The sequence below is a fragment of the Niallia sp. FSL K6-0212 genome, assembly GCF_038007605.1.
Lineage (GTDB): Bacteria > Bacillota > Bacilli > Bacillales > Cytobacillaceae > Niallia > Niallia circulans.
In genome coordinates, this window is sequence record NZ_JBBOXL010000003.1 from 1 (window position 1) to 115,343 (window position 115,343).

121 protein-coding genes, 1 tRNA gene, 1 rRNA gene and 2 riboswitches (1 of these 125 running past the window's edge) are annotated in these 115,343 nt (G+C 35.3%); of the genes, 45 read left to right on the forward strand and 78 right to left on the reverse strand.

What is annotated here, in order from left to right; translation table 11 throughout:
- Window positions 1–45: 45 nt before the first annotated feature.
- A 16S ribosomal RNA gene (locus tag MHH96_RS24690) occupies window positions 46–1,593 on the reverse strand.
- A 549-nt stretch (window positions 1,594–2,142) separates the two neighbouring features.
- On the opposite strand from MHH96_RS24690, the gene MHH96_RS24695 reads away from it, so the two are divergent.
- From MHH96_RS24695 to nspC, 4 genes are all read left to right on the forward strand, one after another.
- On the forward strand, window positions 2,143–2,835 hold the full coding sequence (locus MHH96_RS24695; RefSeq protein ID WP_047942178.1) for an MgtC/SapB family protein: 693 nt from the start codon (window positions 2,143–2,145) through the stop codon (window positions 2,833–2,835).
- 239 nt (window positions 2,836–3,074) lie between these two features.
- Window positions 3,075–3,150 (forward strand) — tRNA-Ala (locus MHH96_RS24700).
- Between the two features lie 276 nt (window positions 3,151–3,426).
- The gene (locus MHH96_RS24705) at window positions 3,427–4,626 is read left to right on the forward strand and encodes a saccharopine dehydrogenase family protein (RefSeq protein ID WP_047942343.1); all 1,200 of its coding nucleotides are present in this window, start codon (window positions 3,427–3,429) and stop codon (window positions 4,624–4,626) included.
- 10 nt (window positions 4,627–4,636) lie between these two features.
- Entirely contained in the window at window positions 4,637–5,776 is a 1,140-nt protein-coding gene (gene nspC / locus MHH96_RS24710; protein WP_047942180.1) for a carboxynorspermidine decarboxylase, read from the forward strand.
- An 87-nt stretch (window positions 5,777–5,863) separates the two neighbouring features.
- Here the strand turns inward: nspC and MHH96_RS24715 are convergent, their stop codons facing one another.
- From MHH96_RS24715 to MHH96_RS24730, 4 genes are all read right to left on the reverse strand, one after another.
- The gene (locus MHH96_RS24715; protein WP_053215670.1) at window positions 5,864–7,585 is read right to left on the reverse strand and encodes an ATP-binding protein; all 1,722 of its coding nucleotides are present in this window, start codon (window positions 7,583–7,585) and stop codon (window positions 5,864–5,866) included.
- Window position 7,586: 1 nt separating this feature from the next.
- Complete coding sequence (locus MHH96_RS24720; protein ID WP_047942181.1) at window positions 7,587–8,759, reverse strand: beta-ketoacyl synthase N-terminal-like domain-containing protein; 1,173 nt, start codon at window positions 8,757–8,759, stop codon at window positions 7,587–7,589.
- A 226-nt stretch (window positions 8,760–8,985) separates the two neighbouring features.
- Window positions 8,986–9,219, reverse strand: a complete 234-nt coding sequence (gene tlp, locus MHH96_RS24725; protein WP_047942182.1) for a small acid-soluble spore protein Tlp — start codon at window positions 9,217–9,219, stop codon at window positions 8,986–8,988.
- Between the two features lie 84 nt (window positions 9,220–9,303).
- Window positions 9,304–10,299: a zinc-dependent alcohol dehydrogenase family protein gene (locus MHH96_RS24730; protein ID WP_061799008.1), complete on the reverse strand. Its 996-nt coding sequence runs from the start codon at window positions 10,297–10,299 to the stop codon at window positions 9,304–9,306.
- Between the two features lie 188 nt (window positions 10,300–10,487).
- Here MHH96_RS24730 and MHH96_RS24735 point away from each other — a divergent pair, with 188 nt between their 5' ends.
- Window positions 10,488–11,270, forward strand: a complete 783-nt coding sequence (locus MHH96_RS24735; RefSeq protein ID WP_047942184.1) for an SDR family oxidoreductase — start codon at window positions 10,488–10,490, stop codon at window positions 11,268–11,270.
- A 138-nt stretch (window positions 11,271–11,408) separates the two neighbouring features.
- A complete protein-coding gene (locus MHH96_RS24740) occupies window positions 11,409–12,158 on the forward strand; it encodes an NADPH-dependent oxidoreductase (RefSeq protein ID WP_047942185.1) in 750 nt (249 codons plus the stop codon).
- Window positions 12,159–12,409: 251 nt separating this feature from the next.
- Here the strand turns inward: MHH96_RS24740 and MHH96_RS24745 are convergent, their stop codons facing one another.
- Window positions 12,410–12,778, reverse strand: coding sequence for a hypothetical protein (locus tag MHH96_RS24745; RefSeq protein WP_047942186.1), 369 nt, complete (start codon window positions 12,776–12,778; stop codon window positions 12,410–12,412).
- 123 nt (window positions 12,779–12,901) lie between these two features.
- Between MHH96_RS24745 and gsiB the strand changes: the two genes are divergently transcribed.
- The 3 genes from gsiB to MHH96_RS24760 all read left to right on the forward strand — a co-directional run bounded on the left by gsiB (window position 12,902) and on the right by MHH96_RS24760 (window position 15,033).
- Entirely contained in the window at window positions 12,902–13,273 is a 372-nt protein-coding gene (gene gsiB / locus MHH96_RS24750) for a glucose starvation-inducible protein GsiB (RefSeq protein WP_047942187.1), read from the forward strand.
- Between the two features lie 528 nt (window positions 13,274–13,801).
- Complete coding sequence (locus tag MHH96_RS24755) at window positions 13,802–14,716, forward strand: HD domain-containing phosphohydrolase (protein ID WP_217275771.1); 915 nt, start codon at window positions 13,802–13,804, stop codon at window positions 14,714–14,716.
- A complete protein-coding gene (locus tag MHH96_RS24760; protein WP_047942189.1) occupies window positions 14,713–15,033 on the forward strand; it encodes a hypothetical protein in 321 nt (106 codons plus the stop codon). The genes MHH96_RS24755 and MHH96_RS24760 overlap by 4 nt, the downstream gene beginning before the upstream one ends.
- Before the next feature lie 531 nt (window positions 15,034–15,564).
- Here the strand turns inward: MHH96_RS24760 and ade are convergent.
- The gene (gene ade / locus MHH96_RS24765) at window positions 15,565–17,301 is read right to left on the reverse strand and encodes an adenine deaminase (protein WP_061799012.1); all 1,737 of its coding nucleotides are present in this window, start codon (window positions 17,299–17,301) and stop codon (window positions 15,565–15,567) included.
- 371 nt (window positions 17,302–17,672) lie between these two features.
- Here ade and MHH96_RS24770 point away from each other — a divergent pair, with 371 nt between their 5' ends.
- A complete protein-coding gene (locus tag MHH96_RS24770; RefSeq protein WP_061799014.1) occupies window positions 17,673–18,239 on the forward strand; it encodes a chromate transporter in 567 nt (188 codons plus the stop codon).
- A gap of 1 nt (window position 18,240) precedes the next feature.
- Window positions 18,241–18,780 carry a chromate transporter gene (locus MHH96_RS24775; protein WP_061799016.1) on the forward strand — a complete coding sequence of 180 codons (540 nt, stop codon included), beginning with the start codon at window positions 18,241–18,243 and terminating at the stop codon, window positions 18,778–18,780.
- A 122-nt stretch (window positions 18,781–18,902) separates the two neighbouring features.
- On the opposite strand, the gene MHH96_RS24780 is transcribed toward MHH96_RS24775, so the two are convergent.
- From MHH96_RS24780 to MHH96_RS24790, 3 genes are read right to left on the reverse strand one after another with little or no spacing between them, the layout of a single operon-like run.
- On the reverse strand, window positions 18,903–19,469 hold the full coding sequence (locus MHH96_RS24780) for a 5' nucleotidase, NT5C type (protein ID WP_047942193.1): 567 nt from the start codon (window positions 19,467–19,469) through the stop codon (window positions 18,903–18,905).
- Between the two features lie 19 nt (window positions 19,470–19,488).
- Window positions 19,489–20,589, reverse strand: a complete 1,101-nt coding sequence (gene ribD / locus MHH96_RS24785; protein ID WP_328283371.1) for a bifunctional diaminohydroxyphosphoribosylaminopyrimidine deaminase/5-amino-6-(5-phosphoribosylamino)uracil reductase RibD — start codon at window positions 20,587–20,589, stop codon at window positions 19,489–19,491.
- A 12-nt stretch (window positions 20,590–20,601) separates the two neighbouring features.
- Window positions 20,602–21,339 carry a GTP cyclohydrolase II gene (locus MHH96_RS24790; RefSeq protein ID WP_047942195.1) on the reverse strand — a complete coding sequence of 246 codons (738 nt, stop codon included), beginning with the start codon at window positions 21,337–21,339 and terminating at the stop codon, window positions 20,602–20,604.
- Between the two features lie 425 nt (window positions 21,340–21,764).
- Between MHH96_RS24790 and MHH96_RS24795 the strand changes: the two genes are divergently transcribed.
- Window positions 21,765–22,640: a TetR/AcrR family transcriptional regulator gene (locus MHH96_RS24795; RefSeq protein WP_047942196.1), complete on the forward strand. Its 876-nt coding sequence runs from the start codon at window positions 21,765–21,767 to the stop codon at window positions 22,638–22,640.
- A 90-nt stretch (window positions 22,641–22,730) separates the two neighbouring features.
- A complete protein-coding gene (locus tag MHH96_RS24800) occupies window positions 22,731–23,720 on the forward strand; it encodes a potassium channel family protein (protein ID WP_341118290.1) in 990 nt (329 codons plus the stop codon).
- A gap of 174 nt (window positions 23,721–23,894) precedes the next feature.
- Here MHH96_RS24800 and MHH96_RS24805 read toward each other — a convergent pair whose 3' ends face one another.
- The 3 genes from MHH96_RS24805 to MHH96_RS24815 all read right to left on the reverse strand — a co-directional run bounded on the left by MHH96_RS24805 (window position 23,895) and on the right by MHH96_RS24815 (window position 27,102).
- Entirely contained in the window at window positions 23,895–24,227 is a 333-nt protein-coding gene (locus MHH96_RS24805) for a four-helix bundle copper-binding protein (protein WP_047942197.1), read from the reverse strand.
- 163 nt (window positions 24,228–24,390) lie between these two features.
- Window positions 24,391–25,737 (reverse strand): glucose-6-phosphate isomerase, encoded by a 1,347-nt coding sequence (locus MHH96_RS24810; protein ID WP_061799020.1) that lies wholly within the window; start codon window positions 25,735–25,737, stop codon window positions 24,391–24,393.
- A 201-nt stretch (window positions 25,738–25,938) separates the two neighbouring features.
- Window positions 25,939–27,102: an iron-containing alcohol dehydrogenase gene (locus tag MHH96_RS24815; protein WP_061799022.1), complete on the reverse strand. Its 1,164-nt coding sequence runs from the start codon at window positions 27,100–27,102 to the stop codon at window positions 25,939–25,941.
- 225 nt (window positions 27,103–27,327) lie between these two features.
- On the opposite strand from MHH96_RS24815, the gene MHH96_RS24820 reads away from it, so the two are divergent.
- Window positions 27,328–27,561, forward strand: coding sequence for a DUF378 domain-containing protein (locus MHH96_RS24820; protein WP_047942200.1), 234 nt, complete (start codon window positions 27,328–27,330; stop codon window positions 27,559–27,561).
- An 85-nt stretch (window positions 27,562–27,646) separates the two neighbouring features.
- On the opposite strand, the gene MHH96_RS24825 is transcribed toward MHH96_RS24820, so the two are convergent.
- The 5 genes from MHH96_RS24825 to MHH96_RS24845 all read right to left on the reverse strand — a co-directional run bounded on the left by MHH96_RS24825 (window position 27,647) and on the right by MHH96_RS24845 (window position 31,803).
- Window positions 27,647–28,870: an ornithine--oxo-acid transaminase gene (locus MHH96_RS24825; protein WP_047942201.1), complete on the reverse strand. Its 1,224-nt coding sequence runs from the start codon at window positions 28,868–28,870 to the stop codon at window positions 27,647–27,649.
- A 184-nt stretch (window positions 28,871–29,054) separates the two neighbouring features.
- Window positions 29,055–29,459 (reverse strand): S1 domain-containing post-transcriptional regulator GSP13, encoded by a 405-nt coding sequence (gene yugI, locus MHH96_RS24830; RefSeq protein ID WP_061799032.1) that lies wholly within the window; start codon window positions 29,457–29,459, stop codon window positions 29,055–29,057.
- A 213-nt stretch (window positions 29,460–29,672) separates the two neighbouring features.
- Complete coding sequence (locus tag MHH96_RS24835) at window positions 29,673–30,845, reverse strand: aminotransferase (protein ID WP_047942203.1); 1,173 nt, start codon at window positions 30,843–30,845, stop codon at window positions 29,673–29,675.
- Window positions 30,845–31,345 (reverse strand): Lrp/AsnC family transcriptional regulator, encoded by a 501-nt coding sequence (locus MHH96_RS24840; protein ID WP_047942204.1) that lies wholly within the window; start codon window positions 31,343–31,345, stop codon window positions 30,845–30,847. Before MHH96_RS24840 ends, MHH96_RS24835 begins: the two co-directional genes overlap by 1 nt.
- 197 nt (window positions 31,346–31,542) lie before the next feature.
- Window positions 31,543–31,803, reverse strand: coding sequence for a DUF1871 family protein (locus MHH96_RS24845; RefSeq protein ID WP_047942205.1), 261 nt, complete (start codon window positions 31,801–31,803; stop codon window positions 31,543–31,545).
- A gap of 168 nt (window positions 31,804–31,971) precedes the next feature.
- Window positions 31,972–32,078: riboswitch (SAM riboswitch) on the forward strand.
- 155 nt (window positions 32,079–32,233) lie between these two features.
- Here MHH96_RS24845 and MHH96_RS24850 point away from each other — a divergent pair.
- From MHH96_RS24850 to MHH96_RS24870, 5 genes are all read left to right on the forward strand, one after another.
- On the forward strand, window positions 32,234–33,247 hold the full coding sequence (locus MHH96_RS24850) for a methionine ABC transporter ATP-binding protein (RefSeq protein WP_341118293.1): 1,014 nt from the start codon (window positions 32,234–32,236) through the stop codon (window positions 33,245–33,247).
- Complete coding sequence (locus MHH96_RS24855) at window positions 33,237–33,914, forward strand: methionine ABC transporter permease (RefSeq protein WP_061799039.1); 678 nt, start codon at window positions 33,237–33,239, stop codon at window positions 33,912–33,914. The genes MHH96_RS24850 and MHH96_RS24855 overlap by 11 nt, the downstream gene beginning before the upstream one ends.
- 32 nt (window positions 33,915–33,946) lie before the next feature.
- Window positions 33,947–34,771 (forward strand): MetQ/NlpA family ABC transporter substrate-binding protein, encoded by an 825-nt coding sequence (locus MHH96_RS24860; RefSeq protein ID WP_328283367.1) that lies wholly within the window; start codon window positions 33,947–33,949, stop codon window positions 34,769–34,771.
- 274 nt (window positions 34,772–35,045) lie between these two features.
- The gene (locus tag MHH96_RS24865; RefSeq protein ID WP_061799041.1) at window positions 35,046–35,591 is read left to right on the forward strand and encodes a polymer-forming cytoskeletal protein; all 546 of its coding nucleotides are present in this window, start codon (window positions 35,046–35,048) and stop codon (window positions 35,589–35,591) included.
- Window positions 35,592–35,798: 207 nt separating this feature from the next.
- Entirely contained in the window at window positions 35,799–37,073 is a 1,275-nt protein-coding gene (locus MHH96_RS24870) for an Nramp family divalent metal transporter (RefSeq protein ID WP_061799043.1), read from the forward strand.
- 162 nt (window positions 37,074–37,235) lie between these two features.
- Here the strand turns inward: MHH96_RS24870 and MHH96_RS24875 are convergent, their stop codons facing one another.
- A complete protein-coding gene (locus tag MHH96_RS24875; RefSeq protein WP_061799045.1) occupies window positions 37,236–37,751 on the reverse strand; it encodes a superoxide dismutase family protein in 516 nt (171 codons plus the stop codon).
- Window positions 37,752–37,879: 128 nt separating this feature from the next.
- Between MHH96_RS24875 and MHH96_RS24880 the strand changes: the two genes are divergently transcribed.
- Window positions 37,880–38,269, forward strand: coding sequence for a kinase-associated lipoprotein B (locus MHH96_RS24880; protein WP_061799047.1), 390 nt, complete (start codon window positions 37,880–37,882; stop codon window positions 38,267–38,269).
- A 42-nt stretch (window positions 38,270–38,311) separates the two neighbouring features.
- Here MHH96_RS24880 and kapD read toward each other — a convergent pair whose 3' ends face one another.
- Together kapD and MHH96_RS24890 are read right to left on the reverse strand one after the other, a co-directional pair.
- The gene (gene kapD / locus MHH96_RS24885; RefSeq protein ID WP_047942214.1) at window positions 38,312–38,929 is read right to left on the reverse strand and encodes a 3'-5' exonuclease KapD; all 618 of its coding nucleotides are present in this window, start codon (window positions 38,927–38,929) and stop codon (window positions 38,312–38,314) included.
- A 381-nt stretch (window positions 38,930–39,310) separates the two neighbouring features.
- Entirely contained in the window at window positions 39,311–39,517 is a 207-nt protein-coding gene (locus MHH96_RS24890) for a hypothetical protein (RefSeq protein WP_061799049.1), read from the reverse strand.
- 223 nt (window positions 39,518–39,740) lie between these two features.
- On the opposite strand from MHH96_RS24890, the gene MHH96_RS24895 reads away from it, so the two are divergent.
- The 9 genes from MHH96_RS24895 (at window position 39,741) to MHH96_RS24935 (ending at window position 46,294) form a co-directional block, all read left to right on the forward strand.
- Window positions 39,741–42,131 (forward strand): Na+/H+ antiporter subunit A, encoded by a 2,391-nt coding sequence (locus MHH96_RS24895; RefSeq protein WP_328283366.1) that lies wholly within the window; start codon window positions 39,741–39,743, stop codon window positions 42,129–42,131.
- Entirely contained in the window at window positions 42,118–42,543 is a 426-nt protein-coding gene (locus MHH96_RS24900) for a Na(+)/H(+) antiporter subunit B (RefSeq protein WP_047942218.1), read from the forward strand. The genes MHH96_RS24895 and MHH96_RS24900 overlap by 14 nt, the downstream gene beginning before the upstream one ends.
- A complete protein-coding gene (locus tag MHH96_RS24905) occupies window positions 42,543–42,881 on the forward strand; it encodes a Na(+)/H(+) antiporter subunit C (protein WP_047942219.1) in 339 nt (112 codons plus the stop codon). Before MHH96_RS24900 ends, MHH96_RS24905 begins: the two co-directional genes overlap by 1 nt.
- Window positions 42,874–44,346 carry a Na+/H+ antiporter subunit D gene (locus tag MHH96_RS24910; protein WP_144546591.1) on the forward strand — a complete coding sequence of 491 codons (1,473 nt, stop codon included), beginning with the start codon at window positions 42,874–42,876 and terminating at the stop codon, window positions 44,344–44,346. Before MHH96_RS24905 ends, MHH96_RS24910 begins: the two co-directional genes overlap by 8 nt.
- A 5-nt stretch (window positions 44,347–44,351) precedes the next feature.
- A complete protein-coding gene (locus MHH96_RS24915) occupies window positions 44,352–44,828 on the forward strand; it encodes a Na+/H+ antiporter subunit E (RefSeq protein ID WP_095259318.1) in 477 nt (158 codons plus the stop codon).
- Entirely contained in the window at window positions 44,828–45,115 is a 288-nt protein-coding gene (locus tag MHH96_RS24920; RefSeq protein WP_047942223.1) for a Na(+)/H(+) antiporter subunit F1, read from the forward strand. Before MHH96_RS24915 ends, MHH96_RS24920 begins: the two co-directional genes overlap by 1 nt.
- Entirely contained in the window at window positions 45,096–45,458 is a 363-nt protein-coding gene (gene mnhG / locus MHH96_RS24925) for a monovalent cation/H(+) antiporter subunit G (RefSeq protein ID WP_095259317.1), read from the forward strand. The genes MHH96_RS24920 and mnhG overlap by 20 nt, the downstream gene beginning before the upstream one ends.
- Window positions 45,459–45,569: 111 nt before the next feature.
- A complete protein-coding gene (locus MHH96_RS24930; RefSeq protein WP_047942225.1) occupies window positions 45,570–45,752 on the forward strand; it encodes a hypothetical protein in 183 nt (60 codons plus the stop codon).
- 143 nt (window positions 45,753–45,895) lie between these two features.
- Entirely contained in the window at window positions 45,896–46,294 is a 399-nt protein-coding gene (locus tag MHH96_RS24935) for a hypothetical protein (protein WP_144546589.1), read from the forward strand.
- Window positions 46,295–46,489: 195 nt separating this feature from the next.
- On the opposite strand, the gene MHH96_RS24940 is transcribed toward MHH96_RS24935, so the two are convergent.
- Window positions 46,490–46,699 carry a hypothetical protein gene (locus MHH96_RS24940; RefSeq protein ID WP_061799055.1) on the reverse strand — a complete coding sequence of 70 codons (210 nt, stop codon included), beginning with the start codon at window positions 46,697–46,699 and terminating at the stop codon, window positions 46,490–46,492.
- Window positions 46,700–46,939: 240 nt separating this feature from the next.
- Between MHH96_RS24940 and MHH96_RS24945 the strand changes: the two genes are divergently transcribed.
- From MHH96_RS24945 to MHH96_RS24955, 3 genes are all read left to right on the forward strand, one after another.
- A complete protein-coding gene (locus tag MHH96_RS24945) occupies window positions 46,940–47,707 on the forward strand; it encodes a glucose 1-dehydrogenase (protein ID WP_061799057.1) in 768 nt (255 codons plus the stop codon).
- 65 nt (window positions 47,708–47,772) lie between these two features.
- A complete protein-coding gene (locus tag MHH96_RS24950) occupies window positions 47,773–48,270 on the forward strand; it encodes a hypothetical protein (RefSeq protein ID WP_144546588.1) in 498 nt (165 codons plus the stop codon).
- A 1-nt stretch (window position 48,271) separates the two neighbouring features.
- Window positions 48,272–49,285, forward strand: coding sequence for an alpha/beta fold hydrolase (locus MHH96_RS24955; RefSeq protein WP_053215672.1), 1,014 nt, complete (start codon window positions 48,272–48,274; stop codon window positions 49,283–49,285).
- A gap of 65 nt (window positions 49,286–49,350) precedes the next feature.
- Here the strand turns inward: MHH96_RS24955 and MHH96_RS24960 are convergent, their stop codons facing one another.
- Complete coding sequence (locus MHH96_RS24960) at window positions 49,351–50,853, reverse strand: leucyl aminopeptidase (RefSeq protein ID WP_061799061.1); 1,503 nt, start codon at window positions 50,851–50,853, stop codon at window positions 49,351–49,353.
- A 477-nt stretch (window positions 50,854–51,330) separates the two neighbouring features.
- Here MHH96_RS24960 and MHH96_RS24965 point away from each other — a divergent pair, with 477 nt between their 5' ends.
- Window positions 51,331–51,807 carry a divergent PAP2 family protein gene (locus MHH96_RS24965; RefSeq protein WP_047942230.1) on the forward strand — a complete coding sequence of 159 codons (477 nt, stop codon included), beginning with the start codon at window positions 51,331–51,333 and terminating at the stop codon, window positions 51,805–51,807.
- A gap of 206 nt (window positions 51,808–52,013) precedes the next feature.
- Here MHH96_RS24965 and MHH96_RS24970 read toward each other — a convergent pair whose 3' ends face one another.
- Window positions 52,014–52,721 carry a 3D domain-containing protein gene (locus MHH96_RS24970; protein WP_047942231.1) on the reverse strand — a complete coding sequence of 236 codons (708 nt, stop codon included), beginning with the start codon at window positions 52,719–52,721 and terminating at the stop codon, window positions 52,014–52,016.
- A 333-nt stretch (window positions 52,722–53,054) separates the two neighbouring features.
- On the opposite strand from MHH96_RS24970, the gene MHH96_RS24975 reads away from it, so the two are divergent.
- Complete coding sequence (locus MHH96_RS24975) at window positions 53,055–54,047, forward strand: NAD(P)/FAD-dependent oxidoreductase (protein WP_061799064.1); 993 nt, start codon at window positions 53,055–53,057, stop codon at window positions 54,045–54,047.
- A 158-nt stretch (window positions 54,048–54,205) separates the two neighbouring features.
- On the opposite strand, the gene MHH96_RS24980 is transcribed toward MHH96_RS24975, so the two are convergent.
- The gene (locus MHH96_RS24980; protein WP_082138323.1) at window positions 54,206–54,571 is read right to left on the reverse strand and encodes a HesB/IscA family protein; all 366 of its coding nucleotides are present in this window, start codon (window positions 54,569–54,571) and stop codon (window positions 54,206–54,208) included.
- A gap of 315 nt (window positions 54,572–54,886) precedes the next feature.
- Here MHH96_RS24980 and MHH96_RS24985 point away from each other — a divergent pair, with 315 nt between their 5' ends.
- Window positions 54,887–55,573, forward strand: coding sequence for a DUF2225 domain-containing protein (locus tag MHH96_RS24985; RefSeq protein WP_061799067.1), 687 nt, complete (start codon window positions 54,887–54,889; stop codon window positions 55,571–55,573).
- Between the two features lie 50 nt (window positions 55,574–55,623).
- Here the strand turns inward: MHH96_RS24985 and MHH96_RS24990 are convergent, their stop codons facing one another.
- Entirely contained in the window at window positions 55,624–55,860 is a 237-nt protein-coding gene (locus MHH96_RS24990) for a DUF1450 domain-containing protein (RefSeq protein WP_047942235.1), read from the reverse strand.
- Between the two features lie 226 nt (window positions 55,861–56,086).
- Between MHH96_RS24990 and MHH96_RS24995 the strand changes: the two genes are divergently transcribed.
- On the forward strand, window positions 56,087–57,160 hold the full coding sequence (locus tag MHH96_RS24995; RefSeq protein ID WP_047942236.1) for an NAD(P)/FAD-dependent oxidoreductase: 1,074 nt from the start codon (window positions 56,087–56,089) through the stop codon (window positions 57,158–57,160).
- 203 nt (window positions 57,161–57,363) lie between these two features.
- On the opposite strand, the gene MHH96_RS25000 is transcribed toward MHH96_RS24995, so the two are convergent.
- Complete coding sequence (locus MHH96_RS25000; protein WP_047942237.1) at window positions 57,364–57,687, reverse strand: YuzD family protein; 324 nt, start codon at window positions 57,685–57,687, stop codon at window positions 57,364–57,366.
- Window positions 57,688–57,854: 167 nt separating this feature from the next.
- On the opposite strand from MHH96_RS25000, the gene MHH96_RS25005 reads away from it, so the two are divergent.
- Window positions 57,855–58,091, forward strand: coding sequence for a NifU family protein (locus tag MHH96_RS25005; RefSeq protein WP_047942238.1), 237 nt, complete (start codon window positions 57,855–57,857; stop codon window positions 58,089–58,091).
- A 51-nt stretch (window positions 58,092–58,142) separates the two neighbouring features.
- On the opposite strand, the gene thrB is transcribed toward MHH96_RS25005, so the two are convergent.
- The 4 genes from thrB to yutH all read right to left on the reverse strand — a co-directional run bounded on the left by thrB (window position 58,143) and on the right by yutH (window position 62,850).
- Window positions 58,143–59,063 carry a homoserine kinase gene (gene thrB, locus MHH96_RS25010; protein ID WP_061799069.1) on the reverse strand — a complete coding sequence of 307 codons (921 nt, stop codon included), beginning with the start codon at window positions 59,061–59,063 and terminating at the stop codon, window positions 58,143–58,145.
- Window positions 59,060–60,121, reverse strand: a complete 1,062-nt coding sequence (thrC, locus tag MHH96_RS25015; RefSeq protein WP_047942240.1) for a threonine synthase — start codon at window positions 60,119–60,121, stop codon at window positions 59,060–59,062. The genes thrB and thrC overlap by 4 nt, the downstream gene beginning before the upstream one ends.
- Complete coding sequence (locus tag MHH96_RS25020) at window positions 60,121–61,419, reverse strand: homoserine dehydrogenase (protein WP_047942241.1); 1,299 nt, start codon at window positions 61,417–61,419, stop codon at window positions 60,121–60,123. The genes thrC and MHH96_RS25020 overlap by 1 nt, the downstream gene beginning before the upstream one ends.
- A 429-nt stretch (window positions 61,420–61,848) precedes the next feature.
- The gene (gene yutH / locus MHH96_RS25025; protein WP_341118299.1) at window positions 61,849–62,850 is read right to left on the reverse strand and encodes a spore coat putative kinase YutH; all 1,002 of its coding nucleotides are present in this window, start codon (window positions 62,848–62,850) and stop codon (window positions 61,849–61,851) included.
- Window positions 62,851–63,044: 194 nt separating this feature from the next.
- On the opposite strand from yutH, the gene MHH96_RS25030 reads away from it, so the two are divergent.
- Window positions 63,045–63,536: a phosphatidylglycerophosphatase A family protein gene (locus tag MHH96_RS25030; protein ID WP_095259312.1), complete on the forward strand. Its 492-nt coding sequence runs from the start codon at window positions 63,045–63,047 to the stop codon at window positions 63,534–63,536.
- Window positions 63,537–63,603: 67 nt separating this feature from the next.
- Here the strand turns inward: MHH96_RS25030 and MHH96_RS25035 are convergent, their stop codons facing one another.
- The 5 genes from MHH96_RS25035 to lipA all read right to left on the reverse strand — a co-directional run bounded on the left by MHH96_RS25035 (window position 63,604) and on the right by lipA (window position 68,128).
- The gene (locus MHH96_RS25035; protein ID WP_061799072.1) at window positions 63,604–64,380 is read right to left on the reverse strand and encodes a TIGR01457 family HAD-type hydrolase; all 777 of its coding nucleotides are present in this window, start codon (window positions 64,378–64,380) and stop codon (window positions 63,604–63,606) included.
- A 120-nt stretch (window positions 64,381–64,500) separates the two neighbouring features.
- On the reverse strand, window positions 64,501–64,938 hold the full coding sequence (locus tag MHH96_RS25040) for a DUF86 domain-containing protein (RefSeq protein WP_061799075.1): 438 nt from the start codon (window positions 64,936–64,938) through the stop codon (window positions 64,501–64,503).
- A gap of 22 nt (window positions 64,939–64,960) precedes the next feature.
- Window positions 64,961–66,256, reverse strand: coding sequence for an EAL domain-containing protein (locus MHH96_RS25045; RefSeq protein ID WP_047942247.1), 1,296 nt, complete (start codon window positions 66,254–66,256; stop codon window positions 64,961–64,963).
- Between the two features lie 311 nt (window positions 66,257–66,567).
- The gene (locus tag MHH96_RS25050) at window positions 66,568–66,840 is read right to left on the reverse strand and encodes a YutD family protein (RefSeq protein WP_047942248.1); all 273 of its coding nucleotides are present in this window, start codon (window positions 66,838–66,840) and stop codon (window positions 66,568–66,570) included.
- Between the two features lie 373 nt (window positions 66,841–67,213).
- On the reverse strand, window positions 67,214–68,128 hold the full coding sequence (gene lipA, locus MHH96_RS25055) for a lipoyl synthase (RefSeq protein ID WP_235844501.1): 915 nt from the start codon (window positions 68,126–68,128) through the stop codon (window positions 67,214–67,216).
- Window positions 68,129–68,412: 284 nt separating this feature from the next.
- On the opposite strand from lipA, the gene MHH96_RS25060 reads away from it, so the two are divergent.
- On the forward strand, window positions 68,413–69,372 hold the full coding sequence (locus tag MHH96_RS25060; protein ID WP_047942353.1) for a M23 family metallopeptidase: 960 nt from the start codon (window positions 68,413–68,415) through the stop codon (window positions 69,370–69,372).
- A gap of 52 nt (window positions 69,373–69,424) precedes the next feature.
- Here the strand turns inward: MHH96_RS25060 and MHH96_RS25065 are convergent, their stop codons facing one another.
- The 29 genes from MHH96_RS25065 to MHH96_RS25205 all read right to left on the reverse strand — a co-directional run bounded on the left by MHH96_RS25065 (window position 69,425) and on the right by MHH96_RS25205 (window position 97,762).
- A complete protein-coding gene (locus MHH96_RS25065; RefSeq protein WP_061799077.1) occupies window positions 69,425–70,519 on the reverse strand; it encodes an HD-GYP domain-containing protein in 1,095 nt (364 codons plus the stop codon).
- Window positions 70,520–70,721: 202 nt separating this feature from the next.
- On the reverse strand, window positions 70,722–71,024 hold the full coding sequence (locus MHH96_RS25070; protein WP_061799079.1) for a YunC family protein: 303 nt from the start codon (window positions 71,022–71,024) through the stop codon (window positions 70,722–70,724).
- Window positions 71,025–71,125: 101 nt separating this feature from the next.
- On the reverse strand, window positions 71,126–72,484 hold the full coding sequence (locus tag MHH96_RS25075; protein WP_047942253.1) for a bifunctional metallophosphatase/5'-nucleotidase: 1,359 nt from the start codon (window positions 72,482–72,484) through the stop codon (window positions 71,126–71,128).
- 87 nt (window positions 72,485–72,571) lie between these two features.
- Window positions 72,572–73,417 (reverse strand): DUF72 domain-containing protein, encoded by an 846-nt coding sequence (locus MHH96_RS25080; RefSeq protein ID WP_047942254.1) that lies wholly within the window; start codon window positions 73,415–73,417, stop codon window positions 72,572–72,574.
- A gap of 258 nt (window positions 73,418–73,675) precedes the next feature.
- Complete coding sequence (locus tag MHH96_RS25085; RefSeq protein ID WP_047942255.1) at window positions 73,676–74,479, reverse strand: gluconate 5-dehydrogenase; 804 nt, start codon at window positions 74,477–74,479, stop codon at window positions 73,676–73,678.
- 14 nt (window positions 74,480–74,493) lie between these two features.
- On the reverse strand, window positions 74,494–75,324 hold the full coding sequence (gene kduI, locus MHH96_RS25090; protein WP_095320562.1) for a 5-dehydro-4-deoxy-D-glucuronate isomerase: 831 nt from the start codon (window positions 75,322–75,324) through the stop codon (window positions 74,494–74,496).
- 21 nt (window positions 75,325–75,345) lie between these two features.
- Entirely contained in the window at window positions 75,346–76,350 is a 1,005-nt protein-coding gene (locus MHH96_RS25095; protein ID WP_047942257.1) for a sugar kinase, read from the reverse strand.
- A 2-nt stretch (window positions 76,351–76,352) separates the two neighbouring features.
- Window positions 76,353–77,000 carry a bifunctional 4-hydroxy-2-oxoglutarate aldolase/2-dehydro-3-deoxy-phosphogluconate aldolase gene (locus tag MHH96_RS25100; RefSeq protein ID WP_047942259.1) on the reverse strand — a complete coding sequence of 216 codons (648 nt, stop codon included), beginning with the start codon at window positions 76,998–77,000 and terminating at the stop codon, window positions 76,353–76,355.
- 122 nt (window positions 77,001–77,122) lie between these two features.
- A complete protein-coding gene (locus MHH96_RS25105) occupies window positions 77,123–77,881 on the reverse strand; it encodes an IclR family transcriptional regulator (RefSeq protein ID WP_047942260.1) in 759 nt (252 codons plus the stop codon).
- A 129-nt stretch (window positions 77,882–78,010) separates the two neighbouring features.
- Entirely contained in the window at window positions 78,011–78,808 is a 798-nt protein-coding gene (locus tag MHH96_RS25110; RefSeq protein ID WP_047942261.1) for an HAD family hydrolase, read from the reverse strand.
- A gap of 24 nt (window positions 78,809–78,832) precedes the next feature.
- Entirely contained in the window at window positions 78,833–79,393 is a 561-nt protein-coding gene (locus MHH96_RS25115) for a maltose acetyltransferase domain-containing protein (protein ID WP_061799197.1), read from the reverse strand.
- Between the two features lie 23 nt (window positions 79,394–79,416).
- Window positions 79,417–79,797, reverse strand: a complete 381-nt coding sequence (locus tag MHH96_RS25120) for a VOC family protein (protein WP_047942262.1) — start codon at window positions 79,795–79,797, stop codon at window positions 79,417–79,419.
- 27 nt (window positions 79,798–79,824) lie between these two features.
- On the reverse strand, window positions 79,825–81,048 hold the full coding sequence (locus MHH96_RS25125; protein ID WP_047942263.1) for an MFS transporter: 1,224 nt from the start codon (window positions 81,046–81,048) through the stop codon (window positions 79,825–79,827).
- Window positions 81,049–81,081: 33 nt separating this feature from the next.
- Window positions 81,082–82,086 (reverse strand): ROK family transcriptional regulator, encoded by a 1,005-nt coding sequence (locus MHH96_RS25130; RefSeq protein ID WP_047942355.1) that lies wholly within the window; start codon window positions 82,084–82,086, stop codon window positions 81,082–81,084.
- 231 nt (window positions 82,087–82,317) lie between these two features.
- Window positions 82,318–83,715 carry a Fe-S cluster assembly protein SufB gene (sufB, locus tag MHH96_RS25135; RefSeq protein WP_047942264.1) on the reverse strand — a complete coding sequence of 466 codons (1,398 nt, stop codon included), beginning with the start codon at window positions 83,713–83,715 and terminating at the stop codon, window positions 82,318–82,320.
- Window positions 83,716–83,754: 39 nt separating this feature from the next.
- Entirely contained in the window at window positions 83,755–84,192 is a 438-nt protein-coding gene (gene sufU / locus MHH96_RS25140) for a Fe-S cluster assembly sulfur transfer protein SufU (protein WP_047942265.1), read from the reverse strand.
- Entirely contained in the window at window positions 84,182–85,411 is a 1,230-nt protein-coding gene (locus tag MHH96_RS25145; RefSeq protein ID WP_047942267.1) for a cysteine desulfurase, read from the reverse strand. Before MHH96_RS25145 ends, sufU begins: the two co-directional genes overlap by 11 nt.
- The gene (sufD, locus tag MHH96_RS25150; protein WP_047942268.1) at window positions 85,411–86,718 is read right to left on the reverse strand and encodes a Fe-S cluster assembly protein SufD; all 1,308 of its coding nucleotides are present in this window, start codon (window positions 86,716–86,718) and stop codon (window positions 85,411–85,413) included. The genes MHH96_RS25145 and sufD overlap by 1 nt, the downstream gene beginning before the upstream one ends.
- A gap of 19 nt (window positions 86,719–86,737) precedes the next feature.
- Window positions 86,738–87,532 carry a Fe-S cluster assembly ATPase SufC gene (gene sufC / locus MHH96_RS25155; protein ID WP_047942270.1) on the reverse strand — a complete coding sequence of 265 codons (795 nt, stop codon included), beginning with the start codon at window positions 87,530–87,532 and terminating at the stop codon, window positions 86,738–86,740.
- 490 nt (window positions 87,533–88,022) lie between these two features.
- On the reverse strand, window positions 88,023–88,871 hold the full coding sequence (locus MHH96_RS25160; protein WP_047942271.1) for a MetQ/NlpA family ABC transporter substrate-binding protein: 849 nt from the start codon (window positions 88,869–88,871) through the stop codon (window positions 88,023–88,025).
- A 12-nt stretch (window positions 88,872–88,883) separates the two neighbouring features.
- Complete coding sequence (locus tag MHH96_RS25165) at window positions 88,884–89,552, reverse strand: methionine ABC transporter permease (protein WP_047942272.1); 669 nt, start codon at window positions 89,550–89,552, stop codon at window positions 88,884–88,886.
- Window positions 89,549–90,571 (reverse strand): methionine ABC transporter ATP-binding protein, encoded by a 1,023-nt coding sequence (locus MHH96_RS25170; protein WP_047942273.1) that lies wholly within the window; start codon window positions 90,569–90,571, stop codon window positions 89,549–89,551. The genes MHH96_RS25165 and MHH96_RS25170 overlap by 4 nt, the downstream gene beginning before the upstream one ends.
- Before the next feature lie 147 nt (window positions 90,572–90,718).
- A riboswitch (SAM riboswitch) is annotated at window positions 90,719–90,824 on the reverse strand.
- A 262-nt stretch (window positions 90,825–91,086) separates the two neighbouring features.
- On the reverse strand, window positions 91,087–91,437 hold the full coding sequence (locus MHH96_RS25175; protein WP_047942274.1) for an alkyl sulfatase C-terminal domain-containing protein: 351 nt from the start codon (window positions 91,435–91,437) through the stop codon (window positions 91,087–91,089).
- Between the two features lie 194 nt (window positions 91,438–91,631).
- Complete coding sequence (locus MHH96_RS25180) at window positions 91,632–91,943, reverse strand: thioredoxin family protein (RefSeq protein ID WP_047942275.1); 312 nt, start codon at window positions 91,941–91,943, stop codon at window positions 91,632–91,634.
- Window positions 91,940–92,293 (reverse strand): toprim domain-containing protein, encoded by a 354-nt coding sequence (locus tag MHH96_RS25185; protein WP_082138325.1) that lies wholly within the window; start codon window positions 92,291–92,293, stop codon window positions 91,940–91,942. Before MHH96_RS25185 ends, MHH96_RS25180 begins: the two co-directional genes overlap by 4 nt.
- 229 nt (window positions 92,294–92,522) lie before the next feature.
- Window positions 92,523–92,906 carry a glycine cleavage system protein GcvH gene (gcvH, locus tag MHH96_RS25190; RefSeq protein ID WP_047942277.1) on the reverse strand — a complete coding sequence of 128 codons (384 nt, stop codon included), beginning with the start codon at window positions 92,904–92,906 and terminating at the stop codon, window positions 92,523–92,525.
- Window positions 92,907–92,973: 67 nt separating this feature from the next.
- The gene (locus MHH96_RS25195; RefSeq protein WP_047942278.1) at window positions 92,974–93,330 is read right to left on the reverse strand and encodes an arsenate reductase family protein; all 357 of its coding nucleotides are present in this window, start codon (window positions 93,328–93,330) and stop codon (window positions 92,974–92,976) included.
- Window positions 93,331–93,583: 253 nt separating this feature from the next.
- Window positions 93,584–95,338, reverse strand: a complete 1,755-nt coding sequence (locus tag MHH96_RS25200; protein WP_047942279.1) for an acyl-CoA dehydrogenase family protein — start codon at window positions 95,336–95,338, stop codon at window positions 93,584–93,586.
- Window positions 95,339–95,389: 51 nt separating this feature from the next.
- On the reverse strand, window positions 95,390–97,762 hold the full coding sequence (locus tag MHH96_RS25205) for a 3-hydroxyacyl-CoA dehydrogenase NAD-binding domain-containing protein (protein ID WP_144546562.1): 2,373 nt from the start codon (window positions 97,760–97,762) through the stop codon (window positions 95,390–95,392).
- A 203-nt stretch (window positions 97,763–97,965) separates the two neighbouring features.
- Here MHH96_RS25205 and MHH96_RS25210 point away from each other — a divergent pair, with 203 nt between their 5' ends.
- The 3 genes from MHH96_RS25210 to MHH96_RS25220 all read left to right on the forward strand — a co-directional run bounded on the left by MHH96_RS25210 (window position 97,966) and on the right by MHH96_RS25220 (window position 98,911).
- The gene (locus MHH96_RS25210; protein WP_082138326.1) at window positions 97,966–98,100 is read left to right on the forward strand and encodes a YuzL family protein; all 135 of its coding nucleotides are present in this window, start codon (window positions 97,966–97,968) and stop codon (window positions 98,098–98,100) included.
- A 21-nt stretch (window positions 98,101–98,121) separates the two neighbouring features.
- Window positions 98,122–98,394: a hypothetical protein gene (locus MHH96_RS25215; protein WP_047942281.1), complete on the forward strand. Its 273-nt coding sequence runs from the start codon at window positions 98,122–98,124 to the stop codon at window positions 98,392–98,394.
- 178 nt (window positions 98,395–98,572) lie between these two features.
- Window positions 98,573–98,911: a spore coat protein gene (locus MHH96_RS25220; RefSeq protein WP_047942282.1), complete on the forward strand. Its 339-nt coding sequence runs from the start codon at window positions 98,573–98,575 to the stop codon at window positions 98,909–98,911.
- A gap of 84 nt (window positions 98,912–98,995) precedes the next feature.
- Here the strand turns inward: MHH96_RS25220 and MHH96_RS25225 are convergent, their stop codons facing one another.
- The 3 genes from MHH96_RS25225 to MHH96_RS25235 all read right to left on the reverse strand — a co-directional run bounded on the left by MHH96_RS25225 (window position 98,996) and on the right by MHH96_RS25235 (window position 102,233).
- Window positions 98,996–99,244 (reverse strand): DUF2573 family protein, encoded by a 249-nt coding sequence (locus tag MHH96_RS25225; RefSeq protein WP_047942283.1) that lies wholly within the window; start codon window positions 99,242–99,244, stop codon window positions 98,996–98,998.
- A 209-nt stretch (window positions 99,245–99,453) separates the two neighbouring features.
- Window positions 99,454–100,599 (reverse strand): rod shape-determining protein RodA, encoded by a 1,146-nt coding sequence (rodA, locus tag MHH96_RS25230; protein WP_047942284.1) that lies wholly within the window; start codon window positions 100,597–100,599, stop codon window positions 99,454–99,456.
- A 347-nt stretch (window positions 100,600–100,946) separates the two neighbouring features.
- Window positions 100,947–102,233, reverse strand: coding sequence for a methyl-accepting chemotaxis protein (locus MHH96_RS25235; protein ID WP_053215673.1), 1,287 nt, complete (start codon window positions 102,231–102,233; stop codon window positions 100,947–100,949).
- Between the two features lie 453 nt (window positions 102,234–102,686).
- Here MHH96_RS25235 and MHH96_RS25240 point away from each other — a divergent pair, with 453 nt between their 5' ends.
- A complete protein-coding gene (locus tag MHH96_RS25240) occupies window positions 102,687–102,878 on the forward strand; it encodes a hypothetical protein (protein WP_141231662.1) in 192 nt (63 codons plus the stop codon).
- 146 nt (window positions 102,879–103,024) lie between these two features.
- Here MHH96_RS25240 and MHH96_RS25245 read toward each other — a convergent pair whose 3' ends face one another.
- The 5 genes from MHH96_RS25245 to MHH96_RS25265 all read right to left on the reverse strand — a co-directional run bounded on the left by MHH96_RS25245 (window position 103,025) and on the right by MHH96_RS25265 (window position 107,353).
- Window positions 103,025–103,759: an amino acid ABC transporter ATP-binding protein gene (locus MHH96_RS25245; RefSeq protein WP_047942286.1), complete on the reverse strand. Its 735-nt coding sequence runs from the start codon at window positions 103,757–103,759 to the stop codon at window positions 103,025–103,027.
- A gap of 57 nt (window positions 103,760–103,816) precedes the next feature.
- Complete coding sequence (locus MHH96_RS25250; RefSeq protein ID WP_047942288.1) at window positions 103,817–104,518, reverse strand: amino acid ABC transporter permease; 702 nt, start codon at window positions 104,516–104,518, stop codon at window positions 103,817–103,819.
- A complete protein-coding gene (locus MHH96_RS25255; protein WP_061799091.1) occupies window positions 104,505–105,326 on the reverse strand; it encodes an amino acid ABC transporter substrate-binding protein in 822 nt (273 codons plus the stop codon). The genes MHH96_RS25250 and MHH96_RS25255 overlap by 14 nt, the downstream gene beginning before the upstream one ends.
- Before the next feature lie 205 nt (window positions 105,327–105,531).
- On the reverse strand, window positions 105,532–106,077 hold the full coding sequence (locus MHH96_RS25260) for a hypothetical protein (RefSeq protein WP_082810053.1): 546 nt from the start codon (window positions 106,075–106,077) through the stop codon (window positions 105,532–105,534).
- A gap of 310 nt (window positions 106,078–106,387) precedes the next feature.
- Window positions 106,388–107,353: a carbohydrate kinase family protein gene (locus MHH96_RS25265; RefSeq protein ID WP_061799095.1), complete on the reverse strand. Its 966-nt coding sequence runs from the start codon at window positions 107,351–107,353 to the stop codon at window positions 106,388–106,390.
- 266 nt (window positions 107,354–107,619) lie between these two features.
- Between MHH96_RS25265 and MHH96_RS25270 the strand changes: the two genes are divergently transcribed.
- On the forward strand, window positions 107,620–108,459 hold the full coding sequence (locus MHH96_RS25270) for an undecaprenyl-diphosphate phosphatase (RefSeq protein WP_047942294.1): 840 nt from the start codon (window positions 107,620–107,622) through the stop codon (window positions 108,457–108,459).
- A gap of 56 nt (window positions 108,460–108,515) precedes the next feature.
- Here the strand turns inward: MHH96_RS25270 and MHH96_RS25275 are convergent, their stop codons facing one another.
- The 3 genes from MHH96_RS25275 to MHH96_RS25285 form a co-directional block, all read right to left on the reverse strand.
- On the reverse strand, window positions 108,516–109,544 hold the full coding sequence (locus tag MHH96_RS25275; protein ID WP_061799097.1) for an AI-2E family transporter: 1,029 nt from the start codon (window positions 109,542–109,544) through the stop codon (window positions 108,516–108,518).
- A 246-nt stretch (window positions 109,545–109,790) separates the two neighbouring features.
- Window positions 109,791–112,916 (reverse strand): MMPL family transporter, encoded by a 3,126-nt coding sequence (locus MHH96_RS25280; RefSeq protein WP_061799099.1) that lies wholly within the window; start codon window positions 112,914–112,916, stop codon window positions 109,791–109,793.
- A 26-nt stretch (window positions 112,917–112,942) separates the two neighbouring features.
- Complete coding sequence (locus MHH96_RS25285) at window positions 112,943–113,392, reverse strand: MarR family winged helix-turn-helix transcriptional regulator (RefSeq protein ID WP_082138327.1); 450 nt, start codon at window positions 113,390–113,392, stop codon at window positions 112,943–112,945.
- Window positions 113,393–113,569: 177 nt separating this feature from the next.
- Between MHH96_RS25285 and MHH96_RS25290 the strand changes: the two genes are divergently transcribed.
- Window positions 113,570–113,968, forward strand: a complete 399-nt coding sequence (locus MHH96_RS25290) for a hotdog fold thioesterase (RefSeq protein WP_082138328.1) — start codon at window positions 113,570–113,572, stop codon at window positions 113,966–113,968.
- Window positions 113,969–113,975: 7 nt separating this feature from the next.
- Here the strand turns inward: MHH96_RS25290 and MHH96_RS25295 are convergent, their stop codons facing one another.
- A complete protein-coding gene (locus MHH96_RS25295; protein WP_144546560.1) occupies window positions 113,976–114,248 on the reverse strand; it encodes a hypothetical protein in 273 nt (90 codons plus the stop codon).
- A gap of 224 nt (window positions 114,249–114,472) precedes the next feature.
- Window positions 114,473–115,343: the 3' portion of an alpha,alpha-phosphotrehalase gene (locus MHH96_RS25300; protein WP_144546558.1), read on the reverse strand. Its footprint extends 794 nt past the window's final position; 871 of the gene's 1,665 nt are visible here — the last part of the coding sequence; its start codon lies off the right edge, out of view; the stop codon is at window positions 114,473–114,475.

The following is a 115,343-nucleotide window of genomic DNA, read 5'->3' on the forward strand; positions in this document are numbered from 1 at the left end:
AATCGTCAACAATCTTTGATGGAATGTAAATTCCATTTTCCTTAGAAAGGAGGTGATCCAGCCGCACCTTCCGATACGGCTACCTTGTTACGACTTCACCCCAATCATCTATCCCACCTTAGGCGGCTGGCTCCAAAAGGTTACCCCACCGACTTCGGGTGTTACAAACTCTCGTGGTGTGACGGGCGGTGTGTACAAGGCCCGGGAACGTATTCACCGCGGCATGCTGATCCGCGATTACTAGCGATTCCAGCTTCATGTAGGCGAGTTGCAGCCTACAATCCGAACTGAGAATGGTTTTATGGGATTTGCTCGACCTCGCGGTTTTGCTGCCCTTTGTACCATCCATTGTAGCACGTGTGTAGCCCAGGTCATAAGGGGCATGATGATTTGACGTCATCCCCACCTTCCTCCGGTTTGTCACCGGCAGTCACCTTAGAGTGCCCAACTGAATGCTGGCAACTAAGATCAAGGGTTGCGCTCGTTGCGGGACTTAACCCAACATCTCACGACACGAGCTGACGACAACCATGCACCACCTGTCACTCTGTCCCCCGAAGGGGAACGTCCTATCTCTAGGAGTGTCAGAGGATGTCAAGACCTGGTAAGGTTCTTCGCGTTGCTTCGAATTAAACCACATGCTCCACCGCTTGTGCGGGCCCCCGTCAATTCCTTTGAGTTTCAGCCTTGCGGCCGTACTCCCCAGGCGGAGTGCTTAATGCGTTTGCTGCAGCACTAAAGGGCGGAAACCCTCTAACACTTAGCACTCATCGTTTACGGCGTGGACTACCAGGGTATCTAATCCTGTTTGCTCCCCACGCTTTCGCGCCTCAGCGTCAGTTACAGACCAAAGAGTCGCCTTCGCCACTGGTGTTCCTCCACATCTCTACGCATTTCACCGCTACACGTGGAATTCCACTCTTCTCTTCTGCACTCAAGTCCCCCAGTTTCCAATGACCCTCCACGGTTGAGCCGTGGGCTTTCACATCAGACTTAAAGGACCGCCTGCGCGCGCTTTACGCCCAATAATTCCGGACAACGCTTGCCACCTACGTATTACCGCGGCTGCTGGCACGTAGTTAGCCGTGGCTTTCTGGTTAGGTACCGTCAAGGTACAAGCAGTTACTCTTGTACTTGTTCTTCCCTAACAACAGAGTTTTACGATCCGAAAACCTTCATCACTCACGCGGCGTTGCTCCGTCAGACTTTCGTCCATTGCGGAAGATTCCCTACTGCTGCCTCCCGTAGGAGTCTGGGCCGTGTCTCAGTCCCAGTGTGGCCGATCACCCTCTCAGGTCGGCTACGCATCGTCGCCTTGGTGAGCCGTTACCTCACCAACTAGCTAATGCGCCGCGGGCCCATCTGTAAGTGACAGCGTAAACCGTCTTTCAGCTTTTCCTCATGAGAGGAAAAGGATTATCCGGTATTAGCTCCGGTTTCCCGAAGTTATCCCAGTCTTACAGGCAGGTTGCCCACGTGTTACTCACCCGTCCGCCGCTAACTTTAAAAGCAAGCTTTTAAAGTCCGCTCGACTTGCATGTATTAGGCACGCCGCCAGCGTTCGTCCTGAGCCAGGATCAAACTCTCCAATAAAGAGTTGATTAGCTCATTGCTAAACTCTAGCTTTTTATTACTTTTTTTGTTTTACAACATTCGTTATAAAACGATTATTGTTGACGTTTGTTCGTTCAGTTTTCAAAGAGCAATTTAGTTAGCCGCTCAAGAAGCGACTTTCCTAATATAACATCTATTAACTATCAATGTCAATAGTATTTTTAAAATTCTTTTCCGTCATTTACTTTAACATTTCGTGTTGTTTCAGCGACGGATATTAATATAACATTGTTTAAAGTTAACCGTCAATACTTTTTTTAAAAAATATTCCATTATTAAAAAGGAGTACCATTTCTATAAGAAGAATGTTTTTCTCCAAATAACATACACTTAATTAATATTTAGTGTTTACAATAAACCGTTATAGGATATTATACTTTAAGTTTTTAAAAATCGTAGAATTGTTTTCAATAATTTCCCCTAGCACCTTGTAGCCTTGTTTAATTTCCTGTTCTTTATATAGTGAGAATTAATAATCAACCACGACACTTGACTACAATAAATTAAATACAGGAGAGGAAACATAGAATGGATATTAATATAGATTTTTTATTAAAAATAGGTATTTCCGCTGGTTTCGGATTGATCATTGGATTAGAGCGAGAAATTAAACGTAAACCTGTAGGTCTAAAAACTAGTCTTGTAATAAGTATTGTGAGCTGCTTATTAACTATTATTTCGATTGAAGCAGCCTATAAATTTCCTGGTAGCGATCAAGTTAATATTCAAATGGATCCGTTACGTTTACCGGCTCAAATTGTTTCTGGGATCGGTTTTTTAGGTGCTGGAGTTATACTGAGAAGAGGAAATGATAGTATTTCTGGATTAACTACAGCAGCTTTAATATGGGGAGCAGGAGGCATAGGGATTGCAGTCGGAGCAGGATATTATATAGAAGCTTTAATTGGGGTTGTCCTTCTATTAATTAGTGTTAAATTTATACCATTTTTCATGAGTATGATTGGTCCTCGTCAGTTGAGAGAAAAAGAAATTAAAGTAAAACTAAAAGCTGACCAAAAGGAAAATGTCTCAACTATTATTAAGGCGATACGTAATTTAAGAACAGGAATAAAACATATACGAATTAAAGATTTAGAAACGGGAGAACATTCTATTTACCTTATTATCATAGTTGATCAAAAAAGAGAAATAACAGATGTTTATAGAGATGTTTCTGACATTCATGGAGTGAAAGAAATTGAAATAGAGAGTTTAAATTAATTTCAATCATTAAAAAGGAGAAGGTTCATATACCCCTCATTTGAACCTTCCTTTATAGGTATAGAAATTTCCTTACATATTATTCCTTCATTAACTTGAAATTTTTCAGTATACTCATTTTCAATAAATTCTGCTAATCTTTTAGTTTTATAAAGGGTTCTATTTATTCCAATCCAATAATTCATTCAACCACTTGAAGTTTTTATTTAATTTTGTATAATGTATATAGATATTATTATGGGGGCTTAGCTCAGCTGGGAGAGCGCTTGCATGGCATGCAAGAGGTCGTCGGTTCGATCCCGATAGTCTCCACCATATTTTTCATAACCTAACGGCGATAATAGTCGTTTTTTTTATTTTATTTTCTAAAAGAGAGCAAGCTATTCTCTGAGAGGTTTCCTCTTAATCCCACAATAAATCATTTGTTAGCCCCCTCCTTTTCTTCCCTAATTTTACAGCTGAATTTCCTGTCTATAAATTTTCATTAAATTTTTTTTATATTTTACTGGATTATATAGATTATTTGACGCACATTATGTATAATCAGCCTTATTGAAATTTTTTAGGTAGTATTAAAGGAGGTTATTCATGTTGGGAAAAGCATTAATTATTGGTGCTGGCGGAGTGGCAAGTGTTGTCGCACATAAATGCTGTCAAGTACCAGATGTATTCGAAGAAATTTGCATTGCAAGCAGAACACTTTCAAAGTGTGAAGCAATTAAAGATAAAATTGATGGTGGCAAAACAAAGGTTACTGTTGCTCAAGTTGATGCTGATAAAACAGAAGAAGTAATCGAGTTAATCAATAGCTTTAAGCCAGAAATAGTAATCAACGTTGCATTACCATACCAAGATTTAACTATAATGGATGCGTGTCTAGCTACTGGGGTCCATTACTTAGATACTGCAAACTATGAACCACCTGAAACAGCTAAATTTGAATATAAATGGCAATGGGAATATAAGCAAAAGTTTGAAGAGGCTGGCTTAACCGCGCTCCTTGGAAGTGGGTTTGATCCTGGAGTAACAGGTGTTTTCACGGCTTATGCACAAAAACATCATTTTGATGAAATTAATTATATAGATATTGTTGATGCTAATGGCGGAGACCATGGCTATCCATTTGCTACAAACTTTAATCCAGAAATCAATATTCGTGAAATTACAGCGAACGGAAGATATTGGGAAAACGGCGAATGGATTGAAACACCACCACTTTCTGAAAAAAGAGAATATAATTTAGACCAAATTGGCCCTAAAAACATTTATCTTTTATACCATGAAGAACTAGAATCATTAGCAGTAAATATTAAAGGACTTAAGAGAATCCGTTTCTGGATGACTTTCTCTGATAATTATCTAAACCACTTAAAGGTTCTTGAGAATGTTGGAATGACATCTATTGAACCAATTAATTATGAAGGAAAAGAGATTATCCCATTACAGTTTTTAAAAGAAATTCTCCCTGATCCTGCATCACTTGGACCTAGAACAAAAGGGAAAACCAATATCGGCTGTATCATTCAAGGTACAAAAGATGGAAAGCCTAAAACTTATTATGTATATAATATTTGTGATCACCAAGAATGTTATCGCGAGGTAGGATCTCAAGCAATCTCATATACAACTGGTGTTCCAGCGATGATTGGTGCCATGCTTATCATGAAAGGCCAATGGAAGCGTCCAGGCGTATACAATGTAGAGGAATTTGATCCAGATCCATTCATGGATGCATTAAATAAATATGGATTACCATGGCAGGAGAACTTTTCTCCAACTCTTATAGATTGAGAGGAATGAAATGAAAAAGATTGACTTTACAAAAGCTCCATCACCAAGTTACGTAGTGGACGAGCGTCTTTTAACAAGAAACTTAGAAATTTTACAGTCTGTACAGGAACGTACAGGGGCAAAAATTCTACTTGCATTAAAGGGGTTTTCCATGCACTCTGTATTTCCTCTAGTGGGTAAATACTTAGCAGGAGTAACATCCAGTTCGTTATTCGAAGCTAGACTTGGCTATGAGAAAATGGGAAAAGAAGTACATGCATATGCACCTGCATATGCAGAAAGCGAATTTGATGAATTACTTCAATATACAGACCATATCGTCTTTAATTCGCATAGTCAGTGGAATCGATTTAAAGATAAGGTTCAAAAAGCGGGGAAGAAAATTGATGTAGGTCTTCGAATCAATCCTGAATACTCAGAAATTGAAACACAGCTTTATAACCCATGTGCTCCTTATTCTCGATTTGGTATTACCTTAGATAACTTTAATCCAGAAGAATTAGATGGAATAGATGGACTTCATTTTCATACGATGTGTGAGCAAAATTCGGATACTTTAAAACGCACGATAAAAGTAGTCGATGAGAAGTTCGGCGAATATATAAAAAAAATGAAGTGGATTAATTTTGGTGGAGGACACCATATTACTCGTCCAGATTATGATATTGAAACTTTAGTTGAATCTATATTATTTATAAAAGAAAAATATAATGTAGATGTTTATTTAGAACCAGGCGAAGCCATTGCATTGAATACAGGTTACTTAGTATCCACTGTCCTTGATATTGTTCATAATGGAATGGATATTGCTATACTTGATACATCAGCAACTTGTCATATGCCAGATGTACTTGAAATGCCATATCGACCTAATATTATTGATGCTGGGAAGCCTGGTGAAAATGAATATACCTATAGACTTGGCGGTATGACGTGCTTAGCCGGAGATGTTATTGGGGATTATTCTTTCAAAAAACCACTAAAGCCTGGCGATAAAATTGTATTCTGCGACATGGCCCACTATACAATGGTTAAAAACCATATGTTCAACGGCGTTAATTTACCTTCTATTGCTTCTTATAATGAAGAAGAAGGCTTAAAAGTTGTTCGCCAGTTTGTCTTCGAAGATTACAGTAATCGCTTATCTTAATTGAAATGATTCAAAAAGCGGATGTTTAAAAGGGGTTTTCCCCTTAAACATCCGCTTTTTATTTGTTACGCAACTCTCTATACATCTTTAAAGAAAACACGGTAAGACAATGGTAACTGCAGTTCCCCATCCCTCTTTACTTTTCACTACCATATCTCCTTTATTTTGCTTGAGAAGCTTTAAACATATCGTTAAGCCTATGCCAGTTCCTTTTTCTTTGCTTGTATAATACGGTTCTCCAATCCTAGCTAGTCTTTCTTTACTTATTCCGTCTCCATTATCAATTATTCTAATTCTACAAAAATCATCTTTTTGGTCGAGTATTGCTTTTACTTTCCCTGTTTGAGGTTCAATTGCCTCTATACTATTTTTCAATATATTTAATAAAACTTGTTTAAATTGAGAATTATCAATTGAAGCTATTATTTCTTTATTCTCTCTATTTTCTAAGATGATCTCTTTATTTTGTTCATTAGCCAGGGCATGAAATAGGACTTTTAGATTTTTTAATTCTAAAAATGCTTTTGTAATCGGAAGAGCATTATTATCATTTTCTTTCGCCTCAGGTTTACTTAGTATAAGCAACTCTTTTAAGACTTCATTAATCCGATCAATTTCATCCAGTAATATCGTTTCATAGCCAGAAGCATCGTTTTTTTCCTTCAAAAGCTGGATAAACCCTCTAATAGTTGTCAACGGATTTCGAATTTCATGGGCAACACTGGCAGCCATCTCTCCTACCACTTTTAATTTTTCAGAAGAAATCATTAGTTGTTCATTATGCTTCTGATCCGTAATATCATGTCCAAAATAGATATGATATTCTTCTCCAGTACTATGTATAAGTTCCTTTTTCCCCCATATAATAAAATAGTTCTTCCCGCTGCTATCGACAAATCGATGCGGTTCGTCTGTCTCCATATTAATACGTTTTTCTATATAAGAAAATGGACGCCCTAACCAATTATTGTTTTCAAGCGATAATAGCTTTAAGAAGGAAGGATTCATTTTTACTATTTGTTCCTTCTTATTTTTAACTAATAAATAATTCGGGTTTATATCCATAATAGCTTCGAGTAACTCACTTTGCCTCGATAACTCTGCATTCATATTATTCAGATGTGTCGATTGCATTTGAAAAAAGCTTAAAAATAAAATAACTGCCGCTATCAAAGAGTTAAAACTAGAGAAAAATAATGGAATAAAAATAAAACCACTAAATACACCATTAATATAGATGATTAAAACAGCGATTACAAATTTGATATAAAAGCTTTTATAAATGGGATCCCTAATTTTAAAGGAAATCACCAATAAAATGATAGTGTTCAAATATAATAAAACAATATTTAAGATGAATAATACATTCCACTTTCCGTAAATAGGAAGAATATACTTAGAAGAAAGTAAATTTCCATCCATAACAATAAAATCCTTCACACCAAGGCTAGTAAAATTAATAAAATAGGCAAATAAACTATATAAAATTAAAACGTATAAAAATGGCTTATTAAACAATACTCTAAATCGTTTAAACTCTTTATGTTCACTTACTAAATAATATGAAAAATAATACATAACTGGCATTATACAAATAGTTCCTAGCCGGAATATTTTAAATAAGAGTTCAATTGTCCCCTGACTTAAGAAATCTCCTGCATATAAAACTGCGATATCCATTTGCCAGAAGGAGAGCATACATAAGAAAAGAGATAAGGCTTTTGTTAATTGAGACTGTGAATAAAAAATAATAGTCACAGAAATAATGAGTGGGACTAACGAAACCATCAATAATAATATAGCTTCCACTTTATGCTCCTCCTTTTGTTATCATCGCGCACCCATTATTTCCTCCATATCCATGTGCTGTTATTAAAACGCGATCAACATCTTCTGTAATTAGCTGTGTCACTATTGGATAATCTCGATAATAATCATTTATTTCCTGACTTATGGTTGCAGGAATAAAGCTTTTTTTGATACTTATTAAAGAAGCTATTATTTGAAAAAGCGGCGAAACTCCCATTGCATGCCCGACCGTTCCCTTAATGGATGTAATAGGAATCTTAGATCCTGCAAAAAACCTCTTATATACACCGATTTCAATATGATCATTTTCCATTATTCCTAAAGCTTGACTATTTATGTAGGTTGGCATATTCTCTTGTAAACATTCAGCAACTGCTTTTTCCATAAGCAAACCTGTTGAGTCTGACTGAAAAGGAGAGATAGCGTCCTGTGTTACACTTGTAGCTTCTACTTTTCCTAATATGGATGCATGACGCTGAATGGCTACTTGCTCATTTTCAACAATTAAAACACCTGCTCCTTCCGAAATCGAAAATCCTTTCCCACCTGAAAATGGCCCAAAAGAGGGTTGAGGATTATTTCCAGCTTGTAAAACACGATGTGGAAGGAACCCTTTTATTATAGGATCACAAATTGATTCATCACTAGCACCAACTATGCAAACATCAATTTGATTTGACTCAATTAATATTCTCGCTAAATTTAATGCATCTATACCCGATGTACAACTATTTGCCAATGATAATGCTATACCATTTAACTGCAAATAAGCACTAATGCTAGAAGATAGAGAATTAGCATTCATATTTCCAATAGTATAAGGAGAAAGCCTCTTGCCTTTTTCCAAAGAAAAAGTGGCTTTACTGATTTCTGCTAAGCCACCAGCCGAAGAACCGACAATGACCGCTGTTCGATAGTCTCTAACGCTTATATTGGCCTGTTCTATTGCTTCTTTACATGCATGGAGAATCATACGAACAGGTTTAGACATTTTTTCTTGCCTTTTATGTACCTTGTTTATTTGCTCTTCCCTCACTCTACCTGTGTATATGTATTTCCCTTCATATTTCTCCTGTTTCAACATACTTTTATTACTTTGAAGCACTGTCATAAACTCTACTATATTGGAAAATCCTGCTCCTATTATTCCCATTCCAGTAATAACTGCTTTCATCTTAATTCTCCTATAAAAGTATTCATATATATATTACTATGAAAATCGTTTTACAGCAGTAAATTCCGAGAAATTTCTAAATTGCCACAAAACAAATAAAAAACTGCACGAAAGTATTTCCACCTTATAAGATAAATTGGCTAATTTCTTCGAGAACAAAATAATTAGCTTTATTCTATCCTATAAAGTTAAAATCTAACGTGCAGCCTATTCTAATCCTTTTTACTTACTGATACCCATTTTCTCTATCAGATGCTTCATCTTGGATTTCTTCTCTAAACGACTGAACTGCAGCTTCTCTTCTTTTATTCTTTTGTTGAATCATTTCTTTTTCATCAGAACTCGCATTTACCAGCGTTTCTTCTGCTTTATCGATATTTTCTAACGTGTTTTGTACCATGTCCTGTAATTTTTCTACATTATCAGAACGATTATCAGGGTTTGGCTTTTGATAACTCATGATGATTCCTCCTTCCTAATACACTACGTATGTATTTTGGTTATCTACGGAATTTTTTATACAAAGCTTCTCAACAAATGTAACCTACCATTTATTAACAAGAACTACTTTTCCAACAGCTTTGCCTGATTCTAAATATTCATGCGCTTTACTAATTTCCTCGAAAGAAAATGTTTTTTTATCAAGTAGTGGTTTTAACTTATTTTCTTCTACTATCTTCGTGATATTGCGTAAAATATCCCCATGCTCTATTCGCGAATCCTCATTAAGCATCTTGAGAAGCATAAATGTTACATGTAACGAAAGCCCCTTTGAATGTAAAGGAGTTAAATCATGTGTTGATCTGGCAGCAATGGTTAAGACACTTCCATTTAAAGCTGCTGCTTCAAAGGATTGGTCTAGATTTCTACCGCCGACAGTATCAAAGATCAATGGATAGCCTTTTCCATCCGTATATTTATCAATATATTCTTTCACCGACACATCTCGATAATTAATAATATAATCTGCACCTATTTTTTTAACAATCACTTGCTTTTCTATGGTTGAAACGGTTGTAGAAACAATAGCTCCGGCCCATTTAGCGAGCTGAATGGCAATATGGCCGACCCCGCCTGCTCCACCATGAATAAGGATATTATCTCCTTTCTTTAATCCCCCCTTAGTAAACAATGATTCCCATGCAGTTATCCCAACAAGAGGGATTGCAGCTGCCTCTTCCATAGTGATATTTCTTGGTTTATGTGCTAATAGTCGATAATCAGCAATCATATATTCAGCCAATGCACCTTGTAATCCCTTAAAACCGCCAGCACATCCATATACTTCATCACCAATTTGAAAGGATTGTACCGCTTCTCCTACTTCTTCAATAACGCCTGCTACATCTCCGTGTAATATAGCGGGAAAAGACGGAGAAACACCTGGTACTGCTCCACTTCTCACTTTAATATCAATAGGATTGACACTAGTAGCTTTTACTTTTATTCGGACTTGGTGTGGCAATAGATCAAGTGTTTCTATTTCCTTCAACTTAAATACCGTAGACTCACCAAATGCTTCAATTATCATCGCTTTCAATGAAAATCATCTCCTTTCTCTCCATATTACCGAATATAAACGATTTTTTCGAAAATTTAGTATTAAAATTTTAATTATTTACTTACCAACTCATAAAACGTTTCTATTTCATTAAAAATGGATATTAGTATCTTATATCTATCATAATAACAATATCATTATCGATATTGATCGAGGAGGATACTAAAATGAATGACCTTAAAAATAAAGTAGCGATAATTACCGGGGCAGCTTCCGGGATTGGAAAAGCAGCAGCCATCTCACTTGCAAATAAAGGAATGAAAGTAGCACTAGTAGACTTAAATGCTGATGAGCTAGAAGAAGTGAAAGCAACGATTAATAAAAAAGGTCAAGAAGCGATCTCATTAGAAGCCAATGTCGCAGAGCCTCCTTCCATTCAACAGGCTATTGAGGAAACCGTAAAAAAATGGAATAGAATAGATACAGTTTTTATTAATGCGGGAATTAACGGGGCAGTGTCTTCTATTGAAGACCTGACACCCTCTGAATGGGATACAACCATTGAAACAAATTTGAAAAGTACATTTTTAACTGTTAAATATAGCATTCCCCATATGAAAACCAATGGTGGCAGTATTATTATAACAAGCAGTATTAACGGAAATCGCATTTTTAAAAACTTCGGAATGTCTGCTTATAGTACATCGAAAGCTGGACAAGTGGCATTTGGAAAAATGGCGGCATTAGAATTAGCCCAATACAAAATAAGAGTCAATATGATCTGCCCTGGAGCAATCGATACAAATATAGAAAAGAATACTTTTAAAGATGAAGAACACTTAAAAGAAATAACTATCCCTGTTGAATATCCAGACGGGAACCAACCATTGTCCCAGCAATCTGGAAGCGCTCAACAAGTAGCTGATTTAGTTTATTTCTTAAGTTCTGACTTATCTAATCATATTACTGGTACAGAAGTATATATAGACGGCGCTGAATCTCTCTTATAAAATTCAAAAACCTGCCTATTTTGTTATTGGTAGGTTTTTTTATGCTAAAAAGTTGTCATGACTCTATCTGGCTCAATGAGATATTTTTTCTTTTCGCTATGCTAAAATAAAGAAAATACGAAAAAGGAGAATCACTAGATGAATGAAATCATACAACATTTAAAAAAACATCGATCTTATCGTAAATATCAAGATAAAGAAGTAAGTTTGGAATCACTGCACTCAATTATGGAAGCAGCACAAAGTGCCCCTTCTTGGATTAATGGACAGCATGTTACAGCCATCTTGGTTCGAGATAAGGATAGAAAGAGACATTTAGCTGAATTATGCGGGAATCAAAAGCATGTTGAAAATGCTCCGGTCTTCCTCATCTTTTGTGCTGATTTCTATCGAGCAAAGTTAGCTAGTGAAATGGAAGGAAAGGAGTTTAAAGCAATCGATGATGTTGATACGCTCTTAATTGGGGCTACGGATGTTGGTCTGGCCATACAAAATGCCATTACTGCTGCCGAGTCACTCGGGTTAGGAACAGTTCCCATAGGAGGTATTCGTCGGAATTCTTTAGAGGTAATTGACTTCTTGCAATTACCTAGCTATGTCATACCAATTGCTGGACTCTGCCTTGGATATCCTGATGGGGATCCCGGATTAAAACCTAGATTACCTTTACAAGGTGTTCTTCATGAAGAAAAGTATGATAGAAATCAACAGGAAATGCTTGAAAAATATAATCAAACATACAGCGAGTATTTAAAGAACAGAGGGGAAACCCCAGTGGGATGGACCAATCGCATTGCAAACTTTTATGATAAATCCTACTACCCAAGTAATGCTAAAATGATTAAACAACAAGGATTCCTAGCGAAAGATATGCAAGATAACAATTAAAATGAAAGTAGCTATTATTAAAATGGTTCTCATATACCCGTTTTGTAATAGCTATTTTCTTTATTTTATTTAGGGAAACTTATTCCAAAAGTAGTCCCTTTTTCTAACATATGCACTATCCATTTCGCGTTAGAGAGGCAAAAACTTCTTAATTTATCCTTAAAATACTACCCTTTCTTTCATCTAAAAAAGGCAGCTTTCCTCTCCTTCAATAAAAGGAAAAGGAATAACTGCCTCTTTTTTATACCAGTTTAGATTACTTCTGGAAGAATAAAATAATTCGCTAGTTTAGCATTTACATGTGTCTGCCAATGATGTAATGGTACTCCATTCTTCTCTAATATTTTATAGGCATGAACCCACGCACTCATCTCTGCGTTGACACGATAAGACCAATCATGCAACCATTTATCATGATCGAGGTCGCCATTGACATAATCAATAACATGGCCAATTTCATGTGCAAGTGCATAGATATTTTCCAATGAAAATTGATAAGGAACCGTTATATACATATTTGTATTAAAACTAATTTTTTTTGTCGAATCATATACAACTTTGCATCCTAATTCTTCAGCAACCTCTACTACTTTCATAAATTTTTCTCTCGTAACTTTCATTCACATTTTCCCCTTTACCAAAATTTTCTATACCAAAAAATATATATTTATGTTTATTATGTTCAAATTCGGCTATATAACCAATGTAACGTTAATTAAAAATCTTTAATAGGAGTGATAGAAATGGCAGACAACAAAATGAGCAGAGAAGAAGCAGGTAGAAAAGGCGGAGAAGCTACTTCTAAAAATCACGACAAGGATTTTTATCAAGAAATCGGACAAAAAGGTGGACAAGCTACTTCTGAAAACCACGACAAAGAATTCTACCAAGAAATCGGTAAAAAAGGTGGAGAAACCACTGCTGAAAACCACGACAAAGAATTCTACCAAGAAATCGGTAAAAAAGGTGGAGAAACCACTGCTGAAAACCACGACAAGGAATTCTACCAAGAAATCGGTAAAAAGGGTGGAGAAGCTACTTCTGAAAACCACGATAAAGACTTCTACCAAGAAATTGGTCGAAAAGGTGGAAATTCACGTAACGACAATAATTAATAGATACAGAAATATCCACTCACCCATAGTAGGATATGGGTAACAACCAAGTGGAAATTCCACCAAAACTAGTTAAATAATTAAAGTAATGAAGGATAAAAACTGAGAAACAACCATTTAAGTGGCTGACCTGTACAAGATCAATTCTTTGTATTAGGTCAGCCCTTTTACATTATTATATTATATATTATTCAGAAAAGTTATTCAAAGATTTGATTTTGATTTTTGTTAGCACTTAATAAATAACAAACTCCTTTTTCCCGTTTTTAATTCTTTCCATATTATATCTTTGTTCAGATAATTTGTAATTTAATGCTATTATTTCCATACAACATTTGTTACAATATTTTTGTTGAGTTTTACAAATTTCGATAATCTACTCTCTTTAACACGATAAATATAATATAATCTAATATACCTATTAAAATAACATTATTTATGATTTAAAATAACTATAATTGAGATTTTTATAGATTATATTAATCTATTTTTATTGTAAATAGAGAGAGGGAGTAAATCGTGGGCATCATGAATGCAGGTGAGTTTATAGAAACCGTTTATTTTAAAGGTCTCCAAATTTCGTTAATGGCCGCTGGAGATGGAACCGAAGTAATCTATCATAAATTACAACCCGGTTCTAGTTGGGCACTTGGCCCGGAAGAGAATTGGACTGGTCTTGAATTTATATATATACTCTCTGGAAAATTACTTTATCATACGGATGAAAGAACAATCGAATTAAGTACTGGACAATCTTTCTCTGAGAGTCCCATAATGAAATTCACCAATTTTTATTCTCAGGAAGAAACTGAGTTTATATATGTAACAAGTCAGCCAGTTTTTCATAATTATAGCAAACTTTCTAAAGATTTAATGGAATTAGCCATATCTATTGAGGAGAAAGATGGCTATACCGTTGATCATTGTGAAAGAATTAAACATTATTCCATGTTGGTGGGAAAAGCACTAGAATTGTCCACTAAACAAATTACACTGTTAAATCTCGCCTCGTTTTTTCATGATGTTGGAAAGGTTAGAGTCCCATTAGAAATTCTTCAAAAACCTAGTAAGTTAACTAGTGAAGAATGGGAGATTATGAAAAAACATACCACATTTGGAAGACAGTTATTAGAAGAAGCGAACATCCCTCTATTAAATGAAATTGCATTAATTGTTGAACAGCATCATGAAAGATATGATGGAAAAGGTTATCCAAAAGGTCTGAAAGAAGATGAGATTACCATCGAATCTGCAATTATATCAGTTGTTGATTCCTTTGATGCAATGACTACAGACAGAGTATATAAAAAGGGCAAATCTGCCGAAGAAGCTTTTCAAGAAATTTTAAATAACCGGGGTACTATGTATCACCCTAAAGTGGTCGATACTTTTATAGCACTAAAAGAAGAAATAATTAAATATGAAAAAGGAGAGAGCTTATGAAAAAATTAGTATGGAGTTTATTAGCTGTAGTATTAATTGTATCCTTTCAAGTAAAGCCTGCTGAAGCTGCTTACCTACCTGAGTATGACAAATACATCGAAGTCTCTTATGATCAAGCAAGACAAATTGCAGATGCACTTGGACTCAAAAATGTACCACTAGGTGAACAAACTGCCCAGATTTCTTTTGATGTTCAAGAAAAAGTTATCGCGAAAATCGAAAAAATCCTTGGTAAAGAAATTGACCGTTACTATATTTGGTTAACAGTTAACGGCGAAAAAGTCCTCGGAATTGACCCTCCAATTCCACAAGCTTAATACAAAAAAGCATCGAAGGCATAATCGGTTTCGATGCTTTTTTATCCTTATATCCTAATAGCCTTTACTTAGACTTCCATATTTACGTAAAATTAATAAGTAACTTTATCCATCCAAAAAAAGAAATCCATAATGGGATACTAATAATAACTCCCCATTTTAGTCCATTAAAAAAGTTTGTTTGTTCTTCCATCGTTATCCACTCCTTATTAGTAAGTAGATCTATACATTTATTATATCAGAAAACGCTTTCATTATTACTGATTTTCTTATAACCTCTATGCTTATATTATTAATTTGTATACCTTTATAAAATTATTCTCTATTTTTAGCAAGTTTAAACATACAATTTTTAACTAACATGGATAATATCGTAATTTTTAACCGCTTCCTTAATTTTAGGTATGAAAAAAACCCGAAATCTCTTTCGGGTAAAATATATTTTAAGAGGGGAAACTCTTAACCTGTTTATAGAATACCGAATAATTATGAACAAATAATGAACAAAAGATTAAAAAATAAAAAAATCTATTATAAATTAAGGGATATATCTTTATAGGAAAATGATTGAAAGTCGAATAGTCCTTTATCTGTTAATTTCAAGGCAGGAATTACCGTTAATGATAAAAAAGATAAAGTTAAGAATGGATTAAAGGTATCATACCCTTGCAGAATTTGGACCTTATGATTTAATATTTTTAGTTGTTCGTACACGGTTAAATAATCTTGATCAGAAATCAATCCAGCTATTGGTAAGGGAAGTGTCGCTACAACTTTACCTTCTGATACTACAACGATTCCTCCCTTTATTTCTTGTAACTCTTGAATAGCAGATAGTAAATCAGCATCGTTTGTGCCAACTGCAACAATATTATGGGAATCGTGAGAAATGGTCGTGGCTATTGCACCTCTTTTAAAGCCAAATCCTTTCACAATCGCTTTTCCAATATTCCCAGTTTGATGATGTCTCTCGACTACTACAAGTTTTAGTTGATCCTTTTCTAATGATGGCTGAAAATAGCCATCTACTACTGGTACTTTTTCGATTACTTCCTTCGTTACAATACTATTAGGAATAATTTCGATTATATGGCATCTTTCAGAAGTTAATGGTAGCTTTAAGTCAGCTGATGACACTTTTGCACAATTTATTGTCGGTAAATTCGTACCCAAATAGGATGGTTTGAAGCGTTCCACTTCTCTTCTTAATTTTCCCTTTTCCACCACACATTGACCATTTCTATATACACTATGAATGGAAAATTCCTCAAGATTATCTAAAAGTAGAAAATCTGCGCGGTAACCTGGAGAAACTGCCCCGATCGAATCTAACTGAAAACATTCGGCAGCATTAATGGTGGCCATTTGAATAGCAATAATCGGATCTAGTCCTTCTTGTATCGCTAATCGTACGCTATGATTTACACTCCCCTCTTCCACTAAATCATCTACCAATTTATCATCTGTTACAAACAAACATCTTCGCGAATTTCTCATTGTTATTGCAGGTAATAAAGCCTTTAAATCTTTCGCAACCGTTCCCTCTCTTATCATCAGATACATTCCTAAATCTAACCGATCTTTTGCTTCTTGTAGTGTGGTTGCTTCATGATCATTTCGAATTTCAGCTGCGCTATATACATTTAATTTCTCTCTTTCAATTCCAGCAGCATGACCATCCATTAAACGATTTTGTTTTTTTGTCAAAATAAATTTATCTATCATATCTGACTGCGTTTCATAAACAGATGGAAAATCCATTATTTCTGCTAAGCCAAGTACTCTATCATATGAATAAAAGGGTGCTAAATCCTTTGCATATAGTGTTGCTCCATTTGAATCCTCTGGAACTGCAGGAACACAAGATGGTAACATGACACGAATATCTATCGGAAGATCTTCTGATGCATCCAGCATATATTGAATCCCCGCTGCCCCTGCCACATTTGCAATCTCATGCGGATCTGTGATAACAGTCGTTACACCATGCAATAATAATATTTTGGCAAATTCTTGCGGTGTAAGCATACTGCTTTCTATATGTACATGGCCATCAATGAGGCCCGGAACGATATATTTGCCTTCGGCATCAATTATTTGTTTCCCTTTATAGCTTCCAATTCCTGCTATTCTATCATCTGCAATTGCTACATCCCCATCCATTAGTTCTCCTGTAAAAACATTAACAATTTTACCATTTGTAATTACTATATCAGCTGGCTCTTTTTTGGCAGAAATTCTAATCCTTTTCTCCAATTTAGCTCTCAAGTCTGAATCCCCCTTTTTTATTCTGAATATTCACATTTTTAAAATTAAGCCACTACCACTTGAAAAGAATGAAACTATTTTATAATTTCTTAAAAACTCTACTATAAAGAACTTTATTTCCTGAAGTAAATCAAAGAATAACCAAAATAGAAAGGGTATAATGAAGAATTATTTACGAAAGCTAGATGATAATAACTTTAACTTAAATATATTTTTATTATTTTAATATATGTTGGTTTAATTTTCAATGAGTAAGAGTAATAAAACATATACATGCTTTCTATATTCCTTAAACAAAATATAAAATTAGTGGTAAGATAATTACGTGTCATTACTATCGTTAGAGTTGTTAAGAAAGGAGATATATCTTTATGTATAAAGATTTAATTCTAGGCATGCTTCGGGCTGGCATTTTCGGCTTTGGTGGTGGTCCTTCTGTTATTCCTCTGTTTCGTCACGAAGCAGTAACAAAATATAAGTGGATGGCTAATGATGAATTTGGGGATGCTTTAGCAATTGCGAATACACTTCCTGGACCTATTGCCACAAAATTAGCTGCCTATATAGGTTATCATCAAAAAGGGATAATCGGAGCAATCATAAGCGTAATCGTTCATATACTACCGACTTGTTTAGCAATGGTATTCTTATTTTCCTTTATCTCTATCCTCAGTCATTCACCAATAATAACAAGTATGATTGGAGCAGTCGTTCCTGTCATTGCCGTTATGCTTGGCTTAATGGCATATGAGTTTGGAGAAAAGGCGGTCAAAGGATTAGGAATCTATGCTGGAATTGGATTAACACTTGTCTGCCTTCTATTGCTACAAGTATTTTCCATACATCCAGGTATTGTTGTACTTATTTTTCTTATCTATGGAGCATTCCATTTTAAATTAAAAGATAAACTTCTACATAACAAAGAAAGAGGCATATAAGATGATTTTTGTAAGTATTTTCCTCAGTTTTCTTGTAGCAAATTTATTAGGTTATGGCGGTGGTCCTGCTTCTATTCCTTTAATGTATGAGGAGATAGTTAATCGATATAATTGGTTATCCAACATTGAATTTTCCAATATGCTCGCTTTTGCTAATGCTCTGCCGGGACCAATTGCTACCAAAATAGCTGCATATGTAGGCTTTGGAGTTGGAGGATGGGGTGGATTTATTGTTGCTTTATTGGCAACTATTCTCCCTTCAGCAGTTGCTCTTATTTTTTTATTAAAATTAATGAAAAAACATCAAAATTCGAAGATTGTCAAAGGCATGACGCTTCTTGTACAGCCTGTAATAACAGCATTAATGTTGGTTTTAACCTATGAAATGTTTCAAGATTCCTATCATTCCATCGGTATCATTCAATCTGTTTGCATTGCTGTCATTGCCTTTTTATTACTGCAGAAGTGGAAGGTACATCCTGCCCTAGTTATAATAATAGCCTTTCTATACGGAGGATTCATTGCTCCTCATTTAAGCTAAAAAGCTCTTTAAAAGAAGGGTTGGCAATTCATATCATAGAAAAAGATAAATACATGAGCTATGAAAGGTAAATTAATATACGAAATAGCCTGAATGAGGCACTCAGGCTATTTCTATTCCTATTAACTTTCATACAAAGCTCGCAGCTGGTTCCACTCCTTTATTCTATTCAACTCCTCTAAATGTTGATTATAGGGATGATCCTTTACATAAAGCTTTGTGGTATATCCTTGAAGCGTTTCTAGGACAGCAGGTTTATCATCAAAATAGTAGTCTAATTGAAGCTCCTGGATGATACAAATTTTCTCGTGATCTTCCATTCCACAAAAAAAATGACTATCAATCACCGGAAACCCTGCTTGCTTCATCCAATCTTTCGTCTTTTCGGCAAATTGTTTTTTTCGTGCTGTAATATAATAAACCTCATGACCATTACTAACAAGTTCATTTAGCGCTTCAATGGCATCTGGAAAAGGAGGACAATTTGTAAAATATATTTCTTCTCTAAGAGAGTTCCAAAGCTGCTTTCCTTCAGTAGCATTTAATCCAAATGGTTCGTGAATTTCAACCGTTTTTAATGCATGGAAGTCTTTTAATGGAATATTTTTCTTTAACTTATGATTATAAAGTTCAAAAGCATGTTGTCTTAAATTGATAAGTGTATCGTCTATATCAAAACCAAACTTCATTATTTCCTCCGTAGAAACACTATTTAATTATATCGGAATAAGCAGTTATTTTCATATCCGCGCCCACCCATTCCGTCTTTTCAAATCTTAAGGAAACTGCTTCATCTACTGTATCAATATCTTCCCCTTTAAATGGTGTAAAGGAATTGGCACCACCTACTATTTTAGGAGCAATATATACTAAATACTTTTGAATAAGTTGCTGGCGCATAAAACTTGCATTTACTTCACTTCCACCTTCAAGAAGAATATCTGTAACTCCACGTTTATATAATTCCTTTAAAACTATCTCCAAATCTAATTTCCCCTGAATAGAAGGAACTGTGAATAATTCTACACCCTTTTCTTTTAAAACAGCTGCTTTCTCTGATTGAAGGGTAGCACTTGTAGCAATGATTGTTTTTGCTTCCCTACAATCAGTAATATTAGCATCTAGGGGTGTTCTTAAATTTGCGTCCAAAATAATCCGAATTGGATTCTTTGATGGCCCCTCTAATCGAGTTGTTAATTTAGGATTATCAGCGAGCACAGTACCAACACCAACTAAGATTGCATCTACTTCATTTCTTAAAAGATGCACTTCTTTTCTTGCTTCTTCTCCTGTAATCCACTGACTATGTCCTGTATGGGTAGCAATTTTGCCGTCTAAGGTCATTGCTACCTTAGATATGACAAAAGGTTTTTCATGTATCATATTATGAATAAAACGTTCATTTAATTGCTGGGCTTCTTTTTTTAGAACACCAACTTCTACATCAATTCCTGCTTCCCTCAAGATGTTAATACCTCGTCCAGCAACTTGCGGATTTGGATCTTCTGTGGCTACTACCACTCTTTTCACTCCAGAGTCTTTCACTAAAAGTGCACAAGGTGGTGTTTTCCCATAGTGTGAGCATGGCTCTAGCGTCACATAAAGAGTTGCATCTTTTGCATGGTCTCCAGCCATTTTAAAAGCATGGACCTCAGCATGTGGCTCTCCTGCTTTGCGATGGAGGCCAGTTCCGACAATTACTCCGTCCTTTACAATGACAGCTCCCACAACTGGATTTGGATTTGTCTTACCAAGTGCAGATGCTGCAAGGTCTAACGCCATTCTCATATAATCTTGATCATGCTTCATACCTTATTCTCCTTAAATGGTCACTGTATTTTTCAAGGGAATATGACCAGATTTATTCACTTTCGTGTTTAAATAATTCTCATTATAAGTTGAGACATCCCCCCATAAAGGAATATTTTCTTCTGCTGTAAGACCAAGTTTTTTAAGTGCATCAAGCTTCTTTGGATTGTTAGTTATTAATTTAACTGGTTTTTGTCGAAGGGCTTGAAGTACTTTAATCGGTGCTTCATAACTTCTTAAATCATCAGGAAAATCTAGTGCGAGATTTGCCTCCACAGTATCTAGACCATTTTCTTGTAAAAGGTAAGCAAGGGATTTAGTAAATAGCCCAATACCTCTTCCTTCATGATTAGCTAAATAAAAGAGAGCTCCATTTCCATTCTCTACAATCATGCGCATCGATTCTTTTAATTGATATCCGCAATCACAACGTTTACTACCAAAAATGTCGCCAGTATGACATATACTATGCATACGTATTAATGCATTTTCTGCATTTTTGAAGTCACCGTATACTAAAACAGAGGATTGTTGATAATCCGCTAAATGTAAACTCGGTAAAGAACGAAGTACTTCCTCTTTCGTTTCATCTTTCTTTATCGGTAACCATGTATACCATTGAAATGTCACTACTTGATCGTCCAATTGAACTGGTAATTTTACTGGTCCAACTAAACTTAAATTCTGTTCTTCATTAAATGCGATTATTTCCATCTTATTTTGAAGAAGATCGATAACATTTTGATCCATTACAAAATCTCCTTTATCTTCTGTTATGTTCTTACTTTTATTTCTTATCGGTATAGAATTTTTGATTATTAAAGTTCTTTACACTTACTATATGTAAAATATAAAGAATGTAGACAAACTGATACTTACGATACGTAAGTAAGTTTATTATTATAAGAAACGCTCGTCAAGGAATCAGCTCGATTTAATTAACTTAAACCAATTGGATTACTCAACTTTCGCCCTTCATCTTTTATGCGTATAATCATATAGCAAATCTTTTTTTCGCACAATTCGTAACTACTTCCCTCAATTAAGAAGAAGCAAGTCCTATACATTGATTTTTTCCTTCAATTACTATATAATGTGACTGATTAGTCACATATATTAGAAAAAGATGACCAATAAGTCAAGGTGTACTTCCTATACGTCCAGGAGGAAATTACGTGAAAGAAAAAGAAAAAATAATTATAGATTCTGCCATAAAGTTTTTTGCTCAAAAGGGATTTTCTTCTACATCAGTGCAAGAAATTGCAAGTGATTGCGGTATATCAAAAGGAGCCTTTTATTTATACTTTAAATCAAAAGACTCTCTTCTTTATAAAATTATGCAATATTACTACGATGAATTGATTACTACTATGGAAGAAATAAGTCAAAGGCGAATCCCTGCAAGAGAAAAATACATCGATCAGCTTACCTTTATGTTTAATCATGCTTTAAAACATAAAGAGTTTATTGTCATGCAATCAAAAGAACAAGCTATTCCCTTAAATAATTCTATCAAAGATCTGTTAGTAAAAATGCAGTCCGAGCTTCAAAGTTATAATCTCCAAGGACTCCACTCTATTTATGGGGAAGAGAAAAAGCAATACCTTTTAGATTTGCTTATGATCCAAGATGGCCTTATTCATTCTTTTTTAAAACTTGTGATTTTAGAGCCTATTAATGTCTCAACAAGGGATATTTCCATCTACTTATTAAAAAGATTAGATTCAATTATAACAGATATGGACAAAAATAATGAGCATCCACTCTTTTCTACTTCTTTTCTAAAATATATAATTAAAAAGCCTAAAATTAACTTTATGGAACATAGCCATCAAGATATACTAGATGCTATTGCCTCCATCCAACGTAAGATTGAGCATGGAGCAAACAAACAAGAGATAGAAATAACACTAGAAGTATTAATGGCAGAGATTCATGCTGATGAACCAAGAGTACCCATAATTAAAGGCATGCTCTCTAACTTGAACGACTATAAAAACTTTGAAGAAGAACAGAAAACAATTGCTTCTTTTTATCATATCCAACTTTAAAAATATCCTGATAAAAAACTTTCATTGATTATGAAAGTTTTTTTATTGGTCAATAATGCAAAGGATAACAACTATTATGAGGTGTTTACTTTGCCTAATTCTATGCTTTCTAGATTTTTAAGATTACCGTTAAGTATTCGTGTTTTATCGATTTCCTTAACTATTATAATCCTATTCGGCTGCTTTATCACTTTAGTGGAACCAGAAACATTTCCCACTTTATTTGAAGGCATTTGGTGGGCCATTATTACTACCTCTACCGTTGGATATGGCGATTATGCTCCTATTACCGTTCTTGGGAGAATAACCGGCATGCTGTTAATCTTAACAGGCGTCGGATTTCTCTCTACCTACTTAGTAACATTGGCAACAGCAGCTGTGGCTAAACAAAACGCGTATCTGGAAGGAAAAACCACTTATAGAGGACAAAACCACTTGATAATTGTCGGCTGGAATGAACGGTCCAAACTAATCATCCATTCTATCATTAAAGATCGCGAAAACATTCCAATTACTTTAATCGATGAGTCCTTAGCAACAAATCCAGTTCCAGAAACTATTCATTTTGTAAAAGGGAATTCTAATTTAGATAGTGTCCTATTGAAAGCGAATATCATGACTGCTAGTAAGGTCATTTTAACAGCAGATCAAAACAAAGAAGAATTACAAGCAGATATGCACACTATTTTAACTTTACTTGCTATTAAAGGACTAAATGCAAATGTACCTTGCATCGTTGAAATACTTACTGCTGAACAAATACAAAATGCTAAAAGAGCTGGTGCAGATGAAATAATTGAAACAAACAGCCTTACTAGCTTTGTTATGCACAACAGTTTAAATTCACAAGATACGATGATTGCATTTTTAGAGCTTTTAAATCAATTGAAGGATAAAAAGCTTCAATTTATTCCAGTGAAGAATATAGAGGAAGAATTAGTTGATTATCTGACTTTAAACAATTTTTTATTAGCTGAGGGTAAATTATTATTAGGGGTCAAACGTGGGGGAACTAGTTATCTAAATCCAAAGTCTTCATTTGAATTTGAGGAAAAGGATGAGTTAATTATTATTACTTAGAAATGTTGTTAGCTAAATGAGTACAGGAAGTTGTCATGAAAGCAGATGAGAAAAATTCTTTTTTAAATTATGGTTTTTCGAGGCTGTCGCTCGCTTAAAACTGTTTCGAACCGCCTCCTCGAAAAACCAATTTTTTTCTCTTTCAATAAAGAGCTAAGTCTTTATTACAACCTGTTATGCTTCTAAAAATGTTTTACATGCTTCTACACACTCTTTACAGATTTCTGCACAATATTGACAATGGCGATGATCGTGTTTCTTACATTCATTTGCACAATCCTCACAAACAGAAAGGCATATTTCTGCAAATTCTTTTGCATATGGAGATTTTCTGATAATTGCCTGCTCTAAGTAACTACAAAATTGAATACTTTCCCTATTCATATGAATACAATCAAGCATTGGTGCTACCTGCTCTTCTGTTAAACATTCATTTAAGCAATGATTACAAACAATCATGCATTCCTGTAATGATTTAATCAATAACTGTTCTTTTTCAACAAGCATTCCTATTTCCTCCTTCTATTACCCCTTTCTATTTATTTAACCTCTCTTAAAACCTTTAAACATCTTGAATTAAAAATGAATAGAGAAGTAAGTATGTTTTCCTAAATAAAAAAGCTGTCGAATACTCAAATACGAGTATATCGGCAGCTCAATCCATTCTATCTTATAGACGACTTTCTAACTCTGCTTTTTTCTCTTCAAAGCCAGGTTTACCTAGTAAAGCAAACATATTTACTTTGTATGCTTCAACCCCTGGTTGATCAAATGGATTTACTCCTAATAAATATCCACTAATCGCACAAGCTTTTTCGAAGAAATACACAAGATATCCAAATGTATATTCATTCATTTCTGGTATTGTTACAATTAAATTTGGCACACCGCCATCTGTATGTGCAAGTAACGTACCTTCAAATGCTTTATTATTAACAAAGTCAACAGTTTGTCCAGCTAAATAATTTAGCCCGTCTAAGTCATTTTCTTCTGCTTCGATAACTAATTCATGACGAGGCTTATCTACTTTAACAATTGTTTCAAAAATATCGCGACGGCCTTCCTGCACATATTGTCCTAAAGAGTGAAGGTCTGTTGAGAAGTTTGCTGAAGAAGGATAAATACCTTTTTGGTCTTTCCCTTCACTTTCACCAAACAATTGCTTCCACCACTCAGAGAAGTATTGCAATCCTGGCTCGTAGTTGATTAACATTTCAATTGTTTTTCCTTTGTTATAAAGAACGTTACGAACTGCAGCATATTGATAGGCAATGTTATTTTTTAATTCAGATGTACCGAAATCTGTTCTAGCCGCTGCTGCCCCTTCCATCATTGCTGTAATATCCGCACCGCTGACAGCGATTGGTAATAAACCAACTGGTGTTAAAACAGAATAGCGTCCACCAACATCATCTGGGATAATAAATGATTCATAGCCCTCTTCTGTAGCAAGAGTTTTTAAAGCTCCTTTTGCTTTATCAGTAGTAGCATAGATTCTCTTTCTCGCTTCTTCTACTCCATATTTTTGTTCCAACAATTTACGGAAAATACGGAACGCAATTGCCGGCTCAGTAGTTGTTCCAGACTTAGAAATAACGTTAATAGAGAAATCTTTATCTCCAAGGAAGTCAATTACATCACTCATATAAGTGGAGCTAATATCTTTTCCAATAAAGATAATTTGTGGTGTTTGTCTCTTTTCTTTTGATAAAGAATTATAGAAGCTATGATTTAACATTTCAATTGCAGCACGTGCTCCTAGGTAAGAACCACCAATACCGATTACAAGTAAAACCTCTGAGTCGCTTTTAATTTTTTCTGCTGCTTTTTGAATGCGAGCAAATTCTTCTTTATCATAATCTACAGGAAGATCGATCCATCCTAAAAAATCACTTCCTTGTCCAGTTTTTTCATGCAAGGAATGATGGGCAACTTTAACTGCATCTTCTAAATATGTAATTTCGTGCTCTCCAAAGAAACTTAATGCCTTTGAGTAATCAAAACGAACGTGTGTCATAAATGATCCTCCAATATAATTAATTTATACTCCTCTTCCACTTTATCGGAAGTAGAAAAAGTAATCAAGAAAGAACTTGATATGAAAACGGATACAAACTGTTTTTTTTTTAATTTTTTCACCAATTATTCCATTTCTTCTCTATTACAGAAAGACGAACAAACAATTCATGCGAACTGTTTGCTCGTCTTTCTTCATTTTTTATAAAGAGGCTTTATAAATTGCTAAAACATCCTCTGCATCTAACACTTTAAATTGGCCAAATCCACCATTCGTCATTGCTTTTTCAACCATTAACTCAAGTTTACTATCATCAATGTCGTAATCAGCTAAACGAGAAGGTGCACCAAGGTCATTCCAGAATGCTCGTAATTTCTCAATTCCTTCTAGACCAGCTTCTTCCGCTGTTTTCCCTTCTGGGTCTACCCCAAATACGCGAACAGCTAATTGCTTAAAGCGTTCTGGTTTTACTGCTAAATTATGCTTCATCCAATTAGGGAAAAGAATGGCAAGTCCTCCACCATGAGGAATATCATACACTGCAGAAACAGCATGTTCAATGTTGTGGGTAGCCCAATCACCACGATATCCCATATTAAGCATACCATTAAGAGCCATCGTTCCACAATATAATATTGCAGCACGATATTCATAATTTTCTAGGTCGTTTACAAGTTTTGGCCCAAACTCTATAACCGTTTTCAATACAGATTCACACATATAATCCTGTAATTCTGTGTGTTCTTCTAAATGGAAATAATGTTCAAACACATGTGACATCATATCTACAATTCCGTATATTGTTTGATCTTTCGGAACTGTATATGTATTTTCCGGATCTAAAATAGAAAATACCGGGAATGTAAATGGACTTCCCCAGCCAACTTTCTCTTGTGTTTCCCAATTAGTAATAACAGAGCCAGAGTTCATTTCAGAACCAGTGGCTGCAAGTGTTAAAACTGTGCCAAATGGTAACGCTGCTTTAGGCATAGCTTTTTTTGTGATGAACTCCCAAGGGTTCCCATCAAATTTTGCTCCTGCTGCAATGGCCTTAGTACAGTCAATAACGCTTCCTCCACCAACTGCTAAAATAAAATCAATGCCTTCTGTTTTACATATATCAACTCCACGTTGTACAGTAGTTAATCGAGGATTGGGCTCTACACCAGATAATTCAAATACCTCTTTGCCATTTTCCTTTAAGATGGTCATTACATTATCATATAGACCGTTTCTTTTAATACTTCCTCCTCCGTATACTAAGAGGATTTTTTTACCATAGGAAGCTAATTGATCTTTTAGTTGTGCCAATTGCCCTTTACCAAAAATAAGTTTTGTCGGGTTATAAAAAACAAAGTTTTCCAAATGAATGCCTCCCATTCTGTTTTTACATTAGTATAAAGAAATACTAATTGTACGCTTATTATTAATCAAACTTATGAGAAAATCAAAAGATTGAGCTTAGTACTGACAAATAGTATGTGTTTTCTCTATCATTCATTATTCGTTAAATTTTCCCCAAATGCATACTTTCGTGAATTCTACTAAGAATAAGAAAGATTCCACTATATTTTTTAAGGAGGACATAAAATGAGCGCAATCCAAAGAGTTGCATTAATATTAACGATTATAGGAGCAATAAATTGGGGATTAATTGGCTTTTTTCAATTTGATTTAGTGGCAACATTATTCGGCGGCCAAGGATCTGTCGTTTCTCGTATTATTTACGGTTTAGTCGGAATTGCAGGATTAATTAACCTTGGTTTATTATTTAAGCCATCTTCTGCAGCTGAAAGAGAGTCTATCCCAAAAACAGCTAGATAAATAAAAATGGATAAACAAAAATAAAGCCGAACAATTCAACTTGCTGAATTGTTTGGCTTTTTTGTAAGGAATGGTTCGTTTTTATTTAGTTTAGATCCTGGATATCCTCATTTAATACTTGCTTTATACGCTCTATCGCCCAATCTAGCTCTTCCTTCGTAATCGTTAATGGTGGAGCAAAGCGAATGACGGAATCATGGGTTTCTTTGCATAACAGTCCTACTTCTTTTAACTTTTCACAATAAGTTCTAGCCTCAACCTTTAATTCAACCCCTATAAACAATCCTCTTCCGCGTATTTCTTTTATTATTGGATTTGTTATTTCCGATAACTTTTGAAGAAAGTACTCGCCTAATTGCGCCGAACGATCGGTCAAATTCTCTTCTAAGATTACATCTATAGCTGCAATTGATACAGCACACGCCATTGGATTTCCTCCAAAGGTTGATCCATGAGAGCCTGGATTAAAAACACCTAATATGTCTTTATCTGCAACTACACATGAAATAGGAAAGACTCCTCCTCCAAGCGCTTTTCCTAAAATATACATATCTGGTACAATATCGTACCACTCACTCGCAAATAATTTACCTGTTCTTGATAGACCTGTTTGAATTTCATCGGCAATAAACAAAACATTATTAGCCTTACATAATCGATAGGCTTCTTCCATAAAGCCTAGAGGCGGAATGATAATACCAGCCTCCCCCTGAATTGGTTCTACAATAAATGCGGCTGTATTTGCGGTAATCGCTTCTTGTAATTGTTCAATATCTCCATAGGCAATTGTTTTAATCCCTGGTAATAATGGTCCAAATCCGCGTTTATATTCTTCATCCGAGGAAAGAGAAACGGCTCCCAGTGTTCTTCCATGAAAATTCCCCTCGCACACAATGAGTTCTGCTTTGTCCTTTTCTATTCCTTTGCAGTCATATCCCCATCTTCTTGCTGCTTTGATAGCAGTTTCTACGGCTTCAGCACCTGTATTCATCGGTAAGATCATCTCTTTTTTTGTTAGGGAGCTAATCTTTTCATACCAAGGACCTAATTGATCATGATGAAAGGCTCGAGAAGTTAAGGTTACACGGTCCGCTTGTCTCTTCAATGCTTGGATTATTTTAGGATGACGATGCCCTTGGTTTAATGCGGAATAAGCACTCAGCATATCCATATATTTATTTCCTTCAGGGTCGGTAATCCAGACTCCTTCTGCTCCTGAAATAACAATCGGCAATGGATTATAATTTTTTGCTCCATATTTCTCTGACTGTTCCATTAGTGAGATAGATTTATTAACTTCTTGTACCATTTAATCATCCTCCCATTTAATGTATAAATGTAAGTAAATATCTATATTATTAACTTTAGCTGATTTTTCTACAGATGGATAGATATTTATTTTCTAAAAATTCATTCTAGATTACCTCTCCCTTGAAAAGCGCAAAAAAGGCTGCCCAATGTGTAATTCACATTGGACAGCCCTTTATAAAATGTTATTTTTTAATTAAATCATCGCGGTTAGATTGATCAATCCACTCTTGTAATTTATCTTTTAACGTATTAAATCCTTGTACGTTTTCTGTTTCAGCTACAGCAGCTGTTTGACGTTTAGGACGAGGTTTTTTTGCTTTAGCAGCTTCTGGTTGCGCTGGTGCTTCTTCTGTTGCACGGATAGAAAGACCAATTTTCCCAGCATTTTCGTCAATGGAAAGAACTTTAACGTTCACTTCATCGCCAACTTTTAAAAATTCATTAATATCTTTTACATAACCATGGGTTACTTCAGAAATATGAACTAAACCTTGTGTATTTTCATCTAAAGAAACAAACGCACCATATGGTTGAATGCCTGTTACCTTTCCTGTAATAACACTTCCAACTTCAATTTTATCTGACATGAGAACACTCCTAATTGTTTATATTAATTTTCCTTTTATATGCATTATAAGATTATATCACAATATCGCCATATTTACAAAAGGATTTATTTTTACTGTTATAATTCCCGTTAATCTTTTGCTTAAACTATGACCTTTACGGAAACCAGCTTAAATAAAAAAAGGCATTTGAAAGGATGGGACTTCCCATCTATTCAACACCTCTTTTTGCCTTTATTTAGAATATTTTTCGACAAATCGCTTCATTCGTTTCATAGCTTCTTGCAATTGTTGCAACGATGTAGCATAGGAACAACGAACGTGTCCTTCGCCACTTTCACCAAATACACTTCCTGGCACAACTGCTACTTTTTCTTCCATCAGCAGTCTTTCTGCGAATGACTCTGCATTCATTTTTGTCGCTGTTATATTAGGAAACGCATAAAAAGCTCCCCCAGGCATATGACAAGTTAACCCCATATCATTTAAGGATTGAACGATAAAATTCCTTCTGCGCCGGTAGCTTTTCTTCATTTCTTCTACATCGTTTTCACCACTTCGCAATGCTTCTAATCCAGCATATTGAGCCATCGTTGGGGCACACATTAAACTATATTGATGAATCTTTAGCATCGCTTGAATTAATTCCTCTGGTCCACAAACAAAACCTAGTCTCCAGCCTGTCATGGCAAATCCCTTTGAAAAACCAGAAAGGAGAATAGTACGTTTCCATGCTCCCTCTATTGCTGCTGTACTTGTATATTCTTCATCATAGCAAAGCTCTGCGTATATTTCATCGGAAAGAATAAGCAAGTCATGCTTTTCTGCTACTGCCACAATTGCTGCAAGCTCCTCTTGAGAGAGTGTGGATCCGGTAGGATTATTAGGCGAACAAAGCATAATTGCTTTTGTTCGGTCCGTAATGACTTCTTCTAGTTGAAAAGGCTTGATTTTAAAATTATTCTCCTTTAAGCTTTGAACCGCAATTGGAACCCCTCCTGCAAGCGTTACTAACGGTGCATATGAAACAAAGCATGGTTCAACAACAATAACCTCTTCTCCTTGGTTCAAAATAGCCCGTAAAGCGATATCGATTGCCTGACTAGCTCCAACAGTTACAATGATTTCTGAAGATGGCTTATAGGATACCGTAAATCTTTTTTGCATATAATGACTGATTTCCTCTCGAAGCTCGAGTAGTCCAGGATTTGCCGTATATGAGGTATACCCTTGTTCGAGTGATAAAATTGCTGCCTCTCTTGTTGACCAGGAGGTGACAAAATCTGGCTCTCCTACACCGAGGGAAATAACTCCTTCCATACCGGATGCTAAATCAAAAAATCTGCGTATTCCGGATGGTTTCATTTCCTCAACCTTTTGTGCAATATAACTTTTTGTTTGTCTCATTACGGTGACACCACAATTCTTTTGTCATCATCCGATTGTTCAAATATTGTTCCATCATGCTTATATTGTTTTAAAATAAAATGAGTTGTTGTTGAGATAACTGAATCCAATGTAGATAGTTTTTCTGAAACAAATCTTGCTACTTCATTCATCGATTTGCCTTCAATAATAACTGATAAATCATATGCTCCTGACATTAAATATAGTGACTTAACCTCTTTAAAACGATAAATTCTTTGAGCAACCTCGTCAAAGCCTACCCCTCTTTTAGGTGTAACTTTTACATCAATCATTGCAGTAACACCTTCATGACCTTCCACTTTTGACCAATCTACTATTGATGTATAACGCACTACGACATTTACTTCTTCTAATTTCGCAATCAACTCTTTTGTCTTTTCTAAATCTTCCCCAATCATCTTAGCTATATCTTCATCAGAAATCCTCGCATCTTTTTCTAGAATTTCTGCAATTTCAATTTCTTTATCTGTTAGTTTCATGTCCATCCTCCTGCTTGCCTTTTAAATATTCTCATTATATCAAATTATCACTAAATTTAATGCGCTAATTTCATTTTTTAAAACCAAAATTATATGCAAATTATTTGCTGGAATTTCTATCTATAAAAAAACTTTAGAAGTTGGAAAGAGAAGCAATTGATAACTTTTTATTCAGCAAAAAGAGTTTATTTGACTCTCTAAAAAGAGCAGGAACTGTTTCGTTTTAGAGATAAAAGTTTATGAGAGATTGCTGTGCAATCCTCTAAAGGGAGCTTCTCTTCAAAAGAAAATTCAAAGATAGCTTGGATAGAAGCTGCTAGATCATCTTCCAAATCAACATCATGTATTGCTTGAAGAATATCCGCAATTTCAGTATCATAATTGCCCTCTCCTATTGAAAAAGGGTCCCATTCATTTAATAAACGCACACATTCTAAATTAATTTCCTGACTATTCATCCGTTGTCACCTTTCGTTCCATTTGTTCAGAAACCATTCTATCATATATCCTTCTGAAGAAGATAACAGAAATGAAGAGCCCCCTCCAATCTAGCTATTTTAAAGGTAAATTTTTATTGACAATTCAGTATTTTAGCTTTATTATTCATTTAGTGAAAATTCCATAATTACTTATCAAGAGAGATTGAGGGAACAGGCCCGATGACATCCAGCAACCTCCTTTCCTAAAGGAAGGTGCTAACTCCTGCAGAATGACTTATTCTGAAAGATAAGATCGGTATATTTAATACGATACTTCTTTCAAAATGAAAGAAGTTTTTTTTATTTCCCAGACTTACCGAAAGGAATTTTCACCAATCTTAACCGATAAAGGTTTTAAAATAATGTTACAAAACATGGCGTTTTTGGCAAAGGGGGATAGTATTTTCTAATGATACAAATAAATGATTTGGTCAAAATATATAAAACAAAAAAAGAACAAGTCATTGGTGTTGACCATGTTTCTTTATCTATTAAAAGAGGCGAAATATTTGGAATTGTCGGCTATAGTGGAGCAGGTAAAAGCTCTCTGCTTCGCTGTCTCAATTTATTGGAAAAGCCAACCAGTGGAGAAATTATCATTGACAATATTTCTTTAACAAAGTTAAATCAAAAGCAATTAAGAGCTGCTCGCTTAAAAATAGGCATGATCTTTCAACATTTTTACCTTGTTAGTAGTAAAACGGTATATGAAAATATTGCTTTTGCTCTTAAAGCAGCTAATTTACCTTCTAAGAAAATACATAAACGGGTATTAGAGTTGCTTGATATGATGGGGCTGGCAGATAAGAAAGATGTCTTTCCTGCCCAATTAAGTGGAGGACAAAAGCAAAGAGTCGGAATCGCAAGAGCCCTTGCAAATAATCCAACCGTACTTCTTTGTGATGAAGCAACTTCTGCACTTGATCCAACTACAACAAAATCCATTCTTGCGTTATTAAAAAAAATTAATAAGGAACTTGGTTTAACCATCGTTCTAATCACCCATGAAATGGAGGTTGTGAAAGATATTTGTGATCGAATGGCTGTCATGGAAGCAGGGAAGGTAGTGGAAGAAGGTCCAGTTTACGATATGTTTGCAAACCCAAAACAGGAGCTTACTAAAAACTTTGTAAATAGCATTCTTCAATTTGAATTACCTAACCACCTATTAGAAGAAAGAAAAGGGAAAATTATTAAGGTTACCTTTCAAGGTGCCATCGCGGAAGAGGGAATTATCTCGGACGCCTTTCAGCACTATCAGGTGAAGGGAAATATTCTTCATGGAAAAATTGAATATATTCAAAATAATCCCCTTGGTATTTTTATCATGGAATTAACAGGGGAAGAAAAAGAAATTGTAAAAGCGATACAGTATATTAAAGATCGCACCAAAAATGTGGAGGTGATATATCATGCCTCTTAGTCTGGATTGGAATTATTTGATCGAGTTACTTCCCGACTTAAATTCAGCATTTTTTGAAACCTTATATATGGTTGGCATTTCTATTGTTGTGGCTATTATTGTGGGTTTACCGATTGGAATCCTCTTATTTGTAACAGATAAAGGATTGTTTCTCGAAAACACACTATTAAAAAACACGGTGGGCTTTGTTGTAAACATGGTGCGGTCAATCCCTTTCATTATCTTACTAATCGCCCTTTTACCATTAGCAAAATGGATTACCAACACAACGATTGGTCCTACTGCTGCTTCTGTTTCTCTATCTGTTGCTGCGATTCCGTTTTTTGCAAGAATAGTAGAACAAGCTTTTCGTGAAATTGATAAAGGAGTAATTGAAGCTTCCGTTGCTATCGGCGCTTCCCCATGGATGATTATCTGGCAAGTCTTAATACCAGAAGCAAGACCTGGAATTATTCAAGGAATCACTATTACCATTATTAATTTAATTGCCTATTCTGCTATGGCTGGAATAGTCGGCGGCGGCGGTGTAGGTGATCTTGCCATTCAATACGGCTATTATCGCTATGATAATACTGTCATGATTACGACTGTCGTTGTTCTCATTTGCTTAGTTCAAATCATTCAATTCTTTGGGGATAAAATATCCAAGACATTGGATAAGCGTTAATAATCACTTTAAGTTAATAGGAGGAAAAGACAATGAAAAAAATACTTATAGGAATTCTATTATTATTATCATTTACAGTACTTAGTGCTTGCGGACAAGACAAAAACAATGCAGATTCAGGGGAGAAAAAGGAAATTAATATTGGTGCTACTTCTGGTCCCTATGCAGACATGGTTAAAAAGGCAATTAAACCTATTTTAGAAGAGAAAGGCTATAAAGTAGAAGTTACAGAGTTTACAGATTATGTGCAGCCAAATAAAGCTCTAGCCGATGGTAGTATTGATGCGAATCTATTCCAACATAAAATTTATATGGAATCTTTTGCTCAACAAAATAACATAGAGTTATCTGAACTAATTTCTGTTCCAACTGCACCAATGGGTATTTATTCCAAAAAGTTTAAAAGCTTGGAAGATATTACAGATGGGGCAACAATTGCTATTCCTAACGATCCGACCAATGCGGCTCGTGCCTTCTTAATTTTAGAGGAAGCTGGCTTAATTAAAATTGATCAAGCTGCGGATCCACTTACTGTGTCTGAAAAAGATGTGACAAAGAATATTAAAAACCTAAAATTTGAAACAATTGAAGCGGCACAATTACCTCGTGCAGTTGACAGTGTAGATTTATCCGCTGTACCAGGCAACTTCGCCCTAGCAGCAAAAATGAACTTATTAGATGCACTAAAACTAGAAAATATGCTCGATCAATATCGTAATCGTGTTGTTGTTAATACAAAAGACATAGATGCTCCATTCGCTAAAGATATCAAAGCCGCTGTTGAATCAGCAGAATTCGAAAAAGTAATTGATGAGGATTTTAAAGGCTTCGGTAAACCAGAGTGGATGAATCAATAAATTGATGTTACGCAGTTATAAAGAGCGAGGTTTGTTGGGAATTTTTTTCCCGACAAACCTCGCTCTTTTTTTTATGCAAAACGAATAACTGATGGAAGAAAAAGCCCGTTGCCAATTTTCTGATTATTAAAATAAAGTCACATATTCACCATATTTCTTTCACAAATTAGTCACACCTCCCCCCTCTACAACTACAAACTGTATGTTAATATAATGTTGTATTGTGAATCCATTCACATAACAATATAAAGAACATTTATAGGGGGAACTAATCATGAAAATTACACCAAAAGTTTTACTAGCTTCCATCTTAGCAGGAGCACTTTTAACTGCTTGTGGAAATACAGACACAGAACCAAAGAAAGAAGAGAAAAAAGCAGAACAATCAGCTGATGTAGTAACAACAGCTTCAATCGTAAATGAAGCAGATCCACTAGTGAAAGCATTAAGTGCTGATGGAACTTGGATTGTTGCAACACTTCAAGATTTAAAAGTAGACAGTGATATCTTAGTAGCTGGTGAATTCCACGATAAAAATGATGCTGCTAATCCAATCTATCGTAAACTTGCTCTTTATACACAAGATGAAGACCATAACATTATTGATTCCTTCACTTTAACAGCTCCTAAAATGACTGTACAAAGTGAAAATTTCAAAATCCAAGGCGGTACTTTTGTCGGTGATGTTTACGTAGAAGCTAATGGATTTACTATTGACGCTACTGCAAAAGTAGATGGTAATGTTTATTACAAAAGTGATGCATTTAAATCTTCTGCTGTAATTGATGGCGAAGTAACTGGTACACAAGAAGTAAAATAATAGCTTATAATACCTAGCTGGAAATTCAGCTAGGTATTTTTTGTATTTCCTGTATTCTACACTCCCATACTTCCTCAACAAATTAACAAAAATTCCTAATAAATTAATAACACAAATAGATTGACAATTTTCTAATTTAGGAATATCTTTTATATAAAAGTTGCATTAACGAAACTTTTTAAACCAAAGCAAAATCAGGTGAGAAAAATGGACAGAAATCGATCTTTAGAAAAAATTCATTCTAAATCAGCAAAAAGTGTGTTTAGCAAGGAAGTTAAAGGTTGGAAAAAAATCCTTCCGTTTCTAGGACCAGCATTCATTGCGGCAATTGCCTACATTGATCCAGGAAACTTCGCAACGAATATTGCTGCTGGATCAAAATATGGATACTTATTATTATGGGTTATTCTTTTTTCTAATATTATGGCGTTAATTATTCAATCCTTATCAGCAAAATTAGGTATCGCTACCGGTAAAAATTTAGCAGAGATAGCACGAGAGGAATTTCCCAAGCCTGTATCTATCGGCTTGTGGATACAAGGTGAGCTTGTCATTATGGCAACAGATTTAGCAGAGTTTATTGGTGCAGCACTTGGTATTTATCTTCTCTTTGGTATTCCTTTACTGGAAGCTAGTCTGATTGCTGCTGTAGGATCTTTTGCTATTCTTGAATTACAAAGACGGGGATACCGTTCTCTAGAAGCAGGAATTACTGCGATGCTATTTATTGTTGTCCTTTCTTTTATTGTACAAATGTTCTTTGCGAATCCAGATGTTCCATCTTTATTACATGGGTTATTCACTCCACAATTTGATGGATTAGATAGCGTAATTTTAGCTGCTGGGATCCTTGGGGCTACAGTAATGCCACATGCGATTTACTTACATTCTGCATTAACACAGAATAGAATTGTTGGGGAAACGGATAAAGAGAAAAAGCAAATCTTCCGCTTTGAATTTATCGATATCCTTATTGCCATGTTGATTGCAGGATTTATTAATGGGGCAATGCTTATCGTCTCTAGTGCATTATTCCATAAAAATGGATTATTTGTAGAAGATTTAGATGTAGCTTTTAACTATTTTGGACAGTTAGTAAATCCCGTTTCAGCAACTTTATTTGGACTTGGTTTATTAATTGCTGGATTATCCAGTTCATCTGTAGGAACGATGTCTGGAGATGTTATTATGCAAGGATTTATTCATTTTCGCATTCCTTTATATGTAAGAAGATTTATTACAATGGTGCCTCCTATTGCTGTCATTGCATTAGGTATTAATCCAACAACTGCACTAGTAATAAGTCAAGTAATTTTATCATTTGGAATTGGTTTTGCTCTTATTCCATTAATAATGTTTACTAGTTCAAAACGTATCATGGGAAACCTAGTCAATACAAAATGGATTACGATTATTTCATGGGTTATGGCTATTTTAATTGTTGGATTGAATATTTTTATTCTCGTACAAACATTTCAGTAAAACAGGAATCTTATAAAGGCGAATCTAAATCTTTTTCGTATAAAAGAAGCAGAATAACAACACTAAAAAATCCTAAAACATTTTTTGTTTGTCCCAGCTTCTTAGAAATGAACCAAAGAAACAACAGGCGATCCTAAAAGTCGCCTGTTGTTTCATATAGAATTATTTCTTTTTAATCGATCCACATGCGATTCTTTCGCCTGAATCCCCTGCTGGTTGAGTCATTCCGTCATCTTGTTGTTCGGTAATAACGATTGAAGTCCCTTTTTTGCTGAATAAAGAATTTTTTCCATCTCTAAGGGTTACTTGTGGTGCCATTAGCTCAGCTTTTACGGTTCCATCCTCCTTTACCAAGATATTAGGTAAATCACCTGCATGGGCACCTTCTGGGTGAAGTAAACCATGTTCTTTATTATCTGGATTAAAGTGATTGCCTGCCGATTGAAAATCTGGAGCATCACATTTATTTGTTTCATGTATATGAATACCATGGATTCCTGGAGTTAGACCTTTTAAGTTTAAAGATAATTTTACTCCGTCAGCATGCTCCTGCAATTTAATTGTTCCTAAAGAGTCTCCCACATCATTAAACATTTCTACCTCTGCTTTTGTCACTTCCCCCTCCGCACAGCCGGTTAGGAAAATGGTTATCAGCACTAATAAACTCAGTTTTCTCATCTTTTTTCCTCCATGGACGGTTTGGTATTAATATTTGAAAAAAGACTCCTTATTATGCAGTTATTCTCGTTTATCAAACTATAGCCTTTGTGATACTATTAAAGGAAAGAAAATCTGGAGGGATTAGATTGTCAGAACTAGCTATCGGTTCCATCGTCACCGCTTTTTATAAAACTGGAAAATACATCGGGGAAATTACAGAGATTCGTCCTCAAAGTTATTTAGTACGGGTTCTTGCGGTCTTAAAGCATCCGATGCAAGGGGATTTGCATCAGCCAAAAGAGGCCATAGTTGATATTTTCCATGAAAGAAAAGCCCTTTCTTACCGAGAACAGATGAATGCTCCAAAGAAAATGGTCAAGCAATATAAGGAAGAATCCATTCCTTCTTATAATGATTCCCTACAAACAGCTATCGAAAAAATGCGTAAAGAGCTTCAAGAAGATGATTCTGCTTTCGCTATTCAAAGTTTAAAAAACTTGGAAATACTTAATGCAGAATATTATAAAATCGTTTAGAAGAAAATAACAAAAAGACGAGGAATGTATTCTTCGTCTTTTTTATGCAAACTTATTAAATAATTTAGACATATCAATTAAGTCTCCAATGGTTGGTTGATTAGATTTCCCCAAGTACTTCTTATCTTGCTCAACAAGTTTAAAAATATGATAAGTGGTTAAGGCATCATCTAAAGCACGATGATGTTTCCCAGTTCCCTCTCTGCCATATTCCCTAACTGCTTTCCATAAGCCTGTTTGGTTTTTATCACCAAAAAACCGCTTATATTCCATCGATAAATCAACTTCTTTACAAGATAGAATAAAGGGAAGTTGTGCTTTATGACAATTATCCTTTAGCACTTTCATATCCATGTTTCCCCATGTAACAATAATATTTTGATATCCGTTACAAATTGCCTCAAGCTTTTTCATTAGATCGTATAAAGATATCCCGTTATTTACTTGTTCTTGTGAAATATGTAGAAAAGATTTGCATCTCCTTGAAAGGGTTGAAAACTTACGGGGTACTACATATGAAGAAAACTGTTCCCTTATGGTATCACCAACAACGGCTACAATACCAACTTCAATAATTTCTGGATAAAACCCCTTAAACTTACTACTTTTCTCTGGCATGGTGAATTCAAAGTCAATAAATAAATACTGTTGCTTTTCCATTCTTTCACCTTCTTTTTTATCGATATTTCACATGAATCATCCTGTCTAAACCGTTCTTTCTTCTATGCATCTCGATAAACTAGCTGTCTTTTATTTATCTATATTATAACAGAATATCACTTAACCTTTTTAATTTTCTGTACTTTTATCTTTATTTTTTTTATTAACTTATCAGATCCATTTATTGGTTCTATGCAGAAATGCAACGTAAAAAAACACAGGATAGCTCTCCTGTTTAAATATAGTTTGGGAATACGAAAGACTGCTTCCATTTGGATATTTATGAAATAAACAAGTTTTCCCCTTACACATATTTTTCCTTCTACTGCAGAACATAAAAAAAGAACAACCCTTAATAAACGGCTGTCCCTTTTCGCTGCATTATTCTTCTGCGATTATCCTGATATATTCTCTTGGTTGAAAAGGAATCATCGTTTCATCGAAAAAAGGAGAGTTTGCCTCTTCTATGAAAAGAAGTTCCTCCAGTGAATAAAACTCTCTTTTTTGGAAGTTGTCCAATAAAATTCCAACAAAAAGACATAGAGAAAATAGACAAATGGAAATTTTTACCTTTATTTTCAATTGCATAGTATACCACCTCACCATTAGTTTGAGCAAAAAGGGGGATGTTTTACACAAAAAACAAAAAATTTTTTTCCTGTTTTAGACCATGTTTCTACCTATTTAATAGAAAGGTTTAGTCTTAACTTAATTTCTAGTTTCCTATATGCAGAGCGTTTTTTTTTGCGTTATACTTTAACATGTTCAATCATTTCAAGCGTCTTTTAGCAAAGTTTAAGGAGGGGTTAATTTGTCTATTCTTCACTGGGCTGTACTTGCACCATTTTTATACACCCTATTAATACCAATCACATTTATATTTAGGAAAAAAATACATACAGGATGGTTTGTTCTTCTACTTCCCTTGCTGTTGTTTATTTATTTTTGCCGAAACATTGGGACAACCTCAAATTTACATACGAAAGTAGAATCAATCCCCTGGATCCCATCACTAGGAATTGATTTCGCTGTAAAATTAGACGGTCTTGGCATACTATTTGCCTTATTAATAACTGGAATCGGTTCTCTTGTTATTCTTTATTCCATTTATTATTTGGATAAAAACAAAGAGAAGGTCAATCATTTCTATGTATATCTTCTGTTATTCATGGGAGCAATGCTCGGGGTCGTCTTATCTGATAATCTCATTGTTCTTTATATGTTCTGGGAAATTACAAGTATTTCTTCGTTCCTTTTAATAGGTTTTTGGAATAATCGAAGTAATTCGCGATATGGTGCAATCAAATCAATGGTTATTACCGTATTTGGTGGTCTTTCCTTATTAGCAGGGATTGTCCTACTTTACCTAATGACCGGTTCCTTTACTATTTCAGAAATAATTACTTCTGTTCAACAAGAATCTATTATGTCTCATCCGTTATTTATTTTAGGGATGATTTGCATCTTACTTGGAGCATTTACAAAATCGGCCCAATTTCCCTTTCATATTTGGCTGCCTGATGCAATGGAAGCTCCAACACCAGTCAGCAGTTATTTGCATTCCGCTACAATGGTTAAAGCTGGAATATATCTTGTGGCCCGTTTAAGTCCTGTCTTTGCAGTGTCTGGTTATTGGCTGTGGATTGTATCACTTGTCGGGATTGTTACACTGATATATGGATCTTTTATGGCGATAAAACAAGTAGACTTAAAAGGTCTTCTCGCATACTCAACCATTAGTCAGCTCGGAATGATTATGTCTTTACTAGGGATTGGAGCTGCTGGTGTCCACTATGACAATGAAAGTGTGTATTACATTGCTACAGCTGCTGCAGTCTTCCATCTTGTCAACCATGCAACCTTTAAAGGAAGTTTGTTTATGATGGTTGGAATTGTTGACCATGAAACTGGAACAAGAGATATTCGCCGTTTAGGCGGCCTGATGAAAATTATGCCTATCACATTTGCTATCGCATTAGTCGGCTCGATGTCTATGGCTGGAATCCCCCCATTTAATGGATTTCTAAGCAAAGAGATGTTCTTTGCAAGCATGTTAAATATTCTTGATTTCCAAATGTTTAACCTAGATACATGGGGAGTTTTATTACCTGTCATCGCCTGGGTCGGCAGCATCTTTACATTTGTCTATAGCATGATTCTTGTATTTAAAACTTTCACTGGAAAATATCAACCAGAAAAATTATCTGCTAAACCACATGAAGCACCAATGGGTATGCTGATTTCACCCATTATCTTAGTATCACTTGTTGTCATATTTGGATTATTTCCTGGGCTTCTATCCAATACCATTCTTTCTCCTGCTATTACATCTATTTATGGCGGAGGCGTTTATGATCTGCATATCTATCACTGGCATGGATTTGAACCTGAGTTATTTATGACAATTGGGGTCATTGTATTGGGAATAATTCTCTATTTAACAGTGGGAAAATGGTCTGTTATCTATCAAGCCATTCCTGTTATTTGGAATCGAATATATGATTGGTTATTTGGCGAAACAGAAAATGGATTTAACAAGCTGACAAACAGATATATGACAGGTTCCTTGCGCACCTATCTCATTTATATCTTTTCTTTCTTTATCCTAATCCTTTCTTATACTTTATTTGCAAAGGATGGATTTACAATAGACACTTCCCGACTAGCACCAATTGGTGGATACGAAGTAGTGCTGTCGCTTGTTCTGGTGATTTCCACCATAGCTATACTATTTGCTAAATCCCGTTTGACCTCTATTATTCTTTTAGGGGCAGTCGGATATACCGTTTCTTTATTTTACGTAGTATTTCGCGCACCTGACCTTGCTTTAACTCAATTAGTTATTGAAACAGTTTCCGTTGCTTTATTCTTATTGTGTTTTTACCATTTACCTAGAAATGCTAGAAAAAAGGAAAGTATTCCTTTCAAATTATCAAACGCAGTCATTTCCGTACTAGTAGGACTCGTAGTGATGGTTATTGCGATTGCCTCCTATAGCACGAAACTGTTCGATTCCATTTCTCAATTTTATGTGGAGAATACTTATACGAAAGCAGCAGGAGAAAACATGGTAAATGTTATCTTAGTGGATTTCAGGGGATTTGATACACTCTTTGAAATTACAGTATTAGCTATTGCTGCTATTGGTATTTATTCGATGATAACTTTGAGAATGGGAGGAAAGAAAAATGAAAATAAATAATTTAGTTTTACAAACCATTACAAAAGTCATTGTCTTTTTGATACTTCTGTATGCAGTTGATCTCTTTTTTTCTGGTCACTATACACCAGGCGGAGGCTTTATCGGCGGATTAATGGCAAGTGGAGCAATAGTTCTATTGCTGATAGCTTATGATTTAAAATTAGTAAAAAAAATCTTCCCTGTTAATTTTATCTATGTTACTGCAATAGGCTTGCTGATAAGCACTTTAACAGGAATGATTGCCGTATTAGATGGGAAACCATTTTTAACGCATTTTTTTAATAAACATGCGCACTTGCCTTTATTAGGAGAAACGTCCCTTCACACTGCTGCACTGTTTGATCTCGGGGTTTTCCTAGTAGTAGTGGGAGTTACAATGACCATTATTCAAACGATTGGAGAGGATGACTAATGGAATTCTTAATGGCATTCATTATCGGCATTTTATTTATGTGTGCGACGTATTTAATTCTTTCTAAGAGTCTATTGCGCATTATTATTGGAACTGGCCTTCTTAGCCATGGGGTTCACTTATTAATATTAACGATGGGTGGTTTAAAGAAAGGTGCTGCTCCTCTCTTAGGTCAGCATGCTGACAGTTATTCTGACCCGTTACCCCAAGCATTAATATTAACTGCGATTGTTATTAGCTTTGGTGTCACTTCCTTCTTATTAGTACTTGCATACAGAACTTATCAAGAATTAGGGACAGATAATTTGGAGAAATTGAGAGGGAAAAAGCATGAGTAATTTAATTCTATTTCCAATTTTAATTCCTTTACTCACAGGAATCATGTTGATTTTCTTTTATAAGAAGACCATCTTACAACGGATTATTTCCTTATTGAGCACTAGTGTTTCGATTATTATTGTGCTATTTATAATAGATAAAATCAAAAACGAGGGAATTCAAACAGTAAATTTGAGTAATTGGGATGCTCCGTTTGGGATAACGATTGTATCAGATATGGTATCAGCACTTCTTGTGTTAACAACAAATATAATCGCCTTTTGTTGTATCCTCTACTCCTTTAAGGGAATCGATAGAGAAAGGGAAAATTACTTTTATTACGCTATGATTCAATTTCTCTTAGTTGGTGTTATTGGTGCGTTTTCAACTGGCGATATCTTTAACTTGTTTGTATTCTTTGAAGTAATGTTAATGGCTTCCTATGTACTACTTGTTCTTGGAAATACAAAAATTCAATTAAGAGAAACAGTAAAATACATTATTGTAAATGTTGTCGCTTCTGCACTCTTCGTTATTGCCGTTGCCTATATTTATTCTGTTGTTGGCACTTTAAATATGGCGTCTATTTCAGAACGAATCAGCGAAGTGGATGGATCAGGCATATTAACGGTCATAGCTGTCCTGTTCTTAATCGTTTTTGGATTAAAAGGAGCTCTCTTCCCGTTATTTTTCTGGCTTCCAGGATCTTATTATGCCGCTCCAATACCGATACTTGCATTATTTGGAGCGCTATTAACAAAAGTTGGAGTTTATTCGATTGCCCGGACGTACTCCCTCTTCTTCTATGAAGATTCTTATGTCTTTACATTATTAGGTAGCCTTTCTCTACTAACCATTATTTTAGGAGCAATTGGAGCAATTGCCTATAATGATGTCAAAAAAATTATTATCTATAATATCGTTACGGCAATTGGGGTTATCTTGTATGGATTCTCTATTTTTAATAGTACTTCCTTAAATGGATCGATTTTCTACCTTTTACATGACATGGTTATTAAAGGAGCACTGTTTCTATTAATCGGAATCATGATTTATATTACTGGAACTAGTAATTTAAAATATATGAGTGGCTTAATGAAAAAATATCCTCTACTTACTTGGACTTTCTTTCTTGCAGCACTTGGACTTGCAGGTATTCCGCCATTAAGTGGCTTTATTGGTAAATTACTAATTATCCAGGGAGCGTTTGAAGAAAGTAATTATATTGGAAGTTTTATTGTTGTGCTATCGAGTCTCCTCGTTCTACTATCTGTTATCAAGATATTTGTTAAAGCTTTTTGGGGAGAAGAATCAGATAATATTACTAGAAAGCCTATAAAAACACTTTTACTGCCCGGATGTTTACTAGTCCTTCTTTCTTGTCTAATCGGAATTGGTGCAGAGGTGATTTCACCATATATTTCTCTCGCTGTTGAAAGTTTATTGCAGCCGGAAAACTATATAAATGCCGTATTAAAGGAGTGATGACAATGGCATTTCAATTATTATTAAATTTTGTAATCAGTTTTATTTGGATGTTTCTGAAAGGCTCCTTCGCTCCAGATACGTTTCTAATCGGCTTTATTATCGGATTGATTCTCATTTTTATTACAAGAAGATTTTTCTCCGATAAGTTTTATTTATATAGAGTTGTTTCTATATTAAAGCTTTTAGGTATTTTTCTAAGAGAATTAGTACTTTCTAATATTGCCGTGTTAAAAATAATTCTTCAACCAAGGTTAAAAGTAACGCCGGGTATTTTTGCCCTCGAAACGGATTTAAGAAAGGACTGGGAAATAACGCTACTTTGTAACCTTATCACCCTGACACCTGGAACCCTTGTTGTAGATATTTCAGAAGATAATAAAATCCTATATATTCATGCAATGGATATTAGCGATAAAGAGGCCGCTATCAGCAGTATCAAAAATAGCTTTGAAAAAGCCATACAAGAGGTGAGTATTTGATGTTCCAGACGATTATGCATATATCTTTATTTATTGTTTCTACCTCGACGATTTTATTTATTTATCGAGTTGTAAAGGGACCTTCTACTCCCGATAGAGTAGTCGCTTTAGATGCCATCGGAATCAACCTTGTTGCGATTACTGCTATTTTATCAGTGGTGTTAAAAACATCAGCCTTTTTGGAAGTTATTCTTCTCATTGGTATTTTAGCCTTTATTGGTACGGTAGCTTTCTCGAAGTATCTGGAGAAAGGAGTAATAATCGAAAATGACCGCGACAATCATTAGCATTATCATAGCTATTCTTATTCTCTTAGGAGCCTTATTAAGTCTGGTTGCAAGCATTGGCGTATTACGATTACCTGATGTGTACACAAGAAGTCACGCAGCATCTAAATCTGCGACACTAGGGGTCATGTTTATCCTTCTTGGTGCTTGTCTCTACTTTTTCCAGTCGGAACAAATTTTCAATTCCCGTTTAATTCTTGCCATCGCCTTTATTTTCTTAACATCTCCAGTTGCGGGACAACTTATTATTCGCTCTGCTTATAACAGAAAAATACCAATGGCAGATGAAGCGATAAGAGATGATTTAAAAGAAGCGAGAAACGCTGCTGCGAAAAGCAAATAAGCCCATCATTTGCCTGCGGAACCAATTTTTTTAGCAGGATAAGCTATCGATCATAAGCAAATAATATTCCTGTCCTGTCATTGGACTAATACAGAACAGGAGTACAATAATATGAAAAATATACGTGAAGGATTAATCCCTACTGTTCTTGGAACAGCCGTTACAACTGCTGGCATTGCCATGAAAAAAAATCGTAAAATCGATTCCATGATTTCCAATACAGTCTTTGGATTTGGACTAGCACATGTGGTCTTAGGAACAATTGATCTAATCGAACACCGTAGTAAGTTTTAAGAAACAAATAAAACATCTTAAAGTTATGCATATTTTAAAGACTTGAAATCGAAACAGGCTATTTTTTCCTGATGTGATTTCAAGTCTTTTCTTATTCATAAATTCCCTTTATAAGGAATAGAATAAAAGAAGCAAAATTATGCATGAAAGGAATGGCTACTATGTACCACGCTCGATATTATCATCGTAAAATCCCTACTTTAGCAGCATTCCACCCATATCTTCATTACCCTCTCTATTTTCGAGAACTCCCAGAAGCGAATCCTTCTAAACTCATCAATTCTGCTAAGGATACCCTATCTTTATTGCCTGATGTGGAGACCTGTTTAAAAAAATTTGCTAACTCTCCTGACTTTTCCAAGAATCTCATGAATGCCGCTCAATTATCTAAAACGGAAACAGTGGAGCAATTAATAAAATCAATTGGCGTAAAAGAATCCCCTACAATAGCTTATAATCCTGATGGGATTACATTAAATTTCGACCATAAAAATAAGCCACCCTATTGCTGCTTCTTATCTGTTCAATTGAGATGGCGTTAGCATTTTTTAATTGTTCATAATAGATTATTTCAGGCTGTATAACGTACTGCCTGAAATAATCCGATAAAGAATAAGTGAACTTTATTTTTCTAAAACGCTTTTTGTTATGATTGATTATACCTGTTCAATCATTGCTATATAATTAATTGTACCTTTTACCAAAACAGCTATTCTTCTATCCAATTGATGGATTTTTTAGTAATAAGGATACGGTCCATATGGTCCCGGAGCAAACGGAGCTGGACCAAACGGAACAGGGCCATATGGGACAGGACCAAAAAACGGTCTTGGTCTCACTAAAGCCCCGCCTATTACTCCTCCTAATAAACCACCCACAAAGGGTGCTGCAAACCAGGCTCTTGAATCTTGCTGTGGATATTGATACTGATAAGGGTATCCATACATTCTTCAACATTACCTCCACTCTCATTTTAGACTTATTTCTCTTCTCTATTTTCTATGCGAATGTCCCCCTTTTGGACTGGGCTATCGCCTTATATCGCTAAATTTCTAGAAATAAATGCTTTCTTTGTTAATAAAAAAAGTGCAGGATAGGCATAGGTAATTCCATTAATTTATTCACGCTTAGGTCATTGCTTGTCTATACTATATGGAATAGATGTCGCAGGAGGAATGGTAAAGAAAATGAATTCACTTTTTGATTTCACGAATAAGACGGCAATTATCTCAGGGGGAAGTCGAGGGTTAGGAGAACAAATGGCCAAAACGCTGGGTGAAGCTGGGGCTAACATTGTCATTTGTTCCAGAAACTTAGAACAGTGTACAAAAACTGCTGCTAAATTACAAGATAAAGGAATAAAGGTATTAGCCCTTCCATGCGATGTATCCAAAAAAGAGGATATAGACCATGTTATTAGCCAAACAATCGCCAAATTCCAAACTATAGATATCTTAATTAATAACAGCGGTACTTCCTGGATGGCACCTTTTCTTGATTATCCCGAAGAGAAATGGGATAAAGTACTTGATGTTAATCTCAAAGGATCTTTTTTATTTTCACAGGCAGCTGCTAAAAAAATGGCAGAACAAAAAAAGGGCAAAATAATTAATGTTTCTTCTGTTACCGCATTTAACGGAACTCCGCCGCACTTATTAGATGCAATTGCTTATAACACGAGTAAAGGCGCACTCATTACATTAACCAAAGAATTAGCTATTAAGTTAGCCCGTTATAATATCCAAGTAAATGCGATTGCGCCAGGTTTTTTCCCGACAAGTATTACGACTAAATTAGAAGATAGTAAAAACCTAATTACTGCTGGAATTCCAGCAAGGCGCTTAGGGGAATTAAGTGATTTAGATGGAATTATTCTGCTCTTAGCTGGAGAATCTTCCAATTATATCACAGGACAAACAATTGCCATTGATGGTGGACTTTCCTCTAGTTTATAAAAAAGGGAGTCTAGAAATAAGCTTTAGGATGTTCACTAAAAAAGAAAAGAAAGAGGGATAGGAAAATGGCACACGTTACAATCGATTTTTATGAGTTATTAAAGAAAGGCGGCACTTTATTACAATATCGGTTAAATAACCGTATTAAGAACAGTTTAAATCAAATGTCCATTATTAATTTCACAACTTCAAAAATGAATCCATTAACAAACAAATTAGATCAAATTCAAACTTATACAGAGCAATTAAGTAATTATATGAATCTACCTACTAAAACAGACCTTGCAAACGCAACCCAGTTAATTCTTCAATCAGAAGAAAAAATCGATAATCTTGATGATCAGTTATTTGAATTAACGACAATGATGAAAGAAGTCAAACAACTAATTGAACAATTAAGCATGAATCCTTCTGATGATTACTCCAATCAATTGACAAATATCATCACGGAGCAAGAACAGCGTATTTACACACTTCAAAATGAATTAGTGCAAGCAAAACAACAATTGGATTCACAAAAAGACGAACTCAGCTTTTCTACTATTTCCAATCAGGCGATATAATATGGCAAAAAAAAGTCTAGCTAAATTTATTCATACCTTATCGTACGATCCTGCCGTTGGACAATCAGAAAAATATGCCATTTGGAAAAAAAACAAAGCAACTTTATGGTATTACCCTTCTAAAGAAAGAAAATATAAAGAATCGATTTTTCTTGTTTATTCAATCGTGAATAAACCATATATTCTTGACTTAGGTCCCTCCATGAGTTTAATTGAGGCATTTAATAACGCAGGGTATGATACGTATTTAATTGATTTTGGGATTCCTGCATACGAGGATCGTCATTTAACCATTGATGATTATATAGCAAAGTATATTCAACCAGGTTTTAAACGTGCGATGCGACATGCTAACTCCGATTCCTTTACTGTCATTGGTTTTTGTTTAGGAGGAACACTTGCCAGCATATTTGCAGCGTTAGATAATCGTTATATTAAAAATTTAATTCTTGCGGTGTCTCCAATTAACTTTTCCGATTTTCCGGACTATGATAAGTGGCTGAATGCTCTTCGCGAAAATGAACTGCACCTTGAGGAATTAATCGATAAAATGGGCATTGTACCTCCTGAATCGGTTAAATATGGAACTAGGTTACTTGTTGCTCCTCTTTCCTTCAGCCATTATTTAGCACTTTTAAATCGTTCTGGCGAAGAAACATACTCGGAAAAATGGGCACGAATGAACAAATGGACACTCGATCATATCCCTGTAGCTGGGGCAACGTTTAAACAACTTATGAATGACTTTGTCAGGGACAATAAGATGATTGAGGGTGGTTTAACAATCAATGGAGAAGAGGTTGATTTGTCTAACATTCACTCTAATTTACTTGTATTTTCCACCAAGAATGATCCTCTTGTTCCAAGTTCTCTCTGCGAACCAATTATGGATCTTGTTTCAAGTCAAGATAAATCCTTTGTTTTATTTGATGGCGGGCATGCTGGTCTCGTTGCGAGTACTCATATGCCAGAACCAATGGAAAAGTGGCTGCAAGCACATAGTACCCCCCTATAAAAAACCAGACCCCATCAATCGATAAAATGGGGTCTGGTGATTTCTTCTATAGATCTACGTATTTTCTATTTTATACTTTCAAATCTTTCTACAAACAATGCTAATGTTCTAGTCATAGCGCCTGTTCCACCTGGCTGACCTAAATCAGTAGCCTTACTTTGTGTAGATGTTCCAGCAATATCTAAATGAACCCATGGTGTTTCCTCTGCAAATTCGCCGATAAAGGCACCACCCATGATTGCATGACCAGCGGCACCTGGTGAATTATTTAAATCTGCAATCGGACTATTGCGCACTAATTTCTTATGACTCTCAAAAATAGGCAGTCTCCACATTTGTTCCCCTGCTTCATAGGAAGCTTCTAACACCTGTTCAAATAAAGATTCATTATTCGTCATTGCACCTGTCGTTTCCATTCCTAAAGCGGTAATTACTCCACCTGTAAGGGTTGCGACATCTACAAGGTAGTCAGCGCCATGATGTTTTGCGTAAGTTACTGCATCTGCTAAAACTAAGCGACCTTCTGCATCTGTATTTAATACCTCAATTGTTTTTCCACTCATCGATGTGATAACATCATCTGGTTTAAACGCATTACCACTTATCATATTATCAGTAGATGGAATAACTGCAACGACATTTTGTTCTGGTCTCAATTCTCCAATAATCTCCATTGCTCCAAGAACTGCTGCTGCACCGCCCATATCCGTTTTCATACCGACAATACCAGTTTTTGTCTTAATAGAATAACCACCTGTATCAAAGGTAATCCCTTTTCCTACTAAGCCGATGACATCTTCCCAGTTATCTTTTCCCTGGTATTTCAGCACAATCATTTTAGGAGGCTCTGTCGAACCTTGGTTCACAGCAAGCAATGCACCCATACCAAGCTTTAGCATATCTTCTCTCTCTAATATTTCTGCCTCAAAGCCATATTTTCCCGCTAATTCTAGTGCATAATTAGCTAAATCTGCTGCTTTTAGCATATTCCCTGGCAGGTTAACTAGCGTACGAGCAGAGTTTGTTGCCTGACCATATACATACCCTACTTTTAGCGCTGACATAACTTCCTCTTCCTCTACATGACTATAAACAGTAATTTCTGTAATCTTTTTTTCTGGTTCATTTGATTTTTGTTTATAACCTGAAAACTCATAGGTAGCAAGACCAAACGCTTCACTGCTTGCATGAGCAACATCTTGTGCATCATTTTCCTCTGATACAAAGGAATCCAAGTATATAGCTGTTTCCACCCATTTTTCACTAGTAATGCGTTTAAAGGTTGCTCCAAAGATTGCTTTTAGCTCATCAAAGGTCAGTTCTTTCTCTTTTCCTAATCCAACAAAAATAATTCGTTTTGCTCCAATTTTTCCAAAAGTATGTATAACCGTAATGGCCTTTTTCTTTGCTGAAATATCCCCATCTTTTACTAAACTAGTTAATTCTCCTTCAAACTGTTCGTCTAGTAATTGCAGCTTACCTTCTAATTTAATAGACTTATCAAATAATCCAATAATAATATTTTCATGATTATTTTGAAAATCCCATTCTTTCTGATATGAAAACATAATCAATTCCTCCATTCTATTTCTTCTTCTATTATAACGAATTTATTTATCATTTCGTATATCTAATTAAATTTACCTCATCCATTTCTAAATGATAATGCTGCATTCCTAAAGATTAGCTGCAGCTGAATGATTTATTTTGAAAAACAACTTTCTTATAAAAGGTACCAAAATGTAAAAAGATTTTTCGAATTTAAGTAGAAAGCACAATATTTGGTTATGTTATAATAAGATAAGTGGAAAAGCAAAAAGAGCATTGAAAATTGCTCTCAATCATTTAAAAATGAATCGCATTTTTGTTTTTCCATGGCTTTGAAAGCAAATAATACAGAATGAAATTCATTTTAACCCTATATCTAGCTCCACTGTCTACCTCCTTATTTCCATTAATTCTCCTTATATGAAAGATTAATAATGAGTTAAATAAGGTATACATACTAAAAGTACATATTTTTCACAGAATGATGAGGTGTTTTTATGGAACTACTAGCTAACTTTCCTTTACTTGCGAGTTTGGCTGCAATCTTTTTTGCGCAATTTGTCAAAGTGCCAATCACTTTTTTTGTTACGAAAAAAATTGACTGGTCTTTGTTAACTAGTACAGGAGGAATGCCAAGTTCTCACTCAGCAGCTGTAACTGCTCTTTCTACTGGTGTGGCTCTGCAAACTGGCTTTGATTCACCGATCTTTGCAGTTGCTGCTATTTTTGCGATAATCACTATGTTTGATGCTACAGGCGTTAGAAGACAGGCAGGAGAACAAGCAATTGTTTTAAATCGCTTAGTAAACGATTTTAATAAGTTCTTAAATGAAGCAAAAGGATGGCAAAACAAACCGGAGCAGGAAAAAAGAAAAGAATTAAAAGAATTGTTAGGACATAAACCGATAGAAGTATTTTTTGGTGGACTAACCGGAATTGTATTGACGCTTGTTTTACATATGCTAATTTATTAACCTTGACTTTATAAATACAAATAAATACTGCTTAAGATATTATATTCTAAAGCAGTTTTCAGACTGTCGACAACATAAAACTGCTTAAGCTATTCTAAAGCAGTTTTATTTATTCTAAAAAAGAAGGATATCCTAAAAATCAACTAACATTTTTTGTTAGGACCTTGATTTTAGAATATCCTTTTTACTTGATAATTAGTATGTAATTATTTATTTTCTGCTTTTGTATACTGTTGACGGAATACTTGCATAGATTCTTCTTCATTTAACGCACTTAACGTTTCTTCTGTTAGTTTGCCTTTACCCATTTCCACTATGTATACATCTATTGTTTTCTTGCCCCATTGACTATATACATCTTGTACGGTTTCATAGTATAAATCTAATCTATTGCCATTAATTGCTGAACCAGTATCTGCCACAACCCCAAATCCATAATCAGGGATAAAAAGAATAGTTCCAATTGGAAATACACTAGTATCAGCAGCTATGGTACTATATAAATCTCTTTTTACTTTTACGCCTGAATAGGTAATACCGAATTGTGGATGCCCTGGGTTCTTGCCAGTTGACTCATATCCAGCGGTATAGCCTGTTGCTATCACCCGTTTTGTCGGATATTGTGACCAATCCTTCATATTTTCTAGCAAAGGGGGTTTACCTGCAACCTCTTTACTGGATGAAATTTGTGTTTTTTCCGCCAATGCTTTTTTAAAGCTTTTTAATGCTACACTCATTTGTTTTATTGTATGATCAATATGACCGGTATCTTTACTTACCTGAGATTGTTCGTTAGTACTAATATTTATCGAACTCGCCTTAACACCTGAAATCGATTGGAACGTGGTTAGTAGTGCTGCCATTAAAAGTAGAACCATTCCTACTCTTCTAAAAAACTTTTTATAATAATTCATATTTTTCACTCCTCTCAAAACTATTCATTTCCCATATTCAAAGAATTTATTCATAAAAAGGTTAAAAGCAGAACTTTCCCCCTAGTAAAATACCAAAAAAATACAAAAAAACATCGATTAGAAGGTTCTAATCGATAATTTCTACATTATTTTCCGAATTATACTATTACCAATAAAAGTTAAAAGTTGGAAATTCTTTATTTTATAAAATTTATGAGTAGGATGGTGGTCCTAGATAGCTTTCAAAATTGGAAGATTAAAAAAGTGAGAAATCATAATCATTATGATATGATAGCTTGTAGAACTGATCTTTATTAGGAGGGTTTAGGAAAATTGGAAGAAAATCAAACCATTTATGATATTACTGTTATCGGTGGTGGACCTGTAGGCATGTTCACTGCTTTTTATGGAGGGATGAGACAAGCAACCGTTAAAATCATCGAGAGTCTCCCTACCCTTGGCGGTCAGCTTACAGCACTTTATCCCGAAAAATATATATATGACATTGCTGGATTTCCAAAAATTCGTGCTCAAGAGTTAGTCGATAATTTAGAAGAGCAAATGAAAAAATTTGAACAGTCTATCGTACTAGAACAAGCTGTTCAAACAGTGGAGAAACAAGGTGACGGTATATTTAAAATTACTACCGATAAAGAAGTCCATTACTCCAAAACTATTATTATTACAGCTGGAAACGGAGCTTTCCAACCTCGTAAATTAGAGTTGGAACAAGCGAAAGAATATGAAGGAAAAAATCTTCATTACTTTATCAATGACTTAAATCAGTTTGCAGGGAAAAAGGTAATGGTGTTTGGTGGTGGAGATTCTGCTGTTGACTGGGCATTAATGCTAGAGCCTATTGCGGATACTGTTTATTTAGCACATAGACGTGATAAATTCCGTGCACATGAGCATAGTGTAGAAAACCTTAAAATTTCAAAAGTAAACATCAAAACTCCTTATATTCCTTCAGAGTTAGTAGGAGATGAGGAAATCAAACAAGTGATTCTTGAAAATGTAACAACACAAGAAAAAGAAATTATTGATGTAGATGCAGTTATTGTAAACTATGGATTTGTTTCTTCTTTAGGCCCAATTAAAGAATGGGGCTTTGAGATTCAAAAGAACTCTATTGTTGTTAACAGCAAAATGGAGACAAATATTCCAGGTATCTATGCAGCTGGAGACATATGCACATATGATGGAAAAGTGAAATTAATAGCTACAGGTTTTGGCGAAGCCCCTACAGCAGTCAATAATGCTAAAACATATATGGATCCAAAAGCTCGCGTACAGCCTCTTCACAGTACTTCTTTGTTTAAATAACCTTTTCTAAAGACTAATGATAATCAGTTGTTTTCTCTCAATGGTTTGGAAAACAACTGATTACATTCAGTCTTTTTTATTAAATAAAAAAACCGCTGTGTCATGAAGACCAAAAGGTGTTCATGACACAGCGGTGTTCAACTTTTAAAGCTTTGTTCTTAACACTCTTCTGGTGTTCCAGCCACTTTCGCTGTACGGAAAGAAGACCCGCAGCCACAAGATGCAATCGCATTAGGATTGTCGATGGTGAATCCGCCGCCCATTAGGGATTGCTTGTAATCAATTTTTGTTCCTTTTAAAATAGGGCCATCGTTTTGATCAACTAACACACGAATGCCATATTGCTCAAAAAGTTGGTCATTTTCTTCTTTATCCGGTGAGAAACCCATTCCATAAGATAAACCACTGCAGCCTCCACCTTTTACTGCTACTCTTAAGTAGGAACCTTCTTCATCGTTCGCCTTCATCATTTCTTTTATTTGAAGAGCAGCGGCTTCTGTTATGTGTACAATTTCTTCTGTCACTGTTCATTCTCCTTTCGTCCTGTTATTACTTCTTATTATATTATATACCGCTAATCAAAACTACTCAACTGAAGGGACCTGTGTAAAACATGGTAACAAAACAGGTCTATGTGATAATCTGCACGAACATTTTTCAAGTATTTTCGATTAAAACATTATTATCGTTTACTGTTCCCACTTTGAAGAAATCCCTTAATATAATATAGACTTTTCACCTATCTGTAAAATTTTTATAGGGAATATTACTCACGATAAGGTATAATAAAATATATAAATATCTAGCCTTTTTACCTAACAACAAAGGGAGTGAGAAATGTGAACAAAATCGAACCGTTATTTGATAAGCAATGTACCTGTTTGCTTTGTCAAACTAAATTTACAACAAAAAAATTACGTTCAAGATTTGTCAAATTGAAAAATTTAGATACAGATTTCTTTCCTGTCTATGCTGAGCATAATCCACTCCTTTATTACATAAATGTCTGTCCTGCTTGCGGGTTTTCTTTTAGTGATGATACAGTTTCTTATTTTTCTCCAGAAAGTAAAAGGATACTAATCGAAAAAGTATGTTCCCAATGGATTCCACATTCCTTTGGAAAAGAACGTAACATAGAGGATAGTATTAAAACATATAAATTAGCTGCTTATTGTGCTTCTTTACGGAAGGATAAGCATATTACCCTTGCAGGACTGCACCTGCGGATTGCATGGCATTATCGTATGTTAAATAATCATAAACAAGAGAGGCGTTTTATATCCCTTGCATTATCAGAATATGAAACTTCCTATTCTGTTGGTGACTATCAGGGAACTCCTGTTTCAGAATTAAGAACCATTTATTTAATAGCAGAACTTTCCAAGCGGACAGATAATCTAGAAAAAGCTACAAAATATTATTCGAAAGTAATTGAGCAGCAGAGTAGGACAGTGGAAACACAAATTGTCAAGCTGGCAAAAGAAAGCTGGCAGGAAATAAGAGACAGGCAAAAAACCTTCATCTAAAAACCGCTTATATCAGTGAATTAATTTTAAACACACTGATATAAGCGGTTTTATGTTGGATTTGCCTTCAAATATTGATAGATATTCTCAACAAGCTCGTTTACATCTTTCCCTTTGACTACTTCACCATCTACTAACGCAAATAACGAATCGCCACATTGCCCACAATAACTTAAACACCCATAGTCAATCACATCTAAAGAATCATCCTGTTCAAGACATTCTTTCGCTTCATATGCGCCTGATGCTAGGTTACTCGCACAAAATTCAATTAGCGGTTTAAACAAACATCTCACCTCCCTCTGAATTATACAGGTTTTTCTTAGTGTTGAACGCAAAAATTGTCTGATTTCATACTTCCTTTCTTAATCTGTAAGGGGAAAAGTCATTTTCCTTCTATAATGAAGAATAAACAGTCCTAACCTTTTAATATACTCTAAAAGGAGCAGATCTAAAATTACGAACTAATTTTTAAAGAATAGATTTTCTCATGAGCACAATAAGGGGGAAAAAATGAAAAAATTAATAATATTAGGCGGCGGTTATGGTGGTATGCGTGTTTTATCCTCTATCATACCTCATTTACCATATAATTTTATGGTCATATTAATAGATAAAGTCCCATTTCATTTTCTAAAGACAGAATATTATGCTCTTGCAGCTGGTACTGTACTGGATAAAACCCTACAAATTCCTTTTCCTAAACACCCTCAAGTAAGCATTATACAAGCAGAAGTGGAAAAAATTGATTTGGAAAACAATAAAGTTTGGTTAGCGGGAAGAAATCCGATCGATTATGATGATTTGATTATTGGACTTGGCTGTGAGGATAATTATCACCAAGTCGAGGGCGCTAAAGACAACACTCATAGTATTCAATCCATCAATAAATCCAAACGAACACATAAGCAGCTCCATAGCTTGTCTCAGGGGGCAAAGGTTGCAATTATCGGCGGCGGCTTAAGCGGCGTTGAGTTAGCAGCTGAATTAGCTGAAAGTAGCAGCCTGCAAATCACACTTTTGGATCGTGGAAATACCATATTATCTTCTTATCCTAAAAAAGTAAGAAACTATGTAGAACGATGGTTTACAGATAGAAAGGTTAATCTTATCAAAAATAGCAATATTACTTGTATAAAAAAAAATACAGTTTATAATCATGGAATCCCACAGCATTATGACTGTATTGTTTGGACAGCTGGGATTCAACCAAATAAAGTTGTACGGGAACTTGACGTGGAAAAAGATAAGAAAGGACGCATTCTCTTATCCAAGCATCACCACCTTCCTAATAATGAGCATGTTTTCGTAGTTGGTGATTGCGCAAGCCTTCCTCATCCTCCCAGTGCACAGCTTGCAGAAGGACAGGCAGAACAAATTGCTTTTGTTTTAATTTCTCGTTGGCAAGGGAAAGTACTACCTGATTATATGCCGCCAATCAAGCTAAAAGGGGTCCTTGGGTCATTAGGAAAAAAAGCCGGTTTCGGACTTATTGCCAAAACCGCTTTAACAGGAAGAATTCCACGCTTAATTAAACATGGAGTGCTATGGAAAGATAAAAATAATAAAAATAAAATTAACGACTAGTAAAAGAATGGGAGTGTGTCACACTTATTCCAGCTTAAGATAACGCTGGAACAAGAAAATACCAATAATATTCCCTATCGATTTTAATCGATAATAAGAGTTATAGTTATCCTTCTAGACTGAATATACTTCCTATTGTATCGATAGCCATGTGTATTCAGTCTACTCCATTATTTCTGAAAAAACGGATACAATTTTAACCATTAAGCACTAGTATATCCGTATTTCTCAAATTCTGCATAAATTTTCTTCAACTTCGGATTACCTTCGCCTACAATCTCTCCCTCAATTACTACTACTGGATAGAATAAATCTTCCTCTATAATTTTCTGACAGAATTTATTTTTATCTTCCGTATAATTGGCTTGAAAAATATCATAATATTTAATCTGAAAAGTTTGCTCTGGAAATTTTCTACTTAATGCAGCCTGGAGCCATTCATATGTGTCCTTAGAAGATGGCAGGTTAACACAGCTGGCACAAATTTGTTCTGCTCCATAAATACTTACTTCAATTTCCTTTTTCAAATAAACTCTCCTCCATGGGATAGACAAGCTTGCCTATCCATTATTTTTCCGGTATTATAGGGTTTTGTTATATATCCAATTTTTTGTTTATTTAATTCGTGTTTCTTGATTATAGATTTTTCATCCTAATGTGATTATAATAAATAATAGGAAAGGAGTCGATATGTATGCAAGAAGTTGAAATGAAAGAACAAGTCCAAGAAGTACTAGATAAATTACGTCCATTCCTTTTAAGAGATGGTGGAGACTGTGAATTAGTGGATGTAGAGGATGGCATTGTAAAACTACGCTTATTAGGTGCTTGCGGAAGCTGTCCAAGTTCTACTATTACTTTAAAGGCTGGTATTGAACGTGCTTTATTAGAGGAAGTACCAGGCGTTTATGAAGTAGAACAAGTATTTTAATTTTTGATGAGAAAATGCAGAAAGAGGATGCAATTGCATCCTCTTTCTTTTTTATTTAACTTCTGTTGCAAGTACTCCGGAGCAAGTACTGCCTTTCTTGTCTATTTCCAATGGGAGGAAACGCATATCAGGTAATTTCGGCACTAATCCATCTATTAACGTATTCATTTTTCCTGGTTCTACAAAACACAATACTGTCGGCCCCGCTCCACTTAAAGCCACCCCATAAGCACCTAGCTCGCAGGCATGTTCTTCCATTAGCTCTAAGTGCGGTACTAACTCTTTCCGATATGGCTGATGATACTTGTCCTTTTTCATCATTTTTCCAGCAAGTTTCCTATTACCTGTAAGCAGTGCCGCAACTAATAGATTAGATACTGCACCTGCTGAAACAGCTTCAGCAAAAGAAAGAGTGTCCGGTAAAACTCCTCGTGAAGACTTTGTTAATAGCTCTTCTGCTGGAATCACAGCTAGTACTTCCAAATCTACCGAATGAATGATTTCTGCATCTACTTCTTCTCCTAATTGACAGCCAACAACTAAGCCGCCGAAAATACTCGCTCCAACATTATCTGGATGCCCCTCCATTTTGGAGGCAATTGCAAATTTCTGTTGTTTAGTCAATTGTAAATTACCAACTTGATCTGCTAGTTCAATTCCTGCCACAATAGCGGAAGCACTAGATCCAAGTCCTCTTGCTAAAGGAATATTACTATTCACTTTTATTTGACAAGGAGGAAGAATAGTATGAAATGATTTCGCCACCTCGATCGCTGTTTTAATAATGAAATTACTTTCATCACTTGGAAATTCCTTCAATTCATCTGTTAACGGAATAACCTCCCAACAGTCACTTTGAACAACTTCCAATGTTAAATATAAGTTTAACGCTAGTCCAATACTGTCAAAGCCTGGCCCGAGATTAGCAGTACTCGCTGGGACTTTAATTAGCAGCATCTCTCCTTCGTTCATATATGAACGACTCCCTTAATGTGATTAGCTACTGCTTTTTCATCATTAGGTAATACTACTGGCTTAATTGGACTTACATCGATTGCTGTATTCGGATCTTTCAAGCCATTTCCTGTAAGGATCGCTACTATTCTACTTCCTTTAGGAATTTTCCCATTTTGAATATGCTTATAAACACCTGCAATCGATGCACAAGAACCTGGCTCAGCAAATACCCCTTCTTTTGCAGCAATCGTACGATATGCAGCAATAATCTCTTCATCTGTTACTTCATCAATAATTCCCTTGGACTCTTCTTGTGCTTGAACAGCCAGCTTCCAGCTAGCAGGGTTACCAATTCGAATGGCTGTAGCAATTGTTTCTGGATTTTCAAATACGCGATTATGAACAATCGCTGCTGCTCCAGCCGCTTCAAAGCCGTGGATTTTCGGCAGTCCTGTTTGCTTTATTTCGTGGTATTCTTTAAATCCTTTCCAATAAGCACTAATATTTCCAGCATTACCAACAGGAATTGCCAATATATCTGGCGCTCCTCCTAATTGGTCACAGACTTCAAAAGCAGCTGTTTTTTGTCCTTCTAAACGATACGGATTCACTGAATTAACAAGTGCAACTGGTTCTGTTTCACTAATTTTGCGTACCATCTGTAATGCTTGATCGAAATTCCCTTCAATCGCAATAATCTCAGCACCATACATAACAGCTTGTGCTAATTTTCCCATCGCGATTTTTCCTTCTGGTATAACGACAATACAGCGCATCCCTGCACGTGTAGCATAGGCAGCTGCTGCAGCTGACGTATTTCCCGTAGAAGCGCAGATAACGGTTGAGTTTCCTTCTTCCTTTGCTTTAGCTACAGCCATGACCATTCCTCTATCTTTAAAGGAGCCAGTTGGATTAGTTCCTTCCGTTTTGACAAATAGCTCTACGCCCCATTCCTCAGACAACTTTTCCAGCTTAATTAAAGGTGTGTTTCCTTCATTCAGTGTTAACATTGGTGTCGATTCATTTATTGGTAAATACTCTTTATATTCTTCTAAGAGACCCTTCCATCTCATTACTTTGTTCCTCCTTCAACTCGATAAGAACTTTTAACTGTTCGAACAGATGATAAGTCCCTTAATTCTAATAAAATATTCTCATAGTTTAATAAAGACGCATGGTGTGTTACTAAGACTATTTCTGCCAACCCTTTTTCCTTCACTGGTAACTGGAGGATCTTCTCAAAGCTGACTCCATGCTGGGAGAAGATAGATGTAATTTCCGCAAATACTCCAACCTCATCCACTACTTGCAGTCGTAAGAAATATTTAGAAAACATTTCGTCTGGCTCTTTTAGCTTCTTTTTAAATTGTGGAGCGATTGCACCTTTTCCATTAACGCCCAAGCGCATATTTTTCAAAACATTCACTAGATCCGATACAACGGCTGTTGCAGTTGGTAAGCTTCCGGCACCAGGTCCATAAAACATCGTTTCTCCAACCGCTTCTCCATATACATAAACAGCATTATACTCATTATTAACGGCTGCCAATGGATGGCTGTCGACAATAAAAGTAGGCTGGACACTAACTTCTACTTTTTCTTCCTGTCTTTGAGCAATACCAATGAGTTTCATTGTATATCCTAACTGCTTTCCATACTGTATATCGTCATCTGTTACATTCGTTATGCCTTGTACCTTTACATCTTCCAAGCCAATATTCATCGAAAAGCCTAAAGTTGCTAAAATAGTCATTTTTCTTGCTGCATCCAGCCCTTCGACATCAGAGGTAGGATCACTTTCCGCAAAACCTAATGCTTGCGCTTCTAAAAGAACATCCTCATACGGTCTTTGCTGTTGACTCATCTTCGTTAAAATAAAATTAGTTGTTCCGTTCACAATTCCCATTAATTTAATGATACGGTCAGAAGCTAACCCATCTACTAAACCTCTTAGAATAGGAATTCCACCAGCAACACTTGCCTCATAAAATAAATCACAATTATTTTGGGAAGCTGCTTGCAGTAGCTCTGCTCCATGTACTGCCATTAAATCCTTGTTAGCCGTTACTACTTGTTTTTTATTTTTTAAGGCTTTTAGCAGGATGTTCCTTGTCTCTTCAATCCCACCCATTACTTCTATAACCACATCTATTTCAGGATCATCTAATATATCATTAGCATCAACTGTTAAGAGAATATCATCGGTTATCTCTACTTCTCGTTCTTTCTTTACATTCTTGACGAGTATTTTTTTTACCTGCACTGGACAGCCGACTTGATGCATGATTTTATCTTGATGATTTTCAATAATTTTTACAACGCCGGATCCAACAGTTCCTAAGCCGAGTAGTCCAATTGAGATTGCCTCCATCTGTTTACCTCCCGTTGATGTTCTTTTTACGAGAACAACTGTCTTTGTATAGTAGACATTATAGTGTTTGATTCCTTTTTTTACAAGGGGTGTTTAAACATTCTTTTAAAATTTTTATTTTAAAAGAATAAGAATAGCTTTTCCCTTTTAAAAAGAATATTTGTGCTCGTTTACTTAATGAATCCATTATATAGGAAGATGCTAAAATTCCAAAAGAAAAATTATAAATTTTATGTATATTTAGATTTTTTAAGCAGTGAGTCGACGAAGCGCTCGTCGCTCACTCCATGGAAAAGAAACTGTATTCATAAAAAAAACCAGACAACATACGAAATTCCCATGAACATCTCCGTATAATTGTTAGGATTTTCCTTTGTTTTGAACACTTATATCCCTGACTATTTAAGCCCTTCGCTCCAAACCAATTATTTACAACCAGGAAACAATAGGGATTTTCAATGTTTTAACTGGCACTTCTGTGTTGTCATAAAATTCTTTCAGAAATATTTCTAAATCCCTCGACTGGCTGAGCATTTTCTTTAACCGTTCTTCTAGAAATAGACGGTCCGCCTCCTGTATAGCAGAATAATAATTTTCGATACATTCCACATAATGAATGGGGAATAACAGCCTTGCATATATTAATCTCCATGCAAAAGAACTTAGGGGCATAACACTTTGATACTCCTCATAAAACGTCTTTACTTCTCGATGATATGTTTTGATATTTCGAAAATATCGATCTCTTGTCCATTCAGCAAGATCTCTTCCACAATGATCAAACACCCAATCAAATGGATTTTTAATATAATATTCTCCTGCCCATGTGTCTTTGGTAAAACGGTTATAACAAATTGTTCCACTATCTACAGCAGTTGGATCATCATCTAGCTCTGTATCGACAAAATACTGAATGGCATTCTCAGCAATCCCCATATAATATGGAAAAGATTCTAAAAATAATTGATCGAATTCACTTTCTGGCTGTTTGTATAACATACTGTTCCAGAAACCCTCCAATTGGCCCAATCTTTGTTCCCACATACTCTTCCACTGCCCCATTCTACTTATTTTTTGGACACCAAATGGTACAGTTCTGCCTCTAAAATGAAACTTCCCCAGTTTTCGCCCTAATTTCCGAGATTGAAAGGGACGTAGTCGTTCATTCATAAGCACACAATAAAGCTGCTCATTCATTTCAGTATGTTTGCTTCCTTCTTTTGACTCTAATAACATGCTGACATGTTTATCACCAATCTGATAGATATGTGCAGCAATTTGGTCTCTTTCTGTTAGTTCTTCTTCCTCTATATTTCCTACTGGGACAATAGTATACAGTTTTCCTTTGCTTATACAAGCTTCATAATGACCGACTCTTGTTTCTTCTTCTACATCAATTCCATACTTTGTCGATAAAATTTTCTTAATCATGTCTTTTCCTCCTCCTCGTTATTCTCTCTTTTAGAAGTATATGACAAGGAATGTTAAAACTTGTTAAGAGGATACAAATCATGAATTGCCCCTATTATGGAAACAATAGCTGTAAGGAACATCTAACAGCCATCATGCATATAATAATAAACACTGTGAATACATAGTGAATAATTAAAGAAAAGGTGAAGTTCATGTCATTAAAAGACCTAACAGAAAAAACAGCCAGAAAGTGGTTACATGAACGTGGAGTCGAAATAGAAGACATAGCGAAGCTTGTTTATCTCTTACAAGAGAAATATCATAAAGATTTACAAATGGAAGACTGTATTCATAATGTCGAGCGCGTTCTTTCCAAAAGAGAGGTTCAAAATGCTGTTATCACAGGGATACAATTAGATGTACTCGCTGAAAAAAAGCTCCTGGAATCTCCCCTGCAAGAAATTGTCGAAACAGATGAAGGGCTTTACGGGGTAGATGAAGTGCTTGCTTTCTCGATTGTAAATGTATATGGTTCCATCGGATTTACTAATTATGGCTATGTAGATAAATTGAAACCAGGCATTTTACAAAAGCTAAATGATAAGAGTTCTGGTGAATGCCATACCTTTTTAGACGATATTGTCGGTGCTATTGCAGCAGCAGCTTCAAGTAGACTAGCTCACCGTGCTAATGGGGAAGAATAAGTCACCTTGTAAAAAAAAGACGTTTCATACACTGTAAACAGTAGCGAAACGTCCTCTTTATATGACCTTATTTTATTATAGCCCACTCACTTAAGCTATCAACCGTGTAGGTTGGCTTGACAGAATATCCGCTTAGTTGCTCTTTCGTTGTAACTCCTGTATACACGAGAAGTGTATCCATCTTTGCATTGATGCCTGCCATAATATCTGTTTGATAATTATCGCCAACCATCAAGACGTCTTCTTTCGGCAGATCTAATAATTTGATTGCTTGATCTACAATAATTGATTCTGGTTTGCCGACAACAACAGGCTGTTGCTGAGTACTTACCGAAATAACAGAAGTTAAGGCACCATTTCCAGGTAATAATCCTCGCTCACTTGGCAAAGCCGTATCCCCATTTGTAATGACAAATTGTGCGCCATTTCGGACTGCTAAGCATGCCACTGTAAGCTTTTCATAGGTAATCTGTTGATCAAGTCCAGCAACCACATAATCAACATTTTCTGAATCCTTCATTAACTTCAAGTCTTTTTCCTCTAAAGCGTGCTGAAGTCCTTCTTCCCCTATCATAAACACATTTGCTCCAGGGGATTTTTCGACAATATAATTAGCAGAAGCCATGGCGGAAGTAAATACCTCACTCGCTTTTGCCGGTATTTGAAACTCCTGTAGTTTTTTGGCCACTTGTTCTGGTGTTTTTGTCGAATTATTGGTGACATATAAATAGGGAATTTGCGCAGCAATCAATCGCTTAACAAATTCAGCTGCCTCTTCAATTACTTCTGTTCCCCGATACATTGTTCCATCTAAATCTATTAAATATCCTTTATACGCTTTCATTAAGAAAATCCTTTCAATTGCTATGTATTAATTCAGGAACTATTTAAAAAAGCACGTTGCTTTTTTCACAGCTTGAAAATTATTCTTTATTTGATTAAAATCATTTTCTTTAAAAATAATCTAATTTCTAAATGCAGAAACAGGTCCTAATTCATGAATTAAGTATTCTTTTACAGATGGAGCAAAGGCTTTTATGGAGAGTAGCTTCGCTTCAAATGCTGCAATCAATCCCTTATGATCAATATTAGTATACTGATGTACAAGCTGTTTGCGCCAAAGAATGAGTTCCTTAATGTCTTTTCCTATTTCCATAGTAATAACTTTTTCATCAATAAGTATATCGACAATGTCGTCATAACTGCCCGGATCCCTCATAATAAAACCATCAATCATACTATTTCCTACATCTAAGATGACTTCAATCATCATATGTGTCAATCTTTCAAGTGCCACTTTCTCAAGAAATGTATTCCACGTTTCTTGCGTTTCAAACTGACTGATGAGCTCATGGTAATAATTTAACTGTTCTTCTATTTTTTCTCGGTCCACAAAATACATATTCCCTTACTCCTTCCGCATACTATGAGATTTGTAAATGGTTACTAAGACTAGTAGGCTTGGCGTAAAAATATCCTTGAGCTAAATCCACTTTATTTTTCGATAAAACAGAGGCTTCCTCTGCATTTTCAATTCCTTCTGCTACCACAACGGAGCCCACTTCTTTTGCAATAAGAAGAAGTCCTTGGAGCATCGATTCCTTTACTGAATTTTTATCAATATTCTGGATTACAGAACGGTCAATCTTAATAATATCTGGCATGATTTCACTGATGGAATTCAGACTAGCATAACCCGCGCCAGTATCATCAACTGCGATTAAAAAACCAAGCATTCTTAAAACCTTTAGATTTTTAGCAAAATGCTCTAACCCTTCAAATGAATCTCTTTCTGTAATTTCAATTGTTATTTTTTTCGGGGAAATCCCTTTATACCTACGAATTACGCTCTTTATATCTTTAATAAATCTTTGGTTACCAATTGTGATTGGTGTAAAGTTAATAAAGATATTATGCCTCCATTTTGTTTGCTGGATTTGTTCAAAAGCTTTATCAAGAACAATCATTTCAAGATCATACAAAAACTTCGTTTGCCTTGCTAAAGAGAAAAGTTGAAGTGGATTTTCTAACGGTGTTCCTTCTGGGCCTCTTGTCAGCATTTCACAAGCGTGAATTTTATTTGTTTCTACATCCATAATTGGTTGTGCCAATAAACGGATGCTTTTTTTCGCCACAATATTACTCAAAGTATAGACTAATTTATTGAATTCCGGATCAGTTCTTTTATGTGCCATTGCAAGGGCAAATTCATAAGCCGTTTGAATAGCATCAGAAAGATAGGTATATTTATTCTCGATAAACATGTATCCTGTATGAAATTCAGGCGGAATGCTCCCAATTTCACGAAAGTCATTTTCCACATTATGTATAATATCTTTAATTAACCCATCTATTACTGGTAAACATTCGGATCCTTGTTCCCATTTCATAAACATGGTTAAGCCGTTCGGATTATAATCATGAATAGCAATGATTTCATTAGAAGCTTTTAATTGTATCGTTTTGCCAAATAATTTTTTTAGCAATCGAATATATTGTCGAAAATCTTTTGCTTCTAATTGTTGCTTTATTCTATGTAAATTCGATATATCTATTACAATAACAGCTACCTCATATCCTTTTATCATCGCTTTTTGTACTTGATGAATAATAGGGTCTCGTAATACAAATGATGGAGGAAAATACTTAATAAGTTTTGCCGGAAGAAGTAATTTTCCCCAATTAAATAATCTTGAACAGACATTCTCTTGATATTTCATAGCCCCATTCCTCTCAAAATGCCAACTTTTTCTGTCATTAAAGCAAATTAATTCTCTTTAGATGGACTTTTCCTTACTTCTATTGCTACAAGACTTACAATTAGAAGCAAAAATCGCATTGGGGAATTCAAATGGTAAGATAATCATTCATGGCTTTGCTTAAGAAACTGAGTTAGATGTATTTCCTTACACTTGGATAAAGATAAGTAATCATTAACAAAACAGTTTCTCCATTTGCTAAGCCAGTCCATTTCTTGTTTTCTTTCTGAATGGAAGCTCCTTCTTCAAGATCAAAATAAAGGATAACCTTTTTATTTTGTTTTTTTCACTACAAAATAGGCACAGCCAAAATTACAATATTCATATAAATATTCCGTTAACGTGCTTATTTTCGTGTCAAAACTTGATTTTTGATTATGATCATCAAAAAAGCCACGTAATCTTAATTGTCCATAACCCCAATCTCCGACAATATAATCGTATTTCGTTAATATGTCACTATATCTATTTTTAAATGCTTCTTCATTAAAACCTGATTTTCTTTCTTCAATCAGTTCATAACAATGATTATTAATACAAACCAATCGTATCACCTCAAAACCTGTATATATTTCCTAAATATAAAACTTCCAGCCATGCAGCTTTGCTTTTTAACTTCACTGATAATTAGTTGAACTATTCGTATCTTGGTATAAATAGTCCAATTATAACATTGCTCACTATCATTATAACCTTAGGATAGATATTTACATAGCACTAACAATAAAATCTTCCTATAAAAATACAGAATTTTTATTCTATACTGTTAAATACCTTTTGATTATGGGCTGATATTCTCAATTAATTCTGGTTGAATAAAAAAACCCAAACCATTATACGAAATATTTTTAGTATCTCCGTATAATGGTCTGAGCTAATGTTCAGCGGAAAATTTATCCCTTTAGTCTTATTCTTTATTTATGCTTCTTTTGCATGTTCAGCCATTTGCTGATTTTTTTTCGCTTCGTTTACTTGCTCATCTGCGTGATAAGATGAACGAACTAATGGACCTGCTTCACAATGGCTAAATCCTTTACTTAAAGCAATCTCTTTTAACTCTTTAAATTCATCTGGATGATAATATTTTTGTACTTTTAAATGTTTGACAGTTGGTTGTAAATATTGGCCAATGGTCATAATATCCACATTATTTGCTCTAAGATCATCCATTGTGGCGATAATTTCTTCTTTCGTTTCCCCTAACCCAACCATAATACTAGACTTAGTAGGAATATTAGGCTGCATCTCTTTTGCTCTTCGTAAAAACTCAAGAGAACGATGATATTTTGCTCTGGCACGTACTCTAGGGGTCAATCTTTCTACTGTTTCAATATTATGGTTCAAGATATCTGGCTTAGCATCCATTAATAATCGAAGGTTTTCTTCTACCCCTCCCATATCAGATGGTAATACCTCAATGCTGGTGAATGGATTTTTTCTGCGAATGGCACGAACAGTTTCTGCAAATACAGCTGCTCCGCCGTCTTTTAAGTCATCTCTTGCAACAGCAGTAATAACCACATGCTTTAAGTTCATTGCAAACACAGAATCAGCAACTCTTTCTGGCTCTTGCCAATCTAATTCAGTCGGTAATCCTGTTTTGACTGCACAAAAACGACAGGCTCTTGTACAAATAGCTCCTAAAATCATAAATGTTGCCGTTCTTCTAACTGCCCAGCACTCATGAATATTTGGACATTTTGCTTCCTCACAGACTGTATGTAGCTGCTTTTCCTTCATCATTTTTTTCAAACCTGTATAATTTTCATTCGTATTCAATTTAATTTTTAACCATTCAGGTTTGCGCAAATATTCTTGTTTTTTTTCTGACACCACATTCATCTCCTAGTAAAATAATTTTCATCATTTTTACTTAAAAAACAGTATTGTATAACAGCTATCCCTCAGATTTTTTTGTATGTTATACACAGTAAAAGGATTGTCTCTTCTTCATTTGTCACTTTAACATAATGGAAATGCGTCTACAAGTTATTCATTTAAAATGATTACCATTAATTGATAATTATTTTTTTTGATATAAGTCACAAAATATAACGACAGAATAAGAAGGGAGGGACTAATCTTTGCACAGGTTAATATTTATAATCATTATTCTTATGTTTTTACTACCTAACACCGTCACATATGCTAATGAAAAAATGAATGACCCTTACACAAAAAGGATGGAACTTTATAAAAAAATAGAAGCATTATATCATATTCCTTGGTATTATATAGCGGCTGTCGATCAATATGAGCGTAACATTCGCTCTTCAAGAAAAGATATCCCTAAGGCAAAGGGATACACTGGGATTTATTTTACGAAGGAAGAATGGGCTGGTATTATTAATCCCAATCCAGAGGATGATAACCCTTTAACCATTCCTTTATTTGGAGGACTTGGTGCTGACGGTGATGGAGATGGAAAAGCAGATAGATTTAATGATGAAGATATCCTTTCCGCATTCTCCAATTATATAAGTCAATATGGCATTGATGAGGATAACTTTAAAATCGGATTATGGAACTACTATAAAAGGGATAAAACTGTTAGCATCATAATGGGAAAAGCAGCCATATACAACCACTTTGGCAGATTAAATTTAGATGATCATGCCTTCCCTCTGCCATTAAGAAGTGATCATAGCTATCGCAGTACTTGGGGGGACGCCCGCGGCTGGGGAGGAAAAAGAATTCATGAAGGTACAGATATTTTTGCAGACTATGGAGTCCCTGTAAAAGCGACTTCCTATGGTATTGTAGAAATGAAAGGCTGGAATAATTATGGCGGATGGCGCATCGGAATAAGAGATATTAATAATAATTATCATTATTTTGCCCATTTAAATGGATTCTCGAAAGAGATTCAGGCTGGAATGGTCGTAGAGCCAGGGATGATTATTGGTGGAGTTGGAAGTTCAGGATACGGACCGCCAGGAACCTCAGGAAAATTCCCTCCTCATCTACATTATGGTATCTATAAAGATAATGGCTATACAGAATGGTCCTATGATCCATATGCACATTTACGATTATGGGAAAGACAAGAAAAGATAAAAACAAGAAAGAAAAAATAAATTACTTACTTGGCGATAAGGATCTACTGCTTCATTCTTATCGCCTTTATGTTCACAAGGGATTTTGGAGAGAATCACATTGCGTTATGACAATTGAAAGATTTTCCTTTAAATTCAAGTCATATGGAGGAATTTCTTTTCCCTCTCTTTCCACAATTCGTATAATTGGTCTTTCATTCATCCCCTTATTTTGTTTACATACAATCCCTTTTTCTCCATTGCTTAGCATAACACTTAACCCATTAGGATAAAGGACTATCGCTCTTCTAAATGCTTCAACAATTTTTGCATCATATAGATAACCTGATCCTGTATACAAAATCTCTAGTGCTTCATGTGGTAATAAAGCATCATGATAGACGCGATTAGATGTAATGGCATCAAAAACATCTGCTACAGCAATAATTTTTCCAAACAAATGAATATCTTCTGCTTTTATGCCTCTCGGATAGCCAGAACCATTTAATCGTTCATGGTGCTGGTAGGCACAATGACTAACGAGTAAAGGCAGTGTCTCCACTTTTCTTAGCATCTCAAAGCCTGCTTCAGCATGACTTTTTATAATATCAAATTCTTCTGCCGTCAACTTTCCTGGTTTCAGGAGAATTTCTAATGGAACTGTCATTTTACCAATATCATGTAAAATAGCCCCAAGCCCTAAGATTTCCATCTGCTTCGGCGGAAGTTTTAACTCTAAACCTAATGCCAACGAGTAAATAGTTACATTTAAGCTATGCGAAAAAATATAATTATCATATAGATAAACATCAGACATAACAGAAGAAAGATGTTCATGATTTTTTAATTCCAATAGTACTTTTTCAACCAAATTTTTAAAAACCGGTGTATTCTTCTCCATCACCATCGAAATATTATCAGCATCCGCACTTTTTATCATATCAAAACTTTTCTCAATAGTTTGCATCGCTTCCATCTTAACTTGCTCTGAGATAGCATCATTCACTTTAATATCCTTTGTATTTTTATCTTCTAAATAAACATAGCTAATACCAAAGTCAAGCAGCCTTTTAATCATCTTTTGCTCTAATCTTATCCCGCTATTTATTAACACTCTTCCGCGATCATTTAATATAGGCTTAGCTAAGATTGCACCTTCTTTTATATTTTTTGTCCCAACTAATCTCATGCTTTAATAGCTCCTAATAATTTATATAGTAACTATTATATCGTACTTTTGCTTCTGTTTCTTTATACCTATAAAAGAAAAGTAAAATTTATAAGAAATTGTCCAAATGCAGGGATATTCATTTCCCTCTCTTCCAAAAAAGAAGGTTTAACGAAAGGGGGCTCCCCTCTGATTCGTTAAACCTTCTTAACCTCTTTATCCTTTATATCATTTTCAATAATGCTTCTCTTCCAATCATCCCTTTATGAATTCCATATGCTTCTGCTTCTATTGTCACTGACTCTAAGGGTGCATTTAGTAATTGTTCAATCGTTTTCACACCAACAGCTCTACCAGCAATAATTTTCCGGTCTTTCAGCTTATCATTTAACAATGCCACATCTAAAGCACCGCACATAATGTAGCCTTTATCATTTTTTACAGCAAGCAAAGTAGTTTTAGGCAATAATACCGAGACCGCAATAAAAGTATGTCCATTGATATCAACAGGATACACATCAATCATAATACTCTGTGCTCACTCCTCTCTTTCCCTTCCTAATAAGTATATTCAAGAGAGGAGAAATCGGTGTTTTCTTCTTTATTTAAGAATGATAAAATGACCCTTTACGCTTTTATCCTATTTTGTAAAGTGTCAGCAAGAATATTACGCATAAATTCAGGAAGAAAATAGTCTTTCTTCGTTGCCCGATAAATGGCTGGGAAAAAATTACCGAATGTAAACATATCAGGTACTGTTACAACATAATTCTGATCTGCCTGTATTTCCTGTGCATGGATATAGTACTGTTCTTTTTCTCCGATTGTCTCTTGCGTAATGCCTGCTGCAATCATTTTCCCCATTAATGTTCCCCGGAATCCAAGACCCTTGACAGGCATTATCTCCCACTTATCGGATTTCATATCAAGCAGAATTTCTTTCAGTTCCGCTCCGGTTAATGTCACATTACATGGATTAATTGGATGTGGACAAATCGATAATAAATCAAAGAAAGTGATCTCCCCGGCTTGCAATCCTTCTAAAATTAAGCCCTCATTAATAATTGCACAATCCGATTGACACCACGAAATTAATTTTTTGCAAAGCATTTCTGCTAGCGCTTCTCTAGATAAATACTCATCAATCGTTGCTGCCTTTTCTGATAAAACCAATTTCCCTTGCTGGTAATAATTTTCCACAATGGCTTCTTCTTTATTTGCAATCGGCAACTTACTTGTTTCATATAATATGGCTTTTTTATCGATTACCCTTTTGGAAGCATCAACCTTTAATTCAATATGACCAAGATAATAGCCATATTTACCGGCAGCACCTTGAAGATTATTATTAATTATTTTTCCTTGATGGAAAATATGATGGGTATGTGCACCAAGAATCACATCTATTTCTGGATAATTAGCTGCAATCATCTCATCGTCATTTATCCCTAAATGGGAAAGCAATACAATAATATCAACATTTCCTCTAATTTTTTCTAATTGCTTTGATAGTTCTTCTATTGGTTCTGTCAATTTCCATCCTAAGAGCTCATATAACTTTTCGAAATAGGCTGTAATACCGATTACCCCAATTTTTGTTCCTTTAGCTGTCTTAAATATTTGATGAGGAATAGCCCAATCAGGACGTTCCCCATTACGTTTGTATAGATTTGCAACAATTACATCAAATTTGGCTTCATCATATAAATGATCTAATCCTTCATATGACAAAGTAATTCCTTCATTGTTCCCAATTGTCACTGCATCATAGTGTTCTTCATTTAACAGCTGTGTGTTAATTCTACCTTTAGTTGCTTCCGTATAAGGATGAGACAAATCTAAATGGTCACCTATATCAAATAAATAAACAGCTTCGCCAGCCTCTTTATGCCATTTTTTTCTTTCACGCAGCAATTCATAAATTCTTGGCCAATTTTCAAAATGGCTATGTAAATCATTAGTATGATATATGTGGATGACTTCCATCTTCTCGCCTTCCTTATTTGTATTTTCACTTTTTTAGGCAATTATCTATTCTAAAGCAGAGAATGCTCTTCTCCACTCTTCTGATAGTTAGAATAAATCCAATTGTCTTGGAGCTAAATCCGTATATTCTATATTTAATAAATCAATCAGTTCTCGTGCGTTATCAGCCGCATCTCCACCAGAATTATTATTAAAGAGCACATAAATATTTTTACATTGCTTTTCAAGCTGGCGAATATTTTCAGCCCATTCACTTAATTCTGCTGTGTTATACCGATATAAATAGCGAACTTCTCGCCAATTTGGATTATTATTTTGCTGCCAACCATAATAATTTCTTCCGTGAAGCCGAATGAGCACCTTATCTTCGCCAACCGCTTCTAGAACAGTAGGAACAGAAACAGGCATTACTTGAGGCTCATCACAAATACTATGTATCCAATTCTCTTCCTTCATAAACTGAAGGGTATTTGCTCGATATTTGGGATTAAACCATGATTGATGTCTAAATTCAAGTGCACAAGGTATATCTCCCATCCTTTTTCTACACGCTCTTAAGAATTGGACATTTTCCTTTGTGCAATCAAACCAAGGAGGAAATTGGAATAACACCATCGCCAATTTGCCACTTTTTCTATATGGAACTAAGGAATCGATAAATGCAGCAAACATTTCATCATTCGAGGCAAAAGGAATGTCTCCACGATTATGGCCTGTCATCCCTTGGAATGCCTTTACGATAAATTGAAAAGAGTTAGGTGTTTTCTTTACCCAAGACTCCGCATTCCGGACTGGCTGCACCGCATAAAAAGAAGCATCCACTTCCACAGTAGGAAAATACCCGGCATATTCCATTAACTTATTTTGCGATGAAGTATTTTTTCCATATAGACTCGGATGATCTCCCCAGCCTGTTAATCCGATATGAATCAATAAAATCACCTCGATAACATTGTTTTTCTCAAAGCGATACTCACATAGAGAAAAACACTAACTTCATTTCCAAAAATATATCTGTTTTTTTATTTCTTTATATTAAATATCATATCATAATCATCATAAATAACTAAGTTAAAAGAAAAAGAGGTACCAATAAATCAGTCACCCGATTTATTGGTACCTCCAAGATAAATTTAAAAATAAGTACAGATACTTTCAGATATTGAACTAGTAAAAATATCTATGCTTCTCTTAAGGCTGTTTACCAATATAAGCCAGTATTCCGCCATCTACATAGAGAATATGACCATTCACGAAGTTCGATGCTTCAGATGCTAAAAATACGGCTGAACCAGCTAGGTCTTCAGGATTTCCCCAACGTGCTGCAGGCGTTTTTCCAATAATAAACTGATCAAATGGATGACGGGATCCGTCTGCCTGCTTTTCGCGTAATGGGGCAGTTTGTGGTGTAGCGATATAACCTGGTCCGATTCCATTACATTGAATATTGTATTCTCCATATTCAGAAGCAATATTTTTTGTCAGCATCTTTAGCCCGCCTTTAGCAGCAGCATAGGCACTGACTGTTTCCCTGCCAAGTTCACTCATCATGGAACAGATATTGATGATTTTACCGCCGCCATTTTGAATCATATCAGGTATAACTGCTTTAGAAACGATAAATGGTCCATTCAAATCTACATCTACTACTTGGCGGAAATCTTCTGCAGACATTTCTACCATTGGCACACGCTTGATAATCCCAGCATTGTTAACTAATATATCAATCGGACCAACCTCTTCTTTAATCTGCGCAACCGCAGCTTGTACGGCTTGTTCATCTGTAACATCAAATACATAGCCTTTTGCTTCAATTCCTGCTTCTTGATAACTTTGAAGTGCTTGATCGACAGATTCTTGATTTAAGGAATTAAACACGATTTTTGCACCCGCTTCCGATAAAGCGCTTGCAATTTCAAAACCAATTCCATATATTGCACCTGTAACTAAGGCTACTTTTCCATCAATGCGGAATTTATCCATCGTGAATGCCATTGTTTTCTCTCCTTTTATTTCAATTTATTCATTGGAATCATGTCCATATCGGTATACGTGATATTTTCGCCACACATTGCCCAGATAAAGGAATAGTTGCTTGTGCCAACTCCAGAATGAATAGACCAGCTTGGTGAAATAGCAGCTTGCTCACTGCTCATAACTAGATGCTTTGTTTCATCCGGTTTCCCCATCATGTGAAAAATACGGGTATCTTCTTCCATATCAAAGTAAACATATGCTTCCATGCGTCTTTCATGTGTATGAGAAGGCATTGTATTCCATGCACTTCCAGGCTCTAAGATAGTATAGCCCATTTGCAATTGGCAGCTTTCACATACATTTGGATGTATGTATTGATAAATTTTACGTTGATTTAATGTTAGGGCTTCTCCTGTTTCCATTGGTTTGATATGATCAATACTAATTTTTACATTTGGATATTTGTGATGTGCCGGTACGGAGCTAATATAAAATTTAGCTGGATTGTTTGGATTCTCGGAAGAAAAGACAACATGTCGTGTCTCTTTGCCAATATAGTATCCATCTTGTTTTTTCATTTCTTCTTTTTCTCCGTCGATTTCGATATAACCAGGTCCACCGATATTAATAACTCCCAGCTCACGGCGTTCCAAGAAATATTCCACACCCAATTGCTTATCCAATATGATTTCTAAGGATTTATCGGTTGGCGTAATTCCACCAAAAATCATGCGGTCGTTATGCGTATACGTTAAGCTAATTTCCCCTGGCACAAATACTTTTTCTACTAAAAATTCTTTTCTCAATTGTTCTGTAGAGTAATGACGTATATCCTCGGGGCTATGTGTATAACGCGTTTCCATGTTTTGCATTTTTCTACACTCCTATCGATTTATTTTTCCAGAGCCAGCTAGTAAAAAGCTGTTGACTTCTGGTTCGTTAAATTGATTACAATCACCTTGAACTGTATGTTTCAAAGCAGATGCAGCTGTCGCAAAGTCAATCATTTCCTGTGGACTTTTTTGTGCTAGTATTCCATGCAGAACTCCACCGGAAAAGGCATCACCTGCTCCTACTCGATCAACGATTGGATTAATAACATGTTTTTGAGATTCATAGTAGTAATCATCCATCCATAATGTTCCTATTAATTCATTGCTACTAGCAGATACCACCGTTCTTTTTGTGGAATATAGAACAGAGATAGCAGGAAATTTCTTCTGTATTTCTTGATAGTAGTAAACTAATTCATTCTCCTGTTCAGTCGCCTCAGGAATTCCTAACAAATAGAGAGCATCAAGCTTGCCAGCTGAACAGTAATCTACCAAAGGCAATATTTCAGAAATTGTCTCACCTGCTTCTTTTTGAGACCATAATTTTCCTCGATAGTTAATATCAAAACTGATTTTACAGCCAGACTCTTTTGCTGCTTCTATTAATGAGATTGTTGTTTTTTTCCAACTTGAAGATAACGCTGGTGTAATTCCTGAAATATGAAAGATATCTACGTTATTAAACAGTTCTTCCTTTTTCCATTCACTCTCTGTCATTTCGGCGAAACTCGAACCAGCACGGTCATAAATGACATTGGCTGCTCGTTCACCAATTCCAGCCTCTACATAATAAGTGCCTAACCTGGATCCTCCTTTTAAAAGAAAGTCAGTATGAACGCCATAACAACTTAAATGCTTTACTACACCTTCTCCTAAGCCATTGTCTGGAATTTTACTAGCAAAGTAAACATCGTGACCAAAATTGGCTAGTGAAATAGCGACATTGGCTTCACCCCCGCCATAATGTGCACGAAAATTATCAGCATGGGCAATTCGTACACCAGAATCAGTGGATAGACGAAGCATGATTTCACCTAACGTAACTACCTTCCCCATATTTATGCTCCTTTAATTTGATGAAATTTATCCATATATTGACTAGCAATCTCTGTAACTTTAGCAAAATCCCCTTTTGCCACAGGTGCTAATAGGTTTCCTCCTACGCCAACTGCTACTACTCCTGCTTTAAACCAGTCTTCCATATTTTCCAGGCTAACTCCGCCTGTCGGCATAATATTAACTTGAGGCATTGGAGCTTTAAAAGCGGATACAATACTTGGTCCATAGGCACTGCCTGGGAATAATTTGATAATATCTACTCCTGCCTTTAATGCATCTTTCATTTCTGTAATCGTTAAGCATCCCGGAAGATAGGGAGTTTGATAAAGATTACATAGTTCTGCAGTTTCTCTATCAAAGTTTGGGCTGACAATATATTCTGCTCCAGCCATGATAGCTAAACGAGCAGTTACTACATCTAACACAGTACCTGCACCTATAACAATGTCAGAATCATTCTTATACAACTCTACTAATTCACTAATGGCTTTATCTGCATTAGGAACAGTAAAAGTTAATTCAATTCCCTTCATGCCACCTTGAACTACTGCATTACTTGCCTTCACAGCCTCTTCCTTGCTGTTCCCTCGGACTACTGCGATTATTCCAGCACTCTTTAAGCGTCGTAATGTTTCAACTCGTTTCATCTCCACCACTCTTTTCCTATTTAGAAATACAATTTTACTATTAAGAAACTCACCTTGATTATACATACTTTTTTGAAAAATGTAAACGCTAATCATTAAATAAAAAAAATCGCCGAAACGATTTAACGAGCCACAACTTGCATTATCTCATTTTTCGTTTCGACGACAGCCTTTATTATTTGTTTTTTAAATTCTTCTGTGAGCCTATATTTCGGCATACTTACACTAAATGCTCCAATGATTTTTCCATCTTTTTTTAAAGACGCTCCAATACAGAAAATATCTTTCTCCATTTCTTCGTCATCAAAAGCAATACCAGTCTCTCTCACTTTCTGCAATTCTGATGCAAGCTTTAAAGAGTTGGTTATCGTATGCTCTGTATATGGAACTAAAGGAGTTGTTTTTAGATAATTTAAATACTCTTCTTCTTCCAATTCTGCAAGAACTGCCTTTCCCATTGCTGAGCTGTACAAGGGCCTTGTTATCCCAATCCTTGATGACATTCTTATTGTCTGATGTTTAGCCTCTAGCTTGTTTACATATAAAATTTCATTATCTGCAAGTACGCCTAAATGAATGGTTTCATCAATTAACTTTTGCAGTTTTTCTAAATAAGGCAATGTCAGCTCTACTAAGTCCAGCTGATCCACACCTTGATTGGCATATCGAATAAGTTTAGATCCTAATCGATAATTTTTATTTTTATCTCTGCTCACAAAGCCAATTAACAATAAAGTGTCCAATATTTTCAAAGTAGTTGAAGTTGTCATCTCTGTGTTTTGAGCAATTTTCTGCAATGCTTGATTAGGATTGTCTGAAAGGTAATCCATAATTTTTGCTGCTCTTAATAGAACCGTACCATAAGGTTTTGTTTTCTCCATTATACACCCTCTTTTCCAATAAAGAAATTATATACGAAAAGAGGAGAAATGAAAAGCTTTCTCTTCCTAAAATCACATTTGGGATTCACTTCTTACATTATTTTCAAATAGATAGATTCTATCTTCCATCTACGAAAGAGATAACAGTTGAATGATTGTTCTCATTACACCATCTTCTTCATTTGAACGAGTGATGAAATTTGCTGTCTCTTTTAATTCCTTTACGGCATTACGAACAGCAAAACTATATGTACTGCGACTCATAAGTTCTATGTCATTATAGCCATCACCAAATGCCATTGTTTCTTCAGGGGTAACATTTAGTACTTGTTGTAAATGCTCAACTGTTGTCCCTTTATGTACATTTACATTGGCTATATCAATCCAAGCTGCCTCAGATGCTACAATATAAGCGGATTCGAAAAAGGATGATAATCTTTCTTTTGTCTCAAAACATTTAAGCTCTGAATCGTGAATTGTTATTTTCACAAAATCTTCCGTTATTTCATTAAAATCTGACACCATTTTCACCTGTGCATAAGACTTTCTTACAATAGCAGTTTCTTCCGGGATAACGTTATCCTTAATAACTGCACCGCTTCTCGTACAAGCAATAATAGTATGATTTAGACTGATTTCCTCTAGCAAACGAATAATCGCTAGACCCAATTCATTACTTAACAGCGATTCATAAACAAATTTGCCATTATGCTTAATGCGGGTGGCGCTATCCCCTAGAATCCACATATCTTTCGCATCTTCACCAAATAATTCTTCAACCCGTTCACATTGTTTACCAGTAACAGGAGCAAAAGCTACGCCTTTTTCTTTCATTAAATTCTTTACTTCTTTGAACAATTCCCGGTCAAAATCACCATTATTATTTAAAAATGTTCCATCCATGTCTGTCAGCACTAATTTAATCATTCGCTTTCCCCCAACTCTGCTATTCTACTCAACTATTTTTTTTAGAATTCTTGCCGGATTTCCACCAATAACAACATTATCTGGTACATCCTTTGTCACAACTGCACCAGATGCAACCACCACATTATTCCCAATACTTATTCCGGGATTGATAACTGCTCTTCCTCCCACCCAGACATTATTTCCGATATTCACCGGCTTTCCGTACTCAATTCCTGCTATTCTCTCTTGAGCATTTACAGGATGTGTCGCTGTATAAATATGTACTCCTGGGGCGATGAAGCAATTATCCCCAATTCTAATCTCACAAACATCCAAAAACACACAATCAAAATTAGCAAAGAAGTTTTCCCCTACATGGATGTTATATCCATAGTCACAACGAAAGGTTGGTTCTATGAATATATTAGTTCCTGTGGAACCAAATAATTGTTTTAATAGGACGGACCGAATATTGTCTTCTGTTTCAATGGATTCATTAAATATTCTTGTTAGCTTTCGCGCATTACTTCTATCCTTTATTAATTCTGGATCTGCTGGATTATAGAAGTCTCCATTTACCATTTTTTCTTTTTCTGTTTTCACTTTTTCATTCCTTTCTATCCACATTAAACCGTCAACTCTAAAAGGTTTCCTTCCGGATCTTCTATCACACTTTCATAATAGCCGTCCCCTGTTAGACGAGGCCCATTAACTAACAAATAACCATCCTTTTGCAATCGTTCCGTCAGTTGATTAACTGCTTCTTCACTTCCTAATGAAATAGCAATATGCGCCCAGCCAACTCTATCATTTGAATCATCCTTATCGATCCCAGCTTTCCGCATAAGTTCTAAGCGAGCTCCTTCCTTGAACGATATAAAATAGGATTCAAATTTCTTTTCTCTATTTTGATATTTCGAATTTGCTCTCCCACCAAAATAGGTTGTATAAAATGTCTTCATTCCTTCTAAATCTTTCACCCATATTGCAACATGTTCTATTTTCATGTTCCTGTCACTCCTTCTTTAATTAGCTTAAATTACACGCGCTGTATCCCTTTTTATCTCTTTTTTATGCAATACTCCATTTAACCTTTCCGATCCCCATAGCATAATGGCAATAAATCCTGCAATAACAAAAGGGAAAATTCCTATTGTTGATTTGGCTGCAGCATATCCGAGAATGGGAGGAAGAAAGGTACTGCCTGTATAGGCAATAGCCATTTGATAACCCATTATGGTTTGGGAATGCTTCTTTCCAAAACGTAGTGGTGTTTCATGCAGCATACACGGAAATATCGGCGCTAAACCTAAACCGATCATAATAAAGCCTGCCAGTGAAAAAAGAACAGGGAATGGCAAAAATAATAGAACTGCACCAACTAACGCAATTATTTGTCCCCATCTTATTAACCTTTTATTACTCATTTTTAATGTAATAAAGCCTGTGATAAATCTTCCAATGGTGATTCCTGCATAAAATAAGGAAACCCATTTGGCTGCTACATCTATCGATAAATTTTTAACATTTACGAGAAAACTGCTTCCCCAAAGCCCAACTGCCGCTTCCGCCCCGCAGTAAAATAAAAATGCAAGTAAAGCTAGCTTAACCCCTCTTATTTGCCAAGGCTTTTGATTTTCCAAATATGTTTCATCCAATGTACTAGTTGAATCATCTCTTTTATACTCGTTCTCCTGCTTAGGGATCTTTTCTATCTTTTTCCATAAGGGAAGTGTGAAAAGCAAAATGACAACTAAAATAAATTGAATACATGCGATGGCAAAATAACCACTTCGCCAAGAATTATCTCTGGATATAAACTGTGCTACAATAATCGGGCCAAGCGTAGCTCCAACTCCCCAAAAACAGTGAAGCCAGCTCATATGGTGCGCTTTGTAATGACTTGCCACATAGTTATTTAAACCCGTATCTACAGCACCTGCACCTAATCCAAGCAGGATTGCAAAGATAAACAGCCATATAATGGATGGGGCGAAATGAAACCCTAATAGAGCTCCCGCTGTCATAAAGCAGCTTACAAATGTAACCATTCCAGTTCCGAATTTTTTCAGCACTATACCGCTAATAAAGCTGGAAATAATCGTCCCCGCTGCAATTGTCATAAAAAGTACTCCTGCAGTTTCAAGGGGTGCCTTAAATTCCACTTGCATTAAAGACCATGACACTCCCAATAAAGAATCAGGCAAACCTAAACTGATAAAAGCCAAATAGATGATTACTAAAAAGAATGTCGCCAATAGTTAACCCCCACTCTGTAAGCTTTCTGCAAACTATTCATTTGTTTTACTACTTATTCCTGTAATGATTAAATCGAGTCCAAGTCTTTGTAACCCATATAAATAATCTTGCTTCCAGTCACTCATTCTAAATTCAGGAAGATGCTCTGCCGGAATATAGGTGGAGCTTTGTTGTTTGATTTGGTTGATTGTGGTTTGAGTGACTTCATCATCACAGAAAATAACCACATGCGGGTTAATAATTGCCACAAAGGAAGCAATTAATCTACTTATGGCATCTACTTCATCTTCCTTTGAAAAGAACACTTTTCCATTTGTAAAGGTCTGTCCAAAGTTTCGGTTATTATATTGCGGAACAAAAGATACTTCCCCTGCGAAATTAGTACTCCCTCGTACAATCTTTCCATTTACGATAATTCCAGCTCCTGGACCATTTTGGCCAGAATAGAGATAAACAAGTGATTTATCGTTCTTTTTCTCCTGCTGATCTTGATAACCTAATACTGCTGCATTCATATCATTTTCAATGACCACTGGAATCGAAAAATAATTTTCTAAGTATCCCTTTAAATCAAAATCGTGAAGATATTCATAATCAGGACTGTAGATGATTCGACCATTATCAACCGAACCAGGCACCCCAATAGAGATAGAGCTAATCTTCGGATATTGTGTTTGTAGCGCTTCCACGTACTCGATCAGTAATTTAACATTGTCATCCCTTAATGCACTGGAAATTTTGCCAGTCTCCTTTTCTTCCCCTAGGCAGTTAAACACAATATAATTGGTTTCAGTCTTTTCTAAAAAAATAGCTAGCCCCAACATATATTCAGGATTATATGTATACCGCTTCGCTCGTCTGCCGCCACTTGAATCATCTAAACCTGCTGATTGTAATTCTCCATTCTCTTCCATCTGCGCCGTAAATTTGCTAATAGTTGGGAAACTAATTCCTAATTTATCACTCAACTCCACCTTCGTAGCACTTCCATTTGCTAAAAGAAGTTGACGAATATTTTGCTGGATAATATTTTTCATAGATTTTGGCGTCGCATCCACTTTATTTCCCTCCTTTCCATCCAACTTATTAAAGATATTTAATAAGTGAGCAAAATAAAACTTATTAAACTTCTTTAATAAGTACTTGAGGCTAATATAACACACTAATTTTGGGAATGCAATATAGTTCATATGCAGCTAAAAATATTTTCTTCCTGACAAAAACAAAAGAAGACGAACCTCAATAGTTCATCTTCTTTACTGGATATATTAACCGATAGAGCCTTCCATCTCGAACTTGATCAGACGGTTCATCTCTACTGCATATTCCATTGGTAATTCTTTTGTAAATGGCTCGATAAAGCCCATTACGATCATTTCTGTTGCCTCTTCTTCCGAAATACCTCTACTCATTAAGTAGAATAATTGTTCTTCTGATACTTTTGAAACTTTTGCTTCGTGCTCTAATGAAATATTATCATTTAAAATTTCATTGTATGGAATTGTATCAGATGTAGACTTGTTATCCATAATTAACGTATCGCATTCGATATTAGAACGAGCACCGTCTGCTTTACGTCCAAAGTGAACGATACCGCGGTATGTTACTTTTCCGCCTTGTTTCGAAATAGACTTAGAAACAATTGTAGAAGATGTATTTGGAGCTAAGTGAAGCATTTTTGCTCCAGCATCTTGGTGTTGTCCTTTACCAGCAAGAGCGATAGATAAAGTCATTCCTCTTGCTCCCTCACCTCTTAAGATGACAGCAGGGTATTTCATCGTTAATTTAGAACCAATATTTCCATCGATCCATTCCATTGTAGCATTAGCATCACAAACTGCACGCTTTGTTACAAGATTGTATACATTGTTTGCCCAGTTTTGAATCGTTGTATAACGGCAATATGCGTCTTTTTTAATAATGATTTCAACAACGGCACTGTGAAGAGAGTTCGTTGTATAAACTGGTGCTGTACAGCCTTCTACATAATGTACACTTGCACCCTCATCCACGATGATTAATGTTCTTTCAAATTGACCCATATTTTCGGAGTTAATACGGAAATACGCTTGTAATGGCGTGTCTACTTTAATTCCTTTTGGAACATAAATGAAAGATCCACCAGACCATACAGCTGAGTTTAAAGCAGCAAACTTATTATCCGTAGGTGGAATAACAGTTGCCCAATGCTCACGGAAAATATCTTCATTTTCTCTTAATGCAGAGTCTGTATCTTTGAAAACAATTCCCATTTTCTCAAGATCTTCCTGCATATTATGATAAACAACCTCAGATTCATACTGAGCAGATACACCTGCTAAGTATTTTTGCTCAGCTTCTGGAATACCAAGCTTATCAAATGTTTGTTTGATTTCATCTGGAACTTCATCCCAAGATCTTTCTGTTTTCTCTGATGGCTTTACATAATACGTAATTTCATCAAAGTTTAAAGCAGAGAGATCGCCGCCCCATTGTGGCATTGGCATGTTGTAAAAATGCTCTAATGCTTTCAAACGAAAGTCTAGCATCCATTGTGGTTCAGCCTTCATTTTTGAAATTTCTTCAACGATTTCTTTCGTTAATCCACGTTTAGAACGAAAGATAGAAACGTCTTTATCTGAAAATCCATATTTATAATCCCCAATATCGGGCATCTTTTTTGCCATTTCATTTTCCTCCATTCTACATGCAACCTTGGTAGTAAATTATGAATCTAATCCTTCATTTACGCCTTTTTCCATAGCCTTCCAAGCTAATGTTGCACATTTAATTCTTGCTGGGAATTTACTAACACCTTGAAGTGCCTCAATATCCCCCAGGTCCATATCATCTGCGTAGTCTTTCCCTTGAATCATTTCAGAGAATGACTCAGACATTTTTAACGCTTGTTCGACTGTTTTCCCTTTAATTGCTTGTGTCATCATGGATGCAGAAGACATGCTTATGGAACATCCTTCTCCATCGAATTTTGTGTCAGCGACAATCCCATCTTCAATTTTCATTGTAAGAAGGATACGGTCCCCGCAAGTAGGGTTATTCATATTGACAGTCAAACTGCCTTCAAGAACTCCTTTATTCCGGGGATTTTTATAATGATCCATAATTACACTTCTATAAAGTGAATCTAAATTATTAAAAGACATCGCTAAAATACTCCTTTGTCTTGCCAATCCCTTCCACAAGCTTATCAACATCTTCTTCTGAATTATAAAGATAAAAGCTTGCTCGAGCGGTTGCAGAAACATTTAGCCATTTCATTAATGGTTGTGCACAGTGATGTCCTGCACGTACTGCAATTCCTTCAGCATCTAATACTGTTGCAACATCATGTGGATGAACATCTTCTATATTAAAGGTGATCACGCCAGCACGGTTATTTGCGTTGTGCGGTCCATAAATAGTTAAACCATTAATAGATGACAATTTCTCCATTGCATATGCTGCTAATTTATGCTCATGTTCGGTTATATTCTCTAAGCCAATTTCTTCGAGAAAATCAATGGCTGCTCCTAAACCGATGGCCCCTGCAATAATTGGCGTTCCAGCTTCAAACTTCCACGGAAGTTCTTTCCAAGTCGACTCATATAATCCGACGAAATCAATCATTTCTCCACCAAATTCAATTGGCTCCATATTTTCTAAAAGATGTTTCTTTCCATAAAGTACCCCAATTCCTGTTGGACCACACATTTTATGTCCAGAGAATCCAAGGAAATCACAATCCAAATCTTGCACATCGATTTTTACATGTGGAGCTCCTTGTGCAGCATCTACAACGAGTACAGCTCCATTTTTATGAGCAATAGCCGCTATTTCCTTTATTGGATTGATAACCCCCAGAACATTTGAAACATAGGTAATGGAAACTACTTTTGTTGCTGGCGTGATTGTATTTTCAACATCGGCAAGTGCAATTGTTCCATCTGCTTGCAGCGGCAAATATTTAAGTGTTGCTCCTGTTTTTTTGGCAACTTGCTGCCAAGGAATAATATTACTATGATGCTCCATCGGGGTAATGACTATTTCATCCCCCTCTTTTACATTTTCCATCGCATAGCTTTGTGCAACTGTATTCAGCGCAGTTGTCGTACCACGAGTAAAGATAATTTCCTCGATGGAAGAAGCAGAGATAAACTTTCTTACCTTTTCCCTTGCTCCTTCATAAGCATCTGTCGCTCTAGTGCCTAAGGTATGAACGCCACGATGAACATTGGAATTATATTCTCGATAGTAGTTCTCGATTGTTTCAATTACCTGGACTGGCTTTTGAGAGGTAGCTGCACTATCAAGATAAACCAATGGATGTCCGTTGACTTCTTGGTTTAAAATTGGGAAGTAAGAACGAATATGTTTGCTATCCATTATCTTACTTTCCTTTCAATTACCTCAACTAATTGCTTTTTCACACCTTCAATTGGCAATTGTTCTACTACAGGAGCTAAGAAACCATGAATAACTAATCTTTCTGCTTCATGTTGTGGAATACCACGGCTCATTAAGTAATACAATTGTAAAGGATCTACTCTACCAACAGATGCTGCATGTCCTGCCGTTACATCGTCTTCATCAATTAATAGAATTGGATTCGCATCGCCTCTAGCCTTTTCGCTTAACATTAGAACACGAGATTCTTGCTCAGCGTTTGCTTTTGTTGCACCATGTTCAATCTTACCAATTCCGTTAAAGATGGAAGAAGCTTTATCTTTCATTACACCATGCTTTAAGATATAGCCTTCAGAGCTCTTACCGTAATGAACTACTTTTGTAGTGAAGTTTTGTTTTTGATCGCCGCGTCCAACTACTACAGACTTCGTATCGCCATATGAGCCATCCCCCATCAAATATGTTGTATTATCAGAAATCGTATTACCGTCATTCATGAAGCCTAATGCCCATTCTATTTTAGCATCACGACCTGCAACACCACGGCGATTTACATACGTAGTAACCCCATGCGCTAGATTATCAACAGCACCATATTGAACTTTTGCATTTGCATTGGCTATTACTTCTGTCACAATATTGAATACTGCTTCTTCAGGATCCACAGTAGAAACATAGTTTTCTACATAAACAACAGAGCTATTATCTTCAGCCACTACAATAACATGGTTAAAAAGGTTCGCTTCCTTGTCATCATGTAAGAAAATGGATTGAATTGGTTCTTCTACTACTACGTTTTTAGGAACATATAAGAATACTCCACCATTTAAAAGGGCTGCATGTAAAGCCGTTAATTTATGCTCATCTATCTTTACAGCATCTTTCATAAAGTATTTTTGCAGTAAGTCAGTGTATTCTCTTGCGGCTGTGAAAATATCAGTGAAAACTACGCCGCTTTCTTTTAATTCATTAGAAACAGCTAAAAAAGTTGGACGGTTATTTCTTTGGATATAAAGTGTTTTATTTTTTTCTAAATCGATAAGTGCTTTTACTTGTTCTGGTAAATCACTTACATCTGAAAAATCTTCACTGCTTACAATATGCTTTTCAAATTGGGTAAAGTTCCAGTTTTTAATATTTGTTTTGTCCGGTCTTGGCATCGGAAGAGCCTCTGCTTGTTGTAAAGCATTTACACGCAGCTCTGTCAGCCAAGAAGGTTCATTCATATCTTTCGAAAAAGAGGAAAGATACTCTTGGTCAAATGGTAATTTAATATCCGTTGTCATTGGTCAATCCTCCTAACAATTACGCTTCTTGTTCAACAGTTTCGTCTTCAATACCAAGCTCTTTTTTAATCCAGTCATATCCTTCTGCTTCTAAGCGTTGAGCAAGCTCAGGTCCACCAGATTTAACAATACGACCTTGCATCATTACATGAACGTAGTCAGGAGTGATGTAGTTTAATAAACGTTGGTAGTGAGTGATAATTAAGCAGCCGAACTCTTCTTTACGCTCTTCACGCATTTTGTTAATTCCTTTTGAAACAACTTTCAATGCATCGATATCCAAACCAGAATCGATTTCATCTAAGATCGCAATTTTTGGATTCAACATCATTAATTGAAGAATTTCATTACGTTTCTTCTCCCCGCCAGAGAAGCCTTCATTTAGGTAACGTTGTGCCATATCTGGATCCATTTCTAGGTACTCCATGTTATCATCCATTTTACGGATAAATTTCATTAAGGAAATTTCATTCCCTTCACCTAAACGGCTGTTTAAAGCAGAACGTAAGAAGTCAGCATTTGTTACACCACTAATTTCACTTGGGTATTGCATAGCTAAAAATAGACCTGCACGCGCGCGCTCATCTACTTCCATTTCTAATACATCTTCGTCATCAAGACTTACATCACCGCTTGTTACTTCATACTTTGGGTGACCCATGATTGCAGAAGATAATGTTGATTTACCCGTTCCGTTTGGCCCCATGATTGCGTGAATTTCTCCACCCTTTATTTCTAAGTTAAGACCTTTAATAATTTCTTTTTCTTCGATTGAAACATGTAAATCATTAATGACTAATTTAGGTTGACTCATATTATATACCTCCATAGTAAAAAGAAGTTTTGTTCACAAAATTGTCGAAACTTCATTATCAATTTATTATCATTCTAATCTTATAACAAATAAAATCTGATAGCAACCTATTGCTTCCCGTTCAATAAGGAAAATTCGCATGAAACAAATAAATACGCTTGATTCCTTATAATTTCGCATGAGTTTGCTTTCTTTAAAATAATTTCTCTCCTTATTACGGTCCCGAACAATTCACTGGCATAAACGATAACGATAGACTCAAAAATATATTCACTTGATAGTTTCGTTTTAGTATTTATACACGAAATAAATTTAGCCCTAGTACTTATTGGAAGACGATTCCGCTAAATATTATTTGATCATACAAAAATAAAAAATGTTCCTATAAAGACTTCTACACATGCTATATCCATTATTAATAGAATCAACTTAATTCTCAATTGGATATATACTATATGTTTAATCTTTTATAGGAACATCTTCTTACTTATTATTCACTAACTGGTACAACTGCACCTTTATACTCTTTATTAATGAAATCTTGAATTTCTTTAGAATGCAGTACTTCTACTAAAGTTTTAATATCTTCACGATTTTCGTCTCCTTTACGAACAGTAATGATATTCGCATATGGAGATTCGCTTCCTTCGATTTCAATAGAATCTTTCACAGGGTTTAAGCCAGCATCTAATGCATAGTTGGCATTAATAACAACTGCATCCCCTTCATTATTATTAAAAATTTGTGGAAGTAACGCTGGCTCATAATCTGCTTTTAATTTAACATTTTTCGGATTTTCCGCAATATCTTCAATCTTTGCATTTACTTTATCAATTCCATCTTTAAGCTTAATTAATCCACCTTTTTCTAAAAGAGACAGTACACGGCCATGTTCAGCAACAGAGTTACTAAAAATAATGGTTGCTCCATCTGGAAGCTCATCTAAACTCTTATATTTCTTAGAGAATACAGCCATTGGCTCAATATGAATTCCACCAGCATTTACAAAATCATAACCATTTTCTTTAATTTGTTGGTTTAAGTATGGAATATGTTGAAAATAGTTTGCATCAATTTCTTTTGATTCTAAAGCTTTATTTGGCAATACATAATCTTGGAAAGGAACGATCTCTAAATTAATTCCTTTTTCCTTCAAAATTGGTTTTGCTTTTTCCAAAATTTCAGCATGTGGTACATTGGAAGCACCTACTACTAATTTAGTTGATTCTTTGTCACTGTTAGAAGCGCCGTTTTCCTTGCTATCATCATTAGAGCTGCCGCATGCCGCAAGCACAAATACAAATGTTAATGCAATCAGTAAAGACCATAATTTTTTCATGTGTTTTTCTCCTTATCTTTTGTCTATTTTTTTTGTTATAAAATCACCAATAAATTGGATGATAAAAACAATGATTAAAATAATAACAGTTGAAACAAGTGTCACATCACCATTACCTCGTTGAAATCCTTGTAAATAGGCTAAATTCCCAAGACCGCCGGCACCAATTATTCCAGCCATTGCGGTCGATCCTACTAATGCAATTGTAGTAACCGTAATTCCTGAAACAAGTGCTGGCATAGATTCTGGCAAAAGAACTTTAAAGATAATAGTAGTTGGTTTTGCTCCCATTGACTTTGCCGCTTCAATAACACCTTTATCCACCTCTCGAAGGCCAATTTCCACAAGTCTTGCATAAAATGGAGCAGCGCCAATGATTAAAGAAGGCAGCGCCGCTTTCGGTCCAATCATTGTCCCGATTAGTAAAGTTGTTAATGGGATTAATAGAACTAATAAAATAATAAAAGGAATGGAACGGAAAATATTCACGACTGCACTGATGATTCTATTAAAAAATACATTATTCCACATATTCCCTTTATCGGTTAAAAACAGCGTAATCCCAAGAATAATTCCAAGTATAAAGGTAAAAATAATCGAGAATCCAGTCATAAATAGGGTCTCTTTCGTGGCATTCCACATTATTTCCCAATCTACATTTGGCAATAATCTTTCCATCATCCTTCAATCACCTCCACACTAATTTCTTGTGCATGAAGATATTGAATAGCTTTTTCTATTTCTTGTTTCTCTCCATCTAAATGAATATATAATGTTCCATAGGATCCATGCTGTGTCGGGGAAATTTTCCCTTGAATGATATTCACAGAAACAGCAAAAGTTCGAATGAGATTGGTGATTACAGGCTGTTCAGCACTTTCGCCGACAAATCCCAGCATGACAATACTGCCTGTTTTATATTGCGCTATTAAGTGTTCAATCGTATCCTTCGCCTCTTCTGGTTCAATTACTTGTTGAACAAAACGTTTCGTAATTTCTTTCTTTGGCTGCTTAAATACATCAATCACTGGTCCTGTTTCTACTACCTTCCCGTCTTCCATCACTGCCACTCGATGACAAATCTTGCGAATAACGTGCATTTCATGGGTAATCAACACAATAGTAAGACCAAGACGTTTATTAATGTCCACTAATAAATCTAAGATGGCATCTGTTGTTTGTGGATCCAATGCTGAGGTTGCTTCATCACAGAGAAGTACTTTCGGATCACTAGCAAGTGCTCTTGCAATCCCAACCCGCTGTTTCTGCCCACCACTTAATTGAGAAGGATAAGCATCTTCTCGTCCTTCTAATCCAACCAGTTTGATGAGTTCTAATACCTTCTTGTCTCTTGCTGATTTTTTTACTCCCGCTATTTCTAAAGGAAAAGCAATATTTTCTTTTACGGTTCTTGACCATAGCAGATTAAAATGTTGAAATATCATACTGATTTCTTGTCTCGCCTTACGAAGTTTGCTTCCTTTTATTTTAGAAACTTCGTGACCTGCAACCGACACACTTCCAGCAGTAGGAATCTCCAATCCGTTCAGCATTCTGATTAATGTACTTTTACCTGCACCACTATATCCGATTATTCCAAATATCTCTCCTGAATCGATGGTTAAATCCACGTGATCAACCGCAGTGACCTTCCCACTTCTAGAGGAGTATACTTTTTTTACTGAGTTTACATTAATCAATGTATTCACCTACTTCTTATTTAAAATCACTCTATCGATCACTATATTTAAATAGTTTTTAACAAAGCATATCATATCATTCCAGATAACAAAAAAACCTTTCTGCAAGAAGAGCAGAAAGGTTTTTATTATGATTAATATCCCTTTCTCTCATCTATCAAAGCATGACGCTTTGTGTGAATTGGCACCGTTTCAGTATACTGACGGTTGCCGGGTTTCATAGGGCACATCCCTCCACCTCTCTTGATAAGAGTTTCGTTATTTATATGAAATGTAAAAATCGTTAATATGATAGATGTAATTTACCATTTCCCGAAATGACTGTCAACACCTTTTTTAACATAATTTCTTTTCTGAATTTTCAATTAAAATAAGTTAGATTTTCTGACATAATTAATTCAATGAGAAAGCTTGGATTTAAAACCAATATGGGGAAAAATTCTTTCAAAAAAAATAACCCGAAATACCTTCACTTTTTGTTAGCAAAGGCGGATTCCAGGTAAACATCAAAACTATTATCCAGTGTGGGGAACTGAACGTGAACGGCTTAAGAAAAACAAAGATTCAAGTAAGAGGATTTTCCTTAAGGAGCCTTCTAATTGAATAGATCCATTCTTTTTTGCTTTTCTAAGAAGAAACTCGCCTTCCATAACGAGGCTAATACTAGTCATATCCCCCGTTAACCATATATCTGGATTATCATCATCCTTCATCCTTCTCCATGAAAAGCGATTGTTCTTAAGCTCCATATAATAGGATTCATTTTGACATGTTAACACTAAGGAAAGCGAAGCGTTTCGTAATAATGGTTTTAACGATTCTTTCCGATTCAGCTTTTCTACAAAATATTTCATCCAATCCTGCAAAAGCATCTCCTACTTTCTGCCGAACAATCTTATATTACTTATTCTTGCAGCAGCAGAAAAAAACCTTTTTTAAAAGTAATCTTTATAAAAAAGGCGATTGATGCTTTTAACCATGCTAGCTTTTTAAGGGCAGCATCCGTTTAATGGAATTGGCACTCTAATATAACCCTTTCATGAAAATGTCCATGTCCTGCTTATTTTATATAGTTATGGATAACTTCTACTAAATGAGGGACTGATTCAAAGCGATATACTTTTTCTTTTAACTCCCCCTTTTCCATAATAACTAGACAGGGAACACTTTCTACCTCATATTTTGCTGCTAAACCGGGGGCATAATTTAAATCCATTTTTCCTAAATTCAACTCTGGCTTCATTGTATGCAATACTGTCAACATTTTTGACGCAACCATACACGTACCGCAAAGAGGAGTATACAAGTAAAGAAAGGCAGCATCTGTATCCTTTACTTGTTTCTCCCATTGATCGAGGTTCCAATCTATCATAATCCATTCATCCTTGTATCTAAATATTTTGCTTCAATCTCAATATCAGCTTGTAATAATAGGGTTGCTAAGTGACATTCAGGAGAGGCAGCAACTTCTTTATATTTGCGATCTATATAAAGGAATTCTGCTTCAGGAAGTTCTCGTTTAAACTGTTTTCTTATCTTATCTCCTGACTTATCTGCATCCACTAAGATATACACATCTTTATCCATTAGCTCGTCTAGTAATTCATCCAGCTTTGAAACTCCAATTGTTCCATTCGTACAAATAATATCGACTGGTTCACGCACAATCTTCTCTACTTTTTGTTTGTCTGATTTGCCTTCAACAATGATTACTTTTTTCATATTGATCACCTAAAGGAGTTATTTCATTTACTTTAACATATTCAAACAGGAAGAGAAAGAAGTAGGTTTTCTGGTATATATCGGTGATAGGAAAGACATATCGCCCCTTTATATTCTCCTAAAAATTAAAAAAACCAAACAAGTATACGAAAATTTTTATTAGCATCTCCGTATACTTGTTTGGATTAATAGGTGGTTGAAATATCTTTATCCCGGTCTCTACATTAAATTAGCCTTCATTTGTCATTTCTTCATACTGCTCTGCTGACATAAGCGCGTCAATATCCGCTTTATCACTTGGCTCAATAACAACCATCCATGCTTTTTCATAAGGAGATTCGTTCACAAATTCTGGATTGTCACTAAGCTCTTCATTTACTTCAACTACTTTTCCGCTGATAGGAGCATATAATTCAGAAACTGTCTTAACAGATTCTACACTTCCAAAAGGTTCATTTGCTGTTACTTCATCGCCTACTTCTGGTAGTTCAACAAATACGATATCACCTAATTCAGATTGTGCAAAATATGTAATCCCTACACGTGCGTTATCTCCTTCAACTTTTACCCATTCATGTTCTTTTGAATATCGCAAATCCTTTGGTACTGCCATTATAACCCCTCCGTATTTATCATTTTTACTCTGTTAAACAGAGTTACTATTAAAAAAAGCAGGTCGCTTAAGCCCAACTTTCTTTAAACATCTCTTCTTTAAAGCCTAATGTTACTTTATTTCCATCTGTAGTTAAAGGGCGTTTAATTAACATGCCATCAGAAGCAAGCAAATCTAGTAATTCCTCATCCGACGCTTCCTTTATTTTATCCTTTAATCCAAGATCTCTGTATTTCTGACCTGAAGTATTGAAGAATTTCTTTAATTCAAGGCCACTTTTTTTATACAAATCCTCTAATAACGCACGAGAAGGAGGATTGTCCACAATATGTACTTCTTCATATGACACATGATTTTCATCCAGCCACTTTTTCGCCTTGCGACAAGTTGAGCATTTTGGATACCAATAAAAAGTAACTTTCATTCCATCACCCATAATCTATGTATTTTGAAACATTCAACTAAATATTATCACAATTTGATATAAAGTAAAACTTCAATCAGTGCCCACTTGTGCCAACTGTTATTTCCTTTCTTGCATTTTTCAGCTATTTCTTTAAGCAGGATAGATTACGACAGAATCAAACTAGATGAATCCCTCAATCAATTGACTAAAAAGAGGGTTCTTCTGATTCGTTTATTCCAGAAGAACCTGTTTGACTATTTATGATTACGCCTTACCCAAGATACTCTCCAGCTGTTAATAAATGTTTAGCAGCCTCTCTTTTCCTTGCAATGATTGGCTTTGGTGTGTATCTTGTATATTTCTTTAATACAGATAGTGCTAATCTTAGTTCATCACCGCTCAGCATATATGCTAACGTGTCTATTGCCTCTGTGATTACTTGTTGAAAGGCCTCTTGGCAATATATTTCGGTATATAATAATTTTTGTTTTTCTTCTTGCCCATTTTTCCCCATTGCCTTTTCTGTTCTTAAAATACAAGAATCCATTGCAAATACAGCATTAAAAATATTTGCTAGATTGACCATAATCTCTTGCTGCTCTTCCAATTTTTCTTTATATTTTTTCAACATCATTCCAAATAGCAGATAACTGATTTTTCTAGTATTGGAAAGAAGCATTTTTTCTTGGGATAGCAGCTTATCATCCGGCTCTTTCGGTAGGAAGGAGAGCATTTCCTTTTCCGTCATTTTGGCTAGTGCCAACAATGGGATTTCTCCTTTTAAACTCTTTTTAGCTAAGGTAGGAGGAATTAATAAGCGATTAATTTCATTTGTTCCTTCAAAAATGCGGTTGATACGCGAATCGCGATACATTCTAGCAATATCATAATCTTCCATAAATCCATTGCCACCATGGAGCTGCACACATTCATCTACTACCATATCTAATACTTCCGAGGCAAAAATTTTATTTAAGCTGCACTCTATAACATATTCATTTATGATTTTCGCCATTAGTGTCCATTCTATATCTGCATCTACTCCATCCATGGCTGAGGACAGTAATCCTGCTGTACGATAGACACTACTTTCTGCCGCGTAAATATATGCTGCCATTGTTGCATACTTTTCAAGCGTAAGCGGAAAATGAGATAATGGAGCCGAGAATTGCATCCGCTTATCCGTATAAGCAATCGTCTTTTTTAATGCTTCTTTACTAGCACCAATTGCTCCCAGACCAAGCTTATAGCGACCAATATTTAAAATATTTAGTGCGATTAAATGGCCTTTTCCGATCTCTCCTAGCACGTTTTCCACTGGTACATCGACATGATCAAAACGAACGGCGCAGGTGGAAGAGCTCTTGATTCCTAATTTATTTTCTTCTTTCCCTATTGAAACACCTGGAAAGTCTTTTTCTACAATAAACGCAGTAAAATGTTCTGAGTTTACTTTTGCATAGACGATAAAGACATCTGCAATTCCTGAATTAGTAATCCACTGTTTTTCGCCAGTAAGGGAATAGTGCGTGCCTTCCTTATTTAAGACTGCAGTTGTTTTTATACTAAGAGCATCCGATCCTGCTGAAGGTTCCGTTAACGCATAGGAGGCGATTTTTTTACCAACGGCTAAATCCGGTAAATATTTTTCCTTCTGCTTCTTATTTCCAAATAAAACAATTGGTAATGAACCAATCCCTATATGAGCCCCATGGGTTACAGAAAATCCCCCTGCAACAGACATTCTTTCAGAAATAATGGCTGTGCTGATTTTATCTAAACCCAAACCGCCATACGGTTCTGGAATATCTGAACTTAACAGACCCAGATTCCCTGCCTCTTCCATCAGCTGTTTTGTTATTGTAAATTGGTGATTTTCCATCTCCGCCAAATGAGGTAGTACTTTTTTCTGAACAAACTCACTTGTCATTTCTGCAATCATTTGATGCTCTTCTGTAAAATCCTCTGGAGTAAAAATTGCGTCTGTGGTGACCTGTTCCGTTAAAAAACTTCCACCCTTTTGCATAGTAATCCTATCCTTCCTTTCTTCCAGCACTTAATGTTTATGATCAAAATATTATATCTTTTTCGTCGTTAATGGTTTTCCTGTTTGCAATAGATAAAGCATTCTTTTTTGTGTCTCCTGCTCTTGTATTAATTGGATAAACGCTTCTCTCTCTAAATCTAATAAATAGTCCTCTTCCACTAATGTACCAAATTCTACACTGCCACCTGTAAGAACCGTAGCAAGATTGCTGGCAATCTCGGCATCATATTCTGAGATAAAACCTATTTTTTTAAGTTTATCAACTTCTTTCATTAAGAAGTCATAACCCTTTTTACCTGTAACCATAATCTTTTCTTTTTTAGCCGCTTGAAACTTTTCATCCGCTAATTGTAGAACTGCTCTTTTTGCATCTCTTAATAAAAATCGATCATTATTAGTTATCCCATCTCTCTCTGTTAAGAAGCCTAGTTCTTTCGCTTGAACCGCAGAGGCAGCTACCTTAGCAGTCAAAATGGTCTGAAATACTTCTACAGTAAGCTTCAGCATTTCCTCTGGTAAAAGTTGTTGATTTCCCTGCCACTTATTGCAATATAAGGCTGTTGTTCCGCCTCCGCCAGGGATAAGCCCTACCCCTGTTTCTACTAGTCCCAGATACGTTTCTAACGATGCTTGCACCTTACCTGCCGCCAGACAAATTTCTGCTCCTCCTCCCAATGTTTTTTGATAAGGGGCAGCTACCACTGGCTTCTGGCAATATTTTATGCGCTTCATGGCTTGCTGAAAACGGCGGACGGCTATCTGCAGCTCTACAATATCCTCATTTTGGGCTTCTAATAGCATTAAAGCTAAATTAGCCCCTAGACTAAAGTTCTTTTTTTCACTGCCTATAATCAGCCCTTTATATGCTTCTGACTCTACTTTTTCGATCGCCTTATCAATCATCGCAAGAATATCCATGCCAATGCTCATATTGGAGCTGTGTAATTCCAGTAATAATACTCCGTCTCCGATATCCATTAAACTTGCTCCATTATTGGAAAGAAGCACGCCTCTTTGCTTCTTCCATTCTTGTATGCATATTTGGTCCTCACTTTTTGGAATAGGCAGATAGTTGCCTTGATGGTAATAATGTTCTACTCCATTAATCTCTTTATAAAAGGATTCAAATCCTTGATCCAACATTTCTTTAATCCATCCAGGAATCTCTCTTGAATCTTTTTCCATTCGTTCTACTGTAGATTTTAGTGATAGTTCATCCCATAAACGAAACGGCCCATTTCTCCAATTAAATCCAGACTGAACAGCTTGATCTATCTCATAAATAGAATCGGAAATCTCCCCAACCATTTTGGCTGAATACAGTAAAAATGGAGCAATTCCTTTCCAGAGAAATTGTGCTTTTGGATTTTTTTGTTCTAAAAATAGAGGAAGCGATTGTTTCGCTGCTTTCTTTTTCATTCCAGTCAAATTCTTATACGTCCACGTATGATAATCTAGAACTTGTAGCCCCTCTTCCGTTTTTCGATAAAATCCCTTTTGTACCTTTCTGCCCAACATTTTTTTCTTAAGCATTTCTTCTAATAAAACAGGAATTTGGTACATCTCTATTTCTTCTGTGTCATTCATTTTTCCTTGCATATTATGAATAACTTGATAAAAAGTGTCTAATCCAACCATATCTAGCGTATGAAAGGTGGCACTTTTTGGACGACCAATTAGTGGACCTGTTAATTGATCAACCTCTTCGATTGTTAAGTCTGCCTTTATCATTTCTTTTACAATATTTAAAAAAGCAAAGGAACCAATCCTATTTGCAATGAAGTTAGGAGTATCATTCGCTTTTACTACTACCTTTCCTAATTCTTCTTCTGCAAATTGACTGATTGTTTTTACAACATTTGAGGCAGTAACTTTAGTAGGAATAATTTCAAGTAATTTAATATAACGAGGTGGGTTAAAAAAGTGTGTACCTAAAAAATGGGCCTGAAAATCTGGAGAAAGATTTTCTTTCATCTGGTTAATCGATATACCAGAAGTATTGCTGCTGATAATAGATCCTTTTTTACGGTACTGATCTATCTTTTTAAAGAGTTCCTTCTTTATTTGCATATCTTCAATAATTGCTTCCACAATCCAATCTGATTCTTTTAATAAGGCAAAATCATCTTCTAGATTCCCAATTGTTAGTTGCGCTAAATTATTTAAAGATGTAAGCGGGCTGGGGGATTCTGATTTCATTTTTTCAATAGCAAGCCTGCCAAATCGATTCCTCACAACCTTATCTTTTAATGTAAGTCCTGCTTCTATTTCTTCTGCTAATAACTTAGTTGGCACGATATCCAGCAGAACCGTAGAAATTCCTGCATTAAGAAATTGTGCTGCAATCGCTGCCCCCATAACTCCAGAACCAATAACCGCAGCTGATTTTATCTCTTTCACCATGCATCCTCCTTGAAAAATGTATTAAAATTTGATGGTTTTCAAATGGCTTTAAAAAGGCTCCATTACTCTTTGTACGTCCAAGTGACGTGATTTTTAACAATAATTGTGTCAAATTATTCGTTTTTTCTCCATGCCGTGTACTCATTAAATAAGAAAAATAGGAAATGCTAGTAAAGAAATAGTAAAGGGAGGTGTATAAATAAATGGCTCGTCTTAAGAAGAACCCTTCTAAAGCAGGAGTTAGTGCGGCAAGTGTAAAAGGTAACGCTGGTCCAACAGTTGAAACAGATGGTGGCGGAAAAGTTAACAGTCAAAATAATCAATATAAAAAGCAATAGTTTAACAGGAGGTCGATTTTGATGCAGCAGCAACCAACTAATATGACACAACCTAACGGGATGATGATGAAACCACCTGTTATGGTAACAGTCAAAGATTCCCTTTACTTAACAGATATGCTTTCTTGGAATTTACTAGCAATGAAAAAAGCGCATTTTTTTGCACAAAATGCCCAAGATCCGGCAATTAAATCTCAGCTTGAGAAATGTGGACAAATGCATCAGCATCATTATGAAAGAATACTTAGTCACTTAGATACTAATAGTCAGCCAATGGTACAGCAACAGCAATAGATAGTAACGAAAAAAATTAGTGATTGTTTATTCAATTTTGCTCATTCTGCTAAAGAGATTGCCAAACCTTTTTTAGTTGACTATGCCTTTTGTAGAATGAGCACCTTTTCTTCGTAAAGGACTTTGAATAAGCAATCATCTTACTAAAACAATGATTTTATGAGGGAGGACAAAGAAAATGGATCAACAAAAGCCAATTCAAAACCCTGAGTCACAGGTTCCCAAAACACCGCAAATGAATGATCGCGATTTTACTAACGACATGCTTTCAACAGAAAAATACATGACTGATGCTTATTCAACAGCTTTAAACGAAGCTAGTAATGAAACACTCTATCAAGATTTATTATCCATTTTTACCGAAACACAAAATATGCAAAGAGAATTGTATGATTTAATGTTTCAAAAAGGATGGTATAAGCTTGAAGCTGCTGAGCAACAAAAAATCCAGCAATCTTATCAGCAATTCAAAGGATACAGTAACCAATTTCCATATGGAAACACCACTATTCAGTAAAACTCTCATTTTTTATCCACCCAAACACATTGTTATGGGTGGTGTTTTTTTACGCTTTGTCCAGCTTTCTTTATAGCATATGTTTTATTTTTGATTTTGTTTTCTTATCTCATTCATTTTTTTTATTTCCGATATAATTTGAACTATTGTTTGTTTCCCATCAGGGAATTTAGCATTCCAATGTTTTACTAAACCTGGCATATTTTTGGACATATAGGTATAGAGCATCCATATTTGCACTTTTTCCTTTAATTCCTCATTCTCTTCTCCAAGAAGTAATTCCGTATAATTACTCAATAAGGCGTCAAACTCCTCTTGAAATTTCTCGTCCAATTTCTATTCCCCCTTCGATTTTCATTGACAACGTGATTGAGTTGCTCTATTATAAGAGTACACCTAATGATAATGATTATCAATATCATTAACTTCCCATAATTGATATTCTTTCCTTTTCTTTCCCCCTCATTTAAAGAATCGAGAAAGAATACACAAAAAGAGGCTGCTTCCCTGTCAGCCTCTTTTTGTCATTAAATAAAAAACCGTTATTCATCACTAGAAAACATATATTTTTTATAATGATATCGAATGGAAAAAATCAATCCCATCGAAAGCATATTTCCCATCAAGGAACTACCTCCATAGCTAATAAAAGGGAGTGGTATCCCTGTAATAGGAAGAATTCCTACCGTCATCCCAATATTTTGGAAAACATGAAAACAAAGCATACTAATAATCCCTACGCTCATACAAGTATAAAAAGTATTTTTTGTTTCTAAGGCAACTTTTGTTATGTGATAAATAAGCAAGAAAAATAAACTAATAATAATACTAGCTCCAATGAAGCCAAATTCTTCGCCGACTACACTAAAAATAAAATCAGTGTGATTCTCCGGAAGCACTACTTCACTTGTGCCAACACCCTTTCCCGTTGTCTGGCCAGAACCAATTGCAAGCAAAGACTGCGTTAAGTGATATCCCGTTGTACTTTGGTATGTATAGGGATCTAACCAGGAATAAATTCTTCCCATCTGATATTCCTTCACTCCAAAATACATGGTAATCCAATCTGGATGCCAAATAACAAGGTAGAGGACAGCTGTTGCAATCACAGCAAAACTAGAAAAAATCGGCGTTAAAATCTTCCAGGAAATACCGGATATAAAAATCATCCCCAGCATAATAGCAAGAAAAACTAAGGAGGTTCCCAAATCTGGCTGCTTCATGACAAGAAGAAGTGGAGGTACCGTTACAGCTCCAATTTTAAATAAGAGAAAAAAGTCACTTTGTATCGTCTTTACTATATACTTTTCCTGATGATCTACAATGATTCTTGATAGTGCCAGTACTAAAAATACCTTTACAAACTCAGAAGGCTGCAGAGAAAAACCAGGTAAAGTGAACCAACTTTTGGCACCATTAATTTCTCGGGCAATACTGGATGGGGCGAATATAAGCACTACCAATAAGAATAGACCAAAAGCATACAGATACCAGGTCAGTTTCTTCAACTGATCCGAATCTAAACGAATTACGCCAATAATAATACCTATACCAACTACATAATACATAACTTGCTTTAACACATAGGATGAGTTTGCTCCATATATAGCAATAAGGCTAGTTAAACATAGAAGCATTAATATTAGAACAAGTGTATAATCTATTTTCGATGAATTTTTTGGGGACATATTGTCATTGCTCCTTGTTCAGTAAAACTTTTAACAGCTTATCATTCTTCCATTCAGAAATAATCATTTTTCACCATTTATATTTACCCCTAAATAAATAGAGTCATTCACACACATTTACAATTCTCCATTATATTTGTATTTGCATGAAATAACAACTTTCGACAATCATTTTTATAAAATTATTTATTTTCATTTCTAACTTTAACCAAATTAATAAAAAACTGTTTAAAATGTCATATAACTTACTCCTTTTATTTTCCCCCAAAAAAAGAGAATGATCAAATTAGCTCCACACCCAGAAAAATATTCTGGGATGTTAACTGCTACTTTGACCACTCTCTTATTTAGCCTTCTACATGTATGGTTTTTGTTAACTCCACTAAATCGTCTGCAATTTTAGCTAATGATTTAGTGGAGGAAGTGATTTCTTCCATTGCCGCCAGTTGTTCCTGAGAGGCTTCTGACACGTTCATGGAATTTTGACTGTTTTCCTTGGCAATGCCAGTAACTTGATCTACCGAACCTGCAACCTCTACTATATTCGTAGAAATTTTATGAGCAGCCTCTAAAATACTTTCCATTTGCTGACTCATGGATAACATCGATTCCGAAATTATCGTAAACTTTTCTTTTGTATCATTGGTAATATCAATGCCGTCTTTTACTTCCTCTGTCACTCGTTTCATTGTTTTAACAGAAGATAGAGTATCTTTTTGAATTTCATTTACCAGAACAGCGATTTGCTCAGCGGACTGATTGGACTGTTCTGCCAATTTCCTTACTTCCTCTGCTACTACTGCAAACCCTTTGCCTGCTTCGCCAGCCCTAGCAGCTTCGATGGCTGCATTTAATGCCAATAAATTTGTCTGATCAGCAATTTCTGTTATAACATTTAAAAATTGACCAATCTCCTGGGAACGCTCTTGTAATAATACAATAGAGTCATTCGATTCTTGCACTGAATTTTGAATCAAACTCATTTGCGTTACAGTATTATCAACAACTGCTTGTCCTTCTTTAGCTTTCAATACAGTATTATGAGTGCTTTTCACCATTTCTTCTGTATTCTTCGCAATATCTTTAATTTCATTATTCACAACAGCAACCGAATCAACAATGAAATCCATTCCTTTTGTCTGCTCTTCAGAACCAGCAGCAACACTTTGAATGGCAGCTGAAATCTGCTCTGATACATGGTTTGTTTCCACTGTATTAGCAGTCAGCTTTTCGGCAGAAGCATTTATTTGTTCAGATGTTTCATTCACTTTTTGTACTAAGTTGCGAATAAATTCTTTCATCAAAATAAACGCATCTGTTAGTTGGCCAATTTCATCATTAGAAGCTTTATGAATTTCAATATCTAATTCGCCTTCTGTAATTTTCTTTGTTGAATGCAATAATTTTTTCAGAGGAGAAATAATGATTCTCCGTGTAAATAATGCGACAATAACAGTTACAAAAATTAAATTAATGACAGTATTAACAAAAATACTGAATTCTTGTGGGAAGAAGCCGGCTTCTAGAATCATCTCATTTAGCTTAAAGGATATCATGGTGCTAAATAATGTAGCAAAAAAGATAATGACAATCATTTTTGTTCGTAAACTGCGAAAAATACTTCGTTTCTTCATATATATTCTCCTTCTAACCCTATAGTTATATATAGCTGTTTTTATACCAAGATAAAACTTTAACAATTATGTAATAAGACCTATTAATATCCAATATTAATAAATTGTTATAAATTAAATAGTTGTTTATACCTATTTTACAAAAAACAGTGTATTTAAGCAATTTTTATCCTTTTCCAAAAAAAAAGGGGTATAGCCAAACGTACGGCTATACCCAAAGTGAGAGGAGGTTATGGGGTTACGGTATAAAGAATATGCTGTGTATTCAGCTTCTAAGAAGGTGATACAAGCTATTCTTTATACTTATTAGATATGCTTTTTTATAAAATCAGTGAGGGCTTATCCCCTTTATTAATAAAAAAGGGCAATCATCCTTTTGCCTTTTTAACGGTAGTATATTTCATTATTCGGACATATACTACATTATAAAGATTAGCGGAAAGAAGGTTCTAAATGAAAAACACCTTATATGTAAACTCTATCATCTATTGCTGTTTGTTGACTGTCTTTGCGACGACTCTTTTTTATATACTGACTGGTTTAACCGTTTTTACTATTGCCTCCTTGATTTCAGGGGTGTTAGTAGCTTTCATTAGTTTATTAGAAGAAGAGGTCATCCATAAGAAAATCCATGACGAACATTGAGTCTATTAAAAAAAATAAATTAGTCTTTTATGTATAAAAAAAGAAAAAGGGGACCACAATGATACTACAAAGTGTAATTCCCCCTTTTGTTTAGAGCTGTTTCAGATTAATTCTCGCTTTTGAGAAATTCCTGACCAGCTCTTTTTTTATTGAATTAATTGAAGAAATTGCCGTGTTCTTGCTTCTTTAGGGTCAGAGAAGATTTCATGCGGGCTGCCTTTCTCTACAATATAGCCACCATCCATGAAAATTACTTCGTCCGCAACTTCTTTCGCAAATTTCATTTCATGGGTAACAATAATCATCGTCATGCCTTCATTCGCAAGTTGCTTTATTACTTTTAAAACTTCTCCAACAAGCTCTGGATCCAACGCAGATGTTGGTTCATCGAATAACATTACTTCTGGTTCCATCGCAAGTGCTCTGGCAATGCCGACTCGCTGCTGCTGCCCACCTGACAGTTGGAATGGGTAAAAATCGATTTTATCACCCAGTCCTACTTTATTTAGTAAATCAGCCGCTTTCATGCTTGCCTTTTCTTTTGATTGCTTTTTCACCGTGATGGGACCTTCCATCACATTCTCAATGGCAGTTTTATGGGGAAAAAGATTATAGCTTTGAAAAACCATTCCTGTTAATTTTCGAAAATCTGTTATAGCCTTTTTCGTTACTTTCGTCGAGAAATCCAATTGCTTATTCTCTATTGTAATATGACCACTAGTTGGTATTTCTAATATGTTTAAACATCGAAGCATCGTCGTTTTTCCTGATCCAGAAGGACCAATAACAACAATGACTTTCCCTTTGTCCACTTCTAAATTTATGTCCTTTAATACTTGTAAATCGCCAAAATGCTTAGACAACCCTTTAATTGAAATCATGATGTTCGCTCCTTCCTCTATCGATTATTTTAGTCTTCCTGCCTAATAGAAGCTTTTTTATTTACTTAAGTGACGGCCGAATCGATTTTCCAGTCCTTGCTGGATAATAGAAAGAGGGAAACAAATAAGCCAATACAATAGGGCTACCTCTGAATATAGCAATAAGAACTCATAATTCGTACTTGCGATTTCCTGTGCCTTTCGAAACATTTCTGTTACTAGAATTAAGGCTGCTAGAGACGAATCTTTAATTAAACTGATAAATGTATTAGACAATGGCGGAATCGAAACACGTGCAGCCTGTGGCAAAATAATTCTTTTTAAATTTTGAACATAGCTCATCCCAATGGAATAGCCAGCTTCCCATTGACCATTAGGAATACTTAAAATGGATCCTCTGACTATTTCCGATCCATACGCTCCAACACTTAATGAAAAACCTATAATAGCTGCTATAAAAGGTTCGAGCGTAATACCAACATTGGGTAACCCGTAAAAAATAATAAAAAGCTGTACGAGTAATGGTGTTCCGCGAATGATGGAAACATAGATTCCAGCAATCGCCCGAAAAATTTTTATACTGGATAATCTAGCTAAAGCGGTTAATACAGCTAAAATTATCCCAATAATAAAGGATATAATGGATAGTGGTATCGTATATAAAATAGCCCCCTTCACCAAAGGAAGAAGGGAACTAACTGCTATATCATAATATCGTTGGAATGCTTCTGCGTCAGTAAAAATGCTATTTAAGTACATCTTCTCCGAACCATTTCTCTGATATTGATTTATACGTACCATCATCAATCATTTCTTTAAGTGCTTTATTTACCGCTTTAACTAATGTATCATTTCCTTGTCTAAACATTAAACCACTATGCGCTACATCATCAGCAGTATCGACAATTTTAACTTTTACATCTGGCTTTTGCTTTTTAAAATCTAAGAAAGATAATTTATCATTAACGGTAACATCTACTCGTTTTGCGTTAAGAAGTTCAATCGCTTGATTAAATCCATCCACTCCAACTAGCTCTGCACCATTCGTTTTGGCAATTTCCGCATAATTACTTGTTAATGATTGTGCTGACTTTAATCCTTTCATATCTTTAAAACTTTTCACATCTGAATCTTCTCTCGTGATAAGAACAGCAGCAGAAGAAATGTAAGGATCAGAAAATGCATACTTCGCTTTTCTTTCATCATTAATCCCTACTTGGTTTGCAATCATATCAAAGCGCTTTGCATCAAGGCCTGCAAACATGGCATCCCATTGTGTTTCCTTAAATTCTGCTTTCACTCCTAAACGTTTTGCCACTTCTTGTGCAATTTCCACATCAAATCCAGTTAGCTTCCCAGAATTATCATGAAAAGTAAAGGGAGGGTATGTACCTTCCGTACCAACTATTAATGTGCCCTTATCTTTAATTTGTGCCAATAAATCTGCGTTGCTATCAGCTTTTTTATCTGCAGAATCTTTTGATCCCTTATCTGAATTGCTGCCACAAGCAGCTAACACAATGGTAATACTTACCAACAAACTTAATAATATACTAAATTTTCTCATATTATTCCTCCTTATTCCGATAAGACTTATCAGCAATAGCTATCATAGTATAGGGGATTACCATTTGTCAAAGCATTGATTTCTCCTTTTTATTTTCACCAAAAGTTCTGACATTAACCATGTGAAATATATCCATTTGATACAAAAAAAAAGCGACCTTTTAAACGGTCACTTTTTTCCAATTATATAAAAATAAATAAATGCATTAGGCTGCCGGCTTTCTGAAAACAAGTGAGTATAGATGTAATTTCCCTTCATAGACTTTTTGCATTTTATATTCATCTAATAAATCATAGGGGGTCATTAAACATGGGGGCTTATTAAAAAATAGGACACCACTGTCATGCAAAATCGATGCAACAAATTGCGAACAAAAATAAGCATTTTTACGATTATATGGGATTTTTAGTAAAATAAATAAAAGCCCAAGTAAATTGTAGCGATAATTTCTTTGTTCTTTTTCCATCTGCTCAATTTTTTTCTTCATGTTTTCATATTGTGTTTGCGTAACAGAAATGGAATAAATAATACACCTACTGTTTCGAAAAAAACTATGCTGGACATTTTCCTTCACAAATCCACCGATAAATGGATTGCTTGGCTTTCTTCTTCCAAAACTATAAACTTCATTTAATTGCGGATCAAAAGAAATAGATGCATGATTATGGGGCTTTCTTGTAAAAAATTTAATACAACGTGTAAATAAAGTGCCTGTATCCGTTAAAATAATATATACCTTTCTTTCAGTCACACAAACACCCCTCCTTCGCATTAATATTTACTTATCGAAAAAGCTGTTAATCCTGGCTTCTTTTGTAAACACCTTCGAATAAAAGTTATAATCTTTACTACTCCTCTTTGTTATCATATAGAGTTTAACCCCGGCTGGAAACAAACTCTTGTATTATTTTTATCTACGTCTTTAGACTTAAAAAAGTTACATAAAAAGCATACTTACTTAGAAATATAATAATTCTCTATAAGTAAGTATGCTTTATTTAAAAAATCATGCTTTTTTTCCAGTTTTCAAATTCAACGCAATATCTATGCAATCCTATCTCCTATACTTCGTTTTCACAGAGCAATGGTGATTCAGCTCTTCCCATAATCATTTGATAATCTGGAAGAATCGGCAAGGAACCAGCCTTTGTAGCTACTATTGCCCCCAACCGATTAGCTTGATCCATATAAGACTCCATCTCTTTTTTGCAAGCTGGAAATCCCTTTTTATAAATACATGCAAGAATCGTTGCCATAAACGCATCGCCTGAACCATTCGTATCTATTGCCTTTACCACCTTTCCAGCCATTTGGACTTTTTCTTCGTATAATAGTCCAATTGCCCCCTTTTCGCCCAAAGTAATTAGCTTGAGAGGTATTTGGAACTTCTCCAAATTTGCTAAGCCCTTCTCTACCGATTGAACCTCTAATAGAAAGAGAAGTTCTTCTTTTGACATTTTTAGAATATCTACAAAAGACAAAAATTCCATCATCACTTGTCTACATTCCTCTTCATTTTTCCATCTTTTAATCCGAATATTTGCATCAAAAGCAATGAATAAGCCTTTTTCCTTTGCGATTTCAATCGCCTTCTTTGTCGCTGCTCTTGCACTTGGATGAAAGAGTGTCCCAGAACCAAAATAAAAGATCGATTTATTTTCAAAAGATGATTCCTTAAGATCTGATTCTAATACAATTTCATTTGGCGTTTCATTTTCATATTTATGAAAATATCTTTCTCCAGATGCATCTAAATGGACATATACTTTCGATATTTTCTTGGTTGGTGTACGAACGCTGTCTTCAAGATTTATTTTTTCTTTTAACATTTCCTTTTCGACAAATTGGCTATCTTCTCCGCTTCCTAGTTTTGTAAGATAAAAACTAGGAATAGTAAATCTACTGATATGTACAGCAACGTTCACAGAAGCTCCCCCTAAACTTCTTTCAAAACAATTATTATCACTCGATCGTGAAACATAATCGATAAACGCATCGCCAAGAGACAGGATTCCTTTTCGTTCCATTTCGTGATTCTTCCTCTCTATCTTTTTCTATCTTTCTAGTATATCTTCTTTTATTCCTTTCGCTAATATTAATTAGTGAAACTTCTGTATTTCTTTCTGCGTTATACTTTATGTGTTTTTATATCGAAAAATGGAATAGGAAACCAAGTCTAATTTAATATTCAATATAGCATTCAGCTTTTGCTAAATTTTTGATATGATAGATAGGCGTATGCTTTCGAGTAAGAATATAATTTTGAAATGAATGGATAAATAGGAGTGAAAAAATGTTGGATAAGTTATGGGATTTGATAGTGGCCTTTATTTTGGGCATAGTAGAAGGTTTGACGGAATTTGCACCTGTATCATCAACTGGACATATGATACTAGTCGATGATTTATGGTTAAAGTCAGGGGAGATTTTTTCACCTGAAGTAGCTAATACCTTTAAAGTTGTTATTCAATTAGGGTCGATTTTGGCAGTAGTAATTATCTTTAAAGATCGTTTCTTAAATATTCTTGGTTTGAAAAAAACAATTAATGGTGAAAAAGTAGTCGGACATAAATTAAGCTTAGTACAAGTTCTTATTGGGTTAATTCCAGCTGGTGTTTTAGGACTTCTTTTTGATGATTACATAGATGAACATCTATTTAATTTTGAAACAGTTGCATATGCTTTAATTGTGGGTGCAGTCCTAATGATTATCGCAGACTTTACGCAAAAGAAGAAGAAACCAACCACAACTTCTTTGGATCAAATTACAAATAAGCAAGCATTTTTCATTGGTTTATTTCAATGTATCGCCCTATGGCCAGGCTTTTCAAGATCTGGATCAACGATATCTGGCGGTGTACTTATGGGGCTAAGCCACCGGGTAGCAGCTGACTTTACCTTTATCATGGCAGTACCAATTATGGCTGGTGCAAGCTTTATCTCTTTACTAAATAATTGGGAATACATTACATCTGCTGCTCTCCCATTCTTTATCGTTGGATTTATCAGTGCATTTATTTTCGCATTAATTTCTATACGCTTCTTTTTAAAGCTAATCGATCGAATTAAATTAACACCATTTGCGATCTATCGTATTGTGCTTGCTATCATTATCATTGTTGTGTTTATTTAATAATATTTATAAAGAAAAAGTCATCTCCCCGGAGATGACTTTTTCTTTATACCCACCTATTTTTCTTTTATGGATTCTTTTCGTTGTTTTTCACTCTTCACTTCTAATATATCTAACAAGAATATAAAAATCGGAATACCTACAATTAATCCCCATACTCCAAAGAAGTGTTCGGAAAATATTAAAACAATGAATGTGAAAAAAACTGGTAAATCGGTCTTAGAAGACATTAGTTTAGGATTTAATATATATGCTTCAAGCGCATGAATTACAACAATTAAGATAACAATTGAAATGACATGTGTTATTCCTCCGACCGTATAACCGATAATACATAATGGAATAAAGGAAATAATAACCCCGGCAACTGGTATTAAACCCAGTAAGAAAATCATAATACCTAATCCAAATAATTGAGGAAAGCCTAAGAAATACAAGGAAGTTGTCGTTAACACACAATTAATAATGGCAATAATAAATTGTGCTTCTATTACTTTTCCAAAGGTTGCTACAAATTTTTTACAGAAATATTTACATTCAAAGTAAATTGGTGCTATTTTACTAGTATGAAAACGAGTAGCAAACAACCGTAATCTGTCTTTTTCTAACAAAAAGAATAGGCTTAATACTATCGCCATAAACACTTGAAGCAGATTTCCCCATATATTTGTAAAATACTTAAATATAAAGGTAAAGCCCTGATGTAAATAGGTCGTTACATTAAGATTATTTATTGTATTTACTATAAAATTCAAGACTGCATTGTCATGTGGCTGCATATAAAAGTCTGTGATTTGGATAACCAAAATCGAGATTTGCTGGATGACAACAGGTAAATAGGTGGAAATCCCATATATGAGCAAAAATAATACAGTAAAATATAGCAAAATAACCGCAATTGATCGTTTTATCGCAAATTTGCTTGTAAAAAACTGAACAAGTCGATCCATTAGGTAAGAAAATATAAAAGTAAATAAAATGAGATTTATCATACTACGTACAAAATAAAGGCTTAAACCAATTAAAAACAAAATTAAAAATCTTTTTACTGCTTTTTTTTGAAAAAAATGAAGCAACATCTCCATGCAAAAGACTCCTGACGATTTAAAATACCTAACTACTATAAAATATCTTTTCTTTATCCTTTATTATCAATCCAAAAATGAAAAATAACAAGAAAAAACGTTTTTTTTCACAGATTAATTTCAATTCCATTATCTAGGAAAAATTTCATTTAATCCGTTCTCCTTCATCCACTTACAACAAAATCATTGCCTATATGAAAAGGAAGGCTTTAAGTGTATATACCCTAAATGCCTTCCTCTTCCTTATTAATCCTTTATTCGTTTAAATGGCCACCAGTTTGCTTCTCCAAAATTCTTTACTAGAACAGGTATAAGCAATGGCAAAATGATAAATGCATATAGGAATAATCCAACTAATACAATGCTTGCTATCTGTAATAGGGATAACATTCCTGATGGCATCATCGCTGCAAATGTTCCACCTAAGATGATAGCTGCAGAAATGATGACTGTCCCCATCTTCTTCATCGCTTCTAACATCGCATCTTTTATCGTTAAATTCTTATATTCATTAAATCGATCCATAAGGAAAATACTATAATCCACACCTAAAGCTACTAAAATAACAAATCCAAAGAATGGTACTGCCCAACTGATCCCAGAATAGCCCAGCAGATTCACGTAGATTGCCTCATTTATTCCAAGCGTTGTATAGAATGTTAAAATTAACGATCCAATAATATAAGCCGGCATAATGATAGACCGGAATAAAAAGATTAAAACAATCGAAATCCCAATCATCATCCAAATAACAGTATTTGTATAATCAGCATTGGACATAGTGCGAAGATCTGCATTGGTACTAGTAATCCCGGAAACAGCAATTTCCGCATTTTCAAGCTTGGTTCCTTTTGTTATTTGATCAACTCTATCTTTTATCTTATCAATTTGATCAATTGCTTCATTTGAATATGGATTGTCTGAGAATACAACGTCAAATGTCATGATTTTGCGATTTGGAGATAGGTACGTATCTAATGCCCCTTTAAATTCATCACTCGCTAATACTTCATCTGGAATATAGAAACTGTTTGTTTCGTTTTTAGATAATCCAGATAAATAATCCTTAGCAGAACCTAAACCTTCAGAAACTTGATCTAATCCTTCAGCACTTTGTGTTAATCCGTCCGTTAATTGGCCAAGCTGACCACCTATATCACTAAACCCATCTAGTAATTGCTTCTGTCCCTCATTAATACTACTTAATCCATTCGTTAATTTAGGCATATTGTTCACAATCTGCCCTTGGCCATCTGCTAATTGGTCTAATCCTTTTTGCTGTTGATCGATACCAGCAATTAATTGCTGCAGTCCAGCCGAAATATTTGCTTGATTTTTTAATATTTCTGCATAGCCTGCATTCGCTTTACTCATTCCTGTTTGTAATTTAGCTAACCCTGTATTTAATTGATCGATACCAGCATTAATTGCGGGTAATTGTTGTTGTGCTCCTAAAAATCCTGCTTTAATTCCTATATATGCTGGGTTATCAGCTAATCCAGCATATGTCCCTTCTAAAGAACCAAACGATTCTTTTGGTACTTTATTTAGCCCCTGTGCCAATTGCTCTAAACCTGAATTAATTTTTTGATATTCCCCGAGAATAGCAGATAGACCTTTCTCTGCCTCTTTATATCCAGTTTGTAATTTATTATGCTCATTCAACAGTGCTTCTGCCCCTGTTTTTGCCTGTTGTAATCCTGACTTTATTTGATCAGAACCAGCAGAACCTTGGCGAATGCCTTGTTCAATTTTTTCTAAGTTAGACTGAATTTCTCCCAAACCAGATTTCACATCATTTGTTCCTTTAATGAGCCCATTAATCCCATCTGCTGCGTCATTCAACTGTGGTCCTGATTTTTGCAGTTCATCTCCGGCACTGTGAAGCCCCTCACTTATTTGATCAATTCCTTCTTTTCCTTGGCCCAAACCTTCTTCTAAGGTTTTCGCTTGATTAGAAATATAAAGATCTTCAATGGAGTCTCCCATTGGTCTCGTTACAGACCGAACTCTATCCACCAAATCTACTTTAGCTAATTCATTCGTAATCGTATCTGCTAAAGATAAATACTCTATTGTATCTAATTGGTCATCATTTTTTAAAATTACGGTTGTTGTCATGGACTCGCCTGGTCCAAAGCTGTCCGCAATTGCATTAAATGCTTTTATCGATGAATAATCATCCCCAATTTCTTCTAAAGAATTAAAAGAAATATCACCATCATAGGTAACAAGGAAGGGAACACAAATACATGCTACAACCAATAAGGATAGCAGCGGTCTTTTTATAGAGAAATTACCCGCCACTTCCCAAATCTTGCTGTCTCCATGCTCTGCCGACCCTTTAGATGGCCAGAATAATTTCTTCCCTAATAACAGCATAAAAATTGGTACAACCGTAAATAAGGCGATAAGTAAAATAGCTACCCCCACTGCTACGGCAGAAGCAGATTGATAAAGCACAAATTTAGAAAATCCTATCGCAGCAAACCCAATCATTACCGCAATACCGCTAAAAAAGACTGTTCTTCCCGCATTTTTGTACGTTTCGACTATCGATTCCCAAATACTTTCCCGATGCATCATTTCCTCTTTAAACCTACTTAATAGTAGAATACAATAATCCGTCCCTATTCCAAAGAGAACAGCAACCAAGAAAATTTGTGTATACGTGGAAAGTGGGAAATTAAATTGATCTACTAGAATAGACACAATAGATTGGGATGCTAAGTATGTAAGTCCTACTGTAATTAAAGGAATAAATGGCGCAATTACAGATCTAAAAACAATTAACAATACAGCCAGAATGAAGACAACTGTGATTCCTTCTGTCTTCTTTAATCCCTCTTGAGAACTATTTACCAAATCCTGATCAATCATCCAGTTGCTGGTATAATAGTGATCCACATCATATTTTTCAATTGTTTTATATAATGCGTCGCTGACCTCTTCCGCTTCTCTATCATTCCAACTAATAGTCAATGATGTGAGGATGGTTTTTCCATCATCTGAAACCAACTGGTCCTTTAATTCCTCCTTTTCAAACGAGGAAAGTATATCTGTAATTCCTAACTTTTTCTTATTGGCTTCTAATGCATCCACTGCTTTTTTCGCTTCCGCAATATCTTTTTCCGTCAACTTCTTATCATTATGAAAGACTAAAGCCACTGTTGACTGTTCCCCTGCATTTTTCTGATTCTGAATTTCATCAAGAATTTTTCCAGCCTCAGAAGAAGAGTATTCATCAGGTATAGTAATCTGTCCTTTTTCCTTCACTAAATCTCCCATATTTGGAGCTATTATAAATAAACCGACTATAGCGATAATCCATGCTCCAAGAATAAACCATTTTCCCTTTAAAATAGCATTCAACTTTATTCCCCTCCAGCTTCTATTCTCTATTTTTCTTCAATTAATCTATCTAACTTGGCATACGTGTCTATAAAGTTTTGAATTTCAGTATGATCAAATTGCGAAATAACAGACACAATCACACTTTGAATTTTTTTCTCCATCTCGCCAAATATTACTTTTCCTGCTGAAGTTAAAGTTAAATAAATAACACGCCTATCCTTTTCATCTCTTGTTCTCTCAACCCATCCCTTTTCAACTAAGCGGTTGATGATAGGAGTAATGGCACTTTTTTTCACCCCAAACACAATCGCAAGCTCTGTAGATGTACATACTTCGACATTGTTGATATGGCGCATCGTAAAATGCTGTTCTGTTGTTAGAACATCTCCTATTTCCTGTCTAATTAACTGATCAAATTTACGATTAACAGAAAAATTTATACTTACATATCGATCAATAATCTGATTTATCTCTGTTCGATTAATAACATTCACCCCACATCTATTTAGTTAAAGGGTTTAACTATTAAATATTTTAACTTTATTTTTATTTTTATGTCAACACAAAATTTTCATGCCAAAAAGGGAGATATCAACAGCACTAGGATTGCAATAATTCCTCCTTTAATTGATTATGCTATAATAAGAAAAAAATTAATGGAGAATAAGAATATGTTTCCAAATATCTCAATAAAAAATACACTTATGGAAAGTCTAGGAATCAATATTGTTGAAGTTAAAAATGGGGTATGCATTGCGACAATGCCAGTAGATGAACGAACAAAACAACCTTTCGGCTATCTACACGGCGGGGCTTCCGTAGCTTTAGCGGAAACTGCTGCAAGCGTTGGAGCAGCTAGTCTAATTGATGCCAAAAAACAAGCGGTGTTTGGCCAAGAAATAAACGCAAACCACATTCGTTCGGTAAAAGAAGGAATTGTAACCGCAACTGCTACAGTTATTCATCAAGGAAAATCCAGTATGGTTTACGAAATTAAAGTAGAGAATGATAAAAAGGAATTAATATGTATCTCACGGTGTACGCTGGCAGTAATTTCTTTAGAGAGATAGTTTGTCTTTAAGGAATTTGGAGGAGAAATTTAATTTTAGTTGATATTTGTGGTCGGTTGGCTGATATATTGGGAGGTTGGCTGATTCCTCCCTCCTTTTGGCTGATATTTCGGCACTTTGGCTGATTTCTCCCTCCTTTTGGCTGATATTTTTGCACTTTGGCTGATTCCTCCCTTCTTTTGGCTGATATTTCAGCACTTTGGCTGATTCCCCTCTCCTTTTGGCTGATATTTCTGTTCTTTGGCTGATTCCCCTCTCCTTTTGGCTGATATTTTTGCACTTTGGCTGATTTCTCCCTCCTTTTGGCTGATATTTCGGCACTTCGGCTGATTCCCTCCTCCTTTTGGCTGATATTTCTGTTCTTTGGCTGATTTCCTCCTCCTTTTAGGTAATTTCTTCGATCTTTGTTCCCTATCCAGCACTTATTTTTTCAAATCAATACAAAAAGTGCATTTCAAAAATCAATTTGCTGATTTTTGAATGCACTTTTCTCTTAACTATCTCTTATTTACAAGTATACATTCTTGCTTCATATGGTTTCAATGAAATGGAAGTTGTTGGCTCATGTTCTTCAACTGAGTAATTTGCTAACAGTAAATTTTCATGCTCCAATTCGACGACACGATTTTCAAACACTGCCTCTTCTGCTGATAAATTAGAAATGATCACCATCTTTTTATCCTCCAGGGTCCGAGTGTAGGCAAAAACCTGTTTATTCTCTTCATCCACTAAATCAAAGGTTCCATATGTTAAAATAGGACCAGATTTTTTCAAATCTATCATCTTCTTATAAAAATGATAGATAGAATCTGGATCTTGCTTTTGACTTTCCACATTGATATCTAAATAGTTTGGATTCATTCCCATCCAAGGCGTGTGTTCAGAAAAACCAGCATATTCATCACTAGACCATTGCATTGGGGTTCTGGAATTATCACGGCTAGTAGACCAAATAATCTCCATCACTTCCTTATGGCTAAATCCTTCTTCCCGTTTCAATTTATAAAGGTTTTTCGTTGCCACGTCATCATATTCCTCAATCGTTGGAAATTGAACATTCGTCATTCCTATTTCTTGACCTTGATAAATGAATGGAGTTCCTTGCATAAAGAAATACATCATCCCTAAAGCCTTGGCACTTTCTTTCCAATATTCCTTATCATTACCCCATGTGGAAACAGATCTTGCTTTGTCATGGTTTTCAATAAACAAAGCATTCCATCCCTTGTTTTCTAAACCTTTTTGCCATTTATTTAAAACCTGTTTCAATTCCATAACATCGACGCCATAATTTTTTTCGTTATCCCATAAATCTAAATGTTCAAATTGGAAAACCATATTAAATTTTCCCTTTGTTTCTCCAACCCATAGCTCT

Coding starts and splice junctions, on each gene's coding strand:
- MHH96_RS24695 (WP_047942178.1), top strand. CDS start 2,143: ATGGATATTAATATAGATTTTTTATTAAAAATAGGTATTTCCGCTGGT.
- nspC (WP_047942180.1), top strand. CDS start 4,637: ATGAAAAAGATTGACTTTACAAAAGCTCCATCACCAAGTTACGTAGTG.
- MHH96_RS24720 (WP_047942181.1), bottom strand. CDS start 8,759: ATGAAAGCAGTTATTACTGGAATGGGAATAATAGGAGCAGGATTTTCC.
- tlp (WP_047942182.1), bottom strand. CDS start 9,219: ATGAGTTATCAAAAGCCAAACCCTGATAATCGTTCTGATAATGTAGAA.
- MHH96_RS24735 (WP_047942184.1), top strand. CDS start 10,488: ATGAATGACCTTAAAAATAAAGTAGCGATAATTACCGGGGCAGCTTCC.
- MHH96_RS24740 (WP_047942185.1), top strand. CDS start 11,409: ATGAATGAAATCATACAACATTTAAAAAAACATCGATCTTATCGTAAA.
- MHH96_RS24745 (WP_047942186.1), bottom strand. CDS start 12,778: ATGAAAGTTACGAGAGAAAAATTTATGAAAGTAGTAGAGGTTGCTGAA.
- gsiB (WP_047942187.1), top strand. CDS start 12,902: ATGGCAGACAACAAAATGAGCAGAGAAGAAGCAGGTAGAAAAGGCGGA.
- MHH96_RS24755 (WP_217275771.1), top strand. CDS start 13,802: ATGAATGCAGGTGAGTTTATAGAAACCGTTTATTTTAAAGGTCTCCAA.
- MHH96_RS24760 (WP_047942189.1), top strand. CDS start 14,713: ATGAAAAAATTAGTATGGAGTTTATTAGCTGTAGTATTAATTGTATCC.
- MHH96_RS24770 (WP_061799014.1), top strand. CDS start 17,673: ATGTATAAAGATTTAATTCTAGGCATGCTTCGGGCTGGCATTTTCGGC.
- MHH96_RS24775 (WP_061799016.1), top strand. CDS start 18,241: ATGATTTTTGTAAGTATTTTCCTCAGTTTTCTTGTAGCAAATTTATTA.
- MHH96_RS24780 (WP_047942193.1), bottom strand. CDS start 19,469: ATGAAGTTTGGTTTTGATATAGACGATACACTTATCAATTTAAGACAA.
- ribD (WP_328283371.1), bottom strand. CDS start 20,589: ATGAAGCATGATCAAGATTATATGAGAATGGCGTTAGACCTTGCAGCA.
- MHH96_RS24790 (WP_047942195.1), bottom strand. CDS start 21,339: ATGGATCAAAATGTTATCGATCTTCTTCAAAATAAGATGGAAATAATC.
- MHH96_RS24805 (WP_047942197.1), bottom strand. CDS start 24,227: ATGCTTGTTGAAAAAGAACAGTTATTGATTAAATCATTACAGGAATGC.
- MHH96_RS24810 (WP_061799020.1), bottom strand. CDS start 25,737: ATGACACACGTTCGTTTTGATTACTCAAAGGCATTAAGTTTCTTTGGA.
- MHH96_RS24820 (WP_047942200.1), top strand. CDS start 27,328: ATGAGCGCAATCCAAAGAGTTGCATTAATATTAACGATTATAGGAGCA.
- MHH96_RS24825 (WP_047942201.1), bottom strand. CDS start 28,870: ATGGTACAAGAAGTTAATAAATCTATCTCACTAATGGAACAGTCAGAG.
- yugI (WP_061799032.1), bottom strand. CDS start 29,459: ATGTCAGATAAAATTGAAGTTGGAAGTGTTATTACAGGAAAGGTAACA.
- MHH96_RS24835 (WP_047942203.1), bottom strand. CDS start 30,845: ATGAGACAAACAAAAAGTTATATTGCACAAAAGGTTGAGGAAATGAAA.
- MHH96_RS24840 (WP_047942204.1), bottom strand. CDS start 31,345: ATGAAACTAACAGATAAAGAAATTGAAATTGCAGAAATTCTAGAAAAA.
- MHH96_RS24845 (WP_047942205.1), bottom strand. CDS start 31,803: ATGAATAGTCAGGAAATTAATTTAGAATGTGTGCGTTTATTAAATGAA.
- MHH96_RS24850 (WP_341118293.1), top strand. CDS start 32,234: ATGATACAAATAAATGATTTGGTCAAAATATATAAAACAAAAAAAGAA.
- MHH96_RS24855 (WP_061799039.1), top strand. CDS start 33,237: ATGCCTCTTAGTCTGGATTGGAATTATTTGATCGAGTTACTTCCCGAC.
- MHH96_RS24860 (WP_328283367.1), top strand. CDS start 33,947: ATGAAAAAAATACTTATAGGAATTCTATTATTATTATCATTTACAGTA.
- MHH96_RS24865 (WP_061799041.1), top strand. CDS start 35,046: ATGAAAATTACACCAAAAGTTTTACTAGCTTCCATCTTAGCAGGAGCA.
- MHH96_RS24870 (WP_061799043.1), top strand. CDS start 35,799: ATGGACAGAAATCGATCTTTAGAAAAAATTCATTCTAAATCAGCAAAA.
- MHH96_RS24875 (WP_061799045.1), bottom strand. CDS start 37,751: ATGAGAAAACTGAGTTTATTAGTGCTGATAACCATTTTCCTAACCGGC.
- kapD (WP_047942214.1), bottom strand. CDS start 38,929: ATGGAAAAGCAACAGTATTTATTTATTGACTTTGAATTCACCATGCCA.
- MHH96_RS24890 (WP_061799049.1), bottom strand. CDS start 39,517: ATGCAATTGAAAATAAAGGTAAAAATTTCCATTTGTCTATTTTCTCTA.
- MHH96_RS24900 (WP_047942218.1), top strand. CDS start 42,118: ATGAAAATAAATAATTTAGTTTTACAAACCATTACAAAAGTCATTGTC.
- MHH96_RS24905 (WP_047942219.1), top strand. CDS start 42,543: ATGGAATTCTTAATGGCATTCATTATCGGCATTTTATTTATGTGTGCG.
- MHH96_RS24910 (WP_144546591.1), top strand. CDS start 42,874: ATGAGTAATTTAATTCTATTTCCAATTTTAATTCCTTTACTCACAGGA.
- MHH96_RS24915 (WP_095259318.1), top strand. CDS start 44,352: ATGGCATTTCAATTATTATTAAATTTTGTAATCAGTTTTATTTGGATG.
- MHH96_RS24920 (WP_047942223.1), top strand. CDS start 44,828: ATGTTCCAGACGATTATGCATATATCTTTATTTATTGTTTCTACCTCG.
- mnhG (WP_095259317.1), top strand. CDS start 45,096: ATGACCGCGACAATCATTAGCATTATCATAGCTATTCTTATTCTCTTA.
- MHH96_RS24930 (WP_047942225.1), top strand. CDS start 45,570: ATGAAAAATATACGTGAAGGATTAATCCCTACTGTTCTTGGAACAGCC.
- MHH96_RS24935 (WP_144546589.1), top strand. CDS start 45,896: ATGAAAGGAATGGCTACTATGTACCACGCTCGATATTATCATCGTAAA.
- MHH96_RS24940 (WP_061799055.1), bottom strand. CDS start 46,699: ATGTATGGATACCCTTATCAGTATCAATATCCACAGCAAGATTCAAGA.
- MHH96_RS24945 (WP_061799057.1), top strand. CDS start 46,940: ATGAATTCACTTTTTGATTTCACGAATAAGACGGCAATTATCTCAGGG.
- MHH96_RS24950 (WP_144546588.1), top strand. CDS start 47,773: ATGGCACACGTTACAATCGATTTTTATGAGTTATTAAAGAAAGGCGGC.
- MHH96_RS24955 (WP_053215672.1), top strand. CDS start 48,272: ATGGCAAAAAAAAGTCTAGCTAAATTTATTCATACCTTATCGTACGAT.
- MHH96_RS24960 (WP_061799061.1), bottom strand. CDS start 50,853: ATGTTTTCATATCAGAAAGAATGGGATTTTCAAAATAATCATGAAAAT.
- MHH96_RS24965 (WP_047942230.1), top strand. CDS start 51,331: ATGGAACTACTAGCTAACTTTCCTTTACTTGCGAGTTTGGCTGCAATC.
- MHH96_RS24970 (WP_047942231.1), bottom strand. CDS start 52,721: ATGAATTATTATAAAAAGTTTTTTAGAAGAGTAGGAATGGTTCTACTT.
- MHH96_RS24995 (WP_047942236.1), top strand. CDS start 56,087: ATGAAAAAATTAATAATATTAGGCGGCGGTTATGGTGGTATGCGTGTT.
- MHH96_RS25005 (WP_047942238.1), top strand. CDS start 57,855: ATGCAAGAAGTTGAAATGAAAGAACAAGTCCAAGAAGTACTAGATAAA.
- thrB (WP_061799069.1), bottom strand. CDS start 59,063: ATGAACGAAGGAGAGATGCTGCTAATTAAAGTCCCAGCGAGTACTGCT.
- thrC (WP_047942240.1), bottom strand. CDS start 60,121: ATGAGATGGAAGGGTCTCTTAGAAGAATATAAAGAGTATTTACCAATA.
- MHH96_RS25020 (WP_047942241.1), bottom strand. CDS start 61,419: ATGGAGGCAATCTCAATTGGACTACTCGGCTTAGGAACTGTTGGATCC.
- yutH (WP_341118299.1), bottom strand. CDS start 62,850: ATGATTAAGAAAATTTTATCGACAAAGTATGGAATTGATGTAGAAGAA.
- MHH96_RS25030 (WP_095259312.1), top strand. CDS start 63,045: ATGTCATTAAAAGACCTAACAGAAAAAACAGCCAGAAAGTGGTTACAT.
- MHH96_RS25035 (WP_061799072.1), bottom strand. CDS start 64,380: ATGAAAGCGTATAAAGGATATTTAATAGATTTAGATGGAACAATGTAT.
- MHH96_RS25040 (WP_061799075.1), bottom strand. CDS start 64,938: ATGTATTTTGTGGACCGAGAAAAAATAGAAGAACAGTTAAATTATTAC.
- MHH96_RS25045 (WP_047942247.1), bottom strand. CDS start 66,256: ATGAAATATCAAGAGAATGTCTGTTCAAGATTATTTAATTGGGGAAAA.
- MHH96_RS25060 (WP_047942353.1), top strand. CDS start 68,413: ATGTTTTTACTACCTAACACCGTCACATATGCTAATGAAAAAATGAAT.
- MHH96_RS25065 (WP_061799077.1), bottom strand. CDS start 70,519: ATGAGATTAGTTGGGACAAAAAATATAAAAGAAGGTGCAATCTTAGCT.
- MHH96_RS25070 (WP_061799079.1), bottom strand. CDS start 71,024: ATGATTGATGTGTATCCTGTTGATATCAATGGACATACTTTTATTGCG.
- MHH96_RS25075 (WP_047942253.1), bottom strand. CDS start 72,484: ATGGAAGTCATCCACATATATCATACTAATGATTTACATAGCCATTTT.
- MHH96_RS25085 (WP_047942255.1), bottom strand. CDS start 74,479: ATGGCATTCACGATGGATAAATTCCGCATTGATGGAAAAGTAGCCTTA.
- kduI (WP_095320562.1), bottom strand. CDS start 75,324: ATGGAAACGCGTTATACACATAGCCCCGAGGATATACGTCATTACTCT.
- MHH96_RS25095 (WP_047942257.1), bottom strand. CDS start 76,350: ATGGGGAAGGTAGTTACGTTAGGTGAAATCATGCTTCGTCTATCCACT.
- MHH96_RS25100 (WP_047942259.1), bottom strand. CDS start 77,000: ATGAAACGAGTTGAAACATTACGACGCTTAAAGAGTGCTGGAATAATC.
- MHH96_RS25105 (WP_047942260.1), bottom strand. CDS start 77,881: ATGGAGAAAACAAAACCTTATGGTACGGTTCTATTAAGAGCAGCAAAA.
- MHH96_RS25110 (WP_047942261.1), bottom strand. CDS start 78,808: ATGATTAAATTAGTGCTGACAGACATGGATGGAACATTTTTAAATAAT.
- MHH96_RS25120 (WP_047942262.1), bottom strand. CDS start 79,797: ATGAAAATAGAACATGTTGCAATATGGGTGAAAGATTTAGAAGGAATG.
- MHH96_RS25130 (WP_047942355.1), bottom strand. CDS start 82,086: ATGAAAAATATTATCCAGCAAAATATTCGTCAACTTCTTTTAGCAAAT.
- sufB (WP_047942264.1), bottom strand. CDS start 83,715: ATGGCAAAAAAGATGCCCGATATTGGGGATTATAAATATGGATTTTCA.
- sufU (WP_047942265.1), bottom strand. CDS start 84,192: ATGTCTTTTAATAATTTAGATTCACTTTATAGAAGTGTAATTATGGAT.
- MHH96_RS25145 (WP_047942267.1), bottom strand. CDS start 85,411: ATGGATAGCAAACATATTCGTTCTTACTTCCCAATTTTAAACCAAGAA.
- sufD (WP_047942268.1), bottom strand. CDS start 86,718: ATGACAACGGATATTAAATTACCATTTGACCAAGAGTATCTTTCCTCT.
- sufC (WP_047942270.1), bottom strand. CDS start 87,532: ATGAGTCAACCTAAATTAGTCATTAATGATTTACATGTTTCAATCGAA.
- MHH96_RS25160 (WP_047942271.1), bottom strand. CDS start 88,871: ATGAAAAAATTATGGTCTTTACTGATTGCATTAACATTTGTATTTGTG.
- MHH96_RS25165 (WP_047942272.1), bottom strand. CDS start 89,552: ATGATGGAAAGATTATTGCCAAATGTAGATTGGGAAATAATGTGGAAT.
- MHH96_RS25180 (WP_047942275.1), bottom strand. CDS start 91,943: ATGATAGATTGGAACCTCGATCAATGGGAGAAACAAGTAAAGGATACA.
- MHH96_RS25185 (WP_082138325.1), bottom strand. CDS start 92,293: ATGAAAAAAGTAATCATTGTTGAAGGCAAATCAGACAAACAAAAAGTA.
- gcvH (WP_047942277.1), bottom strand. CDS start 92,906: ATGGCAGTACCAAAGGATTTGCGATATTCAAAAGAACATGAATGGGTA.
- MHH96_RS25195 (WP_047942278.1), bottom strand. CDS start 93,330: ATGAAAGTTACTTTTTATTGGTATCCAAAATGCTCAACTTGTCGCAAG.
- MHH96_RS25200 (WP_047942279.1), bottom strand. CDS start 95,338: ATGCAAAAGGGTGGAAGTTTTTTAACGGAACAGGTCACCACAGACGCA.
- MHH96_RS25205 (WP_144546562.1), bottom strand. CDS start 97,762: ATGGTGAAAGAGATAAAATCAGCTGCGGTTATTGGTTCTGGAGTTATG.
- MHH96_RS25210 (WP_082138326.1), top strand. CDS start 97,966: ATGGCTCGTCTTAAGAAGAACCCTTCTAAAGCAGGAGTTAGTGCGGCA.
- MHH96_RS25215 (WP_047942281.1), top strand. CDS start 98,122: ATGCAGCAGCAACCAACTAATATGACACAACCTAACGGGATGATGATG.
- MHH96_RS25220 (WP_047942282.1), top strand. CDS start 98,573: ATGGATCAACAAAAGCCAATTCAAAACCCTGAGTCACAGGTTCCCAAA.
- rodA (WP_047942284.1), bottom strand. CDS start 100,599: ATGTCCCCAAAAAATTCATCGAAAATAGATTATACACTTGTTCTAATA.
- MHH96_RS25235 (WP_053215673.1), bottom strand. CDS start 102,233: ATGAAGAAACGAAGTATTTTTCGCAGTTTACGAACAAAAATGATTGTC.
- MHH96_RS25240 (WP_141231662.1), top strand. CDS start 102,687: ATGAAAAACACCTTATATGTAAACTCTATCATCTATTGCTGTTTGTTG.
- MHH96_RS25245 (WP_047942286.1), bottom strand. CDS start 103,759: ATGATTTCAATTAAAGGGTTGTCTAAGCATTTTGGCGATTTACAAGTA.
- MHH96_RS25250 (WP_047942288.1), bottom strand. CDS start 104,518: ATGTACTTAAATAGCATTTTTACTGACGCAGAAGCATTCCAACGATAT.
- MHH96_RS25255 (WP_061799091.1), bottom strand. CDS start 105,326: ATGAGAAAATTTAGTATATTATTAAGTTTGTTGGTAAGTATTACCATT.
- MHH96_RS25265 (WP_061799095.1), bottom strand. CDS start 107,353: ATGGAACGAAAAGGAATCCTGTCTCTTGGCGATGCGTTTATCGATTAT.
- MHH96_RS25270 (WP_047942294.1), top strand. CDS start 107,620: ATGTTGGATAAGTTATGGGATTTGATAGTGGCCTTTATTTTGGGCATA.
- MHH96_RS25275 (WP_061799097.1), bottom strand. CDS start 109,544: ATGGAGATGTTGCTTCATTTTTTTCAAAAAAAAGCAGTAAAAAGATTT.
- MHH96_RS25290 (WP_082138328.1), top strand. CDS start 113,570: ATGTTTCCAAATATCTCAATAAAAAATACACTTATGGAAAGTCTAGGA.